We start from the raw sequence: 114,749 nt of genomic DNA, 5'->3' as shown, positions 1-114,749 counted from the left end.
ATGTAGAGCTCGCCCGCCACGCCGGGCGGCACGGGCTGCAGGGCGCTGTCGAGCACGTACATCCGCGTGTTCCAGATCGGCTGTCCGATGGAGGGTGAGGCATCGGCCGTCATCGGCGTGCTCATGCTCGCGCAGATGGTGATCTCGGTCGGGCCGTAGGCGTTGACCATGCGGCGGCCACGCGACCACTTCGCCGCCAGCGCGGCAGGACAGGCATCGCCGCCGACCACCAGCGTCCGCAGATGAGGGAACTCGCCGTGCGGCAGCGTTGCGAGCGCGGCGGGAGGAATCAACGCGTGGCTGACGGCCTGCCGCTCCATCATCTCGGCCAGGTCGGAGCCCAGCAGTTGCTGCGCACCGGGCACCACCAGCGCGGCGCCGGCGTGGAAGGCCATCAGCTGGTCCATCACCGAGGCATCGAAGCCGCTGGAAGAAAACTGCAGCACGCGCGAGTCATGGCCGATGGCGAGCCGCTCCGCCATCGCCGTGCCGAGGCTGCTCAGGCCCGCATGCGGCACCACCACGCCCTTGGGCACGCCGGTGGAGCCGGAGGTGTAGATGACGTAGGCGGCGTCCTGGGCGTTGGACTTTTGCGCGAGCGGGGCGTCCGACTGGATCGCCAGCGCGGCGACCGTGCTGTCGCTGTCGAGCGCAATGCAGCGGGGGACGCCGGCCAGCTCGGGCAGCAGTGCATCGTGGGTCAGCACGGCTGCGGGGGCAGCTTCCGCGAACACGAAGGCGCTGCGCGCCGCCATGTGGTTCGGGTCGATGGGCAGGTAAGCGGCGCCGGTCTTCACGATGGCCAGGTGCGCCACGATGAGGTCGAGCGAACGCGGCAACACCGTCGCAACGATGGCGCCAACGCCGATGCCCTGTGCGCGCAGCAGGTGCGAAAGGCGGTTGGCGCGCGCATCGAGCTCGGCGTAACTGACGACCAAGTCGTCGAGCACCACCGCGGGCGCATGCGGGCGCTTCGTTGCGTGCAAGGCGACCATGCCGGCGATCGTGCGCGGTGCGATGTCGCGTGTACGTCCGCTCCACTCGGACAGCAGCCGATGGTTTTCCTCGGCGCTCAGGATCGCAAGGCCGCTCACCGCATCGTCGGGCGCATCGCAGGCTTCTTCGAGCAGGCGCACCAGCCGCGCGCCGATGGCTTCGACGGTGCTGCGCTCGAACAGGTCGGTGCTGTACTGGATGCCGCCGGCGATACCGCCCGGCAAGCCGTCGGCGCCGCGCTGCTCGCCGAGGATGAACGACAGGTCGAACTTCGCGGTGTCGATGGCCACCGGCTGCGGCGTGATCGACAGGCCCGGCAGGCTGAACGACAGGCGGCTGGTGTTCTGGAAGCCCAGCATCACCTGCAACAGCGGCAGGTTGGCGCGCGAGCGGCCGGGGCGCAGCAGCTCCACCAGGCGGTCGTATGGAAACTCCTGGTTCGCATACGCCGCCAGATTGGTGGCACGCACACGCGAGACCAACTCGCGCAAGCTCGGCTGTCCCGAGGTGTCGGTGCGGAGCACCAGCGTGTTGACGAAGCAGCCGATGAGCTCGTCGAGCGCATGGTCGCTGCGCCCTGCGACCGGGCTGCCGATGACGATGTCGTCGCCCGCCCCGAGCCGGCTCAGCAAGCCTGCGAGCGCGGCCTGCAGGACCATGAACACGCTGGCTTGCCCGTCGCGCGCCAGTTGCAGGATGCGCTCATGCACATGCGGCGGAATCTGCAGCGGCACCACGTCACCGCGGTAGGTGGGTACCAGCGGGCGCGCGTGGTCCTGCGGCAAGGCGAGCTGCTCGGGCAGGTCGCTCAAGGCTGAACGCCAGAACGCACGCTGGCGGCCGGCCATGCTGTCGGCATCGTCTTCGCTGCCCAGCAGTTCCCGCTGCCACAGCGCGTAGTCGGCGTATTGCAGCGGCAGCGGCTCCCAGCCCGGTGCCTTGCCTTCGCAGCGGGCCGCGTAGGCCACGCTGAGGTCGCGCGCCAGCGGCAGCAGCGAGGCGCCGTCACCGGCGATGTGGTGCGTGAGCAGCAGCAGCACATGCTCGTCGGCCGCGAGCTTGAACAGGTAGACGCGCAGCGGCGCTGCATTGCCGAGGTCGAAGGCGTGGCCCGCTGCCGCATGAAGCTGCGCGGCGATGTCTTCTTCGCTGCTGTCGGCTTCGATCACAGCCGGGCGCGCATCCGTGCCATCGAGGATGTGCTGGTACGGCAGCCCGTCTTCGTTCGGGTAAACCGTGCGCAGGCTCTCGTGCCGCTGCACCAGGTCGCCGAGCGCGGCATGCAGCGCGGCACGATCGAGCACGCCCGAAAGGCGCAAGGCCAGCGGCATGTTGTAGGCCGGGTTCGCGCCTTCGAGCTGGTTCATCAGCCACAGGCGACGCTGCGCGAAGGACAACGGAATGCGCGCGGGGCGCGGCATCGGCACGAGGCTCGGGCGTGCGACCGATTCCTGGTCGAGCAGCTCGGCGAGGCCGGCGATGGTGGAGACCTGGAACAGCGTATCGACCGGCAGGTCGATCATGAATTGCTGGCGGATCATCGACATCAGCTGCACGATCATCAGCGAGTGGCCGCCGAGCTCGAAGAAGTTGTCGTTGACGCCGACGCGCGGCAGGTGCAGCGTCTCCGCCCAGAGGCCGGCGAGGATCTTCTCGGTGGGCGTACGCGGCGCGGCGTAGCGCGTGGCGGCCTGCATTTCGGGTGGCGGCAGAGCCTTGCGGTCGAGCTTGCCGCTTGGACCCAGCGGCAGCGACGGAAGGCTCACGAAGGCCGAGGGCACCATGTACTCGGGCAGCGATAGCGCCAGGTGCGTGCGCAGTTCGGCCGCCTGCGGATCGGCCGCATCGGCCGCGACAACGTAGGCCACCAGACGCTTCTCGCCCGGCACGTCTTCGCGCGCAATCACCGCGGCCTGCGCGATCTGCGGGTGCTGCAGCAGCGCCGACTCGATCTCGCCCGGCTCGATGCGCAGGCCGCGGATCTTCACCTGCTGGTCGACGCGTCCGAGGTAGTCGAGGCTGCCGTCCTTGCGCCAGCGTGCGAGGTCGCCGCTGCGGTACATGCGGCTGCCGGGTGCGCCGTAGGGGTTGGCGATGAAACGCTCGGCGCTCAGCAGCGGGCGCTTGAGATAGCCGCGTGCAAGGCCGACGCCTGCGATGTACAGCTCGCCGGTCACGCCGGCCGGCACGGGCTGCATGCCGCTGTCGAGCACGTGCATCTGCGTGTTCCAGATCGGTCGGCCGATGGGAACGCTCGTGGCTTGCGCATCGTCCGTGCGCTCGCACTCCCACGCGGTGACGTCGACGGCGGCTTCGGTCGGCCCGTAGAGGTTGTGCAGTTCGCACGACAGGCGCTCCTGAAACTGCGACTGCAGCGCTGGCGACAAAGCCTCGCCGCTGCAGATCACGCGACGCAGCGTGGTGCATGCGCCAGCCGTAGGTTCGAGCAGGAAGACCTCGAGCATCGACGGCACGAAGTGGATCGTGGTGATGCCCTCTTCCGCGATCAGGCTCGCAAGGTACGCCGCATCCTTGTGGCCGCCCGGCTTCGCGAGCACCAGCGTGGCGCCGTCGATCAGCGGCCAGAAGAACTCCCACACCGACACGTCGAAGCTGGACGGCGTCTTCTGCAGCACACGGTCGTCTGGCTGAAGGCCGTAGCGGTCCTGCATCCAGCGCAGGCGGTTGACGATGGCGCGGTGCGACACGACCGCGCCCTTGGGCATCCCCGTGGAGCCCGAGGTGTAGATCACGTAGGCCGGGTGCGAAGGGTCGATGGCGATTCCGGGATCGGTGTCGTCGCAACTCCCCAGATCCGCAATCGATTGCGCTTCATCGAGCAGCAATGTCGGGGCGGTTTTCGGCAGCGACTCCGCGAGTGCTTCGGTGGTGACAAGGCACACCGGCTGCGCATCGCCGAGCATGAAGGCGATGCGGTCCTGCGGGAAATCGGGGTCGACCGGCAGGTACGAGGCGCCGGTCTTCAGCGTGGCGAGCAAGGCGACCATCAGGTCCATCGAGCGCGGGATCGCCAGCGCCACGGTGCGCTCGGGGCCTGCGCCGCGTGCGCGCAGCAGGTGTGCGAGGCGGTTGGCGCGGCGGTTGAGTTCGCCGTTGCGCATCGCCTCGCCGTCGAAGCGCAAGGCGATGGCCTGCGGGTTGGCTGCGAGTTGCGTTTCGATCAACGCGGTGAGATGGGTATCGGGCACCGCATGGGCCGTGTCGTTCCACGTCACCAGCAGTTGCTCGCGCTCTTCGGCGCCGAGAAGGTCGATGTGGCCGATGGCCTGCTCCGGGTGCGCGATCACGGCGTCGATGAAGGCGATCAAACGGCGCTGGTGATCGGCCAGTTCCTCGGCGGTGTGCACCGCAGGGTTGGCGTCGAAATCGATCTGCAGGTCCTGCCCGTTGCCGCGCTCGTACAGGAAGATGCCCAGGTCTTCGGCAGTGCCGTTCGAGAGATTGCGCGGCCTGGCGGCATGGCCCGCGAAGCGGAAGTCATAGTCGAAGGGCTCGACGTTGACCACGGTGGTGAAGAGTTGCCGGTTGTTCACCAGCATGTTGAGGTCGCTGCGCAGGTGCTCGTAGCGGTACGACTGGTGCCGAAGGATCTGCCGCATCTGCCGACCCACTTCGCGGATCAGCTCCGGCACCGGCAGGTCCGCACGCATCGCGAGGCGCAGCGGCAGCGCATTGGCCACCATCGCCGGCACGCGGCGCATGCGGTCGTTGTGGCGCGCGGTCACGGGAATGCCGATGGCCATGTCCTCGATGCCGGTGGCGCGGTAGAGGTACGCCGCGGTGGTGGCGATCAGGATCTGCGGCAGCGTGCTGCCCAGCGCCTCTGCAATGCCTTGGAGCGCCTGCACACTGGCGGCAGGCAGGTGCACCGTCTGGCGCAGCAGCCCACCGATGTTGACCGAGCGGCGCGATGCCAGGCTCAGCGGATCGGGCGCATCGGCGAAGCGCTCGCTCCAGTACTGGCGGTCACGCGGAAAGCGGCCGGACTCGCGGTACGCGTTCTCTTCCTCGGCCAGTTGCGCGATGAGTGCGAGGCGCGATTCTTCGGGCACCGTGGCGTTGCCGGCGGCCATGGCGGTGTAGACGTCCGCAAAGCGGCGCGCAATGAGGCCGCCGCCAAAACCGTCGAGCACGATGTGGTGGCTGCGGTGGTACCAGATGTGGCGATCGGGCGCGAGGCGGATCAGCGCGGACAGCCACAGCTGCCCGTTCGCGAGATCGATGTTGCGGCTGAAGTCGGCGCGCATCCAGCGCTCGGCCTCGGCGTGCGGATCGGCCTGCCCGCTCAGGTCGAGGTAGGGAATCTCACCGGTGAAAACCGGCGCCACGACCTGCCGCGGCCCGTGTGCCGTGTCGATGAAACTCAGCCGCGTGGCCTCGGCCTCGTCGGCCACCTGCCGCATGGCTGCAAGAAAGATCGCGGGCTCGATGGGACCGTGGATATCGATGGCTTCGGCCAGGTTGAAGTTGGTGTCGGGCGATGCGAACCTGGCCCCCAGCCACATCGCCATCTGACCCAAGGTAAGGGGCGCTGTGCGGCTTTGCTGATCGACGGTACTCATGCACTTCTCCAGGTCTTGAATGAATCGGCAAACGATGCCTGTGCGCGTGAAATGGACACGCGGCGCACCCGCCGTTCAAACAAAAAACGCTGGTGGTTCGCGGCAAAATCCGTTCACATTGCCGAACCAATGTACAAGTGGTTGCAATGATTTCAGTGACGCTTTTTGACGTGAATTCGCGCCGTGAAAATCTTTGAACGCAAAAGATTTCATCCTGGATTGCGATCTGAATCGCGGCTTCAGGAATCGAAGGCTTTCATCGTATTTCGCACGTCAGGCAAACCAAAAGCATGTTGCGGCGCAGCAACTTGGCGTCGTGCTTGCAGGGGAATTCAGCCGCGTGTTAAACGCGCGCACCGCGTAAAAAGAACGCGCCCCGGAGCGCGTACCTTTTCATCAGCCTTCCGAGAACAACGCGGTGATCACCTGCCGCAACCAGCGGTTGCCGGGGTCGACCTCGGCTGCGGAAGATGGCGCGGCGGCAGCCAACGAGAATGGGCCGATGAACAACAGCAGCACCCACAGCACGACCGGCGACAGCAACGGCGGCAGGCAGGTCGTCTACACCGCCCGCGTCGAATTCGGCGACTGCGATCCGGCAGGCATCGTCTGGTTTCCCAACTTCTTTCGATGGATCGACGCGGCCTCTCGCCACTACTTTGCCGAATGCGGCGTGCCGCGCTGGGAAGAAACCGCGCAGTCGCTGGGCGTGATCGGCACGCCGCTGGTCGACACGCACACGCGCTTCGTCAAGGCCGCGAGCTACGGCGACACGCTGCAGATCGCGGTGCGCATCACCGAATGGCGCGACAAGAGCTTCGTGCAGACCTACCGGGTGACGCGGGGAGACGACCTGATTCTTGAATGCGAAGAGGTGCGGATCTTTGCGGCGAAGCGCGAGGGAGGCGGGATTCGGGCGGTTGCGATTCCACCGAGCATTCGCGCGCTTTGCGAATAAGTGGCGCCATTGCATCACCCTGTTCGGCGCAATGGAAATCTTTATTCTGAAATTCCAAAAACCGCGGATTACTTAGGTTCGCTCCTCTGACGCACGGCCCCCACATGTGCGCGTGAAAAGCCTCGAAGGCACCGCCCCGCGCGGCCGCCGCGCCTGGGGCCGCGTGATCAGCACCGACATCGACGTGAGCCAGCGCGGCACCGCGAACGCGCGCAGCGACGGGCGCCTGAACGGCTTCCAGGCCGGCACCGACCTGTGGGCTGACGCGAACTGGCGCGCCGGCGTCTACGTCGGCCAGCTGGAGGGCAACATCCGCGTGAGCGGCTTCGCCCGTGGCGTCCAGGGACTGGATGCAGGCACCAACGACCTGCGCAGCCGCTACATCGGCGCCTACATCACGTGGAGCGGCGACAGCGGCTGGCATGCCGACGCCGTGCTGCAGGCCGGCGAGCACCGCTACAGCGTGCAGCCGATCGCGAGCTTCGCCAGTTCGGGCAAGGGCAGGAGCCTGTTGGCTTCGCTCGAGGTGGGCAAGGCCTTCGGCATCGGCAGCGGCTGGACCGTCGAGCCGCAACTGCAGCTCATCCACCAGAGCCTGCGCATGGACGACGCGGGCATCTCCGGCGCGCGGGTCACGCAGGACTCGAACGACGGCCTCATCGTGCGCGCGGGCGTGCGCATCAAGGGCGAGATCGCCACCGGCGCCGGCACGCTGCAGCCCTATGGCCGCATCAACGTGTTCCACGCTTCCGGCGGCGCGGACGTGGCGCAGTTCCTGAGCCTGGGCGGCAGCACCGCCATCCGCAGCGAAACGGGATCGACCAGCACCGAAGCGGCCGGCGGCATCACGCTCGCGGTGGGCGAACGCACCGCGATCTACGGCGAACTCGGCAAGCTCTGGGCCTCGGGCGGCGCGGCGCGGGTGAAGAGCTCGGTCAACGCGTCGGTGGGCGTGCGCGTGCGCTGGTAGCGGAGGATCCGGTCGAGGCGGCCAGCGTCGCGAGCAGGCCCTCGACGCCGCGATCGATCAGGTCGAAGACATCGACAAAGCCCTGCTGGCCGCCGTACCACGGGTCGGGCACATCGCCTTCGTCGCCCTGCGAGAAGGCGGTGAGCATGTGCACCTTGTGGGCCGTGCCCGCGGGCGCGAGCCGGCGCAATGACGCGCAGTGCTGCGCGGTCATGCCCACGATCCAGTCGAAACGCTGGAAATCGGACACGCGAACCTGACGCGCGGCATGCGCGGGCATCTCGATACCGCGCCGGCGAACCTCGGCCACCGAGCGCCGGTCGGGCGGGTTGCCGCGCTCCTCGTCGGAAATGGCGGCGCTGTCGACATCGACGGGCAAGTCCGCGATGCGGGCCTTGTGCAGCAACAGTGCGTGGGCCGTGGGCGAGCGGCAAATGTTGCCGGTGCAGACGAAGAGAACCGAGGTTTGAGTCATTGAATGAAAGCAGTTTGAAAGCCTGGAACGCCATCCGAGGCGGAATCGCAACAACGAGGCAATAAGGACCATGATGACACCGCGGGAGATGGCCTCGAAGGTTGACGCTCCTCGTGATGCGGTGCAACAATCGGTTCATATTTACTTCGGAGCCCCGTGCGTGGACAGTGCCAGTTGGATCAGTGACAAGACGCGTGCCTCGGCAGGCGTGACACATCCGGCCCTCTAGCGCAGGCTCTTGCGCGCTGTGGCCGTCGTGCACGCAGCGTGACCCCCTTGCTTTCTCGGCAAGCGGTTCTCCCCTCCCGAATTCCGTCGTTCTTCGTCACTGACTTTTTCAGTCAGCTGGGCGTGCCCATGCACGAGGCCCTTCAACACGAAGGAGCCTTGTCATGCGTCAGTTTCAAACCCGTCAGCCGCGGCAGCAGCAACAGCAGCCGATGCAGCAACCCGTGCGCCCGGTGGCGCACGAGCCTGCGCGCGCCGCCGTCACGGCGCAGGACGTCGAAAACGAAACGCTGGACCGGGCCGCCGCGCTCTGGACCACGCGCCGCATCCGCAGCTTCTTCCTGCTGCTCGATCAGCCGCCGCGCGCCGCGCAACGCTGAAGGCCAGTCCGCACTCACGAAGGAGGCCTCTCATGGACCCAGCCCCTTGTCGGCGCCCTGCGCGCCCCATCCGCTTCTGTCGATTGCCACAGTGCAGCGCGCCGTGCTGCAGAGGGACTCGCACGTCTGATTGATTGATTGATCGATCGACGCGCGGGCGTTCTTCTCTTCTTCACGGCCTGCGTCGCGAAGGAGAAAAAAATGAAGAACGTCCTGAAATCCTTTTTCGAGAGCTTCCTGCGCAGCCGTCACATGCTGCATCACTTCGAACGCTGGCAGACACTGCTGGGTTCGAAGCCCGTCGGCATCGCCTCGGCCAGCATGCCGCCCGACATCGCCAAGGCCCTGGCCACCGCATCGCGCACCGATGCCGGCGAGCTGCTCCTCAAGCTCGACAGTTCGCCCCGCGGCCTGAGCGAAGGCCATGCGCAGGTGCTGCGCAAGCGGCTGGGCAGCAACGAGGTGCGCCACGAGCAGCCGCTGCCCTGGTGGTCGCACCTGTGGCAGTGCTACCGCAATCCGTTCAACCTGCTGCTGACGGTGCTGGCGCTGGTGTCGTACGTGACCGAAGACATGAAGGCCACGCTGGTCATCGGCAGCATGGTGGTGCTGTCGACGGTGCTGCGCTTCCTGCAGGAGTCGCGCTCCAACAAGGCCGCCGAGCGCCTCAAGGCGATGGTGAGCAACACCGCCACCGTGCTGCGGCCCGCGCCGGGGCGCAAGGCCGGCACCGCGGGTGACGAGGGCTTCGACACCACGCATGCGGGCACTGTGCGCGTGGAAGTGCCGATGCGCGACCTGGTGCCGGGCGAGGTGATCGCGCTGTCGGCCGGCGACATGATCCCGGCCGACTGCCGCGTGCTCACCGCCAAGGACCTGTTCATCAGCCAGTCGGCGCTCACGGGCGAAGCCATGCCGGTCGAGAAGTTCGCCGTCGACCGCGGCGACCATGAAGCGGGCGTGCTCGAACGCGAGAACCTGCTCTTCATGGGCACCAACGTGGTGAGCGGCACCGCCACCGCGCTGATCGTGCACACCGGCGATCGCACCTTCTTCGGCGCCCTCGCGCAGCGCGTGACCGCCACCGACCGCGGCACCAGCGCCTTCCAGGCCGGCATCAACCGCGTGAGCTGGGTGCTGATCCGCTTCATGCTGGTGATGGCGCCGCTGGTGCTGGTGATCAACGGCGTGTCCAAGGGCGACTGGTGGGAAGCGGCGCTGTTCGCGCTGTCGATCGCGGTGGGCCTCACGCCCGAGATGCTGCCGATGATCGTGACCGCCACGCTGGCCAAGGGCGCGGTCGTGATGTCGCGCCAGAAGGTGATCGTCAAGCGGCTCGAGGCGATTCACAACTTCGGCGCCATGGACGTGCTGTGCACCGACAAGACCGGCACGCTGACGCAGGACCGCATCGTGCTCGAGCGCCACACCAACGCCTGGGGCGAGGCCTCCAACCCTGTGCTGCGGCTGGCCTACCTCAACAGCTTTCACCAGACCGGATTGAAGAACCTGCTCGACAAGGCGGTGCTCAACCACGCCGAGATGCAGCCCGAGACGCGACTGCAGACGGCTTATCGCAAGGTCGACGAAGTGCCCTTCGATTTCTCGCGCCGCCGCATGTCGGTGGTGGTGGAGAACGGTAACAGCGAGCACCTCCTGATCTGCAAGGGCGCGCTGGAAGAAATCCTGTCGGTGTGCACGTCGGTGGAACGCGGCGCCGAGGTGCTGACGCTCGATGCCGAACTGCTCGCGCGCATCCACCGCGTGGCGTCGGAGCTCAACGAACAGGGCCTGCGCGTGGTGGCCGTGGCCAGCCGTGCGCTGGCCGCCGACGCACGCAAGCCCGCCTACAGCGTGGCCGATGAATCGGGGCTCACGCTGCTGGGGTACGTGGCCTTTCTGGATCCGCCGAAGGAATCGACCGCGCCCGCGCTGCGCGCGCTGGCGGAGCACGGCGTGGCGGTGAAGGTGCTCACGGGCGACAACGAACTGGTCACGCGCAAGGTGTGCGGCGACGTGGGCATCGAGGCCGGCCAGATCGTTCTGGGCCGCGACATCGAAGACCTGCGCGACGACGAACTGCGCGTGCTGGTCGAGCAGCACCAGGTGTTCGCCAAGCTCACGCCCGCGCACAAGGAGCGCATCGTGCATGCGCTGCATGCCAACGGGCATGTGGTGGGCTTCATGGGCGACGGCATCAACGACGCGCCCGCGCTGCGCGCCGCGGACATCGGCATCTCGGTGGACGGCGCGGTGGACGTGGCCAAGGAGTCGGCGGACATCATCCTGCTGGAAAAGAGCCTGATGGTGCTGGAGCAGGGCGTGGTGGAGGGCCGCCGCACCTTTGCCAACATGCTCAAGTACATCAAGCTCACCGCGAGCTCGAACTTCGGTAATGTGTTTTCAGTTCTGGTGGCGAGCGCGTTCCTGCCCTTCCTGCCGATGCTGCCGCTGCATTTCCTGGTGCAGAACCTGCTGTACGACGTGTCGCAGATCGCGATTCCGTTCGACAACGTGGACGAGGAGTTCCTCAAGAGCCCGCAAAGCTGGAACCCGGCCGACCTGGGGCGCTTCATGGTGTTCTTCGGGCCGCTGAGCTCGGTGTTCGACCTGCTGACCTACACGGTGATGTGGTTCGTGTTCTCGGCCAACACGGTGGCGCACCAGACGCTGTTCCAGTCGGGCTGGTTCATCGAGGGTCTGCTGTCGCAGACGCTGATCGTGCACCTGATCCGCACCCGCAAAATCCCGTTCCTGCAAAGCCGCGCGGCCTGGCCGCTGCTGGCTATGGGCGCCGCCATTGCGGCGGTGGGCATCTGGCTGCCGATGGGGCCGCTCGCGCACTACTTCAAGCTGGAGGCGCTGCCGCTGGCTTACTTCCCGTGGCTGGTCGCGATGCTGGTGGGGTATGCGGTGCTGACGCAGACGGTGAAGGGGTGGTATGCGCGGCGGTATGGGTGGCAGTGAGCTCTTGTTCAGGGCGTGTGAAGCGCTCACGCTGATGGTGGGAGTAACGCACTGAACACGCGCCCCGTCCATCGACCTCAAATATGCTTGCGCTCCCGATGGGAGGCCTTCCGACATGCATGTGACACCCAAGCCCCGCAAACTCTTGGTGCTGGACCTCGATGAAACGCTGATCCACGCCACCGAGAGCGCGCTCTCGCACGACGAGGATTTCCGCGTGGGGCCGTATCGCGTTCATTTGCGACCGCACCTCGCCGACTTCTTGAGCAGCGTTCTTGCGCAGTTCAAGGTCGGCGTCTGGACCGCATCGGGAGAAAGCTATGCATCGCAGGTTGTCGAGCGCATCTTTCCAAACGGTGCGCTGGAATTCATGTGGTCAAGTGCGCGCTGCACAACGGCACGAGACTTCACGACTGGCGGCTATCAAACGATCAAGAACCTGCAGAAATTGAAGTCCAAGGGCTATCCACTCGAATCAATCATCGCGGTAGACGACACGCCTGCAAAGTACGCGAGGAGCTACGGCAATCTCGTCACGGTGTGCGAATTCCTGGGTGACAGGTCGGACGCCGAACTTCCATTGCTGGCGGCTTACCTCGCGCATCTCGCGGAGGTGCCGAACATCCGGACCGTCGAGAAAAGGGCTTGGCGCGAACACGCCAAGCGCATGCAATCCCCGGATTGAATGCAGGTGCTCTCCATTGAAAAACATCCGATGCAAGCCATTCAAAACCTCAACCTGCCTTCGCTGCTCGACACCTTCGTCAGCGTGGCAGTCGCCTTCACCCTCGGCTCACTGATCGGCCTGGAGCGCCAGATTCGGCAGCGCGCCGCGGGCCTGCGCACCAACACGCTCGTGGCCGTGGGTGCGGCTGTGTTCGTGGACATGGCGAATCGCCTGCACGGCCACGACGGGGCCGTGCATGTGGCGGCCTACGTGGTCTCGGGCATCGGCTTCCTGGGGGCGGGCGCGATCATGAAGGAAGGCACCAACATCACCGGACTGAACACGGCGGCCACGCTGTGGGGGTCGGCGGCGGTGGGAGCCTGCGCGGGGGCGGACCTGATCGGCGAGGCGACGATTGCCGCGCTGTTCGTGCTGGCCAGCAACACGCTGCTGCTGCCAGTGGTCAATCGCATCAACCGCCGGCCGATCAACGAAGAATCGAGCGAGGCGACCTACACAGTGCGAGTGATCTGCTCGCGCGCGTCGCGGCCCGAGGTGATGGACCAGCTCCTGCTCTTGCTCGAAGCCGCGAACTACCCGGTGCGCGATGTCGACCAGCACGCCTTCGGGCCGGCCGACACGGAGATCGAGGCGACGCTGTATGCCACCGCGGTCGAGCCCTTGGAACTCGACCAGGTGATTGCAGAACTCGAAGCGCTGGCCGGCGTCCAGCAAGCTTTCTGGAACGCCAGCGCCGAGGACTGATTAAACGCCGAGGATCGAGACGGCCTTGGTGTTGAGATAAGCCTCGAGCGCCTCCGGGCCGCCTTCCGAACCGTAGCCCGAATCCTTCACGCCGCCGAACGGCATTTCGGGCGACGGGGTGGCGGGCTGGTTGATCCACAGCATGCCCAGTTCGAGCTTCTGGCTCAGCAGGTGCGCGCTCTTGATCGACTTGGTGAAGGCATAGCCGGCCAGGCCGAACGGCAGGCGGTTGGCTTCGGCAATCGCTTCTTCGAGCGTGTCGAAGCCGCGGATGGCGGCGATGGGGCCGAAGGGTTCGTTGTTGAACACGTCGGCGTCCAGCGGCACGTCGGTCAGCACGGTGGGTGCGAAGAAGTTGCCGGTGTCGCCAATGCGTTCGCCGCCTGCCGCCACGGTGGCGCCCTTCTTGCGCGCATCGTCCAGCACATGGGCCATGGCCGTGAGGCGGCGTGCGTTGGCCAGCGGGCCGATGGTCGTGCCTTCGGCCAGGCCGTCGCCGAGTTTCAGGCCTTCGGTGTACTTGACCAGCGTGCGCGCGAATTCTTCGCGCAGGCTGTTGTGCACCAGGAAGCGCGTGGGCGAGATGCAGACCTGGCCCGCGTTGCGGAACTTGGCGGCACCGGCGGCCTTGACGGCCAGCGCCACGTCGGCGTCTTCGGCGACGATCACCGGTGCGTGGCCGCCCAGTTCCATCGTGACGCGCTTCATGTGCGAGCCGGCCAGTGCGGCCAGCTGCTTGCCGACCGGGGTCGAGCCGGTGAAGGTGACCTTGCGGATGATCGGGTGGGCGATCAGGTAGTTCGAGATTTCAGCCGGGTTGCCGAACACCAGGCCCACGGTGCCGGGCGGAATGCCGGCGTCGACAAAGGCCTGCAGCAGCGCGGCGGGCGATGCCGGGGTTTCTTCAGGCGCCTTCACCAGGAACGAGCAGCCGGTGGCGAGGGCTGCGCCGAGCTTGCGCACGATCTGGTTGATCGGGAAGTTCCAGGGCGTGAACGCGGCGACGGGGCCCAGCGGCTCCTTCAGCACGAGTTGCTGCGCGGCCAGGTTGCGCGAGGGCACGATGCGGCCGTAGACGCGACGGCCTTCGTCAGCGAACCATTCGATGATGTCGGCGGCAGCCAGGGTTTCGCCCTTGGCTTCGGCCAGCGGCTTGCCCTGCTCTTGCGTCAGCAGCTTGGCGATGTCGCCCGCGCGTTCGCGGATGAGGCCGGCGGCGCGGCGCATGACGGCGGCACGCTCGTTGGCCGGGGTGTTGCGCCATTTGTCGAAGCCGCGTTGGGCGGCAGCCAGGGCGCGGTCCAGGTCGGCGATGCTGGCATGCGCCACCTTGCCGATGACCTTGCCGGTGGCGGGGTTCACGACGTCCAGCGTCTTGCCGCCGGTGGCGTCGACCCATTCGTTGTCGATCAGCAGGCGGGTGTCGGTGTAGGTGACGGTCATGGCGAACTTTTCCTTCGGGGACTGGATGATGAAAAGGGGAAATCTGGGTGTGCGCGGCGCGGCACCGGAGGTGCGCATGCGACAGCGGCGGCAAAGTGCCGCCGGGTGCATAGATTAACCCGAGTTCACAAATGTCGCCGGGGCCCGGAAATCGCCCTTTTCGCCTGGCTACAGGATCAGCAGCGCCCGGAAATCGTTGACGTTGGTGTTCGTCGGCCCCGTCACGAACAGGTCGCCGATGGCATCGAAGTAGCCGTAGGCGTCGTTGCGGTCGAGGTGATCGGACAGCTTTCTGCCCTGCGCCGTGGCGCGCGCGAGGGTGTCGGGCGTGACGAAGGCACCGGCGTTGTCTTCCACGCCGTCGATGCCGTCGGTGTCGGCGGCCAGCGCCCAGACCTGCGACTGGCCCATGAGCGCACCGGCCAGGCCCATGCAGAACTCGCCGGCCCGCCCGCCCCGGCCCTTGGCCTGGCCCGGCTGGCGCGGGCGGATCGTGACCGTGGTCTCGCCGCCCGAAAGAATGACGCAGGGCCGGGCGAACGGCTGGCCGCGGTGCGCCACGGCGCGAGCCAGCGCGGCGTGCACCTTGCCGACTTCGCGCGATTCGCCTTCGATCTCGTCGCTGAGGATGTGCGCCTCGATGCCCGCTTCGCGCGCCGCCTGGGCCGCCGCTTCGAGCGACTGCTGGGGCGTGGCGATCATGTGGGTCTCGTGGCCGGTGAAAGCCTTGTCGTCGGGCTTGGGCGTTTCGAGCTCGCCGCTTTGGAGTTGGGCGCGCACGGGCGCGGGCACCTCGATGCCGTAGCGGTCGAGGATGGCCAGCGCATCGGCGCACGTCGTCGCATCGGGCACCGTGGGGCCGCTGGCGATGACGGCCGCGTCGTCGCCCGGCACGTCGCTGATGGTGAGCGTGACCACGCGCGCCGGGGCGCAGGCGGCAGCCAGCCGGCCGCCCTTGATGCGCGAAAGGTGCTTGCGCACGCAGTTCATCTCGCCGATGCCGGCGCCGCTGTCGAGCAGTTGCTTGTTGATGCGCTGCTTGTCGGCCAACGTGAAGCCTTCGGCCGGCAGCACCAGCAGCGAGGAGCCGCCGCCGGAGATCAGGCACAGCACCAGGTCGTCGGCCGTGAGGCCCTGCGTGAGCGCCAGCATGCGCTCGGCCGCCTGCTGCCCGGCCGCGTCGGGCACGGGGTGCGCGGCCTCGACAAGCTCGATGCGCTGCGGCACGCCTTCGGGACGCGGCGGAATGTGGTCGTAGCGGGTGACGACGAGACCCGAGAGCGGCGCATCGGCCGGCCACAGGGCTTCGAGCGCCTGCACCATCGAGCCGCCTGCCTTGCCCGCGCCGAGCACCAGCGTGCGTCCCTTGGGCGGCTTGGGCAGGTGGGCGCCCAGCGTGGACAGCGGCAGCGCGCGGTCCACCGCCACGCGGTACAGGTGTTCGAGAAAGGCGCGGGGCGCTTCGCGCGGATCGGGCACGGGCCCGAAGGACAAGTTCGATGCGGTCATGGCTTGCTTGTTGTCTCCATCCGGCCATTGTGCGGGGGCCGATGCCCCGCCTTCTTGACCGCGGTCTAGTTTGCCGTGGTCTTGGCGCCGGCCTGGAACCAGCGGCTGATCAATGCGCGCTCATCGTCGGTGATGCCGGTCGAATTGTTCATCGGCATGATCTTGGTGACCACCACCTGCTGGTAGATGGCCTGCGCATGCGCGGCCACCTGGTCGGGCGTGTCGACGCGCACGTTCTTCATCTGCACGGCCGCGCCGTGGCACATGAAGCAGCGCTGCTCCAGCACCTTCTTCACGTCCGCATATGCCACCGCGGGCGCCGCCGCGGCAGCCACGGGGGCTGCGGCCGGCTCGGGCTTCATCCAGACGATGGTGAGGCCCAGCACCGCGATGCCCACCATCGCGTAGGGCAGCGGGTTGCCCGCGTTGCCGAGCTTGAAGCGGTGGCGCACCACGAAGAACTGCCGGATGGCCGCGCCGCCGAGCATGATCAGCAGCAGCACCACCCAGTTGTACTTGTGGGTGTAGGTAAAGCTGTAGTGGTTGCTCAGCATCGCGAACAGCACCGGCAGCGTGAAGTAGGTGTTGTGCACGCTGCGCTGCTTGCCGCGCTGGCCGTGCACCGGGTCGACCGGCCTGCCTTCGCGCAGGGCCGCCACGTTCTTGCGCTGGCCCGGGATGATCCAGAAGAACACGTTGCCGCTCATCGTGGTGGCCATCATGGCGCCCACCAGCAGGAAGGCCGCGCGGCCGGCGAACCACTGGCAGGCCAGCCAGGTCGCGAACACGATGAAGACCGCGATCAGCACGCCGACGATGGTGTCGCCGTTCTTGCGGCGCCCGAAGATCTGGCAGATGCCGTCGTAGACCATCCAGAACACCACGAAGAAGGCCAGCGCCACGGCGATGGCGGCGCCGGGCTGCCAGTCCATCTTCGACTTGTCGATGAGGTAGGTGCTCGCGTTCCACAGGTAGGACATGGTGAAGAGCGCGAACCCGGTGATCCAGGTGGAATAGCTCTCCCAGTACGACCAGTGCAGGTGGTCCGGCAGCTTCTTGGGCGCCAGCGCGTACTTCTGCATGTTGTAGAAGCCGCCGCCGTGCACCGCCCACTGCTCGCCGCCCACGCCCTTGTCGAGCGACTCCTGGTCCTGCGGCTTCTCGAGGCTGTTGTCCAGCATCACGAAGTAGAAGGAGGCGCCGATCCAGGCGATGGCGGTGATGACGTGAACCCAGCGCAGCAGCAGGTTGGCCCAGTCGAGGTAATAGCTTTCCATGTGCTCTCTCATCAGATGTGAATGAACCTACTGCGCGCCCCGATCTCGCATCTGCGGTCCTCACCGTACGGGAGTACGGTTCCGGTCCTCGACGCGACCGCGGGTCGCTCGCTACGGTTCCTTCACATCTGCATTACCCGGTCGGCGCGTGAGGACGCCGAGACGGGGTTTCAGCCTGCTCACCACTGCGGGCGCTGTAAGCAGAGAAAGTGCCGCGAACGCAGGCTCCATGAAATGGGCCTCGCTCCGCTGCGGCTTGTTGTGGACCGAAAGTGTATACAGTTTTGGCAAGGGGCGGGATGCTTTTTTATGCGAGACCGTTGACGACCGTTCGGGCTGAGCTTGTCGAAGCCTTGCGCGGCGCTTCGACAGGCTCAGCGTGAACGGCTCAGCCATCTCAGAACGCCAGGCATCAGCCCAGCGATTGCAACAACTGTGCCGCCACCGCGACCGCGATCACCTCGGGCTCCTTGCCGGTGATGCCGGGCACGCCGATCGGGCAGGTGATGCGGGCCAGTTCGTCGGCCGTGAAGCCGCGGGCTTCGAGCCGGTGGCTGAACGTGGCCCACTTGGTCTTGCTGCCGATGAGGCCGATGTAGGGCAGGTCATCGCGCGCGCGCAAGCGCTTGAGGCAGGCGATGACGATGTCCAGGTCTTCCGCATGGCTGAAGCTCATGATCAGCACGCGGCTGCCCGGCGCGAGCGCGGCCACGGCGTCCTGCACGGGCTCGGAATGCTCGGTGTCGATCTGCGCGGGGAGCGCGTCGGGGAAGACGCCGTCGCGGCTGTCGATCCAGCGCACCGAGAACGGCAGCGCGGCGAGCAATCGGGCGAGCGCCGCGCCCACGTGCCCGCCGCCGAACAGCGCCACGGGCTTGAGTTGCGCGACCAGTTCGCGTTGCAATGCGGGTGCATCGGCGGCGGTGATGCGCTGGTACGAGAGGAACATCACACCGCCGCAGCATTGGCCCAGGCTGGGACCCAGCGGATAGCGCTGGACGCCGTCGACGGCGCGCTTGCCAGCCAGCAGCTCGCGCGCCTCCTGCGTCGCCTGAAACTCGAGCTGCCCGCCGCCGATGGTGGCGGTGAGCGCATCGGCCCACACCGCCATCCAGGTGCCGGCTTCGCGCGGTGCCGAGCCCTGCGTGGATTCCACGCGCACCAGCACGGCGTCTTCTTTGGTAAGACGTGCCAGCAATTGATCGACCGCACCGCTCATTGGAATACCTCCGTGCTTCGCACTGCGGTGCGAGCTTGCTTGGGGCGGCCCGGCGCAGCGCTCATGCCCGATACCTTCGGTTGCCGGACCCGAGAAGACTCACGGTATAAACCCGGCGATGAAACGTCAGCTTACGCCGCGCCGCCTTGCATTGGCCGCATCCGTTCTTTGTTCCGCCCTCTGGCTCGCCGGATGTGGCAGCCCCGGAGCCGTTCCCGGCCAGTTGAGCGGGGCCAAGGCCGCCGCATCCGGCGCGGTGCCGCGCGCATCGAATGCGGCCACCGCGCGGGACTACCGGCGCGATGCCGCGCGCCATGTGTACGACCTCAACCGCTCGCGCATCTACAGCGGCCAGCTGCCACCCGTCCTCTATGCCGTGGGCACCCTGCAGGTGAACCTGGACACCGGCGGCAAGGTGGTGTCGATGCACTGGTTGCGCGCGCCGCAGCATGCACCCGAGGTCATCGCCGAGATCGAACGCGCCGTGCTGCAGGCCGCGCCCTTCCCGGCCGCCACGCGCATCGGCGCGGTGACGTGGACCGACACCTGGCTCTGGGACAAGAGCGGCCGCTTCCAGCTCGACACGCTCACCGAAGGTCAGCAGCAAGGGGACTGACCTCAGGAGCCGCGGTACGTGGAGTAGCTCCACGGGCTCACGAGCAGGGGCACGTGGTAGTGCTGGTCGGTGTGCGCCACGCCGAAGTCCAGCGACACCTTGTTCAGGAAGTTCGGCTCCGGCAGCGTCACGCCGCGGGCCTTGAAGTAACCCGCCACGTCGAACACCAGGCGGTAGGTGCCAACCTTGATCGAGTGGTTGTCGTAGAGCGGCCCGTCGCTGCGGCCGTCCGAATTCAGGGTGAAGCGTTTCACCAGCGTGGCGGCATCGCCGTGGGTGGTGTACAGCGCCACTTCCATGCCGGCCGCGGGGCCGCCGTGCATCGTGTCCAGTACGTGAGTGCTCAAGCCCATGGGGCGCTCCTTCAAAGACCGAGAAAGATCTGGCGATCGCTCGAATCGGTTGCGGGAAATTCCGGTGGACAAAAGTGTATACAGTTACCGGCTTTGGGTCTATCATGAAAAACATGGACTCTTCCACCACACGTTCGATCGTCGACGCGCTCACCCGGGCCATCGTCGAGCACCGGCTGCAGCCCGGCACCAAGCTCGCCGAGCAGAAGCTGGCCGATCACTTCGGCGTGTCGCGCACGCTGGTGCGGCAGGCGCTGTTCCAGCTCTCGCAGAACAAGCTCATCCGCCTGGAGCCCGCGCGCGGCGCCTTCGTGGCGGCACCCGCGGTCGACGAGGCGAAGCAGGTCTTCAAGGTGCGCCGCATGCTCGAGGCGGAAATGACGCGCGAGTTCGTGCGCACCGTCACGCCGGCCAAGATCAAGGCGCTGAAGGAACACGTCGCGCTCGAAAAATCGGCGGTGACGGGCGAAGACATTTCGGGCCGCACCGAGCTGCTCGGCGACTTCCACGTGCGCATGGCCGAGCTCATGGGCAACACGGTGCTGGCGCAGATCCTGGGCGAGCTCATCTCCCGCTGCGCCCTCATCACGCTCATGTACCAGAGCACCAGCGCGGCCGAGCATTCCAACGACGAGCACGCCGACATCGTGAAGGCGCTGGCCGCGCGCGACGAAGAGCGCGCCGTGCGCCTCATGACCGAACACCTGGAACACGTCGAGGCCAACCTGACCTTCGACCGCAAGGTTCCGACCAACGACATCTCACTTGCGCTGTCCTGAAAGCCTATGAACGTCTACGACACCACCCTGCCCTACCCGCGCGACCTCGTCGGCTACGGCCGCAACCCGCCGCATGCCCAATGGCCGGGCGGCGCGCGCATCGCGGTGCAGTTCGTTCTCAACTACGAAGAAGGCGGCGAGAACGCCGTGCTGCACGGCGACGCGGGCTCCGAGCAGTTCCTGTCCGAGATGTTCAATCCGGCCAGCTACCCGGACCGCCACATCAGCATGGAAGGCATCTACGAGTACGGCTCGCGCGCGGGCGTGTGGCGCATCCTGCGCGAGTTCGAGAAGCGCGGCCTGCCCCTCACCGTGTTCGGCGTCGGCATGGCGCTGGAGCGCTACCCCGAACTCACCTCCGCCTTCAAGGAACTGGGCCACGAGATCGCCTGCCACGGCTGGCGCTGGATCCACTACCAGAACCTCGATGAAGCCACCGAGCGCGAGCACATGCGCCTGGGCATGGAAGCCATCGAAAAGCTCACCGGCGAGCGCGCCCTCGGCTGGTACACCGGCCGCGACAGCCCGCGCACCCGGCGCCTGGTCGCCGACTACGGCGGCTTCGAGTACGACAGCGACTACTACGGCGACGACCTGCCCTTCTGGATGAAGGTGCAGAAGACCGACGGCACCGTGGTGCCGCAGCTCATCGTGCCCTACACGCTCGACTGCAACGACATGCGCTTCGCGCTGCCGCAGGGCTACTCGCATGCCGACCCGTTCTTCCAGTACATGAAGGACACCTTCGACGCGCTCTATGCCGAAGGCGATGCGAAGGGCGACAACAGCCCCAAGATGATGAGCATCGGCATGCACTGCCGCCTGCTCGGGCGGCCCGGCCGCATCACCGCGCTGCAGCGCTTTCTGGACCACATCGCGCAGCACGACCGCGTGTGGGTCTGCCGACGCGTGGACATCGCGCGGCACTGGAAGCAGGTGCATCCCTTCACATCCGACGCCACATCGGCCGTCACAGGAAGCTGACCATGAGCCTTACGATCTCCCAACTCAACGCCGCTGTGCCGGCCGAAGCCGTCGCGCTGCTGGACGGCATCTACGAACACTCGCCGTGGATCGCGCAGCGCGCACTGCCGGCACGCCCTTTCCGTTCGCTCGCGCACCTCAAGCATGCGCTGGTGCAAGCCTTGGCCGCGTCGTCGACCGAAGAGAAGATCGGCCTCATCCGCGCCCACCCCGAGCTTGCGGGCAAGGCCATGGTCAGCAAGACGCTCACGGCCGAGTCGACCAACGAGCAGAGCAAGGCGGGCCTGACCGACTGCACGCCCGAAGAGTTCGCGAAGATCCAGAAGCTCAACGCCGACTACAACGCGAAGTTCGGCTTTCCGTTCATCCTGGCCGTGCGCGGCCCGCGCGGCACCGGCTTGACCAAGCGCGAGATCATCGACACCTTCGAGCGGCGCCTCTTCAACCATCCTGAATTCGAGCTGGGTGAAGCGCTGCGCAACATCCACCGCATCGCCGAGATCCGCCTCGACGACAAGTTCGCGGCCGACATCTCGCTGGGCAACGACGTGTGGGACTGGCAGGAACAGCTGTCGGTGCACACCGACCCCGGCTCCGCCGAGAAGGGCCAGCTCACCGTCACGTACCTCACCGATGCGCACCGCGCCTGCGCCGCGCAGATCAGCGCGCTGATGCGCGACGTGGGCTTCGACTCGGTGCACATCGACGCGGTCGGCAACGTCGTCGGCCGCTACGAAGGCGCGACACCCGATGCCAAGATCCTGCTCACCGGCTCGCATTTCGACACCGTGCGCAACGGCGGCAAGTACGACGGGCGCCTGGGCATCTTCGTGCCGATCGCCTGCGTGCGCGAACTCGCGCGCCAGGGCAAGCGCCTGCCCTTCGCCTTCGAAGTCGTCGGCTTCGCGGAAGAAGAAGGCCAGCGCTACAAGGCGACCTTCCTCGGTTCGGGCGCGCTCATCGGACATTTCGACCAGCGCTGGCTCGACCAGAAGGACGCCGACGGCATCACCATGCGCGAGGCCATGCAGCACGCGGGCCTGAAGCCGGAAGACATCCCGAAGATCCAGCGCGACCCGGCGCGCTACCTCGGCTTCGTCGAGGTGCACATCGAGCAGGGTCCGGTGCTCACCGAGCTCGACCTGCCGCTGGGCATCGTCACCGCCATCAACGGCGGCGTGCGCTACGTGGGCGAGGTGATCGGCACGGCCAGCCATGCCGGCACCACGCCGATGGACCACCGTCGCGACGCGGCCGCCGCAGTGGCCGAGCTCATCCTCTACACCGAGCAGCGCGCCGCCAAGGACGGCGACTCCGTCGGCACCGTCGGCATGCTCGAAGTGCCCAGCGGCTCCATCAACGTGGTGCCCGGCCGCTGCAAGTTCAGCCTGGACATGCGCGCGCCGAACAACGCGCAGCGCGATGCGCTGGCCGACGACGTGCTTGCCGAGCTCAAGGCCATCTGCGAGCGCCGCGGCGTTCGCTATGAAATCGAGGAAAGCATGCGCGCCTCCGCCGCGCCAAGCGCGCCCGACTGGCAGCAGCGCTGGGAGAAAGCGGTCGATGCGCTGGGCATTCCGCTGTTCCGCATGCCCAGCGGCGCCGGCCACGACGCGATGAAGCTGCACGAGGTGATGCCGCAGGCCATGCTCTTCGTGCGCGGCATCAACTCGGGCATCAGCCACAACCCGCTCGAATCGAGCACCAACGACGACATCCAGCTCGCGGTGCAGGCCTTCCAGAACCTGCTGAACGACCTCGCAGCCGAACAAGATCACTGACTTCAGAAGAAGAACCCCATGACCGACTACGCCAAGCTCGACGCCTGGATCGACGCCCACTTCGACGAGGAAGTGAAGTTCCTGCAGGAACTGGTGCGCGTGCCCACCGACACCCCGCCCGGCAACAACGCACCGCACGCGGAGCGCACCGCCGAGCTGTTGAATGACTTCGGCCTGACCGCCGAAAAGCACGCCGTGCCCGCGCAGGACGTGCGGGACTACGGCCTCGAATCGATCACAAACCTGATCGTGCGCCGCAAGTACGGCAGCGACGGCATCACGGTGGCCCTCAACGCCCACGGCGACGTGGTGCCCCCCGGCGAAGGCTGGACGCACGACCCCTACGGTGGCGAGATCGTCGCCGGCAGCCTCTACGGCCGCGCCACCGCCGTGAGCAAGAGCGACTTCGCGAGCTTCACCTTTGCCCTGCGCGCGCTCGAAGCCGTGGCCAAGCCCACCAAGGGCAGCATCGAACTGCACTTCACCTACGACGAGGAATTCGGCGGCATCCTCGGCCCGGGCTGGCTGCTCGAGAAGGGCCTGACCAAGCCCGACCTGATGATCGCGGCCGGCTTCAGCTACGAGGTGGTCACCGCGCACAACGGCTGCCTGCAGATGGAAGTGACGGTTCACGGCAAGATGGCGCACGCCGCCATCCCCACCACCGGCGTCGATGCGCTGCAGGGCGCGGTGAAGATCCTCAACGCGCTCTATGCGCAGAACGCGCTCTACCAGCAGGTCACTTCGAAGGTCGAGGGCATCACGCACCCGTACCTCAACGTGGGCCGCATCGAAGGCGGCACCAACACCAACGTGGTGCCCGGCAAGGTGGTGTTCAAGCTGGACCGCCGCATGATCCCCGAAGAGAACCCGGTCGAGGTCGAAGCGACGATCCGCCAGGTGATCGCCGATGCCGCCGCCGAAAGCACCGGCATCACCGTGGACATCAAGCGCCTGCTCCTTGCCAATTCGATGAAGCCGCTGGCTGGCAACAAGCCGCTGGTCGATGCGATCCAGAAGCACGGCGGCGAGCTCTTCGGCGAGCCGATCAAGGCCATGGGCACGCCGCTGTACACCGATGTGCGCCTTTATGGCGAAGCCGGCATTCCCGGCGTGATCTACGGCGCCGGGCCGCGCACCGTGCTCGAATCGCACGCCAAGCGCAGCGACGAGCGCGTGGTGCTCGAGGACCTGCGCCGCGCGACCAAGGTGGTGGCGCGCACGCTGAGCGACCTGCTCGCCTGAAGTTAGAACTTTCACAGTCCTTTCATCGCGGCGTCACGCCGGGATTTCAGACTCGGGGTTTTCCATCGAACCCCTGAAGCAACGGCCAGCCCAGTGCTGGCCGTTGCTGCGTTCATCGCCATGAAATCCCCTGCTTCCGTTCTGCGCGCCCGAGCCTTTCACCCCTCCACACTTGCGCTCGCCGCGCTCATGCTGACCGCTTGCGGCGGCGGCTCAGGGGGCGGCACGCCGTTCTCCGGGCTGCCCCTCGTGCCGGCCGCGCCGGCGCCCTCGGCACCTCCTGCTGCCACGCCGCCTGCGCAGCCCGTTATCCCAACTAACCCCACCGAGCCCACCGCACCGAGCGGCCGCTGGACCGTGGGCGACCTGCACGTCCACACCATGCAGTCGGACGACACCCAGCAGGTTTCCACGCTCGACCAGGTGCTGGCCAAGGCCTTCGACACATTCAAGCTCGACTGGGCGGCGATTTCCGACCACCTGCGAACCTCCAAATACGACAACGACGGCAACCTGCTGCCCGCGGCGATCCCGTTCTCGCTGGGCATGGCCAAGTACCAGGTGCCGCGCATCAAGGCGCTGCAGGCAGGCGGCAAGTACGCCGACAAGACCATCTTCGCGTCCTTCGAATGGGACATGCCTTCGCATGACCACGGCAACGTGGGCATCCTGACCGACAAGCCGATGTCGGACGCCGCGCTCAAGGCCGTGAGCCAGTTCGAGTACCTGTTCACCGACCGGGCCGCGTCGCTGTTTCCGGCCGAAGACGTCGCCGCCTGGGGGCCCAAGGCGGGCACCGGCTACAACACGCATGCCGAGACGCTCGCGGCCATCGCCTGGCTCAAGAAGAACTACCCCGACACCAGCTACCTGCAGATCAACCATCCATCGCGCAACCCCGGCAAATACACCATCGCCCAGCTGCGCGAGATGAACGACCTGGCGCCGAACATCGTGTTCTCGCTCGAAGGCATGGTCGGCAACCAGATGGAGCCCGACCGGGGCGGCTACACCAGCGCCTACACGCCGGCCAACCTGTCCTCGCGCACCTACGGCGGCGTGGACTACCTGGTGGCCAAGCTTGGCGGCACCTGGGACGCGCTGCTGTCCGAAGGCCGCCGCATCTGGAACGTGGCCGATTCCGACTACCACTTCACCATTTCGCAAGGCCAGTACAGCAGCGGCTATGCGCCCGGCGAGTACGCAAAGAACCACCTCTGGGGCGACATCAAGGACCCGGCCTCGCTGCTCGCGGCCATGCGCACGGGCAAGCTCTTCGCGGTGAACGGCGACCTGATCGACGCACTCGACTTCAAGGTGCAGAGCGCCCAGGGCGCGGGGGAGATGGGCTCCGAGGTAACGGCGAAGTCGGGCGAAGACCTGACCATCACCATCCGCTTCAAGAGCCCCGAGCGCAACAACTACGAGTTCCAGCTCGGCAGCGGCGTCTTCGCCAACGTGAAGCCCGTGGTCGACCACGTCGACCTGATCGCGGGCGACGTGACCGGCCCTGAAACACCGGGCACCCCGGGCTATGCGCGCGACACCAATCCGTCGACCCGCGTGCTCAAGCGCTTCACACGTAGCGACTGGAAGCTGGACAACGAGGGCTACTTCGCAGTGAGCTACACCGTCAAGGCCGGCAACAACCAGTACTTCCGGCTGCGCGGCACCAACCTGGGCACCGACGTGCCCAACGAAACGGCGGGCGGCGAGCCGCTGTTCGATGCGAAGACGACCGGCGCGGACAACGTGGCGCGCTTCAATGCGATCAACGCGCGCAACTACGCCGACCTGTGGTTCTATTCGAACCCGGTGTTCGTGAAGGTTGCGGCGCGGTAGCGCCAGACCGATACGCGCGCTTTCCTTTCAAAAAAAGCGCCATGGCCCGCAGGGGTCGTGGCGCTTTTTGCTTGCTTGCCACCTTTGTGCATCAGGGAATCTACGGATATATGAATCCTCGAATGGCCTTGATTGGGTGCATTTTTTGTATACAAATAACGCACCCGATTCACGGCGCAACCTTCGCGTCGAAACGGGTCACGAAAAAAGCCCAACTTCACTCGCACGAGGAAAGACCATGAGCACAGTCGTCAGCCAGGCCCCCGCGGGGGCAAGCGAAGCCGGCATTGCGCCGCACGCGGAATCCAACGCCCTCATCAAGCCCGGCTACGACCCGCGCCTGACCAACGAAGACCTGGCCCCGCTCAAGAAGCAGACCTGGGGCCAATACAACATCTTTGCCTTCTGGATGTCCGACGTGCACAGCGTGGGCGGCTACATCACCGCCGGCAGCCTGTTCGCGCTGGGGCTGTCGAGCTGGCAGGTGCTGGTGTCGCTGCTGGTGGGCATCGTCATCGTGCAGTTCTTCTGCAACCTGGTGGCCAAGCCCAGCCAGGTGACGGGCGTGCCCTACCCGGTGGTGTGCCGCGCGTCGTTCGGCGTGCTGGGCGCCAACATCCCGGCCATCATCCGCGGGCTGATCGCGGTGGCCTGGTACGGCGTGCAGACCTACCTGGCGTCGGCCGCGTTCATGGTGCTGGCGCTGCACATGTTCCCCAACCTCGCACCGTATGCCGACGTGGCCGCGCACGGCTTCGCGGGCCTGTCGACGCTGGGCTGGGTGGCCTTCATGGTCATGTGGGTGCTGCAGGCCTTCGTGTTCTGGCACGGCATGGAAGCCATCCGCAAGTTCATCGACTGGGCCGGCCCGGCCGTGTATGTGGTCATGGCCATCCTGTGCGGCTGGCTGGTGTGGAAGGCGGGCTGGCGCAACATCGACCTGAACCTGGGCGGCATCAAGTTTCAGGGCTGGGATGCGCTGCCGGTGATGCTCTCGGCCATTGCGCTGGTGGTGAGCTACTTCAGCGGGCCGATGCTCAACTTCGGCGACTTCTCGCGCTACGGCAAGAGCTTCGACGCGGTGAAGAAGGGCAACTTCTGGGGCCTGCCGATCAACTTCGTTTTCTTCTCGCTGCTGACGGTGATCACCACCGCCGCCACGCTGCCGGTGTTCGGAGAGCTCATCACCGACCCGGTGCACACCGTGGGCAAGATCGACAGCACCACCGCCGTGGTGCTGGGCGCGCTGACCTTCATGATCGCCACCATCGGCATCAACATCGTCGCCAACTTCGTCTCGCCGGCCTTCGACTTCTCGAACGTGGCGCCGCAGCACATCAGCTGGCGCACGGGCGGCATGATCGCCGCGGTGGGCTCGGTGTTCCTGACGCCCTGGAACCTGTACAACAGCCCCGAGGTCATCCACTACACGCTGGACGTGCTGGGCTCGTTCATCGGCCCGCTGTTCGGCATTCTGATTGCCGACTACTACATCGTGCGCAAGCAGCGCATTGACGTGGACGCGCTCTACACCATGAGCAAGCAGGGCGAGTACTGGTACAGCGGCGGCTACAACCCGAAGGCGATCATGGCGATGGTGCCGTCGGCGCTGGTGCCTATCTTGTGCGTCATCGTGCCGGCGCTGCGGGCTGGCGCGAACTATGCATGGTTCATCGGCATGGGGCTGGGCTTTGTGCTCTACGTGCTCCTGAACCGCAACAACAGAACCTGAAACACCCCACACCGAAAGGGCCGCGCCGTGCGCATCAAGATCATCAATCCCAACACCACCTGGAGCATGACCGAGAAGATCGGTGCCTGCGCCCGCGCGGTGGCACACGCCGGCACCGAGATCGTGGCGGTGAGCCCGGCCATGGGGCCGGTCTCCATCGAAAGCCATTACGACGAGGCGCTGGCGGTGCCGGGATTGCTGCAAGAGATTGCCGCCGGCGAGCGCGACGGCATCGACGGCTACGTGATCGCCTGCTTCGGCGACCCGGGCCTGAAGGCCGCGCGCGAACTGGCGAGCGGCCCGGTGGTGGGCATCGCCGAGGCCGCGATGCATCTGGCCAGCATGCTCGGCAGCCGCTTCAGCGTGGTGACCACGCTGGGCCGCACCATGGGCCAGGCCTGGCATCTGGCCGAGGTGTACGGCATGGAGCGCTTCTGCGCCAACGTGCGCGCCTGCGAGCTGCCGGTGCTCGAACTCGAAGAGCCGGGCTCCAACGCGCGTGAACGCATCGTCGAAGAATGCCGCCGCGCGCTCGAAGAAGACGGCTCCGACTGCATCGTGCTCGGCTGCGCCGGCATGACCGACCTGTGCGAGCACATCGGCGGACTGCTCGGCGTGCCGGTGATCGACGGCGTGGCCGCGGGCACCAAGCTCATCGAATCGCTGGTTGCGCTCAAGCTCAAGACCAGTAAGCGCGGCGAACTCGCGCGCCCGCTGCCCAAGACGATGACCGGCGCGCTCGAAGGCTTTACCCTGGTCGGGTGATGCGGCCACGGCCGGCGCCTGGCACCGCACCCTGAGCCACAATCCGCGCATGCCCCGCGCCAGCTCCAAACCTCCCGCCTCCCCTGCCACCGTGGCGCCCGCCGAGAGCGAGGCCGCCGCCGCCGACAAGGGCAGCTCCATCGAAAGCATCGCCCAGGACATCGCCACGGCCATCGTCGAGAAGCGCCTGCCGCCCGGCACCTGGCTGCGCGAAGAGGCGCTGGGCCGCGTGTATTCGGTCAGCCGCACCAAGGTGCGCGCGGCCTTGCTGATGCTGTCCAAGGACAAGCTCATCGAGATGATTCCCGACAAGGGCGCCTTCGTCTGCCAGCCGACCGTGCAGGAAGCGCGCGAGGTGTTCGCGGTACGCCGCATCCTGGAGAGCGAGGTGGTGCGCATGTTCATCGCCACGGCGCGGCCGCGCGACTACCAGGCGCTGGAGCAGCACATCAAGTTCGAGCGCGCCGCGCTGCGCCAGAGCCCCACCATGGGCACGGTGCGCGAAAAAGTGCTGGGCGACTTTCATGTGGCGCTGGCCGAAACCACCGGCAACCACACGCTGGCGCAACTGGTGCGCGACCTGGTGGCGCGCAGCTCGCTGATTGCCATGCTTTATCACTCGTCGAACGATCCGCACTGCTCGTCGGACGAGCATGCCGACTTCCTGCGCATCTGCCGCAAGGGCGATGTGGAAGGCGCGGTGCGCTGCATGGTCGAGCACCTGGAGCGCATCGAAGCCAGCCTGGCGCTGGGCACCGACAAGCCCGACCGCCAGCTCGACCTGGTCAAGGCGCTGCTGGCCTGAGGCTGACGCCGTGCAGCACAGGATCACCCCGAAACATCTGAGCCTGGGCACTGCCCTGCGCCAGATGCGCCTGCTGCGCGGCATCAAGCAAACCCATTTCGCGCAACTGATGGGCGTGAACCAGGCGACGGTGTCGCGCTGGGAGCGTGGGCAACTCGCGCTGTCGGCCGCGCAGCAGGCCACGGCGCACCGGCTGCTCGCGGCCGCTCAAGACGCATCGCGGGACGCTGCCTTGAAGCGACTGGTCGAATCGTCCACGCGCAAGGTGCACCTGATCTGCGACCGCACCCACAGGCTGCTGGCCGCGTCGCCGTCGCGCCAGGCCGAGTGGCGCGCCGATGCGGCCGAATTCATGGGGCGTTCGCTGATCGGCTATGCCTCGGAAGAAATCCTCGCGGCCGAAGCCGCGCTCGACGGCCTTGGCTGGCACGCGGGCGAGCTATCGTCGCTGGAGATTGCCACCGGGGCCAATGCCGACCCGGTCATTCCCATCGTGTCGGGCCGTGTGCTGTGGGAGCGCATTGCACTGGCCGACGGGCTCGTGGGCCGCATCGTCACCACCGTCGCCTGAGCGCAAGCCGTTCGCCTGAGCGAAGACGCCCGATCCACGCATAACTTATGCGTGGACGCTCTCCGGATCGGACGATAGTCTTGCGGCCATGACCATCCTGATCACCGGCAGCGCCGGCCACCTCGGCGAGGCCCTGATGCGCACGCTGCGCGCGGCTTCGCAAGACGCACGCGGCATCGACATCGCGCCCTCCCCCTTCACCGACCGCACAGGCTCCATCACGGACCGCGCCTTCGTGCGCGACTGCATGCGCGGCGTGCGCACCGTCATCCACGCAGCCACGCTGCACAAGCCTCACGTGGGCACGCACAGCCTGCAGGCGTTCGTCGACACCAACATCACGGGCACGCTGGTGCTGCTCGAAGAAGCGGTGGCGGCCGGTGTCGAGGCCTTCGTGTTCACCAGCACCACCAGCACTTTCGGCTCGGCGCTCACGCCCGCCGACGGCATGCCGGCAGCCTGGATCACGGAAGGCGTGGCGCCGATCCCGAAGAACATCTACGGCGTGACCAAGACCTCCGCCGAAAGCCTGTGCGAGCTGTTCCACCGCAAGCAGCGCCTGCCCGTGATCGTGCTGAAGACTTCGCGCTTCTTTCCCGAGGACGACGACGATGCCACCGCGCGCAGCCTCTATGCATTGGAGAACGCGCAGGCCAACGAGCTGCTGCATCGCCGCGTCGACATCGAGGACGTGGTCGACGCGCACCTGCAGGCGGCCAGGCGAGCACCGGCCATCGGCTTCGGCCGCTACATCGTCTCGGCCACCACGCCTTTCACACAGGAAGATCTGCCGATGCTGCGCGAAAGCGCACCGCGCGTGCTGCACCGGCTGTTTCCAGAGTGCGCAGCGCTCTATGCCAGGCAGGGATGGAAGCTGTCCTCACAGCTTGATCGCGTCTACGTGAATGCGCTGGCGCGGCGCGAGCTCGGATGGCAGCCGCGCCATGACTTCGCGCATGTGCTGCGGTGCCTGCGCGAAGGCCGCGATTTCCGCAGCCAGCTGGCACGGGACGTGGGTCGCAAGGGCTACCACGGCGAGGTGTTCGACGAAGGGCCGTACCCCATCGCTTGAGCGACTCGTGGGGGAAATGAACCCGGCCTGCTTCGGGTTTTTCCGGGTCACGATTGTTGCATAAGTTGTATACAGTTTCGCGTACACATTGAGGCGAGGCGGCGTGGCAAGCCACACCGCCGCGCCTCTTCCCTCGCGCAGCAGGAGACAACGATGACGGCCGACGCCACACTTTCCCAAGTCCATCCCGTGGACCAGCGCCTGCCCTCCGGCAAGCTCGCGGCCCTCGGCCTGCAGCATGTGCTGGTGATGTACGCGGGTGCCGTCGCGGTGCCGCTGATCGTCGGCCGCGCGCTCAAACTCTCGCCCGACGAAGTGGCGCTGCTGATTTCAGCCGACCTCTTTTGCTGCGGCATCGCCACGCTGATCCAGGCGCTGGGCGCCACGCAGTGGTTCGGCATCAAGCTGCCGGTGATGATGGGCGTGACCTTCGCCTCGGTCGCGCCGATGGTGGCCATTGCCAATGCCAACCCAGGCCAGAACGGCGCGCAACTGCTCTTCGGCGCCATCATCGGCGCGGGTGTGGTGTCGATACTGATCGCGCCGCTGGTCAGCCGCATGCTGCGCTTCTTTCCGCCGGTGGTCACCGGCACCATCATCGCGGTCATCGGCATCAGCCTGATGCGCGTGGGCATCAACTGGATCTTCGGCAACCCCGTGGGCCCGACGGCGCCCGCGCTGGTCGACCCGGTGTATGCCAAGTGGCTCGCCGAGGTCACCTCGCCGGGCAGTTCGATTCCCGAAGTGCCCAAGGGGTTTGCGATCATGCCGACGGTGCCCAACCCCAAGTACGCGGACCTGCCCGGCTTCGGCGTGGCCGCGCTGGTGCTCGTTTCAATTCTGCTGATCGTCAAGTACGCCAAGGGCTTCATCGCCAACATCTCGGTGCTGCTGGGCATCGTGATCGGTGCGGTGGTCGCCTCGATCACCGGCCTCATGACTTATGAGAAAGTCGGCAAGGCCGCGTGGGTGGACATCGTGCTGCCTTTTCACTTCGGCATGCCGCAGTTCGACCCCATCCTGATCCTCACGATGACGCTGATCATGATCGTGGTGATGATCGAATCGACCGGCATGTTCCTGGCGCTCGGCGAGATGACCGAACGCAGGATCACGCAGAAGGACCTGGCCAAGGGCTTGCGCACCGACGGCCTGGGCACGCTGATCGGCGGCATCTTCAACACCTTTCCGTACACCAGCTTCTCGCAGAACGTGGGCCTGGTGGCGGTGACCGGCATCAAGAGCCGCTATGTGTGCGTGGCCGGCGGTGTGATTCTCGTCGTGCTGGGCCTGTTGCCGAAGATGGCGGCGCTGATCGAGTCACTGCCCACGGTGGTGCTCGGCGGCGCAGGGCTGGTGATGTTCGGCATGGTGGCCGCCACCGGCATCCGCATCCTCGCGGGCGTGGACTTCAAGCACAACCGGCACAACGCGATGATCGTGGCGGTGTCCATCGGCGTGGGCATGATTCCGCTGATTGCGCCCAACTTCAAACAGTGGATGCCGCACGCGATTCACTCGCTGATCGAATCGGGCATCCTGCTGGCGTCGATGACGGCGGTGGTGTTGAACCTGTTCCTCAACGGCGCCAAGCACGACGAAGACGCGATCATTGCCGCGGCCAAGCAGGCCGAGGCGCACTGAAGGTTTTGTTCTTTCAGATCATCGCCAGCGGCGTCTTGCGCCGCGGCGGTGGATGCAGGCGGTCGAGCTCTGCGAGGGTTGCCGCATCGAGCTTGAGTTCGGCGGCGGCCAGGTTCTCCTGAAGGTGTGCGCTGCGCACCGCCTTCGGAATCGCGACAACGCCGGGCCTCGCGATCACCGCGGCCAGCGCGAGTTGCGCGGCCGTCACGCCCAGGCGCTCTGCCAACGCTCCGAGCCCCGCGTCTTCAGCGAGTGCCCCCTGGTCGATGGGGCTGTAGGCCATCAGCGGCATGCCGTGTTCGCGCAGCCACGGCAGCAGGTTGAACTCGGGGCCGCGTTCGCCCAGCGAGAGGTACACCTGGTTGGCCGCGCAGCCGGGGCCGTTGCCGATGACGCCATCCAGCTCTTCCATGTCGTCGGTATCGAAGTTGCTCACGCCCCAGTGACCGATGCGCCCGGCCGCGACCAGCGCCTGCATCGCCTCCACCGTCTCGCGCAGCGGATGGCTGCCGCGCCAGTGCAGCAGGTACAGGTCGACAGCATCGAGGCCCAGGCGCTGGAGGCTGCGCTCGCAGGCCTCGCGCGTGCCGCGCCGGCTGGCGTTGTGCGGATAGACCTTGCTGACGATGAAGAGATCGTCGCGCCGCACGTCGCCCGCGCGCAGCGCCTCGCCGATGGCCTGGCCGAGCACCGTCTCGGCGCCGCCTTCGCCGTACATCTCTGCGGTGTCGATGAGCCTGTAGCCCAGCCCGATGGCCTCGCGCACTGCGGCCACCTCTGCCGCGCGATGGGAGGCCACCTCGCCCATGCGCCAGGTGCCGAGTCCGAGGGCGGGCATCTGGCCGCCGGAGGGGAGTGGGAGTGTGTGCATGCGTGCCATGGTACGAGAGCGAGGCCGCGCGTGCCACGATGGTCACAGGAGCTCACACGCAGGCCCCGGGCACGCTGGAAGACGAACGCGCTGCTGCAGCAGCGCTACCACGCAAGACGTGATCCGACGAACGAACCGCACTCGATGCGCTCGCTTGATCGACGGGGCTACTCCTGCTTCGGAAAATCGTTGCTCATCACCCGCGCCACAGTCGACAGCAACTCCTTGCGCAGGCCTTCGTAGGCTGCCTTGTGCTCCTTCAGCAGCGTGTCGTACGAGAAATAGGTAGGCCCGCCCATGTTCCGCGTGACGGAGTTCCATGTGATGGGCTGGAGCTTGTCGTCACGCAGCGCGTACTCCACCGACACGATAGGCCGGAAATCCGAGGTCAGGCTCGGCGCGCCATAGCCGGCGGTGATGCGAAGCAGCATCACCTCGTAGCCAGGCGTGGCCGTCAGGCCGGCGAGTTCCATCTTCCGCGGACCGCCCGTGGCGCGCTCGCTGGGCGTGAGCTTTACCTCGCGGCCCGTCGCACGCATGGCATCGGCCAGGCGTTCGGCGTATTCCTGGTGCAGCGTGAGTTCGCCGCTGCTGTCCTGCACTGCCTGGTGAAAGCGTTTGCTGCGGCTCTCGACCTGATTGAGCGAGTTGTTGCGGCTGGCAGCGTCCACGCCGACGGCCACCAGCACACCCACCGGCCCGAACAGGCCGCCGAGCCCGACCGTCGGAGTCGCCCCCGTGTCCAGCACCCCCAGTTCGGATTTGGCGTTGTAGACGATCTCCACGCGGGGATGGGAGAGCGGCTCCGGCTCTTCGGTGGCAACCTGCCTGGACTTGCCGCCGCACGCGACCAGCAGGGTTGCGATGGCGCAGGCGGAAATGATGCGTTTCATGGAACTCCCATTGCTTTCTTGAAAATGTTTGAAGTCGGTTGAGCAATCTCAGACAACTCCCGCATCCGTGATGCGTTTGCTCGGTCACTGGAACTCGAAGCGCTGGTCCTTCACCACCTGGTGCTTGCCCCAGCGGAAGTTGCATACCCGGGCGACTTCCGCGCCGTCCTTGCTCTCAGGCAAGCACCCCCCGGTTATCCTCACGACCTTCTCGCCCTGCTTGGACAACGGATACTCGATGGAGAGACCTTCCGGAACGGTGTGCGTCAGATCGACTTGCTCCGCATAGTCGTCGGTGATTGCGAAGATCAATGCGCCGTCGACGCGCAGCATGTAGGTGTCGTGCTGGAATGCGGCACCGCGCGCGAGGCACATGTCGACACGCAATTTTTCAACCTGCTGGCTGCGGCACTCCGGTGCCGGATTCGATTGGGCCCAGGCCGCCGGCACGACAAGAGATGCGGGAATGGCGAGAAGAACGAGGTACTTGCGCATAAGAGATTGAGGCTTGGTTATCAAAAGTTTGTGTTCAGGTTGAAGCTAAGGCGGTCTTGGCCGCGCACGCCGATGACGGCGCAGACAAGCGCTGCGGCCAAGAAGGTCGACGGTTGAACGACTGCCTGCTTGTCCGTGCTCCATGCCTGCGTACAACTCCGCCCCGCACTCAGGGTGTCGCCCAGTCGTTGTCGTTGCAGATGTCTGACCCACCAGAAATGCCGCAGCCTGCCGTACGTATGGAAGTCCCGGCGCGAACTTATTTTTTGGTCAACGTGTATTCAAACGGCTTGCCACTGATGAAGAACGTCCATTTGATCTTGTTTGGATCTGCGAGCGGGGCGAGAAACGCTGGCGACTCCGACTTGTGATGGGGGTGATCAAACAACTCCTTCTTCTCGGAATATGCGAAGCTTCGAAAGTGAAGCTCGTTCCCCCGCCAGCTGACTGAACCGTAGAGGTACCGCCAGTTCTCGTTGGGGTCGAGATTCAGCTTGTACTTCCCACTGGCGACATCCTGCAAGACCTCAATCTGCACCACCCCGCGCTCGTTCGCCCACTTCCCCACATATCTTTCGATACTTGGGCCGATGGGTATCTCGGGGTTGGCTTCGAAATCTGAAGGAGAGAATGGGGTTCTCCTCGATTTCTCCTTGGCCCATTCGTTCCCCGAGCCACACAGCGGAACGACTCGGTTGCTGCGTTGATACCGGAATCGAAGGCTTTCCTCGCCGACCTTCTGGCTGAGCGTCAGATGGGTCGGTGTGATGTTCAATATCTTGAGCGACTGCTCGGCGCCTTCAGCAAGAAGGTTGATCTGCTTCTTTGAGTCGTCTACCGTGTAGCGACTGACCTCAGGCTCCTCCGCAGAGGAGGTCACGCAGTTGAACGAGTACAGCTTGCTCTCGCCTCCTTGGGTGAACTCGACGACATTCGCAATGCCATTGCGCAGAGGAGCCATTTGCCAGATCCCAACCAGCTTTCTTGTCAGAGATTCAGCGTCTGTGGGCGAGGTGACCTCACGTTGATTCGCGCACGCGGTCAGTAGCATGCTCAGGAGCAGACAGAAGGTTCTTTTTTTCATGGCTTGTTCATCCAGATAATGAAATTTTTGATGTAGCTGGCCGGCGGTACGGACCTGCAAGGTTCTGTTCTTCGCCGCCGTACAGCGAAACGAGCTTCAAGATGCTGGCTATCAATATCAAAAACTCGCGTTGAGGTTGCCGCGTTCGCCCATGAGGTTCGTCTCGCCGTCGAAGCCGCGCACCGTGTAGCGCCCGCCGATGGCGAAGCGGTCTTGCGGGGTCAACGGCGTGCGGTTCCACTGCGCGCGGATCAGGCCCGAGTAGCGCAGCTTCTGCTCGCCCAGCTTGAACGGCGCGTTCAGGCTGATGTCGGCGGTGTAGAGCTTCAGGCGCGAGGTGCCCTCGCCGAACGCTTCTTCCGGCGCGGTGCGTGAGCCGAAGCCGCCCGTGCCGCGCTTGTAGGCCAGCGTGCCTTCGAGCGTGGCCTCGCCGATGAACTCCTTGTGGTTCAGGCTCAGCTCCCAGCCGCCGACCACGCGATGCTGCACATCCACCTCCTGGTCTTCGATGAAGTTGCGCGACTCGCGCCTGAAGCCCTTGAGCACCACGGTCGTCTTGCGGCTCTGGTCGCGGTAGACAAGGCGCGAGAGCTTGACCTCGGCGTTGTTGGTCTTGCCGGCGTAGACGATGTCGCCGTTCAGGCCGGCGACGCTCTGGTGGTATTGGCTGTTCGACGCGGTGAAGCCCAGCATCCAGTAGCCGAACGGCAGCGAGTAGTGCGCGGTCTGGCCTTCGGTGCCGTAGCTGGGCTCCGAGAGAAAGTGGCTGTTGATGCTGTGGTTGGCGCTGACGTAGAACAGGTCGTTCAGGCCGAAGGGGTTGTCGAGCGAGACGGTGGCGCCGGCCTGGTTGCGGCCCGTGGCCTTGGTGCCGCTGTCGTCCAGGCTGAGGGTGACGCGCCATTTTTTAGACTGGACGTACTTGACGACCAGGTCGCTGTCGCCGGGCTTGGCATTGGGGGCGGTCGAGGGTTCGATCTGGATGTCGGCCTCGGCGGTGGGAGCGCGCTTCAAGTTCTCCAGGCCTTGCTCGATGTCGCGCAGGTTCAGCAGGTCGCCCGGGCGCGCGGGGATCGCGGTGGTGAGCAAGGCGGAACTGCCGAGCAGCGTGGACGAAGAATCCGGCGTCAGGCGGATGGCGGCGATGCGGCCCGGGATCAGCGACAGGGTCAGCGTGCCGGTCGAAAGATCCTGCGGCGCGGCGAGCACGCGGCTGGTAACCCAGCCCTTGGCGATGACGGCTTGCTGGGCGCGCGCAAGTACCACGTTGACGCCTGCCGTGCCCAGGCAGCGACCGATGGGTGAATCGTTGCCGTCAGGGCCCGACAGATCGGCGACGGCCCACTGGAAGGCTTCGGACTGCTCGCCGACCAGCAGCACGCGGTCGATGCGGAAGCATGGCGATTCGGTTTCGGGGATGCGCTGCGCCGGCGCCGGCGGTGCGGCCTGCGGGCGCTGGTCGACAGTGCGCTCGTTCTGCTCGCGCAGGGCGCGTTCGCGTTCCTGCTGGCGTTGCTGCTCGACGAAGGGCTGTGGGGTGGTCGGAGACTGCTGTGCAATCGTCAGTAGCGGACAAGCCGCAAGGGCTGCGGCCAAGGCGATGCGCGTGCGCCGAGGCACGCCGGGAGAGAGCACCATGATGATCAGCGCCGGAATTCGACCGTGCGGATGGCAGAGGGCTTGCCCGAGAAGCCGCTCACCATGCCATCGCTGCCGAAGAGCACATCGACCGGCTCGTCTTCCTGCACCGTCCAGTACCGCCATGTGTTGGCGTTCAGGTCCTTCGTGTCGTTGCGTGACGGGTAGCTCAGCGACATCAGCACCTGAGGCCGGGTCATGCCCACCACAACCTTGGCGGAGTACACGGCCTTCTGCACTTCAGGAGGCCAACCGGCCAGCGCCACCCTGGGGTCCGTGGGAACGACGATCTGGCGTGCCCACCGCAATGCATCTTCCTTGCTGCGTGCCGCGTCGTCGCGCATGGAGATGTAGTCGCCGCCGATGGTGCCGTAGAAGTAGCTGTCGCGCTTCATGGTGTCGAGCGTGGCGGGCTCGCCGGCCGGCACGATGGGACCTCCCAGCATGTTGGTGCTGGAGACCCAGCCGTAGTCGGGGCGCAGGTTGCAGCAGGTGTAGCCGGTGATGGGCTGCGTGAGCTTGGTGGCGCAACCGGCCAAGAACACGCTGGCGGCCACCGCAATGGCGGCAGCGGCAGGGGGGAAAGGGTGTGACAGCTTCATTCTCATTTTTTCTTCTGCGCGTCGTGGTCCTCAGAAACGGCCACTGTCCTTGGGGTTGTGCACGATCTGGATCAGCACGTCGGGTGTGTACGACTTGGTGCGCGAGATCTCGGCGATCTCGCCGCCTGCCGCACCGGCGAAGACCAGCACGCCTTGCCCCTTGTAGGCGAGGTAATGGCGCCACCGGTCCGTTCCGTTGTAGGTCGGTATCCAGGCCCTCCCGGTGTTGTTCACCGTTTCGGCGTTCGGCTTGCCCATGATCTTGAGCGCCTCTGCGTAGGTCATGCCGGTGCGCAGTTGTGCGATGGCGGTGCCAGGGACGGGTTGGCCGACGGTGGTGCGTTCTTCGTCTTCTTCCGCGGCGACCAGGGCGCGGCGGGTGGGTTCGTAGAGGGGGGCGGTGCGGCAGGCGGTGAGGGCGAGGCAAAACAGAATCGCCGCGGCGATTGGTTGGAGTTTCATTTTTTCGAGACCTTGGTGGTTTTCTGGAGATTCAAAAGGTTTGCGATCAGCATGAGGCCCGGCCCAGCGCATTCCTGGGCTCGGCCGACGTTTGTCAGCGCGATGGCGCGGGGCAATTCGGGATGGCTTGCACTGCCAGAGGTACCGGGGCATCCCGGTCGGTGGCGTCCATGACATTCAGACTGCAGGCCGGCTTGCTTCCCCACACGAACTCGATGATGTAGGCGCGTCCGTCCTGCGGCGTGAACTTGGCGGTGACCGGGCCGCAATTGCCCGAGCGGTAACCGGAGCCTGTGCCATCCGCCCATGAACCGTAGCCACTCACGTGGACGGGCTCACCGGGCTTGGCCTCGTGAACCAGGTAAGGCTCGGTCCTGCGACCCCGCTGCACAGCATTGGCGATCCACGGATAGACAATGCCGCGTCCCGCGTAGGCCACGTTGCCCAGCTTGGTGAAGTCCCGGCAGGACTGCGGCGCCGTGCTGACTGAGAAGCTCGCCGGGTAGCCAGACCCGGTCGACCGCAATATGAGTTTGGCTGTACCCGGTTCAACATCAATCAGATCGTTGTAGCCGCTGTTGGCTCGGATGTCGGCAAGCGCGGCGCCCGGATTGATCTCGCTATAGGTGCAAGCAGAGAGCACCGCGCCAGCAATAATGGATAACAGAACTCCTGAAACCATTGCCTCAACTCGCAATTGAGCGCGTATCGCAAATTCCAGCATAAATTCAACTAATCGACAATTACTTAAACAAACGCGTCAATTTTCCCAAGATGCCTTGCGCAGGAGGAACCCATTCAGGCTTTAGAAACTCGTATTCATCATCGTAGCTTGCTAAAGTTTCTATCGGCATCAATTCCATGGGCAAAAGAGGATGCTCGATTTGTACGGGAATGCCTTTCAGCCAACAAAGCTTGGCTTCCAATGTGCCAAGATAGGACATGAAATCTTCAATGCGAACGTCGACGCTCTTTATGCGGGCATGCTTGTTTTGAATCAATCGCTCTAGACCAGCTTTGTCACGTTTCAGAAGCAGAGAATAGAAATCCTCTCCTTTTGCACACTCTTCGCGCCAAGGCTTTTTTCCATTCTTGGCTATCTTCTCGATCTTGGCCTGCAATGCCTCGTGCTCGTCGCGAATCGCGAGTTGCAGCATGTGAACGTCGAACCTTCCTGTTAGAGGATTCCCTCGCTCTCGAATCAACTGAGGGGTCTCTACATTCGCCAACGCATTGATGATCTCGATATTGTCGGATAGGAGGCCATATAAAAAATCGCCCGCAAGACTGAATTCCGCGCCTCCATCCTGCCCTACGCTGGCCAGCGTCAACTTGCTCGCCACGTAAAAATGCTGCTTCAACGCACGCGAATTATTCTCAATGAAATAAGCGTACACGCCGCGTGTTTCAGATAGACCAGCCAAGTGCTTCAGGACAGCTCCCAGTCGTACCTTGTTTCTACGATGCAGGATGTTTTCGATACTTTCAGCTCTGCGCGCCTCATCGAATTTCAAAATGTTTTCGAGGCCTTGTTTTGGTGTTGGTTTCGTCATGCCTACTCACTTGAGTTTCACGATAGTCATGCCGCTCTGGTTAATGCCAGAGACCACTTTGACAAGCTTTCCGTTTTCTTTGGCTGTAAGAATTGCATCAGCCGTACGCACTGCGATTGGGTCACCTGAGCTTTTCAATTTTTGCACCGCATCAACTATCCAATCATCTGACATTTGCGCTTTCAAATTGGTTGCTTTATTTTCCGGACTCAATTTTATAGTTCCATCCGCATTGAGGGGTTTGATCTCGCTGATATAGACCTTGCCATCCTTCAAGTAAACGCCATCGAAACAATTGCTACCGCATTTTCCGCCGAGAGGAGTGTAGCCATTGCGAATAAAATAGTTGTCTGCCACCAATTCTCTCAAATCACCTTGCAAAGTGGTATTGGGGAGTTTTTCGATTTGAGACAGCATATTCAGGTCTGCCGAGGTCAATTTCACCGACGCCCCCTCCATCGTCACCTTCTGTGCGCTGATATTGCCACCTGACGACGGCACGATCTTTCCGGCCAATGCCACATCCAGAGACTCCACAAGACGGACAACCGCGCCAACGCCCCGATTGATAACGGCCGTACCGAGAACCGTTTCTTCGAGAATGCGATCAGGGATAGCCGAACCATTTTGTGCTTGAAAATTCTCCAACCGGGTGGCATCGCGCTTGGCCAGATCGAACACTATGGGGCTCGCTGCTTGCCTGAGGAACGTATTGATGAACGGATCGGCTTGCTGTACGGGCGTGGCGCTGAAGTAAGTTTGCACGTCTCCGTTGCTTCCGTAGCTGTGCTGGGTGACTCCATTGACTACGATGGGCCTGCCGACGTACGGACTCAAAATGTTTTGGGCTTCACGCAGGTCTTGAACGTATCGATCTACGCCGCCCAGGGCTCCTTCACTAAGTGGGTTTTGTGTCGTAGCAAGAAGGGCCGCCAAATACGCGGAATTCTTTGCGTTTTCATCGTTGTCGACTTGGCCCTTCGCGGTTTTCTCAAGAATGTCCGTCCAGTAGACGGTTGCCTTGGATTCGCACGGGCCGTCACCATTGCATAACTGCTTGGCTTTGTCAGCAGCAAGCTTGCTGATCAGTTGGCGCTCCGTCGGGTGCAGTTGCCTATTGTTGATGTCTATGCTGAATGCGCTGGTCGCCCCCGAAGTGCCTCCGACAATTCCTCCAATGGCGGCAGCGGTCGCAGCCCCGACCGCCTGAGCCACCGGTGAGGGCAGTCCCATGTCGGCAATGGCGTCCCCGATCCGCGGCATCAGCGCGGAACTCACTCCAGCTCCCAACGCGCCCCCTACCCCTCCACTCAGTCCACCAACAGCGGTATGCGCCAGGATGCGATAGCCGCCACCTTCCTTCCAATTGGTCTCCAGATCGTTCGCCTGAGCGATCAATGCGGCCTTCTTTTCCGGATCGGCCTCGTTTACAGCGTCCGCGCGAAGCTTCTTCGCATCATTGAGTTTCTCAGCTGCATAGTCGCCGACAGCCTTGGCGGCTTTCTGCTTGAACTCTTGCGATATCTGAGCCTGAGCCTGTACGTCCTTGATGATCGTCTGTGTGTTCCAGTCCCTCACCAGCGCGCCCGTGCTGCTGTTATCCCCGGTCCTCACGCTCTGGTCGCCGGCGATCCCGCTGATGCCGGACCTGGTCGCGCTGGTCTGGTTATTGCCGGTGTAGTTACCGTCGCCCGCAGAGCCTCCGGGTCGCTGCATCGCGTCAATCTCCCGGTCGTTCATGCCCTGCGAACGCAAGGCATCCCGGTGCGCTTGGGAGTCGCCAGCAAAGAATCCGACGCTTTCACTGACGCTGTAGCTGCTGCCGCTCGACTGGCTCACGTTCTGCAAGTCGCTCATCGTGAGCGTGCCGTCCGTGCTGAAGTTGTTCTTCTTGTCGTCGATCGCCGCCTGCGTGCTCTCGATCACCGCGCCCCGCAGGTTTGTATTACCCGCCACCTTGACGTCGAAGCCGCCGTCGCCAGCCTTGACGCCCGATTGCTCCTTCGGACTGACGAAGACGCCATCAGCCTTTGCCCCGGCCGCGCTCACTCCTGCAGAGCTGATGCCGTAGCAGATCGGCGGAATGCACAAGCTCACATTGAAGCCCGAACTGCTCTGGCGCGACTGGCCCACGCTCACGTCTTGCAAGCTCTCGATATTCAGGTTGCCTCCGACATCGGCCACAACGCGGTTGGCTTCGACAATGCCTCCGCGCATGTTCAGGTCACCGCCACTCGTGATGTTCACGGCCTTGCCGCCGCTGACTTTGGTGGTGTTGTAGCTGACGTCGTTCTGGTTGTCGCGCCCCTTGCCGTTGCTCACGCCGAGTTGGATGCTGAACCGTTCTGCGACCCCGCCCCGAAGGTGACGCCCACGTTGGCGCCGTGGCTGGAGTTCTGACCGGCCGACACGCTGGTGTTACGGCTGGCTTCCAGCGAGATGTTGTTGTCCGCGGCCAGATTGACGGTATTACCTGCCGCGATGGTGGAGCCGATCGCCTGGATGTTGGAATCCTTGCCGCCGCCTGTAGCCACGATGTTGACGTTGTTCGAGCCCACCACGCTGGAGCCCACGGCTTCGCTGCTGTTGCTGAAACTGGCCGCCTGGCTGGTGTTGCGACTGACGCTCACGCTCACGCCATAGCTCAGCGGCCCTCCGCTGCCAATGGCCTGCACGGCGTCGTAGGCCTGCTTGCCGCTCATGGCCAGATTGATTGCCCCCAACGCTTTCGCGCGGCCGTCGTTCGTGCTCTCGATGGCCTTGACGGTGTTGACAGTCCCTTGAATCATGTCTGTGCTCACGCCCATGAAGCTGGCGCTGCCGCCCAGCTTCGTGCTGGCGCTGCGCTGCAGATCCACGGTCTGCTCGGTGTTGTAGGCCTCGTTGATGACGACGTTCTTGGCGAGAATGTTGACATCACCACCGGCCAGCGGACCAGCTTGCCCCGCAGCCAGCACACTGCTGGCGGTCTGGCGGTATTCGTTGCCCGCCACCAGTGTCACGCTGCCCGTGAGGCTGGCCACCTGACTGGCCTGCTGCGTGGTACGGCTGGTCGCATGGGCTCCAAAGTCCTTGATGTGACCCAATCCAGGTGACGACCAGGAACCGATGAAGCCGCTCTTGGCGTTGGCCGAGGAACTGCTGCTGAGTTCGGTGTTCTGGGCACTCTCGATGGTGAGATTGCGCCCAGCCATCATGGCGATGTCCCTGTCGGCAACAACCGTGGCCGCTTGCAAGGTGGTATCACGACCGCTGACGACCTGCAGGCTGCCCGCCGAGATGGTGGTGCCTACTGCCTGGGTGCTGATGTCTGCGCTGGTGCTGTTGCCCGAGCTCTTTCGATTGCCGTAGCCGCCGACCGGACCTCCGGCATCGGAAGCAACAGCCCAGGCTGTGGACAAAGCTGTGCCGCTGGTGCGCTGCTGACTGGCGTGCAGTTCAGTACGACTGCTGGTGGCTGTTGTGAGATTGATGTCGCGGCCCGCCGACAGGCTCATTGCATCGTCAGAGCGAAATTGCGCGGCCTGGACATTGATATCGTTGCCGGCCACCAACGCGACGTTCTTACCGCTCAAACTGCTGGAGAGCACGTCCGTGGTGGTGGTGCTGTCGAAGGTGCTGGAACTGCTCTTCTTGAACAGGCTCCTGGAGGACTTTTGCGTGGCAGTCGAGACGCTGGTCGTGACTTGGCCGGCCGTGACGTTTATGTCGTTCTTGGCAGTGGCGATCAAGGCCCCGTCCACGCTGGAGACTGCACCGGCGCGGATGTTCAGATCATTGCCTGCCGAAAGGCGCACATTGTCTTGCCCCTGGATGACGGAGCCCACTTCGTGGCTCTCGGATGCGATGCCCGCACCACCGTTGCCCACGGCCACGATGGTGTAGCCCTCCTTGACCGTGCCGAGATTGATATTGCGCTCGGCCCCCACGGATGCGCTGCCGGCACTCGCCAGCACCGCGCCGATCAGATTGACATCACGACCGGCAGAAGCGACCAGCACGCCGCCCGGGTTGGTCACGTAGACCCCGGCCACGCGATCAATAGCGGTATTGCCGTTGGAGGCGCTCTGCGTCGTCGTCCGGATGTTGATGTCGCGTCCGGCCGTCAGCACCGCAGCGTCTCGCGCCGTGATGCTGCCTCCGATGTTGTTCAGGTCGTTGCGGGCATTGATGCCGATACTGCCGCCGACGATCCGGCCACCGAGGTTGTTCACGTTCTCGGCGTTGATCGACACCAGGCTGCGCCCGGCGATGGTGCCGGTATTGACAAGGTCTCCGCCGCTCTTGATGACCGTCGCGTCGGCACTCAGCAATGCGCCCGAACCGTCGATATCGCCCGGCCGCACACGCACATAGACCTGCGGTACAAGCACCTGCTGCGTGGTTCCATCGGGCAGCGTCACGGTCTGCTCGACCAGCCAGACGATGTCGCTGGTCAGTTGCGCCATCTGCGCCGCGCTCAATGCAACCCCGGGGCGCAGCCCGTATTGCTTGGCGAAGGTCGCACCCTCATTCATCAGCGCCGCGTACTGGTCATCGTCGTCGTTGAACCCGTCCAGGTAACGATAGCCCGTGAGCTGCGCCACCTGCTCGCGGATGAGCCTCTGTTCGTAGAAGCCGTCGCCCAGACGCTTGAGTGTGTTGTTCGGATCCAGTCCGAGGTTGTTCAGCAGGTAGTCGCTGCTCAGCCAATCGCGATAGTTCGCAAAGCGCGCATCGGTCTCGATCAGGTGTCCCCCCGGGCCCGCCTGGATACCGAAGAGGCTGGCGTTGGGGATGCGCGTGTTCGGCATGCTTGTGCGCACGACCATGGGCACGGTCTGGCTGGCGCTCGCGCCACCGGCCCCGCTGGCGCCACCCGCCTCGCCGGCTGCGCTGCCGGATGTCTTGACGACCGCACCGACGTTGGCCGCCACTTCCACGATGGTGCCGGGGCGGTTGCCGCCGTTCACGCCGCCGGTGCCGCCCGCGCCGCCCGCCGCGCCGCCGACCGGCGCCAAACCTGCGTTGTACCCGGTGGTGGCGTTGATGTTCGGCTGGTACTTGTAGGCGCCCAGGTCAATCGTTTGGGGCGCCGCGATGATCGGGATGTTCGTCGCCTGCACCTGCCCGTTGTTGTCGACAACGCTCGCCGAGCCTGTGGCGGTGCGCGTGCCCTTCATCTGCTCGGGCACGTACTCCGTGGCGGTGATGGTTCCGCCGGCCAGCACCTGGCTGTTCTCGTTGTACAGCCGCCTGTTGACGTTCATGTTGCCGCCGGCGACGAGGTGTGCGGGATCCACATTGACCGCCGTTTCCTCGGTGGTCGTGGTCAGGTTGTTCCAGATGCCGTAGCCGCCCGTGCCTACAAGCTCGCCGGTGTCATTGCGATAGACAAAGCCGTTGATGGGATCGACGTCGACCTCTTCCAGCGGGTAGGTGGTGGTCCTGCCGATGCCGCTTCCCACGAGCGTCTTCGGCGCGATGCCCACCTGGAGGCCCGTCGTTACCGTCTGTGCGCCCTTCTGGATGTGCACATCCCGGTTGTTGACGTTAGCCATTGCAATGGACATATCGCCCAAAGATTCGATGTCGGCACTCAGGTTGTTGAGCACGCTGCCTTGCCCCGTGGCCTTGCGGTTCGCATCGAGCGCGCCGCCGATGTTCATGGCCCCTTCCGCCATGCCGCCGCTGAAGATCAGTGCGTGTTCGCGGTTGTTGACGGTGTCGGCGCCGATGTTCAAGGTGCTGCGCGCCGCAATGGTCGCGGCCTTTGTCGCACCATTGACCGTCTCCGCTTCATTGTCGAGCGTGCCGACCGCGATGGAGATCGCATTGCCATAGATGCGGCCGGTGCCCTTGTTCTTCAGCGTGCCCGCGTTGATCTGCGTTGCACCCTTGCTGTCGATCAATCCCCGATTGGTCAGCGTGTTGCCGGCGTTGACCGTCGTGTTCGTCCCCGACATCTCGGCGTTGACCGCGTTGTCGACGTTGTTGCCGCCCACCGTCAACGTCTGCCCCGCCAGGAGCTTGCCGTTGTTGGTGAAGTTGCCTGTGGTGGTGTAGGTCAGATTGCCGTTGGCGGCCACCTCGCCGTTGTTGACGATGTTCTGGGTGAGCGCAATGCTCAGGTCCTTGCCCGACACGGCCCGGCCGTCGCCGCTGAAGCTTGCGGCATCGATCTTGAGGCTTTCGTCAGCCACCAGCGTGCCATCGGTGTTGACCAGCTTCAGCGTCTTGGCGCCGGGGTTCGCGAAGTTCGGATCGCGAATGCTCAGTTCATTGCCGGCCGAGATCAGCCCCTTGCTGTTGGTCAGCGTGCCGCCGCTGGTGAGGGCCGCATCCACATCGGCGCGGATGGCGCCGGAGGTGTTGTCCAGATCGCCGCTGCCGGTGCCGATGACGACGTTCTTGCCTTCGATGCCCTGGTCGGCGCCGCTGGTCTCGTCGTTGGCAAGGCTGCTGGTGTTGAGCGTTGTCTTGGCCGCCGAGCGAATCAAACCGCCTGTGTTGATGAGGCGGCCCGTGTCGATCTGCAGGTCGCCCGCCGCCTGTGCCTTGCCGCCGCTGTTGTCGAAGGCCTGGGTTTGCGCATTCAGCGCATTCTTCGCGCCGATGAAGCCGGCCTTGTTGTCCACCGCGCCCACGTTCGTGAGCGTGAGCGTGTCGGCGCTGGTGATACCGCCCTGCTTGGCGGTGTAGTCCGCAGCATCGGTGTTGGTGAGCTTCTGGCCGTCGGTGTCGATGGTCATCGCGCCGCCGGACTGGATGAGGCCGGCATCGTTGTTCAGGGCACCGGACTTCACATCCACGGTGGTATTGGCTGCCAGCGTGCCGCCTTGGTTGTTGTCCAAGGCGTTCTTTCGGGTGTTCACGCTCAGGCTGTCGCCGAAGACCTTGCCGCCCGTGTTGACCAGGCCGCCGTTCACCAACATGGCCTTTGCGCCCGCTTGCAGCGTGCCCTGGGCGTTGGTCGTCGTGCCGGTCGTGAGGACGCTCAGATCGCCCTTCACCGCGGCGACGGTGCCGAGGCTGTTGTTCAAGGTCCCGGCCTTGAGCGTGGTGTTGCCGTTCGCGGCCAGGGTGCCGCCGTTGTTGGTGGCGGCATCGCGGACATCGACCGTCAGGTCGCCACTGGCGGTCAGGCTGCCGAGCTTGTCGTTGTTCAGGCCGAACGCCAAGACGGTGGTGTTGCCGCCTGCGGCGATCACACCCTTGTTGCTGTTGTCCAGTTGGCCTTTGACATCGATGTCGAGGTTCGACGTTTCCGCGGCGCGGACGGTGCCGCCCTGATTGGTCAAGCTGCCCGCCGCGATATTTGTGTTGCCATTGCTGGCGATGATCCCGGCGGTGTTGTCGATGGCGCCCACGACCGTGATGCGCGTGGCGTCGGCGCCTGTTTGAACGATCTGGCCGCTCCGGTTGGCGAGGGCGCCGGCGTCCAGGGTGATGCGCTCCGCACTGACCCTGGCCTTGGCGCCGTCCTGGCTGAAGGCGCCCGACAGGGCGATGGTCAGCGTCTTGTTGGTGGTGATCTGGCCGTCGGTGGCGCTGTAGCTGCCGCCCGCGATGCCCAGCGTGCCGGCGCCCGCGTGTTCGATCGCGCCGCCCGTGTTGGTGATGGCCGCGCCGCGCAGGTTCAGGTCCTGCCCGTTGCTGGCGATGCGTCCGCCGTCGTTGTTCAGCGTGCCGCTGGTGGCGATGGTGGACGCCCCCGTGCCGGTCTGCACGATTTCGCCGCCGTTCGTGTTGGCGATGTTCGAGGCGTTCAGGTCCAGCAGGCCGGCGTTGAGCGTGCCCGCGTCGTTGACCAGGGTCTGGCCGCCTTGGCTGTTCGCCGTCACGCGCAAAGTGCCGGGGGTGATGACCTTGGCTTTGCTGCCGGTAACCACGTTGCCTTGCGTCGCGGCAATGGCGATGTTGGCTGCGCTGGTCTCGCTGGCCGACAGGTCGATGCTCGCGCCTTGGAGCGTGGCGCTTGCCGCGGCGAGGTTCCTGCCGTTGGCGACAAGTGCGCCGGAGGTCGTCACGCGCAGGTCGCCTGCGCTGCCCAGCGTGCCGTCGCTTTGAATGCCCGCGCCGAGCACACCGGTGGCGCTGCCCTGCAGGCTGCCGGCCGCGATCGTCGTGTGGCGGGCAGCGGTGATGCTGCCGTCGTGCGTCATTGCGCCGCCGACCGCAACGCTGACGTCGTTCGCACCGCGCAAGCTGCCGCTGTTGGCGAACGAGCCCGCATGAACGTTCAGGTCCATGGCGGCACCGATGGCGCCTCCAGCACCGTTGACCAGCTGGTTGGTCACCGCAAGCTGCACGCCGGCCTGTGCCGACTGGATGCTGCCTTTGGTGTTGTCCAGCGAGCCTGCGTTGAGCGTCAGGCCCTGGTTGGAGGCCAGGGTGCCGCCGCCATTGTTCGCGGCGCCCGTCACATTCGCGTTCAACGCGCCGGTCGCGACAATCGTTCCGCGTGTGTTGTCAGCCTTGCCACCGACCGTGAGATTGGCGTCGCCGGCGCTCGTGAGCGTGCCGTCTGTGTTGACCAAATCGCCGCTGGTGGCGATGTTCAGGGTGCCTGCGTTGAGCTTGCCGCCTGTGTTGTCGAAGCTGCCGACGTTCGCGCTGAAGCCGTTGGAAATGTTCAGCGTGCCGCCGCGGTTGTCGAAGCTGGGCTGGGCAATCGTCATGCTGGCCAGGCTCAGGGTCCCGCCGCCGTTGCTGATGTTCGCGCTCTGCAGCGTGATGGGGCCGCCCGCGTAGATGCGGCCGCCGTCGTTGAGGATGGCGGCTGCTGCGGTGATGGCGCCAGGCGATGGGGGAACGTAGGGCGCGGGCGTGACGGTCGCGCCGGAGCCCGTGCTGCCGCCAACTGCAGGCGTGCTTGGCGTGGTGGTGGAGGTCGTGCCACCTCCGGTGGCGGGACTCGCGCCACCGCCCGGCTGCGACGGCGTCTCGGAGACCGGCTCCAGTCCGATCACACCCCCATTGGTGTTGCTCAAAGCCGGCGCAGAAATCCCCAGGGCCACACTGCTGGTCTGGCGGATCGTGCCGCCATTGCGGTTGTCGATGTTGCCCGCCGCACTGGCCAACTCGACGCGCGCGCCTTCGAGCGTGCCGCCTGTGCCGTTGAAAGTGTTCGCCAGCGCGTCCTGTGTCGCAACCTTCAGGTTGCCGCCGCTGCTGATGCGGCCGCTGTTGGCCAGATTCGATGCCGCGAGGTTGGCATCGGCTGTCGCCTGGATAGTTCCGATGTTCTCCAGGCGGCCCGCGCTGGTCACGACCAGCTGGCCAGCGCCTGCGAGTGCGAGGGTACCCGGTGCAGCCTGGATGGTGCCCGCGTTGCGCACACCAAGGCCGGCCTCGGTGCCGATCAAGACGATCTTTCCGGCATACATGCCGCCGAGGGCAGCGACGTCGAGAGCGAAGGTGGGTGCAGCGCCAGTGCCAGCAGTCGGGCTGATCTGGCTGTGGTCCGCCGACACCTGATTGGCCCCTGTCACCACCTTCAGCTCACTGGCCCAGATGCCCGCATTCGCTTCCACCGCCCGCGCGAGGATCGCCGCATAGTCGGTCTTGCTCGCATCCAGGCCCGCACCGTTGATGGTGACGGTGCCGCCGCGCACCAGAAAGCTCTCAAGCCCGCCGAAGGCATTGAGCTGCGGCGTGCCCGTGGTCAGCGTGGCGCGGCTCGCGTTGATGAAGCCTGCGCCGTCGACGTTGATGCCGGCCGGGTTGGCAATGATGATTTCGGCACGCTGTCCGGCAACTTCCATGTAGCCGCGAAGCTGGCTCACGTTGCCGCCGTTGACTTCGTTCAGGATGATGCGCGCCGGGCCTGCCGCGAGGAACGGGTTGCCTTGAACGATGCCGCCCAGTTGGGTCTGCACGTTCGTGCGGCTGTTGTTGAAGATCGCGCCGTTGGGTCCAACGTTGAGCTGGTTGTAGACGTTGCGCGAGACGCCCGCCGCGGAAGGGCTCTGGATGTTGATCAGCGGCACGCCGTTCGGCGCCACCAAGACGGTAGGCCGCAGATTGCCGGGCACGTTGGGCGCGCCCACGATCTGCGCGTGCACCGATGGCGCGGTGAGCATTCCCGCCAACGCGGCACCGACCAGCATGGGAGCGAAAGCGGCAATGCCGGCCAGCGCGCCACCCACCACCGCCGTCGCCTTGTTCGACCCCTTGCCGGTGCTGGTGGCGGTTTCCTGGACCACCATCCGCATGCCTCTGGCGGCATTGAAGACGATGCGGTGCAAGTGGCGGTTCATTCTTTTAGGCTCCCTGACAGGTCACAAATCACAACGTTTTGTGACAAGACGCACAAAACGGACGCGATTATGGGGAGCACATGCAGGTGCGCTTCTGGCACTAATTCACGAATGCGCGAGGCCTGAAAAAAGCGGCTCGCAGATGTAGCCCAAACGAATTCAGTTCAGGCGCAGCCTGTTGGATCAATACGACAAAACAACACCTGCCGGCCAGGCTGCGAGCCCACAAGCCCAGTCACCTTTGTCTCGGGAATACCCTCTGCCACCCTCGAATCCTTCTTGCCTACATTTCTTGTATGCAAGAAACAGCGATCCTTGCATGCAACCTCTACACAAGACCTACAGGAGACGTCCATGCCTCGATTCGCCAAATCGCTTTTCGGTCAGGTGGTCATCGCGCTGGTACTGGGCGTGCTCGCCGGCCTTTTCTGGCCCGAGTTCGCCGTCAAGCTCAAGCCGCTGGGTGATGCCTTCATCAAGCTGATCAAGATGATCATTCCGGTGCTGGTGTTCTGCGTGGTGGTGCACGGCATCGCCGGCGCCGGCGACCTGAAGCGCGTGGGGCGGGTGGGCGTGAAGGCGCTGATCTACTTCGAGGTGCTGACCACCATCGCACTGGCCATGGGGCTGGTGCTGGCCTTCGTGTTCCAGCCGGGGGTGGGCATGAACGTGGACCCGGCCAAGCTGGACCCGGCGGCCATGAGCGCCTATGCCTCCAACGCCGACAAGCTCACGAGCGGCGGCACGGTCGAGTTCTTGATGAAGCTGATTCCCACCACGGTGGTCAACGCCTTCGCCACCGGCGACGTGCTGCAGGTGCTGCTGTTCGCGGTGCTGTTCGGCTGCGCGCTCGCGCTGCTGGGCGATCGCGGCAAGCCGGTGGCGGTGGTGGTGGACGCGCTCTCGCTGGTGCTGTTCAAGATCATGGGCATCATCATCAAGCTGGCGCCGCTGGGCGTGCTGGGCGCCATTGCCTTCACGGTGGGGCAGTACGGCATCGGCTCGCTCAAGCAGCTGGGCATGCTGGTGGTGCTCTTCTACGGCGCGGTGCTGGTCTTTGTGTTCGTGGTGCTGGGGCTGGTGATGCGCCTGTCGGGCTTCAGCCTCTGGAAGCTGCTGCGCTATCTGCGCGAAGAGCTGGCCATCGTGTTCGCCACCACCTCGTCGGACAGCGTGCTGCCGCAGATCATGGCCAAGCTGCGCCGCATGGGCATCCGCGATTCGACGGTGGGCCTGGTGATTCCGACGGGCTACTCGTTCAACCTCGACGCGTTCTCGATCTACATCACGCTGGCGGCGGTGTTCATTGCGCAGGCCACCAACACGCCGATCTCGATGGCCGACCTGATGACCATTCTTGCGATCGCGCTGGTCACCTCCAAGGGCGCGCACGGCGTGCCGGGTTCGGCCATCGTGGTGCTGGCGGCGACACTGCACGCCATTCCGGCGATTCCCGCCATCGGCCTGGTGCTGGTGCTGTCGGTGGACTGGTTCATGGGCATCGCCCGCGCGCTGGGCAACCTGATCGGCAACTGCGTGGCCACGGTGGCGATCGCGGCCTGGGAAGGCGACATCGACCGCGACCGCGCGCATGCGGTGCTGGACGGCACCTACACGCCGGACGACGAGCCGCCGGCCGGGGAGCCCGTGCCCCACACCGCCATCACGTCCACCGCTCACTGAACAACTGAACAAACAAATGCCCACCGACGTCAGCCCCACCGCCATCGCCGAACGGGTCGTCGAGGCCATCCTCGCGCAAAAGCTCGCACCGGGCGAGCGGCTGGGCGAGCAGGCCCTGGCCGAGAACTTCTCGGTGAGCCGCACGATGGTGCGCGAGGCGCTCATGCAGTTGCAGGCGCGCGGCTTCGTCGAGGTGCAATCGCGCCGCGGCTGGTACGTGGTGGAGCCTTCGGCCGAGGAAGCGCGCGATGCCTTCTCGGCGCGCCGCATCGTCGAGGCCGGCATCCTGGCCGCGAGCGAAGGCCGGCCGCTGGGCCAGGTGATCCGCAAGCTGCGCGAGCACATCGTCGACGAGCAGCGCGCCATCGAAGGCGCCGATGCCGCCACGCGGGCCTTCCTGCTGGCGGACTTCCACGTCTGCCTGGCCGAGCAGATGGGGCACCAGTTGCTGGTCGATGTATTGCGCGACCTCACGGCACGCACCACGCTGGCGGCCACGCTCTATCAGTCGAAGCACGAGGCCGGGCAGTCTTGCGCGGAGCACGGCGCCATCGTCGCGGCGCTGGAAGAAGGCGACACCGACAAGGCCCGCCGCCTGATGCTCGACCACATCGGCAACGTGGAACGGGCGCTCGAGGTGGATGCCGCCGCTGAACCCGATGCGCCCAGCCGCCTTCGCGCCACGCTGACGCCCATCGCGCTGGTGCGCACCCAACGCTGAAGCCGTGAACTATTTCCAGGGTCAGCTACTGAATCGGTAGCACCTGGGGCCCGGCAGGCAAGGGCTGCGCGCCGGTTCGGCGCGCGGCTCTGCTGCGCCGCACAAAAGCGTGACCGCTGACAGGATCCTGCCTTCGCGCTCGGCTACAGTCCGAGACACTTATGAATTCACCCCAACTCCAGCGCGGCGCGTTCCTCGCCCTGCTCGCCGCCGTCACCGTCGCCTTCATCTGGGTGCTGCTGCCGTTCTTCGGCGCGGTGCTGTGGGGGGTGGCACTGGCGATCCTGTTCACGCCGCTCTACAAGTGGCTGCTCAAGAAAATGCCGGGCAAGCGCAATGCCGCCGCGCTCTCCACGCTGGCCATCTGCCTGTTCATCGTGATCCTGCCGCTGGCGATGGTGGGTGTGTCGCTGGTGCAGGAGATCGCGCTGGTCACGCAGAACATCCGTTCGGGGCAGATCAACTTCGCGGCCTACTTCCAGCAGATCCTGAGCGCCACGCCGCAGTGGCTGCTGAGCATCTTCGAGCGCCTGAACCTGGGCAACACGCAAGCCTGGCAAGACCGCATCTCGGCCGCCGCGGGCCAGGGCAGCCAGCTCATCGCGGGGCAGGCGCTCACCATCGGGCAGAACACATTCGATTTCGTGGTCAGCTTCTTCGTGATGCTGTACCTGCTGTACTTCCTGGTGCGCGACGGCTCGACTCTCTCCAGGACCATGCGCGACGCGGTGCCGCTGGCCAAGCCGCACACGCATTACCTGCTCAACAAGTTCACCACCGTGATCCGCGCCACCGTCAAGGGCAACGTGGCGGTGGCCATCACGCAGGGCACCATCGGCGGGCTGGCATTCTGGTTCCTCGGTGTGCAGGGCGCGCTGCTGTGGGCGGTGCTGATGGCTTTTCTGTCGCTGCTGCCGGCCGTGGGCGCGGCGCTGATCTGGGCGCCGGTGGCCATCTACTTCCTGGCGACCGGGCATTTCTGGCAGGGCGGCGTGCTGATCTTCGTGGGCGTGTTCGTGATCGGCCTGGTCGACAACATCCTTCGCCCGGTGCTCGTGGGCAAGGACACGCAGATGCCCGACTACATCGTGCTGATGTCCACCATCGGCGGCATGGCGATCTTCGGCATCAACGGCTTCGTGATCGGCCCGGTGATTGCGGCGCTGTTCATGGCGGCATGGAGTCTGTTCGTGGACTCGGGGCATGTGGGCAACGGGCACGAGAGCCTTGCCGTCGATTCGCCAAAGACACCTGAAGCGCCTGAAGCGGCTGAACGCGCAAGGCACGCGGAAGGCGCCGGGAACAGCAAGAAGGGCTGATGCACCGGCGGGCACCGGCCCGCTCCGCCCCCGCCCTGCGCCTCCCTTGCGCATCTGGCGCGCGTATTCCGACGCTTCGTCTCATGGCGCTGGGCACCGCCGCCCGGCTGCGAGATCGTCGGGCCTCCAACTACCTGCGAGGCCCACCATGCATCTTTTCAAGCTCCCGCCCCGTCCGGCTGCGCGCACCTTGCGCACCGCGGCTGCCCTGGCTTTCTTCGCTTGCCTTGTCGGCCTCGCGCCGCTCCACGCACGGGCCGCCGACCTGAGCCTGAGCGTTGCCGACGGCCCGCCCGCGGAGGCCACGCTCTACGTCGCGCTGTACAACGACGCCGCCGGCTATGCCGCCAGCAAGCCGGTGGCATCGCAGACCGCCCCGATGCAGGGCGGCAAGGCCCGCCTCGTGTTCGCCGGCCTGGCACCGGGGCGCTACGCGCTGCGGGCGTTCGCCGACGAGAACGGCAACGGCAAGCTGGACACCAACCTGCTCGGCATGCCGACCGAGCGCTACGGCTTCTCCAACGATGCCAAGGGCAACCGGGCCGCGCCCGACTTCGAGGCTGCGGCGTTCGGCGTGGATGCCGACGTGCAGACCCTGATTCACCTGCACTGAGGAGCCCGCCATGGAACGACGCGAACTCCTGCGCCTGCTGGCCTCTGCCGGCGCCCTGCCCTTGCTTGCACCGCTGGCGCGCGCCGGCGGCACCGGTGTCGCGGACGACAACTGGCAAGCCCAGTTCGAAGCCGCCCGCACCCCCTGGAAGACCGGCTTTGCCACGCCACAGGGCGACCTGCCGCTCACCCGCGCCGCCGTGCGCGGCCGCTTTCCAGATGCCGTTGCGGGCACGCTGTTCCGCATCGGCCCGGCCGGCCATGACCTGGGCGGCGAGCGCTATCACCACTGGTTCGACGGCGACGGCATGGTGCATCGCTTCGTCATCGACGGTGCCGATGTGCGGCACCAGGGCCGCTATGTCGCCACGCCCAAGCGCGTGGCCGAAGTGAGCGCCGGCCGCCGCCTGGTCGAGGCCTTCGGCACCATGCCGCCGGGCGCGGAGCCGCCACCCTCGGCCGACAGCATCAACGTGGCCAACACCAGCGTGCTGCCGATGCAGGGGGAGGTGCTGGCGCTGTGGGAAGGCGGCTCGGCCACCCGCGTGGACGCGCGCACGCTGGACACGCTGGGCGTGAAAACCTGGCGCCCCGACCTGGCAGGCATGCCCTTCTCCGCCCACCCCAAGGTGGACCCGGACGGCACGATCTGGAACTTCGGCGTGAGCTCCGGCCAGGGCATGCTGGCGCTCTACGAAATCGGCCCCGACGGCGCGCTGCGCCGCGCCGCCGTGGTGCCGGTGGCCGACATGCCGATGGTTCACGACTTCGCCGTGACCGAGCGGCACCTGGTCTTCCTGATGCCGCCGCTGGTCTACGACCCCAAGCGCAAGGAAGCGGGCGCGAGCTTTCTGGACGCCCATGTCTGGCGACCCGAACTTGGCATGCGCGCCTTGGTGGTCGACAAGAAGGACTGGGACAAGCGCCGGATGCTCACGCTGCCGGCCGGCTTCCTGTTTCACGTCGGCAATGCCTGGGAAGAAGACACGCCGCGCGGCACGTCGATCCACGTGGACTACGTGCGCTCGGACAACGCCGACTCGGTATTCACCACCAACCGCGAAGTGATGCGCGGCCGCCGCGTGCGAAGCACAGACCCGCACCTGACAGTCGCCACGCTGAACCTGGGCACCGGCACCGCGACGCAGCGGACGCTGTCGCAGGAAGCGGAGTTTCCGCGCATCGACCCGCGCCGCGTGGGCCTGCGCCATCGCCAGGTGGTTCACGCCACGCAGATCCGGCGCGATCTTCCGGGCTTCGGTTCGGTGGCGCGCACCGACGTCGAGAGCGGCCGCAGCCAGCGCTTCAGCTACGGCGCGGAGGCCATCGTCGAAGAACATGTCTTCGTGCCCGACGGCACGAAGCCCGGCTGGGTGCTGGGCACGGTGCTGGATTTTGGCCGGCAGAAGACGGTGCTGTCGTGCTTTGCTGCCGATGACCTGGCAGCCGGGCCGGTGGCGCAGGCCACGCTGCCCTATGCGCTGCCGCTGGGGCTGCACGGCGCTTTCGTGCCGGCTTGAAGACATCAAACCGTTCACGCTGAGCTTGTCGAAGCGCCGCGCGTGGCTTCGACAGGCTCAGCCCGAACGGTTGTTGTTGAACCCGGAGCGAACGATGGTCGAGTTTGTTGCTTCTCCACAATCCGTTCGCACTGAGCTTGTCGAAGTGCCGGCGCGTGGCTTCGACAAGCTCAGCCCGAACGGATGTCGATGGACCACCGGTCCCTGTCAGGCAGCCCACCAGCCCTCGTCGAAGCGTCCCTGCAGGAAGGCCACGAAGCCCGACACCTTGCCCGGCACCAGCTTGGGCGACGGAAAAACGGCGTGGATCTCCTGCTCGGGCAATGCGTATTCAGCGAGCACCTCGCGCACCTTGCCCGTCGCGAGGGACTCGCTCGCCACATAGCGCGGCATCAGCGCAATGCCCAATCCGTCGCGCGCCGCCGCCAGCACCGCCGAGAGGTTGTTCGAGCGGAAGCGCCCCGACACCGGCACCGTCACCGGCTCGCCCTTGGGCGTGTGCATGCGCCAGAACTCGTCGCCCACCACGCTGCTGTAGATGAGCGCCACATGCGCGCTCAGGTCCTGCGCGCGCTTGGGCGTGCCGTGCTTCTTCAGGTAGCCCGGCGCCGCGACCATGACCCATGGGTTGGCGCCCAGGTAGCGCGCGCCCAGCGATGAGTCGGCCAGCTTGCCCATGCGGATGGCCACGTCGATGCCCTGCGCGATGAGGTCGACGTAGCGGTCCTCGAAGCTCAGGTCCAGTTGCACCTGCGGGTGCCGCTGCATGTATTCCAGCGCCAGCGGCACCACCACGCGCCAGCCGAAGGCCACCGAGGTGCCCACGCGCAGCAGCCCCTGCGCCTGGTTCTGCCGCAGCTGCACGATGCTGTCGGCCTCCTCGGCGTCGCGCACGATGGTCTTGCACTTCTCGTAGTACAGCGCCCCCGGCTCGGTAAGGCTCACGCCGCGCGTGTTGCGGTTGAGCAGCCGCACCTTCAGCCGCGCTTCGGTGGCCGCGATCTGCTTGGTCACGGTGGGTTGCGTGGTGTTGAATTCGCGCGCCGCTTTCGAGAAGCTGCCTGTCTCGACCACGCGCACGAACATCTCCATTGCCAACAATCTGTCCATTGGCGCATCGTAGCCAGTTATTCCGCTACGGAATAGGTTTTATGGTCCCCAGCCGTCTTCTTCGAATGGCCCCCTCTTCCTACAGTGGACGTCACTTAACGGAGACAGTCCCATGGCAAAAATGAAAGCGGTCCAGGCCGCCGTGCTGGTGATGGAAAAGGAAGGCGTGACGCAGGCCTTCGGCGTGCCCGGTGCCGCCATCAACCCGATGTACTCGGCGCTGCGCCAGCGCGGCAGCATCTCGCACATCCTCGCGCGCCACGTCGAGGGCGCCTCGCACATGGCCGAGGGCTACACGCGTGCGGTGGCCGGCAACATCGGCGTGTGCATCGGCACCTCGGGCCCGGCGGGCACCGACATGATCACCGGCTTGTATTCGGCCTGGGCCGATTCGATTCCCATCCTCTGCATCACCGGCCAGGCGCCGCGTGCGCGCCTCTACAAGGAAGACTTCCAGGCGGTGGACATCGAGTCGATCTCCAAGCCCGTCACCAAGTGGTCGGTCACGGTGCGCGAGCCCGGCCAGGTGCCGCAGGTGTTCCAGCAAGCCTTCCACCTGATGCGCTCGGGCCGCCCCGGTCCTGTGCTCATCGATCTTCCGTTCGACGTGCAGATGGCCGAGATCGAGTTCGACATCGACAGCTACGAGCCGCTCGTTCCCTACAAGCCGGCCGCCACGCGCGCCCAAATCGAAAAGGCCATCGGCATGCTGCAAGCAGCCGAGCGCCCGCTGATCGTGGCCGGCGGCGGCGTCATCAACGCCGATGCGTCCGACCTGCTCGTGCGCTTTGCCGAGGCCACCGGCGTGCCGGTGATTCCCACGCTCATGGGCTGGGGCTCCATTCCCGACGACCATCCGCTGATGGCCGGCATGTGCGGCCTGCAGACCAGCCACCGCTACGGCAACGCAACGATGCTCGCTTCGGACTTCGTGCTGGGCATCGGCAACCGCTGGGCCAACCGCCACACGGGCTCGGTCGATGTCTACACCAAGGGCCGCACCTTCGTGCACGTGGACATCGAGCCCACGCAGATCGGCCGCGTGTTCACGCCCGACTTCGGCATCGTGTCGGACGCCAAGTTGGCACTGGAGCAGTTCGTCGCCGTGGCCGAAGAAATGAAGGCCGCCGGCAAGCTCACCGACCGCCGCGAGTGGGCCAAGTCGTGCATCGAGCGCAAGAAGACCATGCTGCGCAAGACCAACTTCGACAGCGTGCCGATGAAGCCGCAGCGCGTGTACCAATGCATGAACAACAACTTCAGCAACGACACCTGCTACGTGAGCACCATCGGCCTCTCGCAGATCGCGGCCGCGCAGTTCTTGCACGTGTACAACCCGCGCCACTGGATCAACTGCGGCCAGGCCGGCCCGCTGGGCTGGACCATTCCCGCCGCGCTGGGCGTGCGCGCCGCCGACCCGACGCGCAAGATCGTCGCGCTCTCGGGCGACTACGACTTCCAGTTCATGATCGAGGAGCTGGCCGTGGGCGCGCAGTTCAAGCTGCCGTACATCCACATCGTGGTGAACAACTCGTACCTGGGCCTCATCCGCCAGGCGCAGCGCGGCTTCGAGATGGACTACTGCGTGCAGCTCGCGTTCGACAACATCAACGCGGGCCCCGACGCGGGCATCGAGAGCAGCTACGGCGTCGATCACCTGAAGGTGGTCGAGGGCCTCGGCTGCAAGGCGATCCGCGTGAACAAGCAGGAAGAGATCGCACCGGCCATCCAGCGCGCCGAGGCCCTCATGGCCGAGTTCAGCGTGCCGGTCGTCATCGAGGTGATGCTTGAGCGCGTGACCAACATCGCGATGGGCACCGAGATCGACAACATCACTGAATTCGAGCCCCTGGCCGAAGACCGTGCCGACGCGCCCACCGCGGTGGCGGCCGAGATGCTGGACTGAGCGGACACAGGAGACACACATGCCCAAGTTCGCAGCCAACCTCACAATGCTCTTCACCGAGCTGCCGTTCATGCAACGCTTCGAAGCCGCCGCCAAGGCGGGCTTCAAGGGAGTGGAATACCTCTTTCCCTACGCCTTCGAGAAGAAGGAACTGGCCGCGGCCCTGCGCGCCAACGGCCTGGTGCAGGTGCTGCACAACCTGCCGGCCGGCGACTGGGACCAGGGCGAGCGCGGCATCGCCTGCCACCCCGACCGCACGGGCGAATTCTCCGAAGGCATCGGCATGGCGATCGACTACGCGACCGCGCTGGGTTGCCCGCAGGTCAACTGCCTGATCGGCAAGCTGCCGGCGGGCGCCGACATCAACGTGGTGAACCGCACCGTCATCGACAACCTGCGCCTGGCCGCGCGGGAACTCGAAGCCGCGGGCCTGCGCATGCTGATCGAGCCGATCAACAGCTTCGACATTCCGGGCTTCTATCTCAACCGCACCGACAAGGCGCTGGCGCTGATCGAGGCGGTGGGCTCGCCGAACCTGAAGGTGCAGTACGACATCTATCACGCGCAGCGCATGGAGGGCGAACTGGGCAACACGCTCACCAAGCACCTCGCGCAGATCGGCCATATCCAGCTGGCCGACAACCCGGGGCGGGGCGAGCCGGGCACGGGGGAAATCAACTATCCGTGGCTCTTCAAGCACATCGATGCGATCGGCTACGACGGCTGGATCGGCTGCGAATACAAGCCGCGCAGCGACACCGTGGACGGCCTCGGATGGCGCGAAGCCCTGACCCACTGACAACGAACGACAGCGAACCTCAAGAAATCGGACACAGAGACATGACCGCAACGCAACAAAAAATCGGATTCATCGGCTTGGGCATCATGGGCGCGCCCATGGCGGGCCACCTGCTCGACGCGGGCCACCAGCTCTTCGTGAACACGCACGGCAATACGCCCGAGCTCTTCATCTCCAAGGCCACCATCTGCGCCTCGGCGGCCGAGGTGGCGCGCCAGGCCGACATCATCTTCATCATGGTGCCGGACACGCCCGACGTGGAGAAGGTGCTCTTCGGCGAGCCGGGCACGCAGGGCGTGGCGGAGGGCCTGAAGGACGCCCGCGGCAAGATCGTGGTGGACTGCAGCTCCATCGATCCGATCGCCACCAAGGCCTTCGCCAAGCGCATCGTGGCGCTGGGCTGCGGCTACATCGATGCGCCGGTCTCCGGTGGCGAAGTGGGCGCCAAGGCCGCGAGCCTCACCATCATGTGCGGCGGCGACGAGGGCACTTTCGAGCGCGTGAAGCCGCTGCTCGACAAGATGGGCAAGAACGTCACGCTGGTGGGCGCGGTGGGCGACGGCCAGGTCTGCAAGGTGGCCAACCAGATCATCGTGGCGCTGAACATCGCGGCGGTGGGCGAGGCGCTGCTGTTCGCTTCGAAGGCGGGTGCCGATCCGGCCAAGGTGCGGCAGGCGCTGATGGGCGGCTTCGCGAGCTCGCGCATTCTCGAAGTGCACGGCGAACGGATGATCAAGCGCACCTTCGCGCCGGGTTTCCGCATCTCGCTGCACCAGAAGGACCTGAACCTCGCACTGCAGAGCGCGCGCTCGCTGGGCGTGGCGCTGCCGCAGACGGCGGGTGCGGCGCAACTGATGAACGCCTGCGCGGCGCTCGGCCATGGGCAGTCGGATCACTCGGCGCTGGTCAAGGCGCTCGAAGCGCTCGCCCAACATACCGTCACACCGGACTGATCGATCACCGCCGTTCGGGCTGGAACATCACCACCGTTCGGGCTGAGCCTGTCGAAGCCTTGCACCGTCGGGCACCGGCCCTTCGACAAGCTCAGGGCGAACGGTGGGTGGCGTGAAGACCTCAGGTCTTTGCAGCTTCCAACGATTCCTTGAGGTTCCTCCGCCGCCATGCCCAGGTCTTCACGGCCTGCGGCAGGATGCCGATGCACGAGGCGTAGTACGTCACCTTGAATCCCCAGAAGCGCGGCCCGATGGGCGTGTCGCGGAACAGGTCACCGGCCAGGATGGACAAGAGCGCCTCCTGCATGCGCCACAAGTTGCGCGGATTCATGAAGAGCCGGCGGATGGCCGGCGAAGTGATGCGGTAGATGAACCACGAGAACATCTTCGGTCCGTGCTTCATCACCTTCTCGTAGTGGCGGAAGGCCTTCTCGGCCTCCTTCGCCTCGCCCTTGAGCCACAGGTCGGCCGCGGTCGCGGCCTCGAAGCCGCTGTTCATCGCCAGGTACACACCCGAGGAGAACATCGGGTCGACGAAGGCGTAGGCGTCGCCCACCATCATGAAACGGTCGCCGCGGCAGAACTTCGAGTCGTAGGCGTAGTTGCCGGTGGTGGTGGCGCCCTCCATCAGCGTGGCGTTTTTCAGGCGCGCAGCCAGCTTGGGCGCGAGCGCAATGGTCTGCATCAGGAAGTCTTCGAGCAACGCACCCTGGCGGCGCTTGAAGTACGCGGGCGATGCCACGGCGCCCACGCTCACGGTGCCGTCCTTCAGCGGGATGTACCAGAACCAGCCGTGGTCGAACCAGAACAGCGAGATGTTGCCCTCGAAGCGGCCCGGCCGGCGCTCGGCGTTGGCGAAGTGGCCATAAAGCGCGGCGCTCGCGTGCTTGCGGTTGCGCCGCTTGGCATCGAACTGGTTCGACAGCAGCGTGTCGCGCCCGCTCGCGTCGATCACGAAGCGCGGGCGCCAGCTGGTTTCGGTGCCGTCGTCGGCCCTGATCAACACCTGCGGGCGGTTGTCGGGCGTGCCCTTGCCGGCGTCCATGTCCACCCCGGTGACGCGCTGGCCCTCGAAGGTGCGCGCGCCGAGCTTGCCGGCATGGCGAAACAGCAGTTCGTCGAATTCCGAGCGGCGCACATGCACCGCGTACGGAAAGCTCTTGTCCATCGCTTCGCCGAAATTGAAGTGGCTCGAATGGTCGTGCCAGGGCGAGACGAATTCCGCGCCGTGCTTCTTGATGCCGATGGCCTCGACCTCGGTGCGCACGCCCAGCCGGTCGAACAGCGGCATGTTCATCGGCAGCAGCGATTCGCCGATGTGAAAGCGCGGATGCTGCGCCTTCTCGATCAGCACCACGTCGTGCCCCTTGTCCGCGAGCAGCGCGGCCACGGTGGAGCCCGAAGGGCCGCCGCCGATGACGACGACGTCCGGCTCGGTGCCGGTGAAAGTTCCGGTTGTCATGCGCTGCCCCTCGATGTCTTTATATGTTTGAGTTGACGGTGCCGGTCGCCTGGCGGGCCAGCGTTCAATGCCTTGGTTAACACTAATACACATTGGTTAACGGCTCCGGAGTTTAGCGAAGCGGCCACCACGCCCTGCGGGAAGCGATAGGTTCAGGCTTTTTCGGCATTCCCCCTCTGAGAACTGACGGCGCTTTTGGGGTAGCCTCGTTGCCCGTAGAAACAAGGAGACTTTTCCATGGCTGCCCCCCTCTCCCCCGCAGAAGAAGCACTTCGCGAAGCAGCGCGCGAGTACCACCGTTCGCCCGTCAAGGGCAAGATTTCGGTCACCCCCACCAAGCCCCTGCTGAACCAGCGCGACCTGTCGCTGGCCTATTCGCCGGGCGTGGCCTATCCGTGCCTGGACATCGCGGCCGACCCCTCGCTGGCCACCGAATACACGGCGCGCGGCAACCTGGTGGGCGTCATCACCAACGGCACCGCGGTGCTGGGCCTGGGCAACATCGGCCCGCTGGCCGCCAAGCCGGTGATGGAAGGCAAGGGGTGCCTGTTCAAGAAATTCGCCGGCATCGACGTGTTCGACATCGAGCTGGCCGAGAACGACCCCGACAAGCTGGTCGACATCATCGCGGCGCTGGAGCCCACGCTGGGTGGCATCAACCTGGAAGACATCAAGGCGCCCGAATGCTTCTACATCGAGAAGAAGCTGCGCGAGCGCATGAACATCCCGGTGTTCCATGACGACCAGCACGGCACGGCCATCATCTCGGCGGCGGCCCTCATCAACGGCCTGGAACTGGTCGGCAAGAAGATCGAGGAAGTGAAGATCGCCGTGTCGGGCGCCGGCGCCGCCGCCATCGCGTGTCTCGACGTGATGGTGGGCCTGGGCGCCAAGCCCGCCAACATCTACGCCTGCGACTCCAAGGGCCTGATCTACATCGGCCGCGCCGGCGGTTTCGACGAATCGAAGTCGCGCTACGCCCAGAAAGACACCGGCGCCCGCACCCTGGCCGACGTGGTGAAGGACGCCGATGTGTTCCTGGGCTGCTCGGCCCCCGGCGTGATGACGGCCGAGATGGTCAAGACCATGGGCACGCAGCCCATCATCCTGGCGCTGGCCAACCCCGAGCCTGAAATCCGGCCCGAGCTGGCCAAGGCCGTGCGGCCCGACTGCATCATCGCCACGGGCCGCTCGGACTATCCGAACCAGGTCAACAACGTGCTGTGCTTCCCGTACATCTTCCGCGGCGCGCTCGATTGTGGCGCGACCAAGATCACGGAAGAAATGAAGCTGGCCTGCGTGCGCGAGATCGCCGACCTCACCAAGGCGGACATCAGCGAAGAGGTGGCCACCGCCTACGCGGGCCAGGAGCTTGCATTCGGCCCAGACTACATCATTCCCAAGCCTTTCGATTCGCGGCTGATCCTGCGCATTGCGCCGGCCGTGGCCAAGGCGGCCGCGGCCTCCGGCGTGGCCACCCGCCCGATCGAGGACATGGAGGCCTACCGCCAGCACCTGACGCGCTTTGTCTACCAGACCGGCATGTTCATGCGCCCGGTGTTCACCGCCGCCAAGCTGGCCGCCGCCAAGCGCGTGGCGTATGCCGAAGGCGAAGACGAGCGCGTGCTGCGTGCCGCCCAACTGGCCGTGGATGAAGGCCTGGCGCAGCCCATCCTGGTGGGCCGCCCTGCGGTGATCGAGGCGCGCATCAAGAAGGCCGGACTGCACATCCGCATCGGCACCGACGTGGAAGTCGTCAACCCCGAAGACGATCCGCGCTTTCGCGTGTACTGGGAGGCCTTCCACAAGCTCATGGGCCGCCGCGGCGTGACGCCCGAGGCCGCCAAGACGATGGTGCGCCGCTCCAACACCACCATCGCCGCGCTGATGCTGCACCTGGGCGATGCCGACGCGATGATCTGCGGCCTGGTCGGGCGCTTCGACGTGCACCTGGAGCACATCCGCAACCTCATCGGCCTGAAGCGCGGCGCGCCGGGCTTCGCGACGCTCAATGCGCTCACGCTGGAGAAGCGCACCGTCTTCATCACCGACACCAACGTGAACGAAGACCCGAGCGCCGAACTGCTGGCAAGCATCGCCATGATGGCGGCCGAGGAAGTGCGCCGCTTCGGCCTGCCGCCCAAGGTGGCCTTTCTCTCGCACTCGAACTACGGCACATCGAGCCGAGGCTCGGCCCGCAAGATGCGGCTGGCGCGCGACCTGTTCGCGCAGATGGCGCCCGACATCGAATGCGACGGCGAAATGCACGGCGACTCGGCCCTGTCCGAGGAAGTGCGCCGCACCGCCCTGCCCGAGACCACGCTCACCGGCGAAGCCAACCTGCTGGTGTGCCCGAACCTCGACTCGGCTCACATCCTCTACAACGTGCTGAAGATGACCGGCGCCAACGGCATCACGGTCGGGCCGATCCTTCTGGGCGGCGCAGCCTCCGCGCATGTGCTCACGCCGACATCGACGGTGCGCCGGGTGGTGAACATGACGGCGCTGGCGGTGGCGAATGCGACGACGGCGTTGAAGTAACCGCAGCCCACCCATCGAAACGCCCCACTGTGGTGACACAGCGGGGCGTTTTTTCGTCCTTTGCACCGCGAGCGCCCGCCGGCGCACCGCCTCGGCCTCCTCGGAAGGGTTCGCACCAATCGCGTGCAGGCACCGTTTTTGCTTGAATGCTGAAGCATTCACATTTACGGAACTCGCATGAACAAGCGTCAACTGCTTCAGTCCTTCCTCGCCGCCTCGGCCCTGAGCTTCGGCCTCAACGCGGCCTTTGCCCAGGCTCCGACGCCGATCAAGTTCCAGCTCGACTGGCGCTTCGAGGGCCCCGCCGCGCTGTTCCTGCACCCCGCGGCCAAGGGCTACTTCAAGGCCGCGGGCCTGGACGTGACCATCGACGCGGGCAACGGCTCGGGCGGCACGGTCACGCGCGTGGCCTCGGGCGCCTACGAAATGGGTTTTGCCGACCTCGCGGCGCTGATGGAATTCCACGCCAACAACCCCGACAGCCCGAACAAGCCGGTCGCGGTGATGATGGTCTACAACAACACGCCCGCCTCGGTCATGGCGCTCAAGAAGAGCGGCATCACCAAGCCCGCGGACCTCGCTGGCAAGAAGCTGGGCGCACCGGTGTTCGACGCGGGCCGCCGCGCATTCCCGATCTTTGCCAAGGCCAACAACATCGGCGCGGTCAACTGGACCGCCATGGACCCGACGCTGCGCGAAACCATGCTGATCCGCGGCGACATCGACGCCATCACCGGCTTCACCTTCACGTCGCTCCTGAACCTGGAGGCGCGCGGCGCCAAGGCGGCGGACGTGGTCGTGCTGCCCTACCCCGACTACGGCGTGAAGCTCTACGGCAACGTGATCATCGCGTCGCCCAAGCTCATCAAGGAGAACCCGGAGGCGGTGAAGAAATTCCTCTCGGCCTTCGCCAAGGGCGCCAAGGAAGTCATCGCCAGTCCGGCCGTGGCCATCGAATCGGTGAAGGCGCGCGACGGCATCATCGACAGCAAGCTGGAAACCCGCCGACTGCAACTGGCCATCGACACCGTCATCAACAGCCCCGACGCACGCGCCGAAGGTTTCGGCGCGGTCAATGCGGGCCGCTTGTCGCTGATGGCTTCGCAGGTGTCGGACGCCTTCAACACCAAGACCCGCGTGAGCCCCGACGCCGTGTGGACGGCCGCGCTGCTGCCGCCTGCGGCCGAACTCGGCGGAATCCTGCGCAAGTGATGGCGGACGACACCGCCACCGACGCCAACTTCGTCGACTTCCAGGACGTCTGGCTCGCCTACAACGAGGAGCTGCTGCGCGAGAACCACTTCGCCGTGGAAGCCATCGACCTGAAGGTCAAGCGCGGCGAATTCATCGCCATCGTCGGGCCTTCGGGTTGCGGCAAGTCGACCTTCATGAAGCTCACCACGGGGCTGAAGATGCCGTCGATGGGCAAGATCCGCATCGACGGTGCGCCCGTGACCGGGCCGCTCAAGATTTCCGGCATGGCCTTCCAGGCGCCGTCGCTGCTGCCGTGGCGCACCACGGTCGACAACGTGCTGCTGCCGCTGGAGATCGTCGAGCCCTACCGCTCGAACTTCAAGGCCAAGCGCAAGGAATACGTCGAGCGCGCGCGCAAGCTGCTGCAGAAGGTGGGCCTTGCAGGCTATGAAGACAAGTTTCCGTGGCAGCTCTCGGGCGGCATGCAGCAACGCGCGAGCATCTGCCGCGCGCTCATCCACGAGCCCAAGATGCTGCTGCTCGACGAGCCCTTCGGCGCGCTCGACGCGTTCACGCGCGAAGAGCTCTGGTGCATCCTGCGCGACCTCTGGACCGAGCAGCGGTTCAACGTGATTCTGGTGACGCACGACCTGCGCGAATCGGTGTTCCTGGCCGACACGGTGTACGTGATGAGCAAGAGCCCGGGGCGCTTCGTGGTCAAGCGCGAGATCGAGCTGCCGCGTCCGCGCGAGCTGGAACTCACCTACACCAAGGAGTTCACCGACATCGTCCTGGAGCTGCGCGGGCACATCGGCGCCATCCGCAACACCGGCATCAGCGCGGCGCAGACAGCCGCCGCTGCTTCCCATTGAGCGAGCGCGCCATGAAGAACACCAAGCAAATCGAACGCTGGTCCCCCTGGCTGCTGCTGGTTGCGGTGCTGCTGCTGTGGCAGGTCATCTGCGCGGGCTTCGAGGTTTCGGATTTCATCTTTCCGAGCCCCTTGCGCATCTGGAGCCAGTTCTGGGAATACAAGGAAATCATCGCCGGCCATGCGTGGCGCACCTTCTGGGTCACGATGGCGGGCTTCGGCCTGGCCATCGTGGTGGGGGTGTTGCTGGGCTTCGTGATCGGCAGCTCGCGCATCGCGTACGCGGCCGTGTATCCGCTGATGACGGCCTTCAATGCGCTGCCCAAGGCAGCCTTCGTGCCGATCCTGGTGGTGTGGTTCGGCATCGGCGTGGGGCCGGCGATCCTGACGGCCTTCCTGATCAGCTTCTTTCCGATCATGGTCAACATCGCGACCGGCCTGGCCACGCTGGAGCCCGAGCTCGAAGACGTGCTGCGCGTGCTTGGCGCCAAGCGCTGGGACGTGCTGGTCAAGATCGGCCTGCCGCGCTCCATGCCCTACTTCTTCGGCTCGCTGAAGGTCGCGATCACGCTGGCCTTCGTCGGCACCACGGTGAGCGAGATGACGGCCGCCAACGAAGGCATCGGCTACCTGCTGATCTCCGCCGGCTCGGCCATGCAGATGGGCCTGGCCTTCGCGGGCCTGATGGTGGTGGGTGCGATGGCGATGCTGATGTACGAACTCTTCAGCGTGATCGAGAAGCACACGACAGGCTGGGCGCACCGTGGTTCGCAGAACCAATAATGCGCGGATGACACCAGACCAGATCATTCGCGCGCTGCGGCGCGCCGACGAGGTGGCCCGCCGCGCCATGGCGATGGGCCGCCACCCCTTCGGCGCGGTGCTGGTCGCACCCGACGGCGAAACCATCCTCGCCGAGCAGGGCAACATCGACACGGTGCAGCACGCCGAAGCCACGCTCGCGCGCCACGCCGCGCAGAACTGGCCGGCCGAGTACCTCTGGCAATGCACGCTGGTGACCACCTTCGAGCCCTGCGCGATGTGCGCGGGCACCAGCTACTGGGCGCACATCGGGCGCGTCGTCTACGGCGCTGAAGAATCGGCGCTGCTCGCGCTCACCGGCGACCACCCCGAGAACCCGACGCTGAGCCTGCCCTGCCGCGAGGTGTTCGCGCGCGGGCAAAAGAAGATCGAGGTGATCGGGCCGGTGCCTGAAGTGGCGGAGGAAATGATCGCCACCCACCGTGGGTTCTGGGAATCTCGCGGGCACTGAAGGAATTCCGGCCCGGCCCGGCCCGGCACGCAGGTCAGTGCAGTCAGCCCAGCCGCAGCGACGCCTCGTCGCGCCAGTAGTTCACCGCGGCGAGCCAGCCTTCCCACACGCAGCCGTTGCAGCCGCGCCCGCAGCAGGTGGTGGGCTCGGGCGGCGGCGCCCGCATGGCAATGTCTTGGGCCGCCAGCACCGCCTGCACGCGCGCGATCAACGCTTGCGCGCTGGCGAGATTCGTGGGGTCGGGCATTCGGTCGATGAGGTTCATTCGGGCCGGCGCTCATGCGTCCAGGTTCAGTTCGAGCCGCATTTTCGCGCCGCCCGATTCGCTCGATCCGATGCTCAGTTGGCCGCGGTGCAGGCGCGCCACCTCGGCCACCAGATGCAGCCCCAGCCCCGCGCCGCGCCCGCGCGGCACGAGCCGGTGAAAAGGCGCGACCACGCGTTCGCGCTCGGCTTCGGGAATGCCCGGTCCCGAATCGAGCACCTCGATGCACGAGGGCTCGCAGAGCCGCACCTCGATGTCGCAGCCCGGCCCGCCGTGCTCGATGGCGTTCTGGATCAGGTTGCTCAGCGCGCGTTCGAGCGAGGGCGCGTCGCCGCGCACCACCAGCGGCCGGGGCGCATCGACGGAGAGCGTGCAGCGGTTCTGGATCGCCAGCGGCGCGATGTCGGCCGCCACGCGTTCGCACAGCGCCTTCAGCTCCACCTGCTGGTCCAGCGCAACGCTGTGGTCCAGCCGCTGCAGGTCGAGCAGTTGTTCGGCCAGCGTCGCGAGCCGCGCGGAGGCCTGCATCAGCTTGACCTTGATCGGATCGTTCGGCAGGCCCGCCAGGTGGATCTGCAGCGTGGTGATCGGCGTGCGCAGCTCGTGCGCGGCATCGGCCAGAAAGCGCTCCTGCCGGTCGTAGCCTTCGTTGAGCCGGTCGAAGGCGCGGTTGACGGCATTGACCAACGGGCGGATCTCGCTGGCCACGTTGTCCAGCGGCAGGCGCGTGGTGCGCTCGTGCACGTCGATGCCTTCCGCATGTTCCGCGGTGGCGACCACGCCCCGCAGGCCGCGCTTGACCACGAATGGCGTGGCCAGGATCACGCCCAGGCTGGTCAGGAGCGCCATCGGCGCCACCAGCCACAGGAACACCAGGCCCGTACCCTTGAGCGTGTTCTTCAGCGACAGCGGACTGCCGGTCTGCACGAGCAGGTTGACCGGCCCGGCCGCCGTCTCCACGCGCTCGAAGCGGGCCTTGGGCTGGGTGTTGTTTTCTTCGGGCTCGATGGCCGTGCGCGCGATGCCGTCGAGGGTGACCACGAGCGCGGCATACCGGGGCGGCACGTCGCCGTGGCGCACTTCCGCACCCTTCGCATCGCGCGCAATGAACCAGAACGACGGGTCGTCCTCCTGCAGCCGCACGAACGCGGGCGTGGACACGACCGCCAGCCGGCCCTCGGTGTCGCGGGCCAATGCGCGCTGGATCACGGCCACGGTTTCCTGTCCGGTTTCGTCGACCACGCGGCCCAGCACCCAGGCCAGGCCGACGAAGCCGCCCACCACCAGCGAGCCGACCACCAGTTGCAGCAGGATCAGGCTCCATATCAGCCGCCAGCGCAGCGAGATCAGGCCGAGGCTCATGCGGGCAACGCCGCGCAGATCAGGTAGCCCACGCCGCGGATCGCGTGGATCTCGACCTCGGCGCCCGCACGGTCCAGCTTGGAGCGCAAGCGCGAGACATGCGTGTCGAGCGCGTTCGACTGGATGTCTTCCTTGTGGCCGTACACGCGGTCCTGCAGGGCTTCGCGCAGCACGGTGCGGCCTCGGTGTTCGAGAAGGGTTTCGAGCACCAGCAGCTCGCGCCGCGGCAGCGTGAGGCCCCGCTCGCCCACATGGGCCTGCCGCGCCTGGTGTTCGAAGTGCAGCTGCCCGAGCGTGGTGACCGGGTTGGCGCGCACCGCGGGCCGCCGCGCGAGCGCGCGCACGCGCGCCGTGAGCTCGTCCATCGAGAAGGGCTTGGCGAGGTAGTCGTCGGCGCCGCCGTCCAGGCTCAGCACGCGCTCGGCCACGTCCGACATGGCGGTGAGCACCAGCACGGCGGCGGCGATGTCGTTCTGCCGCAGGAAGGCCACCAGCGAGAGGCCGTCGCCGTCGGGCAGGCCCCGGTCGAGCACGATCACGTCGTGCTGCGCGCCGAGCGCAGCCTCCTCGGCTTCGCGCAGCGAGCTCGCCACATCGACCACCGCCTGGTTCTGACGAAGTGCCGATGCGAGCGCTTGCGCCAGGTCGACTTCGTCTTCTACGAGCAGGATTCTCATGAGGGATGGGGCGGTGGACCGGATGGGCGGGACATTCTAGGAGGGGCTGCCAGAGACCTTTCGCGCAAGGCGGCGCAATGTTCGGGCAATGCTGCTGCATAAGCTGCGCAGTTCCGTCCACCCGAAAGCCGCACCGGTGACATCACGCCCGACCGCCACGCCCCCCACCGCCATGCCCTGGCACCTTGCACTGGCACGGCGCATCGCAACCTTGTGGATCGTCAAGATGATCGGCACCACGGTCGGCATCTCGGGCTTTTTCGTTCTGTACTTCTGGGTGATGCACAACCCGCCGTCGACGCCGACGGTGATGCCGCTCACCGCCGTGGACCATTGGGTGGCCGTGAGCGACGACGCGATGCTCATGTACGGCTCGCTGTGGTTCTACATTTCGCTGGCCCCGGCCCTGGCGAAGGACAAGGCGGAACTCTGGGCCTGCGCGCAGCGCGCCGCGCTGATGGCGGCCGTCGGGCTCGCGGTGTTCTGGTTCTTTCCGACCACGGTGCCGGTGTTCGCGGTCGATTGGTCGCAATACCCGGCGCTGCAGTTCCTCAAGGCTACCGACGTGGGCGGCAATGCCTTTCCGTCGCTGCACGTGGCCTTCTCGGTGTTCACCGCCATCGTGCTCGGGCGGCAGTTGCGCAGCATCCATGCGCCCGCGTGGACGCAATGGCTGAACCTGCTGTGGGCCTTCGGCATCGTCTACTCGACGCTGGCCACGCGCCAGCATGTGCTGCTCGATGTGCTCGGCGGCACGCTGCTCGCGGTCCTTGTCAGCTGGCGCCACACGGCGCGCGAACGGCTGGTGCTCGCGAAAGCCTGAGCCCAGGCCTGAGGCCTACCAGAAGATCCAGAGCGCCAGGCCGCCGAAGATGGCCCACTTCACGAGGTAGTACGCGCGCTTGTCCCAGGCCTTCAGGCGCTTGCCGACCACGCGGATCTGGTAGATGTACTTGAAGGCGCGGTTGATGCCGCCGGTCTTGTCGCCCGCCTCGTTGGGCGAGCTCGCGGCGGCCAGCAGGTTCTTGGCGAACCAGCGGTTCACGGCGCTTGCCCAGCGGTACTTCAGCGGACGCTCGATGTCGCAGAACAGGATCACGCGGTCGTGGTCGGTGGTGTTCTCGGCGTAGTGAATGAAGGTCTCGTCGAACACCACGGCCTCGCCGTCACGCCAGTGGTAGCGCTGGCCGTCCACGTCGATGTAGCAGCCCTCGACGCCGGGTGTCCACAGGCCCAGGTGATAGCGCAGCGAACCGGCGAAGGGATCGCGATGGCGCACGAGGCGGCTGCCCGGTGGCAGCTCGGCGAACATCGCGGCCTTGATGGTGCCGATGCCCTTGAGCAGTGCGGTGGTGCGCGGGCACAGGATGGCGGCCGAAGGATGCGCCTCGTCGTACCACTTGAGATAGAAGCGCTTCCAGCCGCTCTTGAAGAAGGAATTGAAGCCCACGTCGTTGAACTGGCTCGATGCCTTGATGCTGCCGCCGTTGCGCATGGCCAGCGCTTCTTCGCGAATGACTTCCCAGTTCTCTTCGAGCACGCGCATCTCGGGGAACTGCGCGGGCGACAGGTACGGCGTGCCCGGCACCTTCGAGAAGAGGTACATGAAGACGTTCAGCGGCGCGAGAAAGGTCGAGTGATCAGAGAGCTGCCTGAAGAAACGATGCCGGACCTGCCCGCGGAAGTGAACGTAGAGCGCGCTGAGCGCGAAGATTGCAAGAATGACCCACTTCATTGTGAAAGTGTCCTGTAGACGTCGCCGGGGGAGTTCACAATTGTAAATCTCCGCCCCAAAATGGAGCTGGCCACGGCTTTTGGCCTGGCGCGGTGGGAGGTTTCAGCGCCATTGCGTGGGGACCGCGCGCGGCTGGTGCGCCCCCGTTCGCCTTGCCACCCTCGTCCTTGTCAACGCAGCAGCTTGATCAGCGCCGCGATCTCCTCGCCGCCAAGCCCGGCCGCATCGGCCCGCTTGAACAGGCCCGCGGCGAAGGCCGGGAATTCGGTGTTGATGTTCGCCTCCTGCGCCGCCTGCAGGATGCGCTGCGTGGCCTCGACCGAGATGCGCATGGGGCTTTGCGAGATCGTGAAGTCGCCCGACTGGATCACCGAGCCCTCGTGCTGCAGGAAGCCCGCGAAGGTCGGCATGATGCCCGCGACGATCCGGCCGTACTCCGCCACGTCGAAGCCTTCGTGCTCGGCAATGCGCGCGCCGTGCATGAAGCCGAGCAGCGTGCCGTAGATGGTGGAGAGCGTCGCGAAATCCATGGCCGCCGCGGCGCTGGCCTTGGCGCCCAGGTACACAAGGCCGCCGGCCAACACCTTGAGCAAGGGCTCGGTCTCGCGGAACACCGCCGCGTTGCCCGACATGAGGATCGGCGTGTCCGGCCGGCCCATCTGGTCGGGCGCCGCCTGGATCGCGCCTTCGAGATAGGCGGCGCCGTGACGATGCACCCAGGCCTCGGCCGCGAGCGCGTCGCCGGGGCTGCCTGTGGTCAGTTGCACCAGCAGGCGACCGTCCATCGCGGCCGCAACGCCATCCGCCGCGAAGATGGCGTCGGCCGCGCGGTAGTCGTACACGCACATCAGCACGACCCCGGCGGCACGCACCGCTTCGGCCGCGCTCGCCGCCAGCACGGCGCCCATGGCGACCAGCGCGTCGGCCTTGTGGGCCGTGCGGTTCCACACCGTGACCTTGTAGCCCTGGTCCAGGTAAAGCTGCGCGATGGTGACGCCCATCGAACCGAGGCCCAGAACGGAGATTTCCTTGTTGCTCATGGCGATTCCGATGCAAAGTTTGCAGGTTGTGAAGAGGCCTGCATCGTAGGAATTCCACTTGCCAACGGTCAAGTACCTACCATAAAGTCAGGTACCCACCAAAATTACAGTAATGGATCGGCGCATGAAGACGAACAAGCCCTACAACTGCGGCATCGGCCCCGTATTCGAAGTCATCGGCGGCAAGTGGAAGGCCGTCATCCTGTGGGAGCTGCATGTGCAGCCGCGCCGATTCGGCGAGCTGAAGCGCCTCTTGCCCGACATCAGCGAGAAGATGCTGATCCAGCAGTTGCGCGAGTTGGAGACCGATGGCCTGGTCAACCGCGAGGCGTTTCACGAAGTGCCGCCGCGCGTTGAATACTCGGAGACCAAGCTGGGCGCCACGCTCAATGCGGCGCTGGGGCCGCTGGCCGATTGGGGCGACCGCTATGCGAAGCGCGTGGAGGCCGCGCGTAAGAAGGCAGAAGGCTAGTCAGCCCACCCTGTCTCGATCTCGGTCTTCACATCGGTCATGAGCTTGTGCACCGGGCACTTGCCCGCCACGCGCAGCAACTCGTCGCGCTGAGCCTCGCTCAGGTCGCCGGTCACGCGCAGGCCCGACTTCAGGCGGTAGACGCCCTTGCGCTCCTCGCTGTCGTCGCGGTCGACCACGACTTCGATGTCTTCGACCGGAATGCCCTTGCGGCGCGCGTAGATCAACACCGTGAGCGCCTTGCAGGCGGCAAGCGAGGCGTCGTAGAGGTCGTGCGGTTCGGGGCCGCCGTCGCTGCCGCCGCCGGCCGGCGAAGCATCGACCGGAATCTCGTGGTTGCGGATCTTGAGGATGTGGCGCGTGCCGGTGGTGCCGTCGCGGCGGATCGAAATGCTCATGCCGGTTTCCTTGGTGAATGAAAAGGATGCAGACCCTGCGCCGGCATGGTAGCGGCGGCGTTAGTGTGCTAGCGGTCGACGGCCAGCACCAGCGTTTCCTTGATTTCTTCCATCACCACGTAGCTGTGCGACTCGGCCGCCACCGGCAGCTTCTTGAGGATGTCGCCCAGGAGGTGCCGGTATTCGCTCATGCCGCTCAGCCGGGCCTTCACCAGGTAGTCGAAGCTGCCCGACACCAGATGGCATTCGAGCACTTCGGGCATGTGCAGCAGTTCCTGCTTCACCTTGTCGAACACGTCGCCCGACTTGGCCGAGAGCTTGATTTCCACGAACACCAGCAGGGTCTTGCCCAGCGCCTCGGGCGACACGCGCGCGTGGTAACCGGTGATGACGCCGTCGCGCTCCATGCGCTTGACGCGCTCGGCACAAGGCGAGGCCGAGAGGCCGATGTGCTCGGCCAGTTCGGTCATGGAAACACGGCCCTGGCGCTGCAGCAGGTCGAGGATCTTGCGGTCGATTCGGTCGAGTTCGGGCATTTCACTTCGCGGGCTGCATGGGACGATTCTTGACAGCGGATTCCTCCGTAAAACTCTGAAATTCAATGGAATCCACTGCATTGTGCGCTTTAGATTCCTCGTATTCCATCCAAATCGGCGAATACACCATGAAAGTCATCGTTCTCGGCGGCGGCGTGATCGGCACCACCACGGCCTACTACCTCGCGCGCTCCGGCGCCGAGGTGACCCTGCTCGACCGGCAGTCCGGCCCCGCCGAAGAAACCAGCTTCGGCAATGCCGGGCAGGTGTCGCCGGGCTACTCCACGCCGTGGGCCGCGCCGGGGATTCCGCTGAAAGCGGTCAAGTGGATGTTCAAGAAGCACGCACCGCTGTCGATCCGCCCCGACGGCACGCTGTTCCAGCTGCGCTGGATGGCCGCGTTGCTGCGCAACTGCTCGCCCGAGCGCTATGCGGTCAACAAGGAACGCATGATGCGCGTGGCCGAATACAGCCGCGGCTGCCTGCAGCAATTGCGCGCCGACACCGGCCTCGCGTACGAGCATCGCACCGGCGGCACGCTGCAGCTGTTCCGCACGCAGGCGCAGCTCGATGCGGTGCAGCGCGACATCGCGGTGCTCGAGGAATGCGGCGTGCCCTACGAGTTGCTGGACCGCGATGCGCTCGCCCTTGTCGAACCCGCGCTGGCCGGCGCGCGCGACCGCCTCACCGGCGGCCTGCGCCTGCCCAACGACGAAACCGGCGACTGCCACCTGTTCACCCGCGGCCTCGCCGACATCGCGCGCGGCCTGGGCGTGGACTTCCGCTTCGGCCAGTCCATCGACGGCCTGGAGACCGACGGCGGCCGCATCACCGGCGTGCGCACCACCACCGGCAAGATCCTCACGGCCGACCGCTATGTGATGGCCTTCGGCAGCTATTCGCGCGCCGCCGTCGCGGCGCTGGGCCTCGACATTCCGGTGTACCCGGTCAAGGGCTATTCGCTGACCGTGCCCCTGGTGGACGAATCGCTCGCGCCGCAATCGACGGTGCTCGACGAGACCTACAAGGTGGCGGTGACGCGCTTCGACAACCGCATCCGCGTGGGCGGCATGGCCGAGCTCGGCGGCTTCGACCTCCGCCTGAACCCGGCCCGCCGCGCCACGCTCGAAAAAGTGGTGAGCGACCTGTTCCCCGGCGGCGACCTGCCGCGCGCCACCTTCTGGACGGGCCTGCGCCCGATGACGCCCGACAGCACGCCCATCGTCGGCGCCACGCGCTACGCCAACCTGTTCCTCAACACCGGCCACGGCACCTTGGGCTGGACCATGGCCTGCGGCTCGGGCAAGCTGATCTCGGACATGGTGATGGGCCAGCGCCCGGACATCCGCACCGACGGGCTCGGCATGGACCGCTACGACGTGCGATCTTCCCGCGCTGCAGGTCCGCAACCGGTGACGGCGCCGGCTTGAACTGCGTGCTTCTCAACCGTTCACGCTGAGCCCCCAACCGTTCACGCTGAGCTTGTCGAAGCGCTGCGCGAGGCCTCGACAAGCTCAGCCCGAACGGTGGTGGTGACTCGGTCCGCAGAATTCCCGCGGTGCACCTCCGCCTCCCCATGCTTCGCAAGCAGCTGCATCAGGTGCTTGCGAATCAGCATGCCCGGCCGGTCCGACTCCATCGAATACTCCACGCCGCGCCGGCGCGTGTCGACCAATGCATCGGGGTCCGTCGATTCGAGGATGTCCTTGTCCTCGCGCGTCACCGCCTCGTCGAAGTCGATCAGCATCTGCGCCGAGCAGTCGGCCTCCGTGTCGTTTCGAAAGAGCCATTGGCACAGCTGCATGCGCCCGTCGTCGATGGGCGTGAAGCAGTTGATGATGATGTGGCGCACGCCGCTCGGGTACTCGATGTCGAGCCGGCGCGAGAACGGCAGGAAGTAGGCGTTGCGCATGTGGCGCGTGGTGATCGCATCGGTCACGCCGCTGATCGCGTGGAACTTGGCCGGGTTCGCCGCGTCGATGACCGTCTCGGCATAGAAGCCTGAATCGTTCTCCACCAGCTCGTACTTGCTCGGCTTCGGGCTCGCGGCCACGCCGAAAGTGGCGCGGTGCACGAAGCTGAAGTGCGAGTTGTCGAAGGAATTTTCGAGCGCGCGCATCGGGCTCGTCTGCCACTCTTCGTAGAACTGGAAGATCGTTCGGTAGCCCGCGTCCGCGAACTCCGGAATGTCGGGTATGTCGGCGATGGGCTCCTCCAGCGCCACCCAGGCGTAGCCGTAGCGCGCGGTGCAGCGGTAGGCCGTGGTGCGGTACTCGGGCGAGATCTTGCGGTCGGGCTCGTACTGCGGAATGCGGATCACCTGCCCGCTGCGGTCGTAGGTCCAGCCGTGGTAGCCGCATTGAATGGCGCCCTGACCGCAGGCCTGGCCTTCGCTGTTCACGCACCAGCCCTTGGAGAGCTTCGCGGTGCGGTGGCAGCAACGGTCGCGCAGCGCGGCGGGCTGGCCGTCGGCGTCGATGAAAAGGACGATGTCTTCGCCCAGCAGCCTGAAGGGCTTGGGGCCATGGGCCAGTTCGGTCAGCGGCATGACGGCATGCCAGAACTTGCGGAAGACGGGTTGTTGGGTAACGAGCATGCGCGGACTCCTTCTGTGGTCGTGTGGGACGAACTGAAAGAGCAATTTCCTGCCTGGTCGCGGGGCACGCCGCGGGGCTGAACGCTTCTACTCTGCGCAACCTGCCATGCAAATTGCGCGCCTGGATTGTGACGCGCCCCGCCGCCGCTCCAAGCACCGAGCGGCAAAGCCCGAGCAAAAGCCCTTGGCATGCCTCGTGCATGACTGCCCGCAAGAGTAGAAGCGTTCAGCAGCGCACGCACCACGAACGTGCGCCCGCCCGGAAATTGCTCTTGAAGCGCCTTCTGCCCGTGCACCCCATGCACATGAGGAGCGGAAGGATTCAAGACCCGAAGATTCCGAGGCCCCATGCAACGTCGATTTTTTCTTGCGTCCACCGGCGCCACAGCCGCCGCCGTTCTCGCCGCCCCTTCCGTGTTCGCCCAGGGCGGCGGCAAGCTCACCCCGATCAAGTTCACGCTCGACTTCCGCATCAACGGCCAGACCGCGCCCTTCTTTCTTGCGCACAGCAAGGGCTACTACAAGGACGAAGGCCTGGACGTGAGCATCGACACCGGCGCCGGCTCGGTCGCGTCGATCACGCGCATCGCCAGCGGCGTCTACCAGATGGGCCTGGGCGACATCAGTTCGCTGGTCGAGTTCAACGCGCAGAACCCCGGCACGCCGATGGTGCAGGCCGTGTACCAGTACTACAACCGCGCGCCCTTCGTGATCATCGGCCGCAAGGACCGCGGCGTGACCGGCGACTTCAAGAGCCTGCAAGGCAAGAAGGTGGCGGCGGCCGCTGTCGAATCGACCCGCCGCGCCTGGCCGATGGTGGCGCGCAAGCAGGGCATGCGCGCCGACGCGTTCCAGTGGCAGACCACCGACTTCAGCGCGCGCGACAACGTGATGGTGCGCGGCGACGTCGATGCCGCCACCTACTTCCACGACTCGGCCATTTCGCTCTTCGCGCGCATGAAGCCGGAAGACCTGTCGGTGCTCAAGTACGCGGATGCGGGCGTCAACCTGTACGGCAACGCGATCCTTGCAAGCAGCAACCTCGTGGCGCAAAACCCGAAGGTGGTTGCTGCCTTCCTGCGCGCGACCAACCGCGCCATCGTCGAGACCTTTGCCAATCCCGGGCCCAGCATCGCCGCGATGCGCCAGCGCGAACCCATCCTGGACGAAAAAATCGAGCTTGAACGCTGGGCCGTCACGGCGCAATATGTGGGCGCGGCGGACACGCGCGGCCACGGCCTCGGCGACATCAGGAAGCTCACGCTCGAGCAGCAGGTCGACGAAGTGGCCGATGTCTTCGGACTCAAGGCCAAGCCGGCGGCTGACGCCATCTTCAACACCTCGATGCTCCCATCGCGCAACGAACGCATGATTACCACCAAGGCATGAACTTCAGCAACATCAGCAACAGCACCACCTGCGACACCGCGTCGCTCCCCGAAGAAACCACGCTCGACGAGCGCGACGGACGTTATTTGCGCAAGGCCATCGGCTGGTCGCATCTGGCGCGCCGGCGCGGCAACCGGCCCTTCGGCTCGATCATCGTCTCGGCCACCGGCGAGGTGCTGGCCGAGGCCTACAACAACACCGGAGAAACCGGCGACTGCACCGGCCACGCGGAAACCAACGCCATCCGCGCGCTGGCCGGCCGCGGCATCCCGCGCGAAGAACTCGCGGGCGCGACGATCTACGCATCGGGCGAGCCCTGCGTGATGTGCGCGGGCGCGATCTTCTGGTCGAACATCGGCCGCGTGGTGTTCGGCATCGACGCCGAGCGCCTGCGCGTGTTTCGCGGCGAACGGCAGGACCAGCGCGATGCGGAACTCTCGTGCCGCGACGTGTTTCGCGCGTCGCCGCACTCCATCGAATGCATCGGGCCGGCGCTGATTGACGAATCGTCGGCGGCGCACGACGGGGCATGGAAGGTCTGACCGGCGTCGTGGCTGGATAGACTCGCCGCATGCCCTGGCACGCCCGACTCCACCTCGACTACCGACAAGAATCCGCCCGCACCGTCGCCCGCTTCAGGCACGACGGGCCGTTGCGCATCCTGCAGAGCCTGTACCCGGAGGGCGATGCGGTCTGCCACAACGTGCTGGTGCATCCGCCCGGCGGCCTGGTGGGCGGCGACACGCTGGACATCGACATCGAAGGCGCCGACGGCAGCCATGGCCTGATCACCACGCCAGGTGCTTCGCGCTTCTACCGTTCCGAGGGCGAGCTGGCACTGCAGCGCACGCGCATCCGCCTGGCGGCCGGCGCGCGGCTCGAATGGCTGCCGCTGGAAGCCATCTGCTACAGCGGATGCCGGGCGGAAAACCGGTTGTCCATCGAGGCCGAGCCCGGCGCTGAATTGATCGGTTGGGACGTGACCGCGCTCGGCCTGCCGAACGCCAACCAGCCGTTCGAGCGCGGCACCTATCTGCAGCACATCGAGGTGCCCGGCATGTGGCTGGAGCGGGGGCGCATCGATGCGGCCGACCAGCGGCTGCTGCAGAGTCCGCTGGGTCTGGGCGGGCACCGGTGCATGGCGTCGTTGTTCTTCGTGTCGGGCTCGCCGGCAACGCGCGCTCGGCGAGAGGCGCTGTTGGGGCATGCACGAACGCTGCTGGAAGCGCATGGCCTGCACGAGAGCGCGGGCGCGACCAGCCCGCATCCGGAAGTCGTGGTGCTGCGCGTGCTGGCGCCCGTGGTGGAGCCTGCGATGCAGCTGCTGCGCCAGGTGTGGCAGGCCTGGCGGGCGGCGCTGTGGGAGTTGCCAGCGGCTGTGCCGCGGATCTGGGCGACGTGAGGGTGGCCTGAGGGCCACAAAGTCCCCGAGCGCGGACAAGCCACAGCCCGCCCCGCCGGCCGTATGAAGCCGAGCGCATTCCGTATGAAATTTCCGGCCCGCCGTCCGACAAACCAATCGGCCTTTGCCTCCGTATCTGAGTTGGCCTCTTCCTAAACCGACTCCTACTGAGGGTGACAGCAATGAACTTCGTTCGAATTCCCCTGCATGCCTGCGTTCTTGCAGCGTGCACGCTGACGGCATCCGGCGCATTTGCCTCCAGCCACCGCGAGGCACCTTCGATCGCCGGCTCGCCCAAGGTCGACGCCACCGATTTCTACATGTTCCGCAGCTACGAAACCGGCCGCCAGGACTACGTCACCCTCATTGCCAACTACCAGCCCGACCAGAGCGCGTACGGCGGCCCGAACTACTTCTCGATGGACCCGAACGCGCTCTACGAGATCCACCTGGACACCGACGGCGATGCGGTCGAGAACATCACCTTCCAGTTCCGCTTCAAGAACACGCTGCGCGACATCCAGTTGCCGATTGCCGGCAAGCAGGTCTCCATTCCGCTCGTGCAGGCCGGCGGCATCAGCGGCCCGAACCAGGCCACCAGCAACCTGCGCGAAACCTTCTCGCTGAACATCGTGCGCGGCGACCGCCGCACCGGCACCAGCGAAGCCGTGACCGCGGCCGGCGGCGCCAGCGAATTCGACAAGCCCACCGACAACATCGGCAACAAGACCTTCGGCAGCCCCACCGGCTATGCCACGTATGCGGCCCAGCACTTGTACAACGTCAACATCCCGGGTTGCGCGGCACCGGCCCGCGTGTTCGTCGGCCAGCGCAAGGACCCGTTCAGCGTGGCCCTGGGCCAGATCTTCGACCTGATCAACCTGAACCCCCTCGGCCCGACGAACGGAAACCCCGACGCATTGGTCGACAAGAACGTCACGAGCCTGGCGCTGGAAGTGCCCACTTCGTGCGTGACCACCGCCGGCAAGCCGATCATCGGCGGCTGGACCACCGCGAGCGTGCGCCAGGGCCAGCTCGTCGCCAGTCCGCCCAAGCGCGGCCACGGCACCACCAAGCTGGCCGGCGGCGCCTGGGCCCAGGTCTCGCGACTGGGCATGCCGCTGGTCAACGAGGTGGTCATCGGCCTGAAAGACAAGGACCGCTTCAACAGCTCCAAGCCGAAGGATGACGGGCAGTTCGCCGACTACGTGACCAACCCGACGCTGCCGGCGCTGGTGCAGACGCTGTTCCCCTCGGCACCCGCGCCGACGAACTTCCCGCGCACCGACCTGGTGGCCGCATTCCTGACCGGTGTCGAGGGCGTCAACAAGCCCGCGAACGTGACCGCCTCGGAAATGCTCCGCCTGAACACCAGCATCGCTCCGACGCCCAAGGCCGCCCAGAACAACCTGGGTGTGGCTGGCGGCGACAACGCGGGCTTCCCGAACGGGCGCCGTCCCGGCGACGACGTGGTGGACATCGAGCTGCGCGTGGCCATGGGCGCGCTGTGCGTGCTGACAGGTGCCAACGACGCGCTGCAGGTCGGCTGCAAGCCGTCGGACGCACCCGCGGGCTCGGCGGCGATCACCGACGGCGCGCTGCAGAGCGCGGCACAGTTTCCGGAAACCTTCCCCTACCTGAACACGCCGCTGCCGGGCGCTCAATAAAAAGAGAACGCCATGACCACCAAGTTCTATCGCATTGCCGGCCCGCTGCTGGTCGCCGCCACCCTCGCGGGCTGCGGCGGCGGAGGCGGCGGGGGAGGCTTCAGCTTCTATCCGTTCCCGCCCGCAGGGGGAGGAGGAGAGCAACCGCAGCCGCCGGCGCAAGCGGACGCCTACGACACCTTCATCGCCTATGTGAAGGCGCTGGTGAACGGCGGCGGGCTCGACACCATCGAGCCCGCGGACGTCGCGCGGTTCGATCCGCCGCCGACCTCGGAGACCAAAGACCCCGTCTCCACCGAGTGACCGCCGTGCTGCCGCGCCTGCCCACACGGTACGTACTGCAGGCAGGCGCCGTGGCCCTGTGGATGGCCGCGGCGGCCACCCAGGCCCAGGCCGCGCCGCGCGTGCCCACCGACGACAACGAAGTCGTCGAGTCGCTGCCTTCGGTCGCCGGATGGTCGAAGGAGGCGCGCACGCTGCGCCGCGAGCTGCAGCAACGGCCGACGGACGTGGCCGTGGCCGTTGCCGCCGCCGACCGCTATCTGGAACTGGCCAGGTCCCAGGGCGACGCGCGCTACGCCGGCCATGCCATGGGCGCCCTCGCCCACTGGGCCGCCTTGCCGCCCGCCGAAGCGCCACCGGCCGTGCTGGTGATGCGCGCCACCATTGCGCAGTTTCTGCACGATTTCGACGGCGCCGAGTCGCTGCTCAAGACCGCGCTCGCACGACAGCCATCGAACGCGCAAGCCTGGATCACGCTGGCCACCATCCACCGCGTGCGCGGCCGCTACAACGAATCCGATGCGGCCTGCCGCGCGCTCGGCCGGGTCGGGCCCGCGCTCTACGCCCTGGCCTGCCTGGCGGAAAACGCCGGCCTGCGCGGCAACTACGACGAGGCGCGCGGCGTCTTGAAGAACCTGCTCGACGATCCCCAGCTCCAGACCCGCGAACAGGCCGGCACGCGCCAGTGGCTGCTCACCAGCCTGGCCGAGATCGAGGAGCTCGCCGGCCGCCCTGCCGAGGCCGATGCCACCTATCGCCGCGCGCTGCAGGCCGAGCGTTCGGGCTACCTGCTGCTCGCCTACAGCGACTACCTGCAGCGCGCCGGCCGGCCCCAAGAGATTCCCGCCTTGCTGGCCACCGAGGCGCGCAGCGACGCGGTGCTGCTTCGCATGGCCATCGCCGCGCGCGGCCTGGAAGCCGCGCGCACCGATGCGGCCGAACTCCAGGCGCGCTTCAGCGCGGCGGCCCAGCGGCCGGGCACCACCGCGGTCCATGCGCGCGAAGAAGCGATGTTCGCGCTCGACGTCGAAGGCGACGCCGCGCGTGCGCTCGAACTGGCAAGGCTCAATGTGAAGCTGCAGCGCGAACCCATCGACCTGCTGCTGTTCGCACGCGCTGCCGTCGCCGCAAAAGACGAACCGGCGCGCGCCGAAGTCAGGGCGCTGGTGCAGCAGATCGGCCTTCGCGATGCGCGTGTCGACGCGCTGCTTTGAAACCCACGCCATGACCTTGCGCACCTGCCGTTCCCTGCTGGCCTTGCTGTTCCTCGGCATGCTCGTCTTGATGGCGTTCCCCGCCCGCGCCCACAAGGCTAGCGACGCCTACCTGCAACTGTCGCGCGACGGCGAGCAGATCGACCTGCGCTGGGACATCGCTCTGCGCGATCTCGACGCGGTGCTCGACCTGGACGCCAACGCCGACCAGAAACTCGCTTGGGGCGAGGTGCGCACCCGCCTGGATGACATCAAGGCCTACGCCTTGGGCCGGCTTCGCCTGCAGGGCGGCCAATGCGTGCCCGCCGAAACAAGCGCGCCCGCCATCGAAAACCGCATCGACGGCGCCTACCTCGTGCTGCAGATGCGCGCCCCGTGCAGCGTGGCTGCCGCGCTGTCCATCGACTACAGCCTCTTCAAGGACGTGGACCCGACGCACCGCGGCCTGCTGCGCGCCGAAACCGAGGGCTCGGCAATGCCGCTGCTGCGCTCGCTGGATCCGTCGGCCGGCCCTGTCTCCATCGAATGGGCCGGTGTCCAAGGCGCAGAAGGCTCGACGGTGCCCGCCAGCTTCTTCGCCGACGGCATCCACCACATCCTCATCGGCTACGACCACATCCTGTTCCTCCTCTGCCTGTTGCTGCCCGCCGTGCTCAAGCGCCAGGGCGGCGGCTGGACGCCCGTGCTCGCATGGAAGGACGCCGCCTGGCCGATGCTGGGCATCGTGACGATGTTCACCGTCGCGCACTCGATCACGCTGGCGCTCGCGGGGCTCAAGCTCGTGACGATCTCGCCGCACATCATCGAGCCCGCGATCGCGGTCACCATCATCGTGGCGGCGCTGGACAACATCTGGCCCGTGCTGCGCGGGCGCCGCAAGCTCTTCAGCTTTCTCTTCGGCCTGATCCACGGTTTCGGCTTTGCGGGTGCGCTGGGCGAAATCGAACTGCCGACGCGCCAGTTCGTGCTCGCGCTGCTCCAGTTCAACCTGGGCGTGGAGGCCGGCCAGCTGGCGGTGGTGGCCGTGGCGCTCGTGGTGCTGCTGGCACTGCGCAACTGGCGCCGCTACCCGCCGCTGGTGCTGCAGGGCGGTTCGATGGCCGCGGTGGCTGTTGCCACGGTGTGGCTGTGCGAACGCGTGCTCGATGTGAAGGTGCTGCCCTTTTCGTGACCGGCGCTGAATCCGGCGGGGAGCAGGTCGCGTACCTTCTGCAGACACACCGCCGATGAACCGCTTCACCATTTCCCTCGACCCGCAACTCGCACGGCAGTTCGAGATGCTGGTCGCGCAGAAGCGCTACACCAGCCGCTCGGAAGCGGTGCGCGATCTCATCCGCTACGGCCTCGGCCGCGCAGGCCTCAGGGGCATGCAGTTCGACGCCGCCGTGTCCTCGTGCATCGCCAACGTGAGCTACGTGTACGACACGCGCGAACTCGCGCTGGCCTCGCGGCTGCAGGCGCTTCGCCATGCGAACCACGGCATGGTCGTCGCGTGCCACCAGACACCGCTGGACCACGGCAGCTGCATGGAATGCGTGGTGCTGCGCGGGCCGGTCCCGGCCGTGCACGATGTGTCGGACGAGCTGATTTCGCTGCGCGGCGTTCGCCACGGCGTGGCGAATGTCGTGGCGCTGACGGACGACGCGGCGCCGCACGCCCATGCGCATTCACCGGCACATCCGCATTCGCACTTCACCCCGTTGAACTGACGGGGCCTTCGGGCCTCTGCCGAAACGTCAGAACGTCCAGCGTGCGCTGGCACGCGCGCTGCGCGGCTCCATCGGATGCACATGCCGGCCGTTCACGCCGCCGTTGCACGCGCCGGTCACCACTTCGCCCGCCGAGCAGGACGCATAGGCGTACTCGATGTCGTTGCCTTTCTTGCCGGCAAGGTTGAACACATCGAGCCCCAGCGTCAGGTTCCTGTTGACGGCGTAGCGCGCGCCAAAGTTGAGCAGCGTGGTCGAGCGCGAGCGAATGGTGTTGGTCGTGTCCAGCGCGCGCGGGCCCAGGTAGCGCAGCCGCAGCGATGCGGTCAGCGGGCCGTCGACGTAGGTCAGTCCTGCGGCGAACACGCGCTCAACGGCGTTATCGACATGGTTGCCCTCGCCCTCGGGCGCGAGCCCCCTGAAGCGCGCGCGCGACACCGCGCCGTCCAGCTCCACCCGCCAGGTGCGATCGAGCTTCCAGCGCATCGTCGCCTCGATGCCGCGGCGGCTGCTGGCACGCCCGGGCTCCGTGGTGCCGGCGTCGCCGACGTACACGAGTTCGGAGTCCAGCCTCAGCTGCCACAGCGCCACCGTGGCCGTGAAGTTCTCGTCGGGCTGAAAGCGCCAGCCCAGCTCCGCGCCCCGCCCCTTAACCAGGGCCGGCGCGCGGTCGGCGGCGTCGCCGCTCGCGGGGTCGATGGCAATGGTGGCGCCGCGCACGTCGTTGCTGTGAAAGCCCACGCCCGCGTTCAGGTACAGCTCGTGCTGCGGCGTGATCGCAAACGCGAGCCCGGCCTTGGGGCTCGCGATCGCATCGTTGCCCTTGCCGCTGTTGACCGCGCCATACACCGGCTCGCGCCCGTCGACGCGGTAGCGCAGCATGTCGCCGCGCACACCCGCATAGCCGCGCAGCCGGTCGGTGAAATACACCAGCTGCTGGCCGTACACCGAGAACAGGTCCTGCGACACCTTGTCGTTGCGCACCGTCGAGAGCCGCTCGCGGGCCTGCGTGTTGTACAGGCCCACCTCCGAAATGCGGTCGCCGCGCCAGCTCGCGCCGAAGCTCAGAATGCCGTCCAGCCCGCCGAACTTGGTCGGCATCGTTCGGCCCGCCTGCGCGCCGAAGATGCGGCGCCGGTCGGTCTGCTCGAACTGGTCGCCGTTGACCGGGTTGTTCATGAAGTAGGTGAAATCGGAGAACAGGTCGAAGCGGTAGTCGATGGCGTAGGCGCTGATCGTCGTCTCGCCCTCGGGACCCTTGTCGAACCACTTGCCCGACAGGCTCACGCGCTGCGTGTTGCCGCCATCGGTCGGGTTGAGCGAGCCGAAGCGCGAGAGTTGCCCGCTGTCGATCAGGCGCTCGGGCACCTGGTCGGTCGAAGTCCAGCGGCTCTTGTAGGCCATGCCGGTGATGCTGAATCCGCGGGTGGGCGAGCCTTGCGAATAGCGCAGCACGGCGCTCGCCTTGCGCAGGTTTTCGGGCACGTCCCAGGGGCCGTCGTTGCCCTCGATCTCGATGGCGCCCAGCCAGGTCTGGTCCTGTCGGGTCTGCGAGCCCGCGGCCAGCAGGCGCTTGAAGTTGCTGCTGCCCAACGTGACTTCGGCAAAGGGCGCCTCCAGCACGCTGAAGTAGTCCAGCGCCGCGCTGCCCGCGAGCGAGAAGTCGCCGCTCTCGGCAAAGTACGGCCCCTTGCGGTAGCGCACGCCCGACACGAGTTCAGGAATCAGGAAGTTCAGGTCCGCATAGCCCTGGCCGTGCCCGTGCGTGGGCATGTTCACCGGCATGCCGTCCACCGTCACCGAGAAGTCGGTGCCGTGGTCCAGGTTGAAGCCGCGCAGAAAGTACTGGTTGGCCTTGCCGTCGCCCGAATGCTGCGTGGCGACCACGCCCGGCACCGCCTCCACGATGTCGCCCGGCCGCAGCTTGGGCCGCGTCTGGAACGACTCGCGCTCCACGGCGCCTTCGCTCGCGCTGTCGGCCGAGCCGATGGCGGCATCGCGCGGTCCGACGATGTCGATTTGCGGCAGGTGGTTCTGCTGCGCGCAGGCCGCGGCGCTGCCGAAGAGTGCGCCGCACAGCGCGCTGACATGCCAAGGCTGCGAACCCATGCGGGTAGAGAGTTTCATGAACGCCTTTTTTTGTCTGGCAACCGATGGGTTTGTCGTACGCCCATCAGTTACGCAAGCAAAGACCGGCCGGATTCGATGCCGTCGCAAACAGTTCGAGCCGGCATCTCGCAGCGCAGCACGCGCGTTGCCGTTGACCCCCCGCGCGCCCATGCCCTAACATCGCCCCCGCGGTGCAAGCCGCGCCCGGGCCCGCGGGAAGGGTTGAACCCACTTGCTTCACACGCTGCTGCGCTCTGGCGCAGCGCCATCCACCAGCTCCTTTGTGCAGCCGGAATTGCGGGTCGTCGGCGCTTCATGCACGGAGGTTCATGTGAAACGCATTCCCGCACGGCCCGACCTGGGCCATCTCAAGAAGCAAGCCAAAGCGCTGCTTGCCGGCTACCGAAGCGGCGACCCCGCCGCTTTCCTGCGATTCCGCAACGCATTGCCCGCCGCCGCCCGCAAGGACGACACGGCCATTGCCGGCCTTGGCCTTCGCCTGCACGACGCGCAATCGTGCCTGGCGCGCGAGTACGGCTTTGTGTCGTGGGTCGATCTGCAGGGCTTTGTTCTCGCACGCCTCGCGCAGGCGAACGACCCGGCTCGCGCAACGCTGCTCTGGCTGCGCGCGGTGTATGGCGGCGAGATCTCGGGCGGCAACAACATGGCCAGGCCCGCCGTGGCCGCTCGCCTGCTGCAAGAAAGCCCGGGCCTTCCGGGCGACGACCCGTACCTGGCCTGCGCCATCGGCGATGAGCCCCTGCTGCGCCAGACGATCGCGCGCGATCCGGACTGGGTCCGGCGTGCGGGCGGCCCGCTGTCGTTGCCGCCGCTGCATGCGGTCGCGCACTCCAGCCTGCTGCGCCTGCCGGCCTTTCGCGACCGGCTGCGCGCATGCGCCAAGCTGCTGCTCGATGCCGGCGCCGATCCGAACCAGACCATCGGCAGCCGCTGGCCGCCCGCCTCGCTGGCTGCGCCCGCCGACGACACGCGCCTGTCCGTGCTGTACGGCGCAGCCGGCCAGAACCGCGACGCGGAAATCACGCGGCTGCTGCTGGACGCCGGCGCCGACCCGAACGACGGCGAATCGCTCTATCACTCGCTCGAGGAACCCGCCTGCACACGCCTGCTGCTGAAGGCCGGTGCCCGCGTCGAAGGCACGAATGCGCTCTACCGCGCGCTCGACCTCGACCGGCTCGAGTCGCTGCAGCTGCTGCTCGCCCACGGCGGCGATCCGAACGAAGCCGCACCCGGCGCACCCACGAGCGATTGGGGACGGCCGCTGCTGTGGGCCATCCGTCGGCGGCGCTCGCCCGCGCACATCCAGGCGCTGCTGGACTCGGGCGCCGACGCCTCGGTGCGCACGCCGGAGGGCATCGACGCCCACACGCTCGCGCTGCGCTTCGGACTGACGGAGGTGGCCCGGCTGCTCGCGCAGCGGACCGGCGGCGCGGCACAGCTGGCAGCCGACGAGCGCTTCATTGCCGCATGCGCGCGCGGCGACGAGCCCGCGGCCCGGCAGCTGCTGAACGAGCATCCGCAGTTGCTTTCGCAGCTGTCTCCCCTGCAACTGCGCCTGCTGCCCGAACTGGCCGCGCAGCCGGGCTGCGGCCATGCCGTGCGGCTCATGGTCGAGCTCGGCTGGCCCATTGCCACGACCGGCGGCGACTGGAACGGCTCGGCGCTGAACCAGGCCGTGTTTCGCGGCGACGCGGCGCTTGCGCGCTTCCTGCTCGCACACGGTGCCAGCTGGACCGAGCGGCACGGGTTCGGCGACAACGTGTGCGGCTCGCTGTCGTGGGCCTCGCTCAACCGGCCCACCGAAGACGGCGATTGGGTCGGCTGCGCCGAGGCGCTGGTCGCGCATGGCATGCCCGGCGCCCAGCCCGACCCGGGCGGCTCGGAGGGCGTGATCGTGGACGGACGGCTCACCCGGTTCTCCGACGAAGTGACCGACTTCATGCTCGGCGCATCCAGGTTGCCATGAGGTGAACAACAGGCAGGCGCGCGCACCTCAGTCGCAGGCCTTCACGCCTGCGGGCGCGTTGCGCAGCCTGTTCAGAAACGTGAGCTGCACTTTCGCCGTTTCGCTTCCCTGCATCGCGGCCTGGCGCATCCACTGGCGCGCCTCGCAGCGATCGGTGCGCACCGACTGGCCGTAGAGCACCGGCCCCGTGAGCAGCACCATGCCGAGCATCTCCTGCGCTTCGGCATCGCCCTGCGTGGCGGCGTCGCGCAGCAGCTCGAGCATGGCGCGGTAGTCGCGGGCGGTCTGGGCTTCGAGCGCGAGTTGGAAGCGCTGTGCCGCATGCAGGTCGGCGCCGCGGTCCGCAGGTCCGGCAGCGGACAGCGCGGCCGTGAGGCACAGCGCGCCGGCCCACACGATGCGCCAGCGCAGCGACCAGCTCGCGATCTGGTTGAGTTCGGATGCCATCGAGGTTCTCCACAAGTCGTTGATGTGGAGGGCATCGTGGCGCCGCGGGCCGCAAAAGAAAAACTGGAATTCACGCAGGGCGCCTCAGCCGGTGCCTGAGGCGCCGGCATTCACGCCAAGGGACCGCGCCCGCCTACTTCGCCGGTTGCTGCTGCGCGCTCAGGTCCATCAGCATGCGCGAGAGCAGGTAGACGCGCGGCACCACGCTCTCGACCTCGGCGTATTCCTCGGGCGTGTGGATGCCGCCGCCCACGATGCCGAAGCCGTCGAGCACCGGCACGCCCACGCCTGCCACCAGGCTCGCATCGGCTGCGCCGCCGCTGCTTTCGATGGTGAGCTTCTTGCCGATCTCGGCGTAGATGCCCTCGGCCATCGCGACCAGCTTGTCCGATGCGGGCGAACGCGGCATCGGCGGCAGGCCGCGCACCAGACGCACGCGCACTTCGGTTTCGGGAATCAGCTTGTTCTGCGAGATGCGCACCAGGTCTTTCTCGACACGGTCCAGCTCTTCGGGCGTGGCGGCGCGCACATCGCCCTTGGCGCTCGCAGTGGCGGGAATCACGTTGGTCGGGCCGTTGGCCGTGAGCACGGTGAAGTTGACCGTGGTCTTCTTCGCGGCGTCCGCCGCCTTGGACAGTTGCAGCACCTGGTGCGCCACTTCCATCGCGGCATTGCGGCCGGCCTCGGGCGCCACGCCCGCATGCGAGGCCAGGCCCTTCACCTCGACCAGCGCCGTGGCCGAGCCCTTGCGTTCCACCACCAGGCCGTCGGCGGGCCGGCCGGGCTCCAGGTTCAATGCCACGTCATGCTGCTTGGCGATGCGCTCGATGAGCGCGCTGGTGCCCACCGAGCCCACCTCTTCGTTGGTGTCGATCAAAAAGGTGATCTGCCCGTAGTCCTTGAAGCCGATCTGCTGCAGCACCTTCAGCGCCTGCAGGCCCGCGACCACACCGCCCTTGTTGTCCATCACGCCCGGTCCGTAGGCGCGGCCGTCCTTGATGTAGAAGGGCTTGGCCGCGGCCGTGCCTTCCTTGAACACGGTGTCGATGTGGGCGAGGATCAGGATCTTCTTCTTGCCCTGCCCCGTCAGCGTGGCGACCACGTTGGTGCCCGGATGCGGATCGGCCGCAAAGGTCTCGATGCGTGCACCCAGCTTGCGCAGTTCTTCGACGGCGATCTCGCGCACCTTCGCGAGCCCGTCGGTGTCGGCCGAGCCGGAGTCGATGTTGACCAGGCGCTCCAGCAGTTTCAGCGCCTCGTCCTTCTGCTGCGTGGCGGCATCCAGCGCGCCCTGGTGCGGCTTCTGGGCCATGGCGTTGCCGGCCGTGGCGAGCAATGCGCAGGCGAGCAGCACGCCCTGGCAGGCGGTGCGCAGCGGCGCGGGATTGAGGTTGTTGAAAAGGGTGGTGCGCTTGGAAGAAGTCATGAAGTCCGTTGTGTTGTTCGCTTGAATTCCGGTGTGACGACGCCCGCTACTCGCGGGGCAGCAAGGCCCACGGCAGCAGCGTGCGAGGCAGGCTATCACCCGCGTTCCGCGCGGGTCAAGTGAACATCGGATGGGCGAAACACCAGGCGCAACTGCGCTCCATCATTTGCCGGCCTCGTCATCGCCTGCCGGCTGCCAGTAGGTGTCGCCGAAGGAACTGCCCTCAATGATTGGCATGACGTCGCCCTTCTCGAAGTAGCGCCGGCTCTGCGATTGCGCGAGGGTGAACCACCAGCCAGCCTTTGGGCAGGGCTCGCCGCCAGGGACGTAGGACTCTCGTTCCGATGGATTCTTGCCCTTGCCGCCTTCATCGAGCGCAGGCTTGGGGCGCTGTTCCGCGCTGGGCCAATCGCTGTCCTCGTCGAACCGGCGCATCCAACGCAGCGAACTTTCGTAGCCGAACCGTGGGTTGGGATCGCCGTCCCACGGATCGAGCGTGTTGAGGTTCAACTCGTCGCAGCGAACCGGGCGTATCAGACGGTTGGCCTTGACCAGTACATCGGGCACGCCGTCTTCCACCGGATACAGGTCGAGATCGCCCAACTCGATCCACAGACCATTCGCACCCTCGGGGTTGAGTGCGTCCCGTGGGTAGGGAACTGCAGTGATCTTGATGCGCGGGTCGGCCAGTTCGACACGAATCTGGTGCTCGGGCTTGCCCAGCTTGCGTTGCCATACCGGCGAAAGCATGAAGCACCAGGTGGGCGGGCGCAAGCCAGCGCCGAGTCGAGCTGGATTGACGTACCCATCTTCGTCATCATTGGCATGAAAGCCCATATTCGACGGGTGATCAATGTCAAGCCCATAGAAATAGTCAGAACAGATGCGCTCCAACACATCGGATTCATAGCCCCCCATTACCCCGAGCCCGCCGTTGCCGACCTCATAGCCCATGTATGCCTGCTCAGGTCGCAGCGACTTGATGCAATCAAGTACGAAATCGCGCCACCGCGCCTGATTGCCGTCCTCGTACCAGTCGTAGCAGAAGATCAGCTTGAGCGTGCTGTAGCCCATTTGAGGCACGTGACAAACGCGCGCTGCATACGACCACAACGGTGAAGCATCAGGCGATTCCATGTCTGTCGCCATCAGATAGAAAGTCTCGAACTCCTTCTCATGATGCGCCGCCTCGACTCGCAGATCCGCCGGGAACCGACTGTCCCCTGAGTTGAGCCACACCTGGGTCCGCGATTTGAATACCTTCTTGATCGGCTCATCGATGAGTTGGCCAAACCGTTCCCAGACGGTGATGAACTTGTCTGCCAACACCATATAGGCATCTGGCCGGTGGTAGACGTAGAAGGTCACATACGGGCAGATGCCTAACTCTCGACCAGGGTAGCCATAGAACCATTGCGGAGCAATCTTGCTCTCGCGGATGAACTTCTCGATCTCCTCAGGTTGGAGAAACAGTTCCGCTGTGCTCATTGAATGCCTCGTTTTCTGCCGTGTCGCGATCTGACGCTGGGTTTCTCTGATTTTTGCTGCGCGGGCTCTTCCTTCTTGTTGTGCTCGTCTGTTTTCTCAGGCTCGTTTTTCCCATGTACCGCGACGTCCTCTGGGTATCGAAACAGCGCCAGCCGGCCGCCCGAACTGACGGGTTTTCCTTGGAATGTGATGGGCGCGCGGCCTGTTTTGACTTTGGCCGCTCTTTCAAGCAGAAACTTGTATGCCTCGAACTGCTTCACCTCAATTCGATCCCCAGGAAACTTGATCTCCACAATTGCAAAGATGTTGCCCTTGTCGGGCCGCTGATGACGGTACTCGGAGATCATCAAGTCCGCCGAGATGCTCCCTCTGCGGTACTGGAACGGGGTTGGGTAGAACGGATTGATCTTGCCCAACCGCTTGAGCTTGGTGGCTCCTTCCACGGGATGATCCTCGAACCCGGGCACAGGCCCGAAGTTGACCTCGCATTTCAGAGGACTTGCCCAGTTCAGGCACTCGTCCACGAACTCGAACAACAGGTTGACCGCCAGTTGCTTCAGCCTGATCACCAAGAATTCTTCAAGCTCCACATCGGTCAACTCCTCGACCGACAGCGCCAACAACTCTTCGAGGATCTTGCGTTTGGCCTTGGGCAGGTCTTTGATCGAAACGCCCTTCTTTCGCCGGAGGCTCAGAACGGGCATGCGGTCGGCGGCGGCGCATACCTGGCTGATCGCATCGCGAAAGGGGATCTTCTGTTCGATGGCCGCATTGATGGTGGCATCCGTGGCACCCCGACCCGCAGCCTTGCGAGTGTTCTGCCCCTGAGGATCGGCGGCCTCCAGTGCCAGCAGGATCGCGACCTCTTCCTTGTCCTCGATCTTCCTGGCAATTTCGTCCTGGACGCTCTGGATGACTTTGCGCACCTCCTCCTTGGCCTTGCCGATGTCCTTGTTGTATTTCTGGACACCTTCATACAGGTCTTCAGCCAACACCCCCAATTCATGGACCGTGATGGCAATAGCAGTCAGTTCGATGATGCCCCAGGCGATGGCAGGCAAGGGCATTACGCGACCTCGCCTTCAGGCGTACTGCCCGGCGTCGGCGTGCTGCGGGTTTCGGCCTCTCGCGCCTTGGCGTCGAGCGCCGACGACCAGTTCTCGGTCACGCGCTCGCTCTCGCGCATGATGGACTTGTAGCCCTTCAGTCCGATCGACATCTCGCTGTTGACCATGCGCGTCTGCCCCGCCTTGGAGGTATCGCCGCTCTCCATCAGCTCGTGCTGACGATCATGAATTTCGTAGGCGTAGCCTTCGAAGGGGCGGTTGTCGGTTTTGAAGAGTTGATAGTCGGCCTTGTACGGCCCGAGGTCCAGATTGGGAAACCGCAGGTCCATCGGCGGAACCGGCAAGCTCTTCGGCCCCACCATCGAATGCGTGGCCGCATGCTCACGCCAGATTCCATTGGTACCGCTCTCGATGCCGCCGGAATTCCAGCGTGTGTAGCTCGAACCGCCGTTGACCACCACTTCTTCCGTGGCGGTGATCGCGATTCGATTCGCCTCCATCTTGATGTTCAGTTTCGCGACCACATTGACGGCATTCTTCAGGGCCGTGATATCGATGTCCGAGTTCGCAGCCGTCAACCTCATGCCTGTCTTGTGGGCAACCATGCGCACTGCGTTTTTGGCAGATACCAGCAAGCTCTTGCCCGCCGCAAAACTGATGTGCGCGCCACTCGTGAGCGCTGTGTGATCGCCGCTTGCGACGTGCGTCGAACCCTGTGCTGTTGCCTGTATTCCGGCGGGGCTTGCCAGTGTCAGATGCGGTTCCTGAAACTCCGGGAATACGCCTTGCCCCTTGTTGCCGCCCTGCCCCTCGATGTCGTCGCCCTGCTCCTTCAGCGCCTTGGCTACCCCGTCCTGATCGCCAGCCTCTTGCGCCTTGGCTTCCTGGGCAGCTCGCGACATGCCCTCGTGCAGGGCGCGGGCCTGTGCGAGGCGCGCGACGGTCTCGCGCATGTCGGTGACATGCGCCTGTGCGTTGGGTCGAGGCTCGGTGCTGACCAGCAGGCCCTTGGCGGCGCGCACCGCGCCATGTCCGTCCGTGCGCAGTTCGAAGCCCTGGCCGCGCAAGTCCTTGCGGCCCGCCGTGTCTTCGATGCGCGCGATGTGCCCGAGGCTCAGGCTGCTGCTCTGGTGGTCGCTCTTGAGCTGGGCTTGTATCTTGCCGCCCAGGTCATCGAGCACCATGTGGTTGCTGCGTCCGCCGCCCAGCTCGCGGCTGCGGATGCCCGAGAAATGCTTCTGGTCGGGCAACTGCCACGCCGGCATTTCGTCGGCGTTGTGGACGCGCCCGGTGACGATCGGAAAATCCGGATCGCCGTTCAGGAAATCGACAATCACTTCCTGCCCGATGCGCGGCAACGCAGTGCCACCGAAGGTCGCCCCGGCCCAGGCCGTGGACACGCGCACCCAGCAACTGGCGTTTTCGTTGTGTTCGCCGAGCCGGTCCCAATGAAACTGCACCTTCACCCGTCCGTAGGCGTCGGTCCAGATCTCCTCGCCGGACGGACCGACCACCATGGCGGTCTGCGGGCCGCGCGTGCGCGGCTTGGGCGTGGTGCGCCTCGGACGCCATGCATAGGTCGTGGGTTGCGCGTCGAAGGCAAACTGCTGGACCGAACCCTGTTCCGTGCGAACCGCACCGTTGCGATCCGAGCCTTCGCTGGCTTCCAGGTTCTCCTGCAGGTTGTAGGCCACGCCGAGCAGCAGGTATTGCCGGTTCTGGTCCGCTCGTGGATGGCCGCCCAGCCGGATCGTGTGGCCGGGGGCCAGCTCGCGCAGGTTGGCGCGCCCCTTGGCGCGGCTGCGCTCGCTCAACTGCTCTTCGTTGCGGATGCGTGCATCGGTCTCGCCGTCGCCATGCTGGAGATGGTCGCCGGGCCATTCGTACAGTTCGTGATCGTCGTGGTCGTGCCCGGGCGGCAATTGCCGCAGGCTGGCGAGGTCGGCCTTTGGGTGCTCGAAATCGTAGTTGTCGCGGTAGTGGTGACCCGAGCGCACCTCTTCGGACAGTTCCCATTCATGCACGCGCTCGCTGGACTCCAGGCCGCCGGTCATGCCGGATCGCTCGTGGGGGTGGTAGCGCACGGTCTCGCCACCGGGCAGCGGTCCGTGCGACATGGCAATGTCGTCGGCAAACACAAGCACGTGCTGCTCGGCTTCGTGGCGAAAGTAGAAATAGATGCCTTCGTGCTCGCACAGGCGAGACGTGAACGAAAAATCGTCCTCGTCGTATTGAACGCAGTAGCTCCAGGTGCGATAGCCGCGGCTGAGCTTCTGCTCCATCGGGTAGCCGTAGCGCCCCAGCACGACCGCGATGATTTCGGGGACCGTCTGATCCTGGAACACCCTGAAATCGGAACGGCGGGTGGCCAGCCACAGCCACGGGCGCAGCCGCATCTTGTAGAAGGACCGGCGGGCATCTTCTTGCGACAGACCGAAACTCGTGACGATGCCGGCGAGGTATCGAGTGCCGGTTTCGGTTTGCACCGCCACGCGGGCGGTCTTGCCCAGCAAAGCCTTGGGATCGATGGCATTGGTATTGCCGATCAGATCCAGATCGAAGACGTAGGACTCGCTGAGGGCTTCACGACCGACCAGGCGGTGGAACTTCAGCGCATCGCCAAGCGGCGTTGTGATCTCAACGCGCCGCTTCATCGCGCAAGGCGGGTGCGCGAACGCGCACCGTTGAGGATGGACATGGGACTCCCTGCAGGGGCCACCGCTCGGGGCGAGGGCAGGCTCTGCCTGATTATGGAAGCGCCTGCACCCACTCCGAAAGCACCCGAAAGTAGCATCCGCGCAAGGCGCGTTCGGCCACGGTGCTGCTCGCGCTGCCCAACCGATGATCGGCGCCCCGATCAAACGTCCGCTAGCAGCACCGCCCCTTCCCCGCCCCGTACCGCGCCTCCAGCCGCTCCCTGAAGAACGCCTCGTAGCTCATCGGCGGCCGGTCCGGGTGCGTGGCCGCCATATGGGTCAGGTACGCGTCGTAGTCGGGCAGCCCGACCATCAGCCGCAGCGACTGCTTGAGCGAGCGGGCGAAGTAGCGCCCGGCTTCCGGCAATGCGAGACCCATGGCCGCGCTCGTTCAGTGCGCCGCCACCGATGCGCCGGCGGCAGGCTCGAACGGCGTCTCGTGCGTGGTCGGCCGGTTGGCCGCGCGCGCCGCGATGCACGCCTTGATGCTGTAGACCAGCACGCTCAGCACCACGAACATGAAGAGCGCGCACAGCGCCGCATCGAGGCGGTCGTTGAAGACGATGCGCGACATCGCCTCGGGCGTCTTCGCGGGCGCCACCAGCACGCCGTTGGCCAGGCCTTCGGTGTACTTGGCGGCATGCGAAAGGAATCCGATCTTCGGATCGGCCGAGAAGATCTTCTGCCAGCCCGCCGTGAGCGTGCAGGCCAGAAGCCACGCGGCCGGCGCAATGGCCACCCACGCGTAGCGCTCGCGCTTCATGCGAAACAGCACCACCACGCCCAGCAGCAAGGCCACGGCCGCGAGCATCTGGTTGGAGATGCCGAAGAGCGGCCACAGCGTGTTGATGCCGCCCAGCGGATCGACCACGCCCTGATAGAGAAAGTAGCCCCAGGCCGCCACGCACAGCGCGGTGGCGATCAGGTTGGCCGGCAGCGAATCGGTGCGCTTGAGCGCGGGCACGAAGCTGCCCAGCAAATCCTGCAGCATGAAGCGGCCCGCGCGGGTGCCGGCGTCCACCGCCGTGAGGATGAACAGCGCCTCGAACAGAATCGCGAAGTGGTACCAGAAGGCCATCATGGCCTGCCCGCCGATCACCTGGTGGAGGATGTGGGCCATGCCCACGGCCAGCGTCGGCGCGCCGCCTGCGCGGCCGAGGATGGTGGTTTCGCCCACGTCCTTGGCGGTTTGAATCAGCATCTCGGGCGTGATCACGAAGCCCCAGCTCGAGATGGTCGCCGCCGCCTGCTGCGCGGTGCTGCCCACCAGCGCGGCCGGGCTGTTCATCGCGAAGTAGATGCCCGGCTCGATGCACGATGCGGCCACCAGCGCCATCACCGCCACGAACGATTCGGCCAGCATGCCGCCGTAGCCGATGAAGCGCGCATGGCGCTCGTTGTCCAGCATCTTGGGCGTGGTGCCCGAGGAGATGAGCGCATGAAAGCCCGACACCGCGCCGCAGGCGATGGTGATGAAGAGAAACGGGAACAGGCTGCCCGACCACACCGGCCCGCCGCCCTGCGCAAACTGCGTGATCGCCGGCATCTGTAGGGTCGGCATCACGAACACGATGCCGATGGCCAGCGCGATGATGGTGCCGATCTTCAGGAAGGTCGAAAGATAGTCGCGCGGCGCGAGCAGCAGCCACACCGGCAGGCTCGCGGCGACAAAACCGTAGCCCACCAGCATCCAGGTGAGCGCCTTGCCGTCGAAGGTGAAGAGCGGCGCCCACTCGGGGCTCTGGCTCACGGCCTGGCCGCCGAAGATGGCGAGCATCAGCAGCACAAAGCCGATCAGCGACACCTCGCCGATGCGCCCCGGGCGGATGTAGCGCAAGTAGATGCCCATGAACAGCGCCACCGGCACCGTGGCTGCCACCGTGAAGGTGCCCCACGGCGACTCGGCCAGCGCCTTCACCACGATCAGCGCCAGCACCGCGAGGATGATGATCATGATCATGAAGGTGCCGAAGAGCGCGATCATCCCGGGCACCACGCCCATCTCCTGCTTGACCAGGTCGCCCAGCGAGCGGCCGTCGCGCCGCGTGGAGATGAAAAGAATGATGAAGTCCTGCACCGCCCCGGCGAACACCACGCCCGCCAGGATCCACAAGAGGCCGGGCAGGTAGCCCATCTGCGCGGCGAGCACCGGGCCCACCAGCGGACCAGCGCCCGCGATGGCCGCGAAGTGATGGCCGAACAGCACGTTCTTGTCGGTCGGCACGTAGTCCAGGCCGTCGTTGTGGCGGTGCGCGGGCGTCTTGCGGTTGCCGTCCAGCTCCAGCACCTTGTCGGCGATGAACAGGCTGTAGTAGCGGTAGGCGATCAGGTAGGTGCAGATCGCGGCGGCCACCACCCAGAGGGCGTTGACGCTTTCACCACGGGTCAGGGCGACGGTGCCGAGCGCGAATGCGCCGACCACGGCCACGACCAGCCACACCAGATGGCGTCGGATGCTGTGCATGCGGATGTCTCCTAGATATTGGAGTCGAGGAGTCTTGCCGCGCGGGCGCGTTTTGCCATCCGTCGGACCGCGTGGGCGGGGTGCGTGGCACTGCGTAATGGATAACCCTGGGGAAACCCGGGTACTTCGAACGCCCGCCCGCCGCTCAACGCCAGCGGGCCTGGACGCACAAGGCGCGCCGGGCTCGCCCCTTTCACCCTTCCAAGCTTGATCCGCTCGATGCGCTCAGAGGGCAACCGAAGCGTTCAGGGCCGCCGCGCCTGCATCGGCTGGCGCGACCAGTACACGCCGTCCAGCCGGTCGAGCCGCACCTCGCCGCCGGTCGACGGCGCATGCACGAATCGGTTGTCGCCCACGTAGATGCCCGCGTGCGTGGACGCACCGAAGATCACGAGGTCGCCCGTGCGAAGGTCCGACACCGGCACCGGCCGCCCGAAGCTGGCCATGCGCGACACCGTGCGCGGCGGCACCTGCCCCAGGCTGCTGCGGTAGACATAGCCGATGAGCCCGCTGCAATCGAAGCCGCCGTCAGGCGTGTTGCCGCCGTAGCGGTATGGCGTGCCGACGAGGCCGAGCGCATGGATCGCGATGCTGTTTGATTGTTCGGCGCTCAGCGGCGGAATGCTGGAGACGGATGGCCGCTGCGGCGCAGGCGGACTCGCGCAACCCACCATCAGCAGGAAGACGCCCATCGGAAGCAATCGGAACAGCGGCATGCGGGAACGTTGCAAACGTAGAAAACGTGGCGTTGGCACGGTGGTGTCGGGCATGTTGGGAAGACAGGTCTTGTGGACGTGGGCCGACTTTAGCGGCTCGACGGATGCGCCTCGCCGCAAGTCTTTCGCGGCTCGGGATGCTCTGGCCGAAGCGAAGCAAAAAAGCGGTCGTAGACTTGAGTTGCACGGCATCTGTATCGACAGATAGCTCGCTCACGGCGTGTCTTCATCAAGTAAAAACCAGCCCCTCATGCAATCGCTCTCCAAGCTTCTTGTCCCCCTCTGTCTTGCATTGACCATTTTTTCACCAGTGGCCTCAGAGGCTGCCGGATCAGACCGAAAAGCGGCGCTTGCGACGCAGTTGACGGAACTCATGCAGGTTGAGCGTAGTGCGTCCGAATATCTCGCTGAATGCAGCAAGCCACAAGGCTCGCCTTTCGACCCAAAACGCATCTTCTCCGTCGAGCCGGGATACTTTGGAGGCATCTCCCCGCAATCGGCCTATTGGCCAGAGGTGGTCGAGCTGTATGCCAGGTATCAATCCAGGGCATGCCACTCGGTCTCCGCAGCAAAGTTCGCCGCCTTCTTTGCAGCGCAGTACGAGAACAAGCTGTCGGAGGAGGAACTCGATGCTGCTGTGAGTTTCTTTTCTTCGTCTGCCGGCCGCCGATACAACGCAGCCTCTGTTGAAGCCAACCTCGCCCTTCAGACATACCTGACGAAGCAAATGGCGGAAATCGTCTCGGTCGCGTTCAAAGACGTGCAAAGCGACTTGCGGCTCATCTTGGCGAAGTACAAAAAGGATCCAAGATAACCGGCGCAGGCCGTCTTCAATCCATGGTCGAGCCCTCACGCCGCATCCCCTACCGCACCTGGCCAGGCGCGCTCGCGGTGCTCCTGGCCATCGCCGCCTACGTGGGCGGGCTGACCTACTGGAACAACCGCACGCCCGGCAACCGGCCCTTGCCGCCGGGCGAGACGGTGTCCGTGGGCCATGCCCGCTTCGTTCCTGCCGAAGGATGGGAGATGGATGTGGCGCGCTCCAGGGCGGGCCAGTCGTTGATGCTCTTCAAGGGCGGCCACAAGTTCCTGGTGAGCACGCAGCCCTGGGCGGGCGGGCCCGACGGCCCGCTGGTGCGGCAGCAGCGGCTCATGGAGCGCGGCCAGGGCCTCAGCATCGAGGGCGAGGTGTCGGGCTTTGTCACCGCTTGGGGCCTGCAGGGCAAGACCTTCGCGTACTACGGCTCCAAGCTGGCCGGCCGCTTCTGGCAAGTGGTGGACCTGCGGCGCCGGTCGCTGGTGCAGATCGACGTCTACGGCGGCAGCGACGGCCTGAACGAAGCGCTGGCCGATGCGCAGGACATGCTCGATTCCATGGACCTGGAGGCCTCGCCATGAAGCCGCTGGTTTCCGTGTACGACCGGGGCGAATGGCCGCTGGGCACCGACTCCTTCTTCCAGCCCCGGCGCGCGGCCTTCTGGCTGCTGGCGGCGCTGATCCTCAACGGCCTATTCTACATCTTGCACATGTTCTCGATGGGCTTTCGCGTGGTCCCCGTGACCGCGTTGCTGGGCCTCTTGGTGTGGGGCATCTACACGCTGGCTTTTGTGCAGGTGTTTCGCACGCTCGATCTGCTGGAGCAGCACCCGCCCGAGGCCTTCGTGCTGGCCTTTGCATGGGGCGGACTGGGCGCGGTGTACTTCGCCGCGCCGGCGAACATCGCCATTCAGGGCCTGTGCGCCAAGCTGGTGTCGCCGGATTTCGTGGCGGTGTGGGGGCCGGCCATCGCGGGGCCGATCACCGAGGAATTCCTGAAGCTCGCGGGCGTGATTTTGCTGGTGCTGGTGGCGCGCAACCAGTTCCAGACGTATCTCTCGGTGCTGATCGTCGGCGCCATGGCCGGGCTGGGTTTTCAGGTGGTCGAGAACCTGAGCTACACCGTCAACGCATCCATGCACTTTCCGCTGGAGAACCAGGTGTCGCCGGTGCTGCTGAACCTGCTCACGCGAGGTCTCTTGAGCGGCCTCTGGAGCCACGCGGCCTGCACGACCATCGCGTCATTCGGCGTCGCGTGGTTCCTGCTGCATCCGGAGCGATCGATGGCCACGCGCATCGCCTGCGCCCTGCTGTGCTTCGCGCTCGCATGGGCCATGCACTTCATCTGGAACTCGCCGTGGCTGGAAGACCTGTTCGACGGCGGCTATGGCGAGATGGCCGTGATGCTCTTCGTCAAGGGCATTCCCGCGATGCTGGCGGCCGGGCTCTTCTGGCGCGTGGCGGCGCGCGAGAACGGCGCGTACCTCCATTCGCTCGCGGCCTACTTCGTGCCCGAGCGCGAACTGATCCGCGACGACGAATGGGTCCGCCTGGGCGCCCCCATGCAGCGGTACAAGGTGCGCCGTGAAATGGGATGGACCTTCGGCCTGCGCGCAAGGCGCCTGAAGACGCAACTGCAGCGCGAGCAGCTGCGGCTGATCCGCAAGGCGATGACGTACGGGCGAGGGGCGCAGACGCTGCGCCACGAGCTCGCAATCAGACGGCTGCGCGCGGCGCTGGAGCCGCTCGTGCAGGCCCGGCCGGAAGATTCGGCAGGCCGATAGGCGCGCCGGGGTCAGCGATACCGGGCCAGAGCCTCGGCTGGCGAGGTCCTGACCCGGAAATACGCGCCCTCAGGTCTGCCGCCAGACCTATCCAATCCGGCAGATGGTCAATCGCTTCGGCCCTGGTCAGACTTGCGCAATGGCCACCTACGTCTCTCACCCTTTCCCCAAGCCGGACCAGGCCTTCGACACGCAGGAGGCTGCCGCCCGCGCCGCGCTGCAGGCACTGCTGCTGCAGTCGATCAACAGCGGCAACGAGTACGGCGGCATGATCTGCAAGCTCAACACCAAGTACTACGTGGCGCCCTACTTCATCGGCGAGCGCAACAGCGTCGATCCTGGGCATCGACTGCTCAACAAGGGATGCCTGCCCGTCGGTGCCGAAGCCGTGGCCGTCGCCTACTTTCACACGCACCCCAACATGGCGCGCGCGGGCATGACGATGAAGCCCGACGAGTTTTCCGAAGAAGACATCGGCGTCGCGAAATCCTTCGAGATCGACGCCTACATCGGCAGCGTCTCGGGGTTGCTGCTCAAGTACGAGCGCGCGGCGGACAAGACCTACATCGCGGGCAAGTGCCTGAGAAATTCGGACACAGGGCCCGTGCCGAGCTGGAAGGCACTGAAGCGCGAACTCGATCTGAAGTACGAGTTCATGTCGCCGTCCGCACCGGCCAAGCCGCAGTCCAATCCCAAGCCCAGGCCCAAGGTGCCGCAGAGCCACAAGGCGCCGACGATGGCGCCGCTGCGTTAGGGCTTTTGCGTTTCGGCCCGGTCGGCAGCGACTCGCCGGCGAAAAGCAAACCACGCGGCTCCGCCGAACACCAGCACAAAAACGCCCATCGAAAGCGCCTCGGCCCATCCGAGGCCGCTTGTCAACGCGGCCCTGAACATGAGCGCCGGCACGAGTGGAAAAAAGAGCAGCGCCACCGCTGCAGGAATGTGGGGATGCGACGGATGAAGAGCAACGGAGAACGCCGTCATCACGAAGCTCGCCAAAAGGTATGCGAGCAGGAGCTTGAGGGCGATTTTCATGCAGCTGCCTCGGACTTTCGCCTGATCGCCTCAGACTGGCTGCGGTTCGCTCGGTCGCGAAGCGTTCGCTCCACGGAGCGTCGACCAGTATTCGACGCGCACATCGTCATCGATGACGGGCTGAATGTGGGTGGCATAGAGAGCGTCTTTCCCATCTTTGCGTGGGCCTGAAATCCAGTAGTGATCGCCGGTTTCGACCTCGAAGTAATTCGATTTGAAGCCGCTTCCCTTGAGGCTGCGAAACGACTTCCCACCGTAGTAGAGCGTTGCTCCGGACTTGGAGAACGTCACGCGACCGATGCGCGCAGGGCCGGTCAGGCCTCCAGACTTCGCTTCGATGTACATGATGCGGCTCTTCATACGCTTTGCCTTCACGGTGATTTGGCTATCGACGTGCCGTCGCGCGGCGCGCTGCCCGCATTCTGACCTGCCGCACCAAGCGCACGTCGCACAACGGAAGGCAGCGTCAGACTACAGCGCGCGCGCATCGAGGCTCTTAGGGTTCGGGCTTTGACTGGACCGCAGCATGCCGACGATCAACGCACAACACCCAACCACCGGTTCATCGCGCCGCGCGTTCCTGGCCACCTCCTTCGCAACTTGCGCCATCGCAGCGCCTTGGTCCGCATGGGCTGCGAAGAAAAAGCCGACTGAGCAGGATTCATCCACCACCCTGGACAAGCTGAACGCAGCGAGCAGCACGCCCGTTCTGGCGCAAGGCTCCAAGGGTCCCGCTGTGGTGCGCGCGCAGATCCTGCTGGACCGCGTCTGGTTCTCCCCCGGCGAGATCGACGGCGGCTTCGGCGCCAACATGCGGCGCGTGGTGTCCGCCTACCAGGAGGCCAACGGCCTCGCGATCACCGGCAAGGTCGATGCCGCCACCTGGGCGGCGTTGACCGCGGACGCCGCACCGCTCTTCGAGACCTACACGATCACCGAGAAGGACGCCGCGGGCCCGTTCACGCCGACGCCGCGCGACATGGCCGAGCGCGCGAAACTGAAGTCGCTTGACTACGAGAACCTGAAGGAAGCCTTGTCGGAGCGGCATCACATGGCGCCGCGTCTTCTGGCTGACCTGAACAAGGGCTCGGCCTTCAAGGCCGGCGATTCGATCATCGTGGTCGGCGCGACAACCACTGCCGACGCGCGGGTGGTGGCCTCGGCCCGATCGATCCGCATTGCCAAGGCAGACCACATGCTGTTCGTGCTCGACGGCAAGGGGCAGCCGCTTGCCGGCTTTCCCATCAGCATCGGCGGTCCGCTCGATCCGCTGCCGGTGGGCAAGATGAAGATCACGAACGAAGTGAAGAACCCCACGTTCACCTACAACCCCGCCCTCCTGAAAAAAGGCGTGCGGCCCGATGCGCAGAAGGTCGACGTGGCCGCGGGGCCCAACAACCCGGTGGGCAACATCTGGATGGGCCTTTCCAAGCCGCACTGGGGCATTCACGGCACGCCGGCGCCGGAGCGCGTGGGGCACGACGAGACCAACGGCTGCATCCACCTGACCAACTGGAACGCGGCGCGGCTGTCGCAGCTGGCCAAGGCCGGTTTTGCAGTCGAGGTTCGAGCGTAGGAACGCGTGTGACGGCATTGGCCACTCGCGTTCTGGCGGCGTGCGCATCGGGCCTTTGGCTTTGCGCGGCCTGGGGCGTTGCATCGGCGCAGGCCGTCGATACCGCACCGGCCGGCGGCACCGCCCTGCTTGCGGCACGCGCCATCGCGATGCCCATCGCAGGCGTGCAGGGGTCCGTGCTGCAGGACACCTTCACCGACCGGCGCACGGGCGGCTCGCACGAGGCGCTCGACATTCCCGCGCCGCGAGGCACGCCGGTGCGCGCCGTGGACGACGGCAAGCTGGTCAAGCTCTTCACCAGCGTGCCGGGCGGGCTCACGGTCTATCAGTTCGACCCGGCCGGCCGGCTGGCCTACTACTACGCCCACCTCGACCGGTACGCGGACAACATCCGCGAAGGCATGGCGCTGCGAAGGGGCGATGTCATCGGCTATGTGGGCACCACGGGCAACGCGCCGCCCAACGTGCCGCACCTGCACTTCGCCGTGTTCCTGCTCGACGCGGACAAGCGCTGGTGGAAGGGGACGGCGATCAACCCCTATCCGGCGCTGCGGCAGGTGCCCTAGCCTTGGCGCCTTCTGGTGATCCGTTGAGCCCCGCGCCTTCGCGCCGCAAACGCTGGCTTGGCGCCGCGTTCTGCGCCGCGCTTGCGGTGGGCGCATGGGCCGTCATGAGCGGCAGGGTCGAGATTCCGGAGCGCTTCGATCCATGGGCGCCGCTCGACGTCATGGCTCCGCCCGATTGGCTGACGGGCTTCAAGCTCGCGCGCGCACGCAGCGAGCCCACCCGCTGCCTCGACGCGCTTGCCAAGACCGGCATGCGCTACGACCTGTTGCCCGACCGCGTCACCGGCCCCGGCTGCGGCTTCGAGAACGCCGTGAGGCTGCGCGCCGCCGGCGTGCGCCTGGGCACCGCGCCCTCGCTGAGTTGCCCGATGGCGCTGTCGTTCTTCATGTGGGAGCGGCACGCGCTTCAGCCGGCGGCCCGTCAGCACTTCGGGCAATCGGTGGCGAGCATCGAGCACCTCGGCAGCTACGCCTGCCGCAACGTCAACCGCGGCGAAGGCGCCGTGCCCGGTGCGTCGCGCAGCCGGCATGCGACGGCCGATGCACTGGATGTGGCCGGGTTGACATTGGCGGACGGCCGGCGCATCAACGTGCTGCGCGACTGGCTGCAGAGCCCGGCTTCGACAAGCTCAGCCCGAACGGCGGCGGGCGCACAAGCGCCTTCGAGCACCGAGCTCGCCCCAACGCCCGAGGCATTGCTGCTGCGCGATGCGCACCGCGGGGCCTGCCGCTTTTTCGACGGGGTGCTGGGGCCGGACTACAACGCCGCACACCGCGACCATCTTCATCTGGAGACCGGCGGCTACAACATGTGCCGCTAGCCAGCCAGCCAGCCAGCGGCCTCTTCAGCTGCCGAGCTCTTCGACCATCAGATCGATGAAGCGCCTCACACGCGGCTCCAGCAGGCGCCGTGTCGGATAGAGCGCGAGGATCTTCACGTCTCCCGCGTCCAGGCCAGTCAGCACTTGCCGAAGACGGCCCGCGGCCAGGTCGCCGGCCACCAGGAAGTCGGGGAGAAACGCAATGCCGAGCCCCGCCACGGCCGCATCGCGCAAGGCCTCGCCGCTGTCCAGCCGAAGGCGGCTGCGGCCCTGGGCCTTGACCCACGCGCCGTCGTCGCCGCGGAAGCGCCAGCTTTGCCTGTGGTTGCGGCTGCTGAAATAAAGACACGCGTGCGCCGCGAGCGCCTCGAGGTCCGCCGGTTCGCCGCGTTCGGCGATGTAGGCGGGCGAGGCGCACAGCACGGCCTTGTACTTGGCGACCACGCGAGAGACCAGCCCCGTGTCCGCGCCCGTCTCTTGCACGCCGATGCGCACGGCCAGGTCGAAGCCGTCTTCGACGATGTCGGCCACGCGGTCGCTGAAGCTCACTTCGGCCTGAAGCTCGGGCCAGGCCTGCAGGTACTTTGCGAGCAGCGGCAGCACCACGAGCCGGCCGAAGGCATCGGGCACAGTGAGGCGCAGCACACCGCGCGGCGTGCTGCCGGTGCCCGCCACGCTGGCCTCCGCCTCGTCGACCGCCGAGAGAATCTGCAAGCCGCGCTCGTAGAACACACGGCCTTCGTCGGTCAGGCTCAGCGTGCGCGTCGTGCGGTTCAACAGGCGCACGCCGAGCCTGTCTTCCAGGCGCCCCACGGCCTTGCCGGCGGCCGAGCGCGTGAGGCCCATGGCCTGCCCACCGGAGATGAAACTGCCTTCGTCGACGACGGCCATGAAGACCAGGATCTCGTTCAGGTTGGCGCGCAGCATGGGCAGGTAGGTGAGTCGGTCGGTCAATCGATCAGTCGATGGGGATGGTTCGTCGCGTCTGTGTGGAAGCCGTTTCGTCAATGGCCTGACTACAGTCGTTCTCTCATCACCTCCCCGATTCGAAAACGAAAGGAAAGCGCATATGAAACAACAGCCCACCCTCTACAGCCACGGCGTGCCATGGGAAGAGGCCTTCGGCGTCGGCCAAGGGTACAGCGTGAACGGCACCATCTACATCTCGGGGCAGTTTTCGCACGACATGCAAGGCGGCTTCGTCGGCGAGGGCGACATCGCCGCGCAGACGCGGCAGACGCTGGAAAACCTCGACCGCGTGCTGGCAGGCTTCAACGTGACGAAGACCAACCTGGCGGAGCTGGTGATCTACGTGACCGACCCTCAGGCGCATACCGAGGCGCTGGTGCCCGTGTTCAAGGCGTACATCGGCGCGCATCGGCCGGCCGTCACGCTCATCGGGGTGGCGGGGCTGGCGTTTGCGCATCAGCTGATCGAGATCAAGGCCGTGGCGCATACCGACTGATTCGGGCTGGAGCCGCGCAATACACCCGGGCGCCCTCAGGCCATACGAAACGCATATATTCCATATACGTTTCATACAGAGGTTGCCAATGGGTATCGTCAAGATTTCAGACTTGATGCACGAGAACCTGCGCGTTGCGGGTAACGCGCTCAGTAGGTCCATCAATGCGCAGGCAGAGCACTGGATGCGGGTCGGCATGCTGACCGAGATGCATCCCGAGCTGGACTATCGGGACATCTGCCAGATGTTGATACGGGCCGAGCTCGCCGGGGGCCTGGACATCGCCGCCGCTGTCACCACCGGTGCGGCCCGGTCGGCCGGGCCGGCAAAGCCCCGCTCATCGGTCAACGGCAAGCATTGATGGCGCGCAACATCCGCATCAAGTCCGCCGCTGAGATCGAGATGGCGCGGCGCGCCGGCATGCTCGCGGCGGAGGTTCTTGCCATGATCGAGCCCCATGTGGTGCCGGGCGTGAGCACCGAGGCGCTCGACCGCATCTGCCACGACCACATAGTGAACGTGCAGGGCGCCATTCCGGCCAACGTGGGGTATCAGGGCTACCCCAAAACCATCCTCACCTCCGTCAACCAGGTGGTTTGCCACGGCATCCCCTCCCCCGACAAAATCCTGAAAAAAGGCGACATCGTCAACATCGACGTCGCGGTCATCAAGGACGGCTGGTTCGGCGACACCAGCCGCATGTACTTCGTGGGCGAACCCAGTGTGCTGGCCAGGCGCCTGGTGGAGACGACCTACGAAGCCATGCGCGCCGGCATCCGCCAGGTCAGGCCCGGCGCAACGCTCGGCGATATCGGCCATGCCATCCAGTCGGTCGCGCACCGGGAGCATTTCAGCGTGGTGCGCGAGTACTGCGGTCATGGCATCGGGCAGGTCTATCACGAAGACCTGCAGGTGCTGCACTACGGCCAGCGCGGCGAGGGCCTGACGCTGCAAGCGGGCATGGTCTTCACCATCGAGCCGATGCTCAACGCGGGCAAGCGCGACACCCGGCAACTGGCCGACGGCTGGACCGTCGTGACCAAGGACAGGTCGCTCTCCGCGCAGTGGGAACACATGGTGGCGGTCACGCCCGAAGGCCATGAGGTGCTCACCACCTGGCCGGATGGCACGGGCGCCTACGCGCCTGTTTGAGCAGCGGGCGTTCGGCCTGGCGGCAGCGCGCTAAAGCCGGAACCAGATCTTGTACGTCACGTACAACGCATAGCCCAAGCCCAGTACGAGCCACAACATGAAGAACATGTTGGCCCAGTAGTCGCCGGCATTTGCAGCCAGGGTGTAGACCACACCCTGGCAACCTCTGCCAAGGCATGGCACCTCGCCGCGAATCAACGCGCGCATCATGGCAAAGAACAGGTAGCACGCCACGCCGGCGCACATCAGGAATCCCACCGGCCCCACCATGCCTTCCGTGAGTTCGCCGCGCTCATCACGGTAGCCTTTGCGAAGCAATTTCTGCCCGAACTTGTACCAGGCGAAGCCGAGCAGGAGCATCAGGGAGTAGTAAATAAAGCTACGCATGCGATCGATGTCGTTGTGTTCTGGTGGGAGAAAACTGCCTCGGCAGCGGTGTGTATTGTGGCGTGTCGGGCTAACGCTTCAACCACCCCAGGCCCTTCGCATGCAGGCTCTGCACATAGAGCCGGTCGCGCGTCTCCGTGACGGCCGTTGTCTCGGGGTAGGCACCCGTCGCATCCTGCAGGCTCGACAACACCTTGCCTTCTTCGCTGAACGCGACCACATGGCCGTAGGCCTTGGGCACCGGCCACATCGCGCGCGGCAGGCGCATCGTCACGCTGCGCAGAAAAGGCTTGTCGGCCAGCTTGTCGATGGTCGGGTTGCGCGGCTTGACCAGGCCCACCCAGATCTTGCCGTCGAGCCCGCGCATGAGGTTGTCGGGGTAGCCGGGCAGGTTGTCGAGCAGCACACGGGCCTGCGGCGGGTTGCCGGCGGCCGCGGCCACGTCGAGATTGCGCGCGTCCACGCTGAGCTTCCACACGCGGTACTTGCCGGTTTCGGCGACGAACAGGCTTTTTTCGTCGGCACTCAATGCGATGCCGTTCGCGAACGCCAGCCCACGTGCGACCACGCGCGTGGCCTTGGTGGCCGGGTCGTAGGCCAGCACACGGCCCGTGGCCGACTGCTCCAGGATGTCGAGCACGCTGGCCTCGAAGGTGCCGCCCCAGTCGGCCGGCGAGAAACGCGTCGATGCATCGGTGAAATACATCGTGCCGCTGCCGCGCGCCACCACCACGCCGTCGGCATAGCGGATCGGCTGGCCGTCGACCTGGTTGGTGAGCACGGTGATCTGCTTCGAAGGGCTGACCGACAGCAGCCCTTTGATGGCGTCGGCCGCGATGAGATTGCCGCTCGCATCGAAGTCGAAACCGAGCACGCGCCCGCCCGTGTTGACGAACACTTCCTGCGCGGTGCCGTCGGGCTTCATGCGAAGGATGTTGCCGCTCAACACCGTGGTGTAGAGCTTGCCCTCGGGGCCGATGGCGATGTGCTCCGGACCCTCTTCGCGGCCCAGGTCGATCATGTTGAGATGGGCCAGCCCGTCGTTCACCGCGAAGGCGCCGGTGTAGCCGGGGTCGGCGGGCGCGGACCAGACCACGGGCTTGACCGGAACCGGCCACAGCGCGAGATAGGCGACTGCTGCGAGCAGCAGCAGGGCGAGGACGGCGAGGGTTTTCTTCAGCATGAGGAGGTGTGGTGTCAGGGGTTTCCGATTCTGGCCGTTTCCCGATGGCTCGACTAAGCTCGCGCGCACACGCCCGGGGGCGGAGGAGACAGAACATGATGCGACTGATCTTGATCGCGCTGCTGGCGTTCGGCGCCTGGAAAGGCTACGAGCACTACCAGGCGAAGAAGCTGGCGGCCATGGCGCAGGAAGACGCGCCAGCGGCGCTCAACTTTTCCAGCAAGCCGGGCCCTTCGCCTTCAGCGGCGAAATTCTCGTGCGACGGCCGCACGCACTGCTCGCAGATGAGTTCGTGCGCCGAGGCCACCTACTTCCTGAACAACTGCCCGGGCGTGAAGATGGACGGCAACAACGATGGCGTGCCGTGCGAGCAGCAGTGGTGCCGTTGAGAAAACACGATCCATCAAACAACCGTTCAGCGCGGCCCCGCCTCAGCCTGCGAAAGACCGTCTGCCCGAATCTTTAGCCACGGCCATCGCGCGCGATACGACGCGGCTTTCTTGTTGAACAGCTCGCGATGCGGCACGAGCGGGTTCATCGTCAGCAGCCCGTCGTAGAGCATGGAGAGGCCATTCGGCGCGTAGAGCTCGCCCGGCCGAACGCCGACGCATGTCGCCGGAACAAGGAAGCGGTCGATGCCATCGTGGCTGCTGCGCAAAGCTTCGCAGGGATGGCCGAAATACGATTCGTACCAGAGGTGAACGCGCGCCTGGTTCGATGCTTCGACCGTGATGCCGAGGTCGGCCAACGCTGCATCGGCGCGCGCCTGCACGCGGCGCTCGCCTTCGTCGCTCGTGTCGGTGGCATCGAAGTAGAAAAGGTCGTAGTCCTTGATGCCTGCCTCCGGCGCATTGCCGGATCGCAGGTTCCACACCGTCTGAAAGAGGCAGCCGGCGACGAGCCATCCGTCGGGCAAGTCCAGGGCGTGCCATCGCTCGAGGATTGCGCGGTTGTTGCGGTTGGTGAGGATGTCGGTGATGAAGCGTTGCATCGTGGGGAGTCGCAGATGCCTCGGCTTCTCAACTTGCAAGTTGTCGAGGTATCTCCCGAGCACCGAGTTGAACTGCTGGGGTGCCTCGAGTGGCGGCAGATGCGCTGTGCCTGGAAGTACGAAACTCTGAGCCGCAGGTATGCGCTGCGCAAGCAACTTGCATCTCTCTTGCAAGTGCGGCAGGTCAAGGTCGCCCCACAGCACGAGCGTAGGTACCTGGATCGCGTCCATGCGCTCCCATGCCGAAGGCTCCTCGGATGCCACGCCGGGGTGGGTGGCCTGCAAAGCGGTGCCGTTCATCGAAAGAAAGAGTCGGCGAACCTCGCCCTCCACTCGTGCCGGAGGGCTCGAGGGACCATCCAGCCAAAGACGCGCCTGAAGTTCATTCTTTGCATTCAGGTCGCCTAGCGCCGCCGCAGCGCTGATCGCATCCATCAATGCTTTTACCGAATCGCCATGTTGTGCGGGTGGCGCACCACTCACCCCGGGCGCAACGACAACCAAGCCGCTCACCCGGTCCGATCGAGCCAATGCCGCATCGATTGCAACGCGGCCTCCCAAGGAACAGCCGACCAACACCGCCCGGTCGTATCCCAACGCATCCATCACCGCCCAGAGATCGGCCACGCTTGAATGCGTCGTCGAGCACAAGGTGCGCGATTCTCCGAAGCCCCTTCGGTCATAACTTATCAAGGGATGGGTTGTTGCCAACGCGTCCCATTGGCCGTGCCACATGCGTCGGTCTGCGACGTTGGCGTGCAAGAAAAGAATCGGCATCCCAGTTGCGCCTTGGTTTGCCTCGTGCTCCACGGCCAGCAATGCGCCTTGGACTTCAATCCACTTCATTGTTTTCATGGCGATGAAGATACTGATCGCGGTCTTTGGGTGTCAAGGCTGTGTTGACAGGCTTGTTCGACTGCTCATCACTTCATTCGAAAACTGCGTGTCGAATGTCAGAAGCCCGGTGCAGCACGCCAATGCACAGTGTCCGGGTAGGGGCGCGCTTCCTTGAAGCACAGAAAGATTTCCACGACAGCATCCGCCACGAACCACTCGTCGGACTTGAGTGACAGTTCGCCCGCGCCAAACACGAGCAGGGTTCCGTCCGGATAGATCGGGCTCGGCGTGTCGTGGAACGCCCTCTCCCGCTTTCCGGTTGCAGCGTCGAACCGCTCCACCATGCAGGTCGCGCGGCCACCGGCCACTTGGACATAGCTTCCGTCTTCATCGCGCGTCAGCGATACGTACGAGTGCTTTCCCACGCTCCAGAGTGCGCGCACTCTTTGCCGAACTTGTGCATCCGTCGGGGCCAAGAGGTCGGCAAAGTTCTGGCCTTCAAGGCGCATCGTCTTCATGTTGCGAGGCCTCGGAGAAATGCGGTTGATGCCATTGGATGCGGACGACGCCTCACGCGAAATAAAGCACTTCACTCGCCAGCGTTCATGAAAGCCCCAGTGGCCAGCGATTCAAGAAACTCACGCTGCTCCGGCGTCAACAGTCGTCGTGGCGTGTACCCATCGGCGTCCGGTTCTGCAGTGGCTGCGGCCAGCCAGGCCCGAGCTTCCGCCATGACGGCCTGCTGCTCCTCGGGCAAGTACGCGTCGGACATTTCGAAACTGATCCGCTCGATCTCGTCAGCGACAAAGTCTTCGTCGCGAAACGTGTCGTCGGCCAGGAATGTCAAGGCCCAGAGGTATCGGACAACTTCAGCAGCGAGGTTCTTCATAGGTTCGTGTGTGGGTCGAATGGGTTGTTGGGAGCGAAGGCCCGAAACGCAAGCACAGGCGCCGCGTCGGACGCGGCCCGCAGTATTTACTGGAAGCCGAAGACCAACAGCAAGTTGTTCGAAGGCATCGCATGCCGCTCGCGCAACACGAGGCCTGCCCGGCGCGCCTCTGCGGCCACGTCTTCCAGGCGGCGGATGCCCCATGCGGCATTGCGGGCGCGCAAGTCTTCATCGAACGCCTGGTTGCTCGGCGCCGGTGGGACTTCGTCTTCGAAGTACGGACCGTAGGTGGTCAACAACCCGCCAGAACGCAGATGCCGCGCGGCGCCTTGCATCAGGGCCGCGCATGTGGGCCAGGGGGCGATGTGGAGCATGTTGGCGCAGTAGATGGCGTCGAACTTTTGCTCCTCCCCTTCTTCAGCGAACGCGAATCTTTGCGATGGCCATTGAGGTGACATGACATCGAGCAGAAGCGGCGGGTGGAGATTGGTAAGCGCGGCTTCTGCGACTCGGGCTGCGAGCGCGGGAAGCATGCGCGGGTCCGCGTCGGTGGGTTGCCAGGTCCATTGGAGCATCGAGGCGGCGAACCAGGCGGCGTGTTGGCCCGTGCCGGATGCGATCTCCAACACGGTGGCGTGCTGGCCGACGATGCGGGTCAATGCATCGAGGATGGGTTGCTTGTTGCGGTCGGCGGCTGGGCTGTGGGGGAGTTCGGGCATGCTGATTGGCTTGGATGCAGGCGACTGAAGAGTATCGGGGCAAGATGACGCAGGTGCTTGCGCTCATCCGGCGAAGTCGGCATTGCAGCGATCGCGGTCTGTCGTGCGTCTGCAATTGACGTCCCCTTCTTGCCAGTGAACTGCCCTTCAACGCGGCTGCTCCGACTACCAACGGGAAGAGAAGCTAGCCACAAATGCCGGGGCGATTCATGTCGCCCTGTGCTGTTAGCCTTGCATGTTCGGCAGGCCTCTGCCACGCCAACTCCGGCCATCGTGCCAAATTTTAGAAGTGAACTCACCATGACCAGCCCGCTGTACAGCGCCTCCGTTCCCGTCTTGCAGCAGATGCTGCGCGCCCTGTCCGACGTGCTCAAGAAGTCCGAAGACCACGCGACGCAAAAAAACATCGATCCCAATGCGCTGCTGCAGGCGCGGCTCTTCCCTGACATGTTTCCGCTGATACGTCAGGTACAGATCGCCGCAGACTTCTCCAAGGGCATTGCCTCCCGCCTGGCTGGTGCCGAGGTGCCGTCCTGGCCCGACACTGAGGTCAGCTTCGCCGACCTGCAAGCGTTGATCGCCAAAGCTTTGGCCCATATCGGCTCCTTCAAGCCTGAGCAATTTGATTCAAGCGAGAGCCGCGAGATCGTATTGCGCCCCGGCACCCCCAAGGAAAAGAAGCTGACCGCAGGCAAATATCTTCTGCACTATGGACTGCCGCAGTTTTTCTTCCACGTGACCACCACCTATGCCATCTTGCGCCACAACGGTATTGAGATTGGTAAGCGCGACTACATGGGTGCCTACTGACCCAAGACAGACAGGAGTTCATCCGCTCTGGCCACTGCCGCTCGATAGCAACTAGTGTCCTGTCCCGTTAATTCGCCCGCATAGGCGGGTGAGTTTTTCGAGGATCGAATTGGCCGTTGCTGTCCATGTGAACGGCTTGCAGTTC

99 protein-coding genes and 2 pseudogenes (1 of these 101 running past the window's edge) are annotated in these 114,749 nt (G+C 65.7%); 55 read left to right on the top strand and 46 right to left on the bottom strand.

Features of this window, described 5'->3' with window-relative positions; translation table 11 throughout:
• Positions 1–5,579: the 5' portion of a non-ribosomal peptide synthetase gene (locus ABIC90_RS17130; RefSeq protein ID WP_354355999.1), read on the bottom strand. Its footprint begins 1,894 nt before the window's first position; 5,579 of the gene's 7,473 nt are visible here — the first part of the coding sequence; it begins with the start codon at positions 5,577–5,579; the stop codon falls past the left edge of the window.
• A gap of 502 nt (positions 5,580–6,081) precedes the next feature.
• Between ABIC90_RS17130 and ABIC90_RS17125 the strand changes: the two genes are divergently transcribed.
• Positions 6,082–6,537: an acyl-CoA thioesterase gene (locus tag ABIC90_RS17125; RefSeq protein ID WP_354355997.1), complete on the top strand. Its 456-nt coding sequence runs from the start codon at positions 6,082–6,084 to the stop codon at positions 6,535–6,537.
• Between the two features lie 106 nt (positions 6,538–6,643).
• Positions 6,644–7,507: an autotransporter outer membrane beta-barrel domain-containing protein gene (locus ABIC90_RS17120; RefSeq protein WP_354355995.1), complete on the top strand. Its 864-nt coding sequence runs from the start codon at positions 6,644–6,646 to the stop codon at positions 7,505–7,507.
• On the opposite strand, the gene ABIC90_RS17115 is transcribed toward ABIC90_RS17120, so the two are convergent.
• Positions 7,473–7,982, bottom strand: a complete 510-nt coding sequence (locus tag ABIC90_RS17115) for a low molecular weight protein-tyrosine-phosphatase (RefSeq protein ID WP_354355993.1) — start codon at positions 7,980–7,982, stop codon at positions 7,473–7,475. The two genes, ABIC90_RS17120 and ABIC90_RS17115, sit on opposite strands and share 35 nt — an antisense overlap.
• 392 nt (positions 7,983–8,374) lie before the next feature.
• Here ABIC90_RS17115 and ABIC90_RS17110 point away from each other — a divergent pair, with 392 nt between their 5' ends.
• The 4 genes from ABIC90_RS17110 to ABIC90_RS17095 all read left to right on the top strand — a co-directional run bounded on the left by ABIC90_RS17110 (position 8,375) and on the right by ABIC90_RS17095 (position 12,989).
• Positions 8,375–8,590, top strand: a complete 216-nt coding sequence (locus tag ABIC90_RS17110) for a hypothetical protein (protein WP_354355991.1) — start codon at positions 8,375–8,377, stop codon at positions 8,588–8,590.
• 201 nt (positions 8,591–8,791) lie between these two features.
• Entirely contained in the window at positions 8,792–11,557 is a 2,766-nt protein-coding gene (mgtA, locus tag ABIC90_RS17105) for a magnesium-translocating P-type ATPase (protein ID WP_354355989.1), read from the top strand.
• Between the two features lie 115 nt (positions 11,558–11,672).
• Positions 11,673–12,242, top strand: coding sequence for an HAD family hydrolase (locus ABIC90_RS17100; RefSeq protein WP_354355987.1), 570 nt, complete (start codon positions 11,673–11,675; stop codon positions 12,240–12,242).
• 30 nt (positions 12,243–12,272) lie between these two features.
• Positions 12,273–12,989 (top strand): MgtC/SapB family protein, encoded by a 717-nt coding sequence (locus ABIC90_RS17095; protein WP_354355985.1) that lies wholly within the window; start codon positions 12,273–12,275, stop codon positions 12,987–12,989.
• On the opposite strand, the gene ABIC90_RS17090 is transcribed toward ABIC90_RS17095, so the two are convergent.
• The 4 genes from ABIC90_RS17090 to xdhC form a co-directional block, all read right to left on the bottom strand.
• The gene (locus tag ABIC90_RS17090) at positions 12,990–14,432 is read right to left on the bottom strand and encodes an NAD-dependent succinate-semialdehyde dehydrogenase (RefSeq protein ID WP_354355983.1); all 1,443 of its coding nucleotides are present in this window, start codon (positions 14,430–14,432) and stop codon (positions 12,990–12,992) included. It lies immediately after the preceding gene.
• A 168-nt stretch (positions 14,433–14,600) separates the two neighbouring features.
• Positions 14,601–15,941, bottom strand: a complete 1,341-nt coding sequence (locus ABIC90_RS17085) for a glycerate kinase type-2 family protein (protein WP_354355981.1) — start codon at positions 15,939–15,941, stop codon at positions 14,601–14,603.
• A gap of 65 nt (positions 15,942–16,006) precedes the next feature.
• Positions 16,007–17,218 carry a urate hydroxylase PuuD gene (locus ABIC90_RS17080; RefSeq protein ID WP_354355979.1) on the bottom strand — a complete coding sequence of 404 codons (1,212 nt, stop codon included), beginning with the start codon at positions 17,216–17,218 and terminating at the stop codon, positions 16,007–16,009.
• Between the two features lie 412 nt (positions 17,219–17,630).
• A complete protein-coding gene (gene xdhC, locus ABIC90_RS17075; RefSeq protein ID WP_354355977.1) occupies positions 17,631–18,437 on the bottom strand; it encodes a xanthine dehydrogenase accessory protein XdhC in 807 nt (268 codons plus the stop codon).
• A gap of 118 nt (positions 18,438–18,555) precedes the next feature.
• Between xdhC and ABIC90_RS17070 the strand changes: the two genes are divergently transcribed.
• Positions 18,556–19,053 carry a hypothetical protein gene (locus ABIC90_RS17070; RefSeq protein WP_354355975.1) on the top strand — a complete coding sequence of 166 codons (498 nt, stop codon included), beginning with the start codon at positions 18,556–18,558 and terminating at the stop codon, positions 19,051–19,053.
• Between the two features lie 2 nt (positions 19,054–19,055).
• On the opposite strand, the gene uraH is transcribed toward ABIC90_RS17070, so the two are convergent.
• Complete coding sequence (uraH, locus tag ABIC90_RS17065; RefSeq protein WP_354355973.1) at positions 19,056–19,406, bottom strand: hydroxyisourate hydrolase; 351 nt, start codon at positions 19,404–19,406, stop codon at positions 19,056–19,058.
• 104 nt (positions 19,407–19,510) lie between these two features.
• Here uraH and ABIC90_RS17060 point away from each other — a divergent pair, with 104 nt between their 5' ends.
• The 11 genes from ABIC90_RS17060 (at position 19,511) to ABIC90_RS17010 (ending at position 32,626) form a co-directional block, all read left to right on the top strand.
• The gene (locus tag ABIC90_RS17060) at positions 19,511–20,185 is read left to right on the top strand and encodes a GntR family transcriptional regulator (RefSeq protein WP_354355971.1); all 675 of its coding nucleotides are present in this window, start codon (positions 19,511–19,513) and stop codon (positions 20,183–20,185) included.
• Between the two features lie 6 nt (positions 20,186–20,191).
• On the top strand, positions 20,192–21,169 hold the full coding sequence (gene puuE / locus ABIC90_RS17055; RefSeq protein WP_354355969.1) for an allantoinase PuuE: 978 nt from the start codon (positions 20,192–20,194) through the stop codon (positions 21,167–21,169).
• A 2-nt stretch (positions 21,170–21,171) separates the two neighbouring features.
• Complete coding sequence (gene uraD, locus ABIC90_RS17050; RefSeq protein ID WP_354355967.1) at positions 21,172–22,950, top strand: 2-oxo-4-hydroxy-4-carboxy-5-ureidoimidazoline decarboxylase; 1,779 nt, start codon at positions 21,172–21,174, stop codon at positions 22,948–22,950.
• 18 nt (positions 22,951–22,968) lie between these two features.
• Positions 22,969–24,195: a M20 family metallopeptidase gene (locus tag ABIC90_RS17045; protein ID WP_354355965.1), complete on the top strand. Its 1,227-nt coding sequence runs from the start codon at positions 22,969–22,971 to the stop codon at positions 24,193–24,195.
• Between the two features lie 189 nt (positions 24,196–24,384).
• Entirely contained in the window at positions 24,385–26,037 is a 1,653-nt protein-coding gene (locus tag ABIC90_RS17040) for an S-layer protein (RefSeq protein WP_436318220.1), read from the top strand.
• Between the two features lie 238 nt (positions 26,038–26,275).
• Positions 26,276–27,769 carry an NCS1 family nucleobase:cation symporter-1 gene (locus ABIC90_RS17035; protein ID WP_354355961.1) on the top strand — a complete coding sequence of 498 codons (1,494 nt, stop codon included), beginning with the start codon at positions 26,276–26,278 and terminating at the stop codon, positions 27,767–27,769.
• A gap of 27 nt (positions 27,770–27,796) precedes the next feature.
• Entirely contained in the window at positions 27,797–28,534 is a 738-nt protein-coding gene (locus tag ABIC90_RS17030) for an aspartate/glutamate racemase family protein (RefSeq protein ID WP_354355959.1), read from the top strand.
• Between the two features lie 49 nt (positions 28,535–28,583).
• Entirely contained in the window at positions 28,584–29,339 is a 756-nt protein-coding gene (locus ABIC90_RS17025) for a GntR family transcriptional regulator (RefSeq protein WP_354355957.1), read from the top strand.
• Positions 29,340–29,349: 10 nt separating this feature from the next.
• Positions 29,350–29,910 carry a helix-turn-helix domain-containing protein gene (locus tag ABIC90_RS17020; RefSeq protein ID WP_354355955.1) on the top strand — a complete coding sequence of 187 codons (561 nt, stop codon included), beginning with the start codon at positions 29,350–29,352 and terminating at the stop codon, positions 29,908–29,910.
• 88 nt (positions 29,911–29,998) lie between these two features.
• Positions 29,999–30,982 carry an NAD-dependent epimerase/dehydratase family protein gene (locus tag ABIC90_RS17015; protein WP_354355953.1) on the top strand — a complete coding sequence of 328 codons (984 nt, stop codon included), beginning with the start codon at positions 29,999–30,001 and terminating at the stop codon, positions 30,980–30,982.
• 153 nt (positions 30,983–31,135) lie between these two features.
• The gene (locus ABIC90_RS17010) at positions 31,136–32,626 is read left to right on the top strand and encodes a nucleobase:cation symporter-2 family protein (protein ID WP_354355951.1); all 1,491 of its coding nucleotides are present in this window, start codon (positions 31,136–31,138) and stop codon (positions 32,624–32,626) included.
• Positions 32,627–32,639: 13 nt separating this feature from the next.
• On the opposite strand, the gene ABIC90_RS17005 is transcribed toward ABIC90_RS17010, so the two are convergent.
• The 10 genes and pseudogenes from ABIC90_RS17005 to ABIC90_RS16960 form a co-directional block, all read right to left on the bottom strand.
• Positions 32,640–33,497: an aldo/keto reductase gene (locus ABIC90_RS17005; protein WP_354355949.1), complete on the bottom strand. Its 858-nt coding sequence runs from the start codon at positions 33,495–33,497 to the stop codon at positions 32,640–32,642.
• A gap of 167 nt (positions 33,498–33,664) precedes the next feature.
• Positions 33,665–34,390: a hypothetical protein gene (locus tag ABIC90_RS17000; protein WP_354355947.1), complete on the bottom strand. Its 726-nt coding sequence runs from the start codon at positions 34,388–34,390 to the stop codon at positions 33,665–33,667.
• Positions 34,391–34,474: 84 nt separating this feature from the next.
• Positions 34,475–34,885, bottom strand: coding sequence for a hypothetical protein (locus ABIC90_RS16995; RefSeq protein ID WP_354355945.1), 411 nt, complete (start codon positions 34,883–34,885; stop codon positions 34,475–34,477).
• A 259-nt stretch (positions 34,886–35,144) separates the two neighbouring features.
• Entirely contained in the window at positions 35,145–36,029 is an 885-nt protein-coding gene (locus tag ABIC90_RS16990; protein WP_354355943.1) for a hypothetical protein, read from the bottom strand.
• A gap of 57 nt (positions 36,030–36,086) precedes the next feature.
• On the bottom strand, positions 36,087–37,607 hold the full coding sequence (locus ABIC90_RS16985) for a ShlB/FhaC/HecB family hemolysin secretion/activation protein (RefSeq protein ID WP_354355941.1): 1,521 nt from the start codon (positions 37,605–37,607) through the stop codon (positions 36,087–36,089).
• 5 nt (positions 37,608–37,612) lie between these two features.
• The gene (locus tag ABIC90_RS16980) at positions 37,613–38,209 is read right to left on the bottom strand and encodes a hypothetical protein (protein ID WP_354355939.1); all 597 of its coding nucleotides are present in this window, start codon (positions 38,207–38,209) and stop codon (positions 37,613–37,615) included.
• Between the two features lie 30 nt (positions 38,210–38,239).
• The gene (locus ABIC90_RS16975) at positions 38,240–38,671 is read right to left on the bottom strand and encodes a hypothetical protein (RefSeq protein WP_354355937.1); all 432 of its coding nucleotides are present in this window, start codon (positions 38,669–38,671) and stop codon (positions 38,240–38,242) included.
• A 94-nt stretch (positions 38,672–38,765) separates the two neighbouring features.
• Complete coding sequence (locus ABIC90_RS16970) at positions 38,766–39,395, bottom strand: hypothetical protein (RefSeq protein WP_354355935.1); 630 nt, start codon at positions 39,393–39,395, stop codon at positions 38,766–38,768.
• A 19-nt stretch (positions 39,396–39,414) separates the two neighbouring features.
• A complete protein-coding gene (locus tag ABIC90_RS16965) occupies positions 39,415–40,224 on the bottom strand; it encodes an Imm49 family immunity protein (protein WP_354355933.1) in 810 nt (269 codons plus the stop codon).
• Between the two features lie 6 nt (positions 40,225–40,230).
• A pseudogene (locus tag ABIC90_RS16960) lies at positions 40,231–50,414 on the bottom strand (hemagglutinin repeat-containing protein).
• 405 nt (positions 50,415–50,819) lie between these two features.
• Here ABIC90_RS16960 and ABIC90_RS16955 point away from each other — a divergent pair.
• The 5 genes from ABIC90_RS16955 (at position 50,820) to ABIC90_RS16935 (ending at position 56,320) form a co-directional block, all read left to right on the top strand.
• Positions 50,820–52,148, top strand: coding sequence for a C4-dicarboxylate transporter DctA (locus ABIC90_RS16955; protein ID WP_354355931.1), 1,329 nt, complete (start codon positions 50,820–50,822; stop codon positions 52,146–52,148).
• Positions 52,149–52,164: 16 nt separating this feature from the next.
• Positions 52,165–52,869, top strand: coding sequence for a GntR family transcriptional regulator (locus tag ABIC90_RS16950; RefSeq protein WP_354355929.1), 705 nt, complete (start codon positions 52,165–52,167; stop codon positions 52,867–52,869).
• A 161-nt stretch (positions 52,870–53,030) separates the two neighbouring features.
• Entirely contained in the window at positions 53,031–54,188 is a 1,158-nt protein-coding gene (locus tag ABIC90_RS16945; protein WP_354355927.1) for an AI-2E family transporter, read from the top strand.
• A gap of 148 nt (positions 54,189–54,336) precedes the next feature.
• Positions 54,337–54,801: a DUF2141 domain-containing protein gene (locus tag ABIC90_RS16940; RefSeq protein WP_354355925.1), complete on the top strand. Its 465-nt coding sequence runs from the start codon at positions 54,337–54,339 to the stop codon at positions 54,799–54,801.
• A gap of 10 nt (positions 54,802–54,811) precedes the next feature.
• Entirely contained in the window at positions 54,812–56,320 is a 1,509-nt protein-coding gene (locus ABIC90_RS16935) for a carotenoid oxygenase family protein (RefSeq protein WP_354355923.1), read from the top strand.
• A 207-nt stretch (positions 56,321–56,527) separates the two neighbouring features.
• Here ABIC90_RS16935 and ABIC90_RS16930 read toward each other — a convergent pair whose 3' ends face one another.
• Positions 56,528–57,430, bottom strand: coding sequence for a LysR family transcriptional regulator (locus ABIC90_RS16930; protein WP_354355921.1), 903 nt, complete (start codon positions 57,428–57,430; stop codon positions 56,528–56,530).
• 112 nt (positions 57,431–57,542) lie between these two features.
• Between ABIC90_RS16930 and gcl the strand changes: the two genes are divergently transcribed.
• From gcl to ABIC90_RS16915, 3 genes are read left to right on the top strand one after another with little or no spacing between them, the layout of a single operon-like run.
• Positions 57,543–59,336, top strand: a complete 1,794-nt coding sequence (gene gcl, locus ABIC90_RS16925) for a glyoxylate carboligase (RefSeq protein WP_354355919.1) — start codon at positions 57,543–57,545, stop codon at positions 59,334–59,336.
• Between the two features lie 19 nt (positions 59,337–59,355).
• The gene (gene hyi / locus ABIC90_RS16920) at positions 59,356–60,135 is read left to right on the top strand and encodes a hydroxypyruvate isomerase (RefSeq protein ID WP_354355917.1); all 780 of its coding nucleotides are present in this window, start codon (positions 59,356–59,358) and stop codon (positions 60,133–60,135) included.
• A gap of 41 nt (positions 60,136–60,176) precedes the next feature.
• The gene (locus ABIC90_RS16915) at positions 60,177–61,088 is read left to right on the top strand and encodes a 2-hydroxy-3-oxopropionate reductase (RefSeq protein WP_354355915.1); all 912 of its coding nucleotides are present in this window, start codon (positions 60,177–60,179) and stop codon (positions 61,086–61,088) included.
• Between the two features lie 121 nt (positions 61,089–61,209).
• Here ABIC90_RS16915 and ABIC90_RS16910 read toward each other — a convergent pair whose 3' ends face one another.
• Positions 61,210–62,550 (bottom strand): NAD(P)/FAD-dependent oxidoreductase, encoded by a 1,341-nt coding sequence (locus ABIC90_RS16910; RefSeq protein ID WP_354355913.1) that lies wholly within the window; start codon positions 62,548–62,550, stop codon positions 61,210–61,212.
• Between the two features lie 237 nt (positions 62,551–62,787).
• Here ABIC90_RS16910 and ABIC90_RS16905 point away from each other — a divergent pair, with 237 nt between their 5' ends.
• From ABIC90_RS16905 to ABIC90_RS16885, 5 genes are all read left to right on the top strand, one after another.
• On the top strand, positions 62,788–65,091 hold the full coding sequence (locus ABIC90_RS16905; protein ID WP_354355911.1) for an NADP-dependent malic enzyme: 2,304 nt from the start codon (positions 62,788–62,790) through the stop codon (positions 65,089–65,091).
• A gap of 177 nt (positions 65,092–65,268) precedes the next feature.
• Positions 65,269–66,303 (top strand): ABC transporter substrate-binding protein, encoded by a 1,035-nt coding sequence (locus tag ABIC90_RS16900; RefSeq protein WP_354355909.1) that lies wholly within the window; start codon positions 65,269–65,271, stop codon positions 66,301–66,303.
• On the top strand, positions 66,303–67,157 hold the full coding sequence (locus ABIC90_RS16895; RefSeq protein ID WP_354355907.1) for an ABC transporter ATP-binding protein: 855 nt from the start codon (positions 66,303–66,305) through the stop codon (positions 67,155–67,157). The genes ABIC90_RS16900 and ABIC90_RS16895 overlap by 1 nt, the downstream gene beginning before the upstream one ends.
• An 11-nt stretch (positions 67,158–67,168) precedes the next feature.
• Positions 67,169–67,939, top strand: a complete 771-nt coding sequence (locus ABIC90_RS16890) for an ABC transporter permease (RefSeq protein ID WP_354355905.1) — start codon at positions 67,169–67,171, stop codon at positions 67,937–67,939.
• Positions 67,940–67,946: 7 nt separating this feature from the next.
• Positions 67,947–68,429: a nucleoside deaminase gene (locus tag ABIC90_RS16885; protein WP_354355903.1), complete on the top strand. Its 483-nt coding sequence runs from the start codon at positions 67,947–67,949 to the stop codon at positions 68,427–68,429.
• Between the two features lie 43 nt (positions 68,430–68,472).
• On the opposite strand, the gene ABIC90_RS16880 is transcribed toward ABIC90_RS16885, so the two are convergent.
• Genes ABIC90_RS16880 through ABIC90_RS16870 form a run of 3 tightly spaced genes read right to left on the bottom strand, consistent with a single transcriptional unit; the run spans position 68,473 to position 70,733 of the window.
• On the bottom strand, positions 68,473–68,694 hold the full coding sequence (locus ABIC90_RS16880) for an oxidoreductase-like domain-containing protein (protein WP_354355901.1): 222 nt from the start codon (positions 68,692–68,694) through the stop codon (positions 68,473–68,475).
• 12 nt (positions 68,695–68,706) lie between these two features.
• Positions 68,707–70,056 (bottom strand): sensor histidine kinase, encoded by a 1,350-nt coding sequence (locus ABIC90_RS16875; RefSeq protein ID WP_354355899.1) that lies wholly within the window; start codon positions 70,054–70,056, stop codon positions 68,707–68,709.
• Positions 70,053–70,733: a response regulator transcription factor gene (locus ABIC90_RS16870; protein WP_354355897.1), complete on the bottom strand. Its 681-nt coding sequence runs from the start codon at positions 70,731–70,733 to the stop codon at positions 70,053–70,055. Before ABIC90_RS16870 ends, ABIC90_RS16875 begins: the two co-directional genes overlap by 4 nt.
• A gap of 136 nt (positions 70,734–70,869) precedes the next feature.
• On the opposite strand from ABIC90_RS16870, the gene ABIC90_RS16865 reads away from it, so the two are divergent.
• On the top strand, positions 70,870–71,556 hold the full coding sequence (locus ABIC90_RS16865; protein ID WP_354355895.1) for a phosphatase PAP2 family protein: 687 nt from the start codon (positions 70,870–70,872) through the stop codon (positions 71,554–71,556).
• A 15-nt stretch (positions 71,557–71,571) separates the two neighbouring features.
• On the opposite strand, the gene lpxO is transcribed toward ABIC90_RS16865, so the two are convergent.
• Positions 71,572–72,468 (bottom strand): lipid A hydroxylase LpxO, encoded by an 897-nt coding sequence (gene lpxO / locus ABIC90_RS16860; RefSeq protein WP_354355893.1) that lies wholly within the window; start codon positions 72,466–72,468, stop codon positions 71,572–71,574.
• 170 nt (positions 72,469–72,638) lie between these two features.
• The gene (locus tag ABIC90_RS16855; RefSeq protein ID WP_354355891.1) at positions 72,639–73,580 is read right to left on the bottom strand and encodes an NAD(P)-dependent oxidoreductase; all 942 of its coding nucleotides are present in this window, start codon (positions 73,578–73,580) and stop codon (positions 72,639–72,641) included.
• Between the two features lie 52 nt (positions 73,581–73,632).
• On the opposite strand from ABIC90_RS16855, the gene ABIC90_RS16850 reads away from it, so the two are divergent.
• On the top strand, positions 73,633–73,980 hold the full coding sequence (locus ABIC90_RS16850) for a winged helix-turn-helix transcriptional regulator (RefSeq protein WP_354355889.1): 348 nt from the start codon (positions 73,633–73,635) through the stop codon (positions 73,978–73,980).
• On the opposite strand, the gene ABIC90_RS16845 is transcribed toward ABIC90_RS16850, so the two are convergent.
• Positions 73,977–74,378, bottom strand: a complete 402-nt coding sequence (locus tag ABIC90_RS16845; RefSeq protein ID WP_354355887.1) for an OsmC family protein — start codon at positions 74,376–74,378, stop codon at positions 73,977–73,979. The genes ABIC90_RS16850 and ABIC90_RS16845 overlap by 4 nt on opposite strands.
• Before the next feature lie 68 nt (positions 74,379–74,446).
• Positions 74,447–74,914: a winged helix-turn-helix transcriptional regulator gene (locus tag ABIC90_RS16840; RefSeq protein WP_013542969.1), complete on the bottom strand. Its 468-nt coding sequence runs from the start codon at positions 74,912–74,914 to the stop codon at positions 74,447–74,449.
• Positions 74,915–75,042: 128 nt separating this feature from the next.
• Here ABIC90_RS16840 and ABIC90_RS16835 point away from each other — a divergent pair, with 128 nt between their 5' ends.
• Positions 75,043–76,344: a D-amino acid dehydrogenase gene (locus ABIC90_RS16835; protein WP_354355884.1), complete on the top strand. Its 1,302-nt coding sequence runs from the start codon at positions 75,043–75,045 to the stop codon at positions 76,342–76,344.
• Positions 76,345–76,385: 41 nt separating this feature from the next.
• Here the strand turns inward: ABIC90_RS16835 and ABIC90_RS16830 are convergent, their stop codons facing one another.
• Complete coding sequence (locus ABIC90_RS16830) at positions 76,386–77,510, bottom strand: aromatic ring-hydroxylating dioxygenase subunit alpha (protein WP_354355882.1); 1,125 nt, start codon at positions 77,508–77,510, stop codon at positions 76,386–76,388.
• Positions 77,511–77,858: 348 nt separating this feature from the next.
• Here ABIC90_RS16830 and ABIC90_RS16825 point away from each other — a divergent pair, with 348 nt between their 5' ends.
• The 8 genes from ABIC90_RS16825 (at position 77,859) to nikR (ending at position 85,173) form a co-directional block, all read left to right on the top strand.
• On the top strand, positions 77,859–78,899 hold the full coding sequence (locus ABIC90_RS16825; RefSeq protein ID WP_354355880.1) for an ABC transporter substrate-binding protein: 1,041 nt from the start codon (positions 77,859–77,861) through the stop codon (positions 78,897–78,899).
• The gene (locus tag ABIC90_RS16820; protein ID WP_354355878.1) at positions 78,896–79,441 is read left to right on the top strand and encodes a nucleoside deaminase; all 546 of its coding nucleotides are present in this window, start codon (positions 78,896–78,898) and stop codon (positions 79,439–79,441) included. Before ABIC90_RS16825 ends, ABIC90_RS16820 begins: the two co-directional genes overlap by 4 nt.
• Positions 79,442–79,470: 29 nt before the next feature.
• Entirely contained in the window at positions 79,471–80,301 is an 831-nt protein-coding gene (locus ABIC90_RS16815; RefSeq protein ID WP_354355876.1) for an urease accessory protein UreD, read from the top strand.
• Between the two features lie 182 nt (positions 80,302–80,483).
• Positions 80,484–81,968: a DUF4331 domain-containing protein gene (locus ABIC90_RS16810; RefSeq protein ID WP_354355874.1), complete on the top strand. Its 1,485-nt coding sequence runs from the start codon at positions 80,484–80,486 to the stop codon at positions 81,966–81,968.
• A gap of 12 nt (positions 81,969–81,980) precedes the next feature.
• Positions 81,981–82,271 carry a hypothetical protein gene (locus tag ABIC90_RS16805; RefSeq protein ID WP_354355872.1) on the top strand — a complete coding sequence of 97 codons (291 nt, stop codon included), beginning with the start codon at positions 81,981–81,983 and terminating at the stop codon, positions 82,269–82,271.
• 5 nt (positions 82,272–82,276) lie between these two features.
• A complete protein-coding gene (locus tag ABIC90_RS16800) occupies positions 82,277–83,464 on the top strand; it encodes a tetratricopeptide repeat protein (protein ID WP_354355870.1) in 1,188 nt (395 codons plus the stop codon).
• A 10-nt stretch (positions 83,465–83,474) separates the two neighbouring features.
• The gene (locus ABIC90_RS16795) at positions 83,475–84,635 is read left to right on the top strand and encodes a HupE/UreJ family protein (protein WP_354355868.1); all 1,161 of its coding nucleotides are present in this window, start codon (positions 83,475–83,477) and stop codon (positions 84,633–84,635) included.
• 55 nt (positions 84,636–84,690) lie between these two features.
• Entirely contained in the window at positions 84,691–85,173 is a 483-nt protein-coding gene (gene nikR, locus ABIC90_RS16790) for a nickel-responsive transcriptional regulator NikR (protein ID WP_354355866.1), read from the top strand.
• Positions 85,174–85,200: 27 nt separating this feature from the next.
• Here the strand turns inward: nikR and ABIC90_RS16785 are convergent, their stop codons facing one another.
• Positions 85,201–87,300 carry a TonB-dependent receptor gene (locus tag ABIC90_RS16785; RefSeq protein ID WP_354355864.1) on the bottom strand — a complete coding sequence of 700 codons (2,100 nt, stop codon included), beginning with the start codon at positions 87,298–87,300 and terminating at the stop codon, positions 85,201–85,203.
• A gap of 313 nt (positions 87,301–87,613) precedes the next feature.
• Here ABIC90_RS16785 and ABIC90_RS16780 point away from each other — a divergent pair, with 313 nt between their 5' ends.
• The gene (locus ABIC90_RS16780) at positions 87,614–89,269 is read left to right on the top strand and encodes an ankyrin repeat domain-containing protein (RefSeq protein ID WP_354355862.1); all 1,656 of its coding nucleotides are present in this window, start codon (positions 87,614–87,616) and stop codon (positions 89,267–89,269) included.
• Between the two features lie 27 nt (positions 89,270–89,296).
• On the opposite strand, the gene ABIC90_RS16775 is transcribed toward ABIC90_RS16780, so the two are convergent.
• From ABIC90_RS16775 to ABIC90_RS16740, 8 genes are all read right to left on the bottom strand, one after another.
• A complete protein-coding gene (locus ABIC90_RS16775; protein WP_354355860.1) occupies positions 89,297–89,716 on the bottom strand; it encodes a sel1 repeat family protein in 420 nt (139 codons plus the stop codon).
• 133 nt (positions 89,717–89,849) lie between these two features.
• On the bottom strand, positions 89,850–91,142 hold the full coding sequence (locus ABIC90_RS16770) for a glutamate carboxypeptidase (protein WP_354355858.1): 1,293 nt from the start codon (positions 91,140–91,142) through the stop codon (positions 89,850–89,852).
• Positions 91,143–91,304: 162 nt separating this feature from the next.
• Positions 91,305–92,630 (bottom strand): hypothetical protein, encoded by a 1,326-nt coding sequence (locus tag ABIC90_RS16765; RefSeq protein WP_354355856.1) that lies wholly within the window; start codon positions 92,628–92,630, stop codon positions 91,305–91,307.
• Complete coding sequence (locus ABIC90_RS16760; RefSeq protein ID WP_354355854.1) at positions 92,627–93,697, bottom strand: hypothetical protein; 1,071 nt, start codon at positions 93,695–93,697, stop codon at positions 92,627–92,629. The genes ABIC90_RS16765 and ABIC90_RS16760 overlap by 4 nt, the downstream gene beginning before the upstream one ends.
• Positions 93,697–96,351, bottom strand: coding sequence for a type VI secretion system Vgr family protein (locus tag ABIC90_RS16755; protein ID WP_354355852.1), 2,655 nt, complete (start codon positions 96,349–96,351; stop codon positions 93,697–93,699). The genes ABIC90_RS16760 and ABIC90_RS16755 overlap by 1 nt, the downstream gene beginning before the upstream one ends.
• Positions 96,352–96,565: 214 nt before the next feature.
• Entirely contained in the window at positions 96,566–96,772 is a 207-nt protein-coding gene (locus tag ABIC90_RS16750; RefSeq protein WP_093058085.1) for a YbdD/YjiX family protein, read from the bottom strand.
• A 12-nt stretch (positions 96,773–96,784) separates the two neighbouring features.
• Positions 96,785–98,857, bottom strand: a complete 2,073-nt coding sequence (locus ABIC90_RS16745) for a carbon starvation CstA family protein (protein WP_354355850.1) — start codon at positions 98,855–98,857, stop codon at positions 96,785–96,787.
• A gap of 245 nt (positions 98,858–99,102) precedes the next feature.
• Positions 99,103–99,627: a C40 family peptidase gene (locus tag ABIC90_RS16740; RefSeq protein ID WP_436318219.1), complete on the bottom strand. Its 525-nt coding sequence runs from the start codon at positions 99,625–99,627 to the stop codon at positions 99,103–99,105.
• A 196-nt stretch (positions 99,628–99,823) separates the two neighbouring features.
• On the opposite strand from ABIC90_RS16740, the gene ABIC90_RS16735 reads away from it, so the two are divergent.
• The 4 genes from ABIC90_RS16735 (at position 99,824) to ABIC90_RS16720 (ending at position 102,927) form a co-directional block, all read left to right on the top strand.
• On the top strand, positions 99,824–100,387 hold the full coding sequence (locus ABIC90_RS16735) for a DUF2059 domain-containing protein (protein WP_354355846.1): 564 nt from the start codon (positions 99,824–99,826) through the stop codon (positions 100,385–100,387).
• A gap of 23 nt (positions 100,388–100,410) precedes the next feature.
• Positions 100,411–100,971 carry a hypothetical protein gene (locus tag ABIC90_RS16730; protein ID WP_354355844.1) on the top strand — a complete coding sequence of 187 codons (561 nt, stop codon included), beginning with the start codon at positions 100,411–100,413 and terminating at the stop codon, positions 100,969–100,971.
• On the top strand, positions 100,968–102,173 hold the full coding sequence (locus ABIC90_RS16725; protein ID WP_354355842.1) for a PrsW family intramembrane metalloprotease: 1,206 nt from the start codon (positions 100,968–100,970) through the stop codon (positions 102,171–102,173). Before ABIC90_RS16730 ends, ABIC90_RS16725 begins: the two co-directional genes overlap by 4 nt.
• Before the next feature lie 139 nt (positions 102,174–102,312).
• A complete protein-coding gene (locus ABIC90_RS16720) occupies positions 102,313–102,927 on the top strand; it encodes a DUF4329 domain-containing protein (protein ID WP_354355840.1) in 615 nt (204 codons plus the stop codon).
• Here ABIC90_RS16720 and ABIC90_RS16715 read toward each other — a convergent pair.
• Positions 102,924–103,208: a hypothetical protein gene (locus ABIC90_RS16715; protein WP_354355838.1), complete on the bottom strand. Its 285-nt coding sequence runs from the start codon at positions 103,206–103,208 to the stop codon at positions 102,924–102,926. The two genes, ABIC90_RS16720 and ABIC90_RS16715, sit on opposite strands and share 4 nt — an antisense overlap.
• A gap of 30 nt (positions 103,209–103,238) precedes the next feature.
• On the bottom strand, positions 103,239–103,568 hold the full coding sequence (locus ABIC90_RS16710; protein WP_354355836.1) for a 1-deoxy-D-xylulose-5-phosphate synthase: 330 nt from the start codon (positions 103,566–103,568) through the stop codon (positions 103,239–103,241).
• A gap of 166 nt (positions 103,569–103,734) precedes the next feature.
• Here ABIC90_RS16710 and ABIC90_RS16705 point away from each other — a divergent pair, with 166 nt between their 5' ends.
• From ABIC90_RS16705 to ABIC90_RS16695, 3 genes are read left to right on the top strand one after another with little or no spacing between them, the layout of a single operon-like run.
• Positions 103,735–104,784, top strand: coding sequence for a L,D-transpeptidase family protein (locus ABIC90_RS16705; protein WP_354355834.1), 1,050 nt, complete (start codon positions 103,735–103,737; stop codon positions 104,782–104,784).
• 17 nt (positions 104,785–104,801) lie between these two features.
• On the top strand, positions 104,802–105,350 hold the full coding sequence (locus ABIC90_RS16700; protein ID WP_354355832.1) for a M23 family metallopeptidase: 549 nt from the start codon (positions 104,802–104,804) through the stop codon (positions 105,348–105,350).
• A 23-nt stretch (positions 105,351–105,373) separates the two neighbouring features.
• Complete coding sequence (locus tag ABIC90_RS16695) at positions 105,374–106,171, top strand: extensin-like domain-containing protein (RefSeq protein ID WP_354355830.1); 798 nt, start codon at positions 105,374–105,376, stop codon at positions 106,169–106,171.
• A gap of 24 nt (positions 106,172–106,195) precedes the next feature.
• Here the strand turns inward: ABIC90_RS16695 and ABIC90_RS16690 are convergent, their stop codons facing one another.
• Positions 106,196–107,125 (bottom strand): LysR family transcriptional regulator, encoded by a 930-nt coding sequence (locus tag ABIC90_RS16690; RefSeq protein WP_354355828.1) that lies wholly within the window; start codon positions 107,123–107,125, stop codon positions 106,196–106,198.
• A 115-nt stretch (positions 107,126–107,240) separates the two neighbouring features.
• On the opposite strand from ABIC90_RS16690, the gene ABIC90_RS16685 reads away from it, so the two are divergent.
• The 3 genes from ABIC90_RS16685 to map all read left to right on the top strand — a co-directional run bounded on the left by ABIC90_RS16685 (position 107,241) and on the right by map (position 108,788).
• Complete coding sequence (locus ABIC90_RS16685; protein WP_354355826.1) at positions 107,241–107,636, top strand: RidA family protein; 396 nt, start codon at positions 107,241–107,243, stop codon at positions 107,634–107,636.
• Positions 107,637–107,724: 88 nt separating this feature from the next.
• A complete protein-coding gene (locus ABIC90_RS16680) occupies positions 107,725–107,997 on the top strand; it encodes a ParD-like family protein (RefSeq protein WP_354355824.1) in 273 nt (90 codons plus the stop codon).
• Complete coding sequence (gene map, locus ABIC90_RS16675) at positions 107,997–108,788, top strand: type I methionyl aminopeptidase (protein WP_354355822.1); 792 nt, start codon at positions 107,997–107,999, stop codon at positions 108,786–108,788. Before ABIC90_RS16680 ends, map begins: the two co-directional genes overlap by 1 nt.
• A 30-nt stretch (positions 108,789–108,818) precedes the next feature.
• Here the strand turns inward: map and ABIC90_RS16670 are convergent, their stop codons facing one another.
• Both ABIC90_RS16670 and ABIC90_RS16665 read right to left on the bottom strand, forming a co-directional pair.
• The gene (locus tag ABIC90_RS16670) at positions 108,819–109,175 is read right to left on the bottom strand and encodes a hypothetical protein (RefSeq protein WP_354355820.1); all 357 of its coding nucleotides are present in this window, start codon (positions 109,173–109,175) and stop codon (positions 108,819–108,821) included.
• A gap of 70 nt (positions 109,176–109,245) precedes the next feature.
• Positions 109,246–110,358 carry an SMP-30/gluconolactonase/LRE family protein gene (locus ABIC90_RS16665; RefSeq protein ID WP_354355818.1) on the bottom strand — a complete coding sequence of 371 codons (1,113 nt, stop codon included), beginning with the start codon at positions 110,356–110,358 and terminating at the stop codon, positions 109,246–109,248.
• A 95-nt stretch (positions 110,359–110,453) separates the two neighbouring features.
• On the opposite strand from ABIC90_RS16665, the gene ABIC90_RS16660 reads away from it, so the two are divergent.
• Complete coding sequence (locus ABIC90_RS16660) at positions 110,454–110,747, top strand: excalibur calcium-binding domain-containing protein (protein ID WP_354355816.1); 294 nt, start codon at positions 110,454–110,456, stop codon at positions 110,745–110,747.
• 26 nt (positions 110,748–110,773) lie between these two features.
• Here the strand turns inward: ABIC90_RS16660 and ABIC90_RS16655 are convergent, their stop codons facing one another.
• The 5 genes and pseudogenes from ABIC90_RS16655 to ABIC90_RS16635 form a co-directional block, all read right to left on the bottom strand.
• Positions 110,774–111,349 (bottom strand): nucleotidyltransferase family protein, encoded by a 576-nt coding sequence (locus tag ABIC90_RS16655; protein WP_354356255.1) that lies wholly within the window; start codon positions 111,347–111,349, stop codon positions 110,774–110,776.
• Between the two features lie 78 nt (positions 111,350–111,427).
• Positions 111,428–112,126, bottom strand: a pseudogene (locus ABIC90_RS16650) (alpha/beta fold hydrolase); the annotation flags it as partial.
• Positions 112,127–112,302: 176 nt separating this feature from the next.
• The gene (locus ABIC90_RS16645) at positions 112,303–112,704 is read right to left on the bottom strand and encodes a hypothetical protein (RefSeq protein WP_354355814.1); all 402 of its coding nucleotides are present in this window, start codon (positions 112,702–112,704) and stop codon (positions 112,303–112,305) included.
• A 71-nt stretch (positions 112,705–112,775) separates the two neighbouring features.
• Entirely contained in the window at positions 112,776–113,075 is a 300-nt protein-coding gene (locus tag ABIC90_RS16640; RefSeq protein WP_354355812.1) for a hypothetical protein, read from the bottom strand.
• Between the two features lie 86 nt (positions 113,076–113,161).
• Entirely contained in the window at positions 113,162–113,794 is a 633-nt protein-coding gene (locus ABIC90_RS16635; RefSeq protein WP_354355810.1) for a DUF938 domain-containing protein, read from the bottom strand.
• A 300-nt stretch (positions 113,795–114,094) separates the two neighbouring features.
• On the opposite strand from ABIC90_RS16635, the gene ABIC90_RS16630 reads away from it, so the two are divergent.
• Entirely contained in the window at positions 114,095–114,604 is a 510-nt protein-coding gene (locus ABIC90_RS16630) for a DUF1993 domain-containing protein (protein ID WP_354355808.1), read from the top strand.
• Positions 114,605–114,749 lie beyond the last annotated feature (145 nt).

The organism is Variovorax boronicumulans (assembly GCF_040544675.1).
Taxonomy (GTDB): domain Bacteria; phylum Pseudomonadota; class Gammaproteobacteria; order Burkholderiales; family Burkholderiaceae_C; genus Variovorax; species Variovorax boronicumulans_D.
This window is presented reverse-complemented; position numbering and strand designations above follow the sequence as displayed.

Coding starts and splice junctions, on each gene's coding strand:
- ABIC90_RS17125 (WP_354355997.1), top strand. CDS start 6,082: ATGAACAACAGCAGCACCCACAGCACGACCGGCGACAGCAACGGCGGC.
- ABIC90_RS17115 (WP_354355993.1), bottom strand. CDS start 7,982: ATGACTCAAACCTCGGTTCTCTTCGTCTGCACCGGCAACATTTGCCGC.
- ABIC90_RS17110 (WP_354355991.1), top strand. CDS start 8,375: ATGCGTCAGTTTCAAACCCGTCAGCCGCGGCAGCAGCAACAGCAGCCG.
- mgtA (WP_354355989.1), top strand. CDS start 8,792: ATGAAGAACGTCCTGAAATCCTTTTTCGAGAGCTTCCTGCGCAGCCGT.
- ABIC90_RS17100 (WP_354355987.1), top strand. CDS start 11,673: ATGCATGTGACACCCAAGCCCCGCAAACTCTTGGTGCTGGACCTCGAT.
- ABIC90_RS17095 (WP_354355985.1), top strand. CDS start 12,273: ATGCAAGCCATTCAAAACCTCAACCTGCCTTCGCTGCTCGACACCTTC.
- ABIC90_RS17090 (WP_354355983.1), bottom strand. CDS start 14,432: ATGACCGTCACCTACACCGACACCCGCCTGCTGATCGACAACGAATGG.
- ABIC90_RS17085 (WP_354355981.1), bottom strand. CDS start 15,941: ATGACCGCATCGAACTTGTCCTTCGGGCCCGTGCCCGATCCGCGCGAA.
- ABIC90_RS17080 (WP_354355979.1), bottom strand. CDS start 17,218: ATGGAAAGCTATTACCTCGACTGGGCCAACCTGCTGCTGCGCTGGGTT.
- xdhC (WP_354355977.1), bottom strand. CDS start 18,437: ATGAGCGGTGCGGTCGATCAATTGCTGGCACGTCTTACCAAAGAAGAC.
- ABIC90_RS17070 (WP_354355975.1), top strand. CDS start 18,556: ATGAAACGTCAGCTTACGCCGCGCCGCCTTGCATTGGCCGCATCCGTT.
- uraH (WP_354355973.1), bottom strand. CDS start 19,406: ATGGGCTTGAGCACTCACGTACTGGACACGATGCACGGCGGCCCCGCG.
- ABIC90_RS17060 (WP_354355971.1), top strand. CDS start 19,511: ATGAAAAACATGGACTCTTCCACCACACGTTCGATCGTCGACGCGCTC.
- puuE (WP_354355969.1), top strand. CDS start 20,192: ATGAACGTCTACGACACCACCCTGCCCTACCCGCGCGACCTCGTCGGC.
- uraD (WP_354355967.1), top strand. CDS start 21,172: ATGAGCCTTACGATCTCCCAACTCAACGCCGCTGTGCCGGCCGAAGCC.
- ABIC90_RS17045 (WP_354355965.1), top strand. CDS start 22,969: ATGACCGACTACGCCAAGCTCGACGCCTGGATCGACGCCCACTTCGAC.
- ABIC90_RS17040 (WP_436318220.1), top strand. CDS start 24,385: ATGCTGACCGCTTGCGGCGGCGGCTCAGGGGGCGGCACGCCGTTCTCC.
- ABIC90_RS17035 (WP_354355961.1), top strand. CDS start 26,276: ATGAGCACAGTCGTCAGCCAGGCCCCCGCGGGGGCAAGCGAAGCCGGC.
- ABIC90_RS17025 (WP_354355957.1), top strand. CDS start 28,584: ATGCCCCGCGCCAGCTCCAAACCTCCCGCCTCCCCTGCCACCGTGGCG.
- ABIC90_RS17015 (WP_354355953.1), top strand. CDS start 29,999: ATGACCATCCTGATCACCGGCAGCGCCGGCCACCTCGGCGAGGCCCTG.
- ABIC90_RS17010 (WP_354355951.1), top strand. CDS start 31,136: ATGACGGCCGACGCCACACTTTCCCAAGTCCATCCCGTGGACCAGCGC.
- ABIC90_RS17005 (WP_354355949.1), bottom strand. CDS start 33,497: ATGCACACACTCCCACTCCCCTCCGGCGGCCAGATGCCCGCCCTCGGA.
- ABIC90_RS17000 (WP_354355947.1), bottom strand. CDS start 34,390: ATGAAACGCATCATTTCCGCCTGCGCCATCGCAACCCTGCTGGTCGCG.
- ABIC90_RS16995 (WP_354355945.1), bottom strand. CDS start 34,885: ATGCGCAAGTACCTCGTTCTTCTCGCCATTCCCGCATCTCTTGTCGTG.
- ABIC90_RS16985 (WP_354355941.1), bottom strand. CDS start 37,607: ATGGTGCTCTCTCCCGGCGTGCCTCGGCGCACGCGCATCGCCTTGGCC.
- ABIC90_RS16980 (WP_354355939.1), bottom strand. CDS start 38,209: ATGAAGCTGTCACACCCTTTCCCCCCTGCCGCTGCCGCCATTGCGGTG.
- ABIC90_RS16975 (WP_354355937.1), bottom strand. CDS start 38,671: ATGAAACTCCAACCAATCGCCGCGGCGATTCTGTTTTGCCTCGCCCTC.
- ABIC90_RS16970 (WP_354355935.1), bottom strand. CDS start 39,395: ATGCTGGAATTTGCGATACGCGCTCAATTGCGAGTTGAGGCAATGGTT.
- ABIC90_RS16965 (WP_354355933.1), bottom strand. CDS start 40,224: ATGACGAAACCAACACCAAAACAAGGCCTCGAAAACATTTTGAAATTC.
- ABIC90_RS16955 (WP_354355931.1), top strand. CDS start 50,820: ATGCCTCGATTCGCCAAATCGCTTTTCGGTCAGGTGGTCATCGCGCTG.
- ABIC90_RS16950 (WP_354355929.1), top strand. CDS start 52,165: ATGCCCACCGACGTCAGCCCCACCGCCATCGCCGAACGGGTCGTCGAG.
- ABIC90_RS16945 (WP_354355927.1), top strand. CDS start 53,031: ATGAATTCACCCCAACTCCAGCGCGGCGCGTTCCTCGCCCTGCTCGCC.
- ABIC90_RS16940 (WP_354355925.1), top strand. CDS start 54,337: ATGCATCTTTTCAAGCTCCCGCCCCGTCCGGCTGCGCGCACCTTGCGC.
- ABIC90_RS16935 (WP_354355923.1), top strand. CDS start 54,812: ATGGAACGACGCGAACTCCTGCGCCTGCTGGCCTCTGCCGGCGCCCTG.
- ABIC90_RS16930 (WP_354355921.1), bottom strand. CDS start 57,430: ATGGACAGATTGTTGGCAATGGAGATGTTCGTGCGCGTGGTCGAGACA.
- gcl (WP_354355919.1), top strand. CDS start 57,543: ATGGCAAAAATGAAAGCGGTCCAGGCCGCCGTGCTGGTGATGGAAAAG.
- hyi (WP_354355917.1), top strand. CDS start 59,356: ATGCCCAAGTTCGCAGCCAACCTCACAATGCTCTTCACCGAGCTGCCG.
- ABIC90_RS16915 (WP_354355915.1), top strand. CDS start 60,177: ATGACCGCAACGCAACAAAAAATCGGATTCATCGGCTTGGGCATCATG.
- ABIC90_RS16910 (WP_354355913.1), bottom strand. CDS start 62,550: ATGACAACCGGAACTTTCACCGGCACCGAGCCGGACGTCGTCGTCATC.
- ABIC90_RS16905 (WP_354355911.1), top strand. CDS start 62,788: ATGGCTGCCCCCCTCTCCCCCGCAGAAGAAGCACTTCGCGAAGCAGCG.
- ABIC90_RS16900 (WP_354355909.1), top strand. CDS start 65,269: ATGAACAAGCGTCAACTGCTTCAGTCCTTCCTCGCCGCCTCGGCCCTG.
- ABIC90_RS16895 (WP_354355907.1), top strand. CDS start 66,303: ATGGCGGACGACACCGCCACCGACGCCAACTTCGTCGACTTCCAGGAC.
- ABIC90_RS16890 (WP_354355905.1), top strand. CDS start 67,169: ATGAAGAACACCAAGCAAATCGAACGCTGGTCCCCCTGGCTGCTGCTG.
- ABIC90_RS16885 (WP_354355903.1), top strand. CDS start 67,947: ATGACACCAGACCAGATCATTCGCGCGCTGCGGCGCGCCGACGAGGTG.
- ABIC90_RS16880 (WP_354355901.1), bottom strand. CDS start 68,694: ATGAACCTCATCGACCGAATGCCCGACCCCACGAATCTCGCCAGCGCG.
- ABIC90_RS16875 (WP_354355899.1), bottom strand. CDS start 70,056: ATGAGCCTCGGCCTGATCTCGCTGCGCTGGCGGCTGATATGGAGCCTG.
- ABIC90_RS16870 (WP_354355897.1), bottom strand. CDS start 70,733: ATGAGAATCCTGCTCGTAGAAGACGAAGTCGACCTGGCGCAAGCGCTC.
- lpxO (WP_354355893.1), bottom strand. CDS start 72,468: ATGAAGTGGGTCATTCTTGCAATCTTCGCGCTCAGCGCGCTCTACGTT.
- ABIC90_RS16850 (WP_354355889.1), top strand. CDS start 73,633: ATGAAGACGAACAAGCCCTACAACTGCGGCATCGGCCCCGTATTCGAA.
- ABIC90_RS16845 (WP_354355887.1), bottom strand. CDS start 74,378: ATGAGCATTTCGATCCGCCGCGACGGCACCACCGGCACGCGCCACATC.
- ABIC90_RS16840 (WP_013542969.1), bottom strand. CDS start 74,914: ATGCCCGAACTCGACCGAATCGACCGCAAGATCCTCGACCTGCTGCAG.
- ABIC90_RS16835 (WP_354355884.1), top strand. CDS start 75,043: ATGAAAGTCATCGTTCTCGGCGGCGGCGTGATCGGCACCACCACGGCC.
- ABIC90_RS16830 (WP_354355882.1), bottom strand. CDS start 77,510: ATGCTCGTTACCCAACAACCCGTCTTCCGCAAGTTCTGGCATGCCGTC.
- ABIC90_RS16825 (WP_354355880.1), top strand. CDS start 77,859: ATGCAACGTCGATTTTTTCTTGCGTCCACCGGCGCCACAGCCGCCGCC.
- ABIC90_RS16820 (WP_354355878.1), top strand. CDS start 78,896: ATGAACTTCAGCAACATCAGCAACAGCACCACCTGCGACACCGCGTCG.
- ABIC90_RS16815 (WP_354355876.1), top strand. CDS start 79,471: ATGCCCTGGCACGCCCGACTCCACCTCGACTACCGACAAGAATCCGCC.
- ABIC90_RS16810 (WP_354355874.1), top strand. CDS start 80,484: ATGAACTTCGTTCGAATTCCCCTGCATGCCTGCGTTCTTGCAGCGTGC.
- ABIC90_RS16805 (WP_354355872.1), top strand. CDS start 81,981: ATGACCACCAAGTTCTATCGCATTGCCGGCCCGCTGCTGGTCGCCGCC.
- ABIC90_RS16795 (WP_354355868.1), top strand. CDS start 83,475: ATGACCTTGCGCACCTGCCGTTCCCTGCTGGCCTTGCTGTTCCTCGGC.
- nikR (WP_354355866.1), top strand. CDS start 84,691: ATGAACCGCTTCACCATTTCCCTCGACCCGCAACTCGCACGGCAGTTC.
- ABIC90_RS16785 (WP_354355864.1), bottom strand. CDS start 87,300: ATGAAACTCTCTACCCGCATGGGTTCGCAGCCTTGGCATGTCAGCGCG.
- ABIC90_RS16775 (WP_354355860.1), bottom strand. CDS start 89,716: ATGGCATCCGAACTCAACCAGATCGCGAGCTGGTCGCTGCGCTGGCGC.
- ABIC90_RS16770 (WP_354355858.1), bottom strand. CDS start 91,142: ATGACTTCTTCCAAGCGCACCACCCTTTTCAACAACCTCAATCCCGCG.
- ABIC90_RS16765 (WP_354355856.1), bottom strand. CDS start 92,630: ATGAGCACAGCGGAACTGTTTCTCCAACCTGAGGAGATCGAGAAGTTC.
- ABIC90_RS16760 (WP_354355854.1), bottom strand. CDS start 93,697: ATGCCCTTGCCTGCCATCGCCTGGGGCATCATCGAACTGACTGCTATT.
- ABIC90_RS16755 (WP_354355852.1), bottom strand. CDS start 96,351: ATGAAGCGGCGCGTTGAGATCACAACGCCGCTTGGCGATGCGCTGAAG.
- ABIC90_RS16750 (WP_093058085.1), bottom strand. CDS start 96,772: ATGGGTCTCGCATTGCCGGAAGCCGGGCGCTACTTCGCCCGCTCGCTC.
- ABIC90_RS16745 (WP_354355850.1), bottom strand. CDS start 98,857: ATGCACAGCATCCGACGCCATCTGGTGTGGCTGGTCGTGGCCGTGGTC.
- ABIC90_RS16740 (WP_436318219.1), bottom strand. CDS start 99,627: ATGCCCGACACCACCGTGCCAACGCCACGTTTTCTACGTTTGCAACGT.
- ABIC90_RS16735 (WP_354355846.1), top strand. CDS start 99,824: ATGCAATCGCTCTCCAAGCTTCTTGTCCCCCTCTGTCTTGCATTGACC.
- ABIC90_RS16730 (WP_354355844.1), top strand. CDS start 100,411: ATGGTCGAGCCCTCACGCCGCATCCCCTACCGCACCTGGCCAGGCGCG.
- ABIC90_RS16725 (WP_354355842.1), top strand. CDS start 100,968: ATGAAGCCGCTGGTTTCCGTGTACGACCGGGGCGAATGGCCGCTGGGC.
- ABIC90_RS16720 (WP_354355840.1), top strand. CDS start 102,313: ATGGCCACCTACGTCTCTCACCCTTTCCCCAAGCCGGACCAGGCCTTC.
- ABIC90_RS16715 (WP_354355838.1), bottom strand. CDS start 103,208: ATGAAAATCGCCCTCAAGCTCCTGCTCGCATACCTTTTGGCGAGCTTC.
- ABIC90_RS16710 (WP_354355836.1), bottom strand. CDS start 103,568: ATGAAGAGCCGCATCATGTACATCGAAGCGAAGTCTGGAGGCCTGACC.
- ABIC90_RS16705 (WP_354355834.1), top strand. CDS start 103,735: ATGCCGACGATCAACGCACAACACCCAACCACCGGTTCATCGCGCCGC.
- ABIC90_RS16685 (WP_354355826.1), top strand. CDS start 107,241: ATGAAACAACAGCCCACCCTCTACAGCCACGGCGTGCCATGGGAAGAG.
- ABIC90_RS16680 (WP_354355824.1), top strand. CDS start 107,725: ATGGGTATCGTCAAGATTTCAGACTTGATGCACGAGAACCTGCGCGTT.
- map (WP_354355822.1), top strand. CDS start 107,997: ATGGCGCGCAACATCCGCATCAAGTCCGCCGCTGAGATCGAGATGGCG.
- ABIC90_RS16670 (WP_354355820.1), bottom strand. CDS start 109,175: ATGCGTAGCTTTATTTACTACTCCCTGATGCTCCTGCTCGGCTTCGCC.
- ABIC90_RS16665 (WP_354355818.1), bottom strand. CDS start 110,358: ATGCTGAAGAAAACCCTCGCCGTCCTCGCCCTGCTGCTGCTCGCAGCA.
- ABIC90_RS16660 (WP_354355816.1), top strand. CDS start 110,454: ATGATGCGACTGATCTTGATCGCGCTGCTGGCGTTCGGCGCCTGGAAA.
- ABIC90_RS16655 (WP_354356255.1), bottom strand. CDS start 111,349: ATGCAACGCTTCATCACCGACATCCTCACCAACCGCAACAACCGCGCA.
- ABIC90_RS16645 (WP_354355814.1), bottom strand. CDS start 112,704: ATGAAGACGATGCGCCTTGAAGGCCAGAACTTTGCCGACCTCTTGGCC.
- ABIC90_RS16640 (WP_354355812.1), bottom strand. CDS start 113,075: ATGAAGAACCTCGCTGCTGAAGTTGTCCGATACCTCTGGGCCTTGACA.
- ABIC90_RS16635 (WP_354355810.1), bottom strand. CDS start 113,794: ATGCCCGAACTCCCCCACAGCCCAGCCGCCGACCGCAACAAGCAACCC.
- ABIC90_RS16630 (WP_354355808.1), top strand. CDS start 114,095: ATGACCAGCCCGCTGTACAGCGCCTCCGTTCCCGTCTTGCAGCAGATG.